Raw genomic sequence first — 115092 nt, forward strand, 5'->3', positions numbered from 1 at the left:
CGACGTCGTCGGCGTCGCCGCGCACATCACCTCCTGCCTGACCTGGTACGCCCAGGACCTGGTCGCCGGGCCGGTGGAGGTGAGCGCCTTCGACGTGGTCCGCCGGCCCGACGCCGACCTCGCCGAGATCTGCCTGCAGCTGGCTGCGGCGACCGAGGTGCTGGCCCGGGTGGTCGACGCGGCCGGCCCGGCCGAGCGGGGCGCGCACGACTGGGGTCTGGCCGACGCCTCGGGCTTCGCCGGGATGGGCTGCGCGGAGCTGCTGCTGCACACCGGTGACGTCGCGGCGGACCGTGAGCTGGACTGGACCCCGCCGTCCCGGCTGGCCGAGGCGACCCGGGCACGGCTCTTCCCGTGGGCGCCGGCCGACGCCGATCCGTGGGCGGCGCTGCTGTGGGCCACCGGCCGTGGCGAGCTGCCCGGCCGGGAGCCGGTCACCTCCTGGCGCTGGCACTGCGCCCCACTGTCGGAGTGGGACGGCACCCAGCCCGCCTGAGGACGACCCCCACTGGCGAGTTCGCGGCGACACCCTGCAGCGGGTCCGTCAGAAGGAGTCGGGGCACCAGGGGGCGACCGGCCAGCCGAACGCCGTCGACGCCTGGGTCACCGCACCGGGGCTGATCTCGGTCACCCGGCCGGCGGCCTGCAGCGAGGCGAGTGAGACGCCGCCCAGGTAGGCCGCAGCCAGCGCTTCGACGTCCAGGACCAGGTCCGGGTCGCGGTCGGTGCGGTCACTGTAAGCACCGGCCGGGTGTCCCCAGACGTGCCAGCGCCCGTCGTTCCAGTCACAGGACCGATCGCGCACCTCGAAGACCATGTCCAGCGGGGCCGGGTACCGGCGGGCGGACAGCGCAGCGCCCACGTCGACCAGCCGCACCCAGAGCGTGTCGACCGGGCGGGCGTGCCAGGCCCGGCCGTCGACCAGCAGGTGCGGCAGCGCATCGTCGGCGGGGCCCTGCGGGTACTCGATCGTGCGCATCAGGTCGTGCGCGAGCAGGAAGCGCCACAGCGCGGCGTACGCGGTCGGGCTGCTGGCCCGGACCTCCTCGACGGTCAACGTGCCGTCGGGTTCGCTGGTGTCGGTCCAGGTGGCCCGCAGCCGGTAGCTGGCGAACCCGGTGACCGTCCCGTCGGCCTCGGTGTGCAGCGCCAGCTGGCGGGGCGGACCGCCGGCGGCGAGCTCGGCGGAGTCGTGCAGCCGTCGCTCCCACCACCGGTCGTCGCGGGCCATGTTCCCCGGCACGAACCGGCGCACCCGCTCGTGCAGCGCCGTGGCCGCCGGGCGGAACTCCTCGACCTCGACCAGCCGCACGGTGCCGGTGCCGCAGTCGACGTCCGGCCGCAGGTGCAGCCGCTCGGTCGACCCGGTCCAGCCGCCCCGCGAGGCGACCGGGGCGTACCCGAACCGACCGTAGATCGGCCACTCGGCGGCCCACAGCGCCGCCACCGGCTCGCGGCCGGCCGCGTGCACCTCGCGCAGCTGGCGTCGCATGACCGCCGTCAGCACCCCGCGTCGCCGGTGGGTGGGGGAGACGGTCACCCAGGTGACGCCGGCGGTCGGCACCACCGCCCCCGGCACGGTCATCTCCAGGCTGTAGATGCCGGCGGTGGCGGCCACCCGCTCGCCGTCGAACAGGGCGAGCGAGCGGTCCAGCTCGGCCGTCGGGGCCGGGGAGTCCATGTAGGGGCCGGCGTGGTCGTGGCCGAAGGTCGTGCGCATGCCGCGGACGAAGCGCGGCCACTCCTCGGCGGTGATCGGGCGGAGCTGGTCGGCGATGTCGGTCACGAGGCGTGTCTACCCGGCGGGACCGACGGTCGGCCATCCAGTTCCGCCGGCAGCCTGTCGGTGGCCGGTGGCACCCTGCCGCCATGGCAGCGACTTCCGACGACGTCCGGACGATCGCTCTGGCCCTGCCGGAGGCCACCGAGCGCCCGGCGTGGGACATGGCCTGCCTGCGGGTACGCGACAAGGTCTTCGCGTCGATGCCGCCGGCGGAGGAGTGGGTGGCGATCCGGCTGGCGCCCGGGGAGAACGCCGAGCTGGCCGCCGAGCGGCCGGGGGTGTTCTCGGTGCCGCACCACTACCGCAACAGCAGCATGGTGGTCGTCCAGCTCGCGGCGGTGGACCGGGCGGAGCTGGCCGAGCTGCTCACCGAGGCGTGGCGGCTGCGGGCACCGGCCCGGCTGCGGGCGGCCTTCGACGCCGCTGCCGGCTGAACCGGCCCGGCCGTGTCCGGGACGCCGACCCGAGCAGCGGGTTTCGCGCCGACGGCGGACGCATCTACTGTCGGGGTGCCCCCGACCGTGTTCGTGCCCGCCCGCCCCGGGACCCCGGCTCCCTGGTGGCCGCGGGCACAGGAAGTAGCCGATGCGCCGCACCGCAGTCCTCCCTCGTCCCGCTCGCGGTCCCGCCGTCCCGGCGCTCGCCCTGGTCACCGCGCTGGTGCTCGCCGGGTGCACCGGCTCGGACGACGGGGACTCCGGCGGCTCGGCCGACTCGGGTGGCTCGGACGACCCCGCCGTCGCCGGGGCCGTGACCACGGCTCCGGATGCGGCGCGCACGCTCGTGCCCGACGCCGACCCGGCGGCCGCCGCAGTCTCGACCAGCCGGGCGCTGTACGAGAGCTCGGACGTGGCCGTCGTCGCCGGTGGCGGCGATGCAGACGCAGAGCTCCTGGGCGCGGTGGCGGCGGTGGGTCTCGGTGTGCCCCTGCTGCTGGGCTCCGACGACCCCGCCGACGTGCTCGGGGCCGAGCTGGACCGCCTCGGCGTGCAGACCGTGCTCGCCGTCGGCGACGACGCCGCCGACCTGGTCCCGGGTGGCTCGGACGACGTGGACGTCGTGGCCGTCCCCGCCGACGCCGAGGCGCTGGCGGAGGCGACCGGCCTGGACCTCGCCGAGCCCACGACCGTGCCGGACGCGGAGCGGGCGACTGCGGTGGCCGGGCTGGCGCCGGACGCGCTGCCGGTCCTGACGGCGGAGGCTCCGCCGGCCCCGGCGAGCCCCACCGAGACGGCGGCGGAAGGCTCGGAGACCGAGTCCGAGGCGTCGGAGACCGAGTCCGAGGCGTCCGAGTCCGAGCCGGCGGAGCCGACGGGGGAGCTGCCCGAGGTGCAGCGCCCCGAGCCGCTGGAGGACGTGGTGGTCCTCGCGAGCGGGGACGCGCAGTCGCTGGCGGGGATCGCGACGGCCCGGGCCGCCGGTGCCGAGGTGCTGCTCACCGGCGGGGTGGTCGATCCGCGTGTGTCGGCGGAGGTCGTCGAGCGTCTCGCCGCCGAGCCCACGGTCGTCGTGCTGGGTGCTGACCTGGCCGGGGCGCCGGGGATCGAGTGGAAGCTGGACACCGTGGCCACCGGCACGCAGCTGCCCGGCGGTGGTCAGCTGCTGTTCCCCGAGCACACGCTGATCGCCCTCTACGGCGTCCCCGGCAGCGGTGCCCTGGGCCTGCTGGGCGAGCAGGACCTGCCCGGTGCCATCGCGCGGGCACAGCAGTACGCCGACGAGTACCGGCCGCTGGTGGACAACACCGTCGTCCCGACGTTCGAGATCATCGCCACGGTGGCCTCGGCCTCGGCCGGCCCGGACGGCAACTACTCCGCCGAGCAGGACGTCGAGACGCTGCGCCCCTGGGTCGAGGCCGCCGGTGAGGCCGGCCTGTACGTGGTGCTGGACCTGCAGCCGGGCCGCACCGACTTCCTCACCCAGGCCAAGCAGTACCAGTCGCTGCTCGAGCTGCCCTACGTCGGCCTGGCGCTGGACCCGGAGTGGCGGCTGAAGCCGGGTGAGGTGCACCTGCGCCAGATCGGCCAGGTGGACATCGACGAGGTCAACCAGGTGGTGACCTGGCTGGCCGACCTGGTCCGGGAGAACGCCCTGCCGCAGAAGCTGCTGGTGCTGCACCAGTTCCAGGTGCGGATGATCGTCGACCGCGAGCGGCTGGACACCTCCCGCGACGAGCTGGCGATCCTGGTGCACGTCGACGGCCAGGGCTCGCAGCCGGCCAAGCAGACCACCTGGGAGGTGCTGCACCGCGGCGCCCCGGAGCCGCTGTACTGGGGTTGGAAGAACTTCATCGACGAGGACGAGCCGATGATCTCCCCCCAGGAGACCATCGATACGGTGCAGCCGACCCCGGAACTGGTCACCTACCAGTAGCCCGACTCCTTCACTCTGTCGTAGCCCTCGGGCAGGATCGGCCGGGACGTCGCAGCGCGCCTCGTCCGGGGCCCACCAGGCGACGACGGAGAGCAGGAGTGCTTGCGATGACCGGTGTCGTCACCGAGCGGCCGGGCGCTAGCCCGGCCGCCGCGCTGGAGCCGCGGCTGGCCGAGCACCGGCGCGAGCTCACCGGGTACTGCTACCGGATGCTCGGGTCGTCCTTCGACGCGGAGGACGCGGTCCAGGAGACGATGGTCCGGGCCTGGCGGTCGCTGGACCGGCTGCAGGGCAGCGGTGCACTGCGCTCCTGGCTGTACCGGATCGCCACCAACGTCTGTCTCGACGCCCTCGACGGCCGCAAGCGCCGGGCGCTCCCGGTCGACCTGTCCGACGAGTCCTCGGCCCCCGTGCCGGCGTCGTTGGCCGGGGTGCTGGCCGACGGCGCGTGGGTCGAGCCGGCGCTGGACCGCAACGTCCTCCCCGTCGGGGGCGACCCGGCCGACATCGCCGTGCAGAAGGAGTCGGTGCGGCTGGCCTTCGTCGCCGCGCTGCAGCTGCTGCCGCCGCGGCAGCGGGCCGTGCTGATCCTGCGGGACGTGCTGCGCTGGAAGGCCGACGAGGTGGCGGCGCTGCTCGAGACCTCCGTCGCGGCCGCCAACAGTGCGCTGCAGCGTGCCCGCGCCACGCTCGCCGCGGCCCAGGCCCAGGAGAAGGCACCCGACCGGGACGTCGCCGCCCCGGACGCCGAGCTGCTGGCCCGCTACCTGGACGCCTTCCTGTGCTACGACATCGAGGCCCTCGTCGCCCTCCTGCACGAGGACGCCGTGATGGACATGCCGCCCTACGCGATGTGGCTGCGCAGCGCCGCGGACATCGGCACCTGGTTCGCCGGCCCCGGCGCGGAGTGCCGCGGCTCGCACGTGGTGCCGCTGGAGCTCAACGGGAACCCGGCCTTCGCGCAGTGGCGGCCCAACGGGCCGGACGGCGCGCACCGGCCGTGGGCCGTGCACGCGCTGACCATGGCCGACGGGCGGATCACCCGGATGACGGCGTTCCTCGACACCCGGTTGTTCGACCTCTTCGGCCTGCCGCACGACCCGGCCGTCGCCGACCGGTGAACCCGGCGGACGACGTCGTCCTCGTGGTCGACGAGGACTGAGCGGATGGGCCGGCTCCGGTACGCGGTGACCTGCTGCGACGGCGCGCCACCAGCTCAGCGGTCCGGGTCTCCGGGGCGGACCAGCCCGTTCTCGTAGCCGTAGACCACTGCCTGCACACGGTCGCGGAGGTGCAGTTTCTGCAGCACCCGGCTCACGTGGCTCTTGGTCGTCTGCTCGGCGATGAACAGCTCTGCGGCGATCTCGGCGTTGGAATGCCCGCCCGCCATCAGGGTCAGGACCTCCCGCTCCCGCTCGGTCAGCCCGTTCATCGCCGGGTCGGGCGGTCGGGCGGTGATGCGGGCGTCGACGAACTGCTCGATCAGCCGGCGGGTCACCCCCGGCGCCAGGAGGGCCTCACCGCCGGCGACCACGCGGATCGCTCGCAGGACCTCCTCGGGTTCGCTGTCCTTGAGCAGGAAGCCGCTGGCGCCGGCCTGGAGCGCGGCGTAGACGTAGTCGTCGAGGTCGAAGGTGGTCAGCACCACGACCCGCGGCCGGTGGCTGTTCGGCTGGTCTGCGGCGAGCATGCGCCGCGTCGCCTCGAGCCCGTCGAGGACGGGCATCCGCACGTCCATCAGCACGACGTCGGGGCGCAGGCTCCGGGCCGCCGCGAGCGCCCGTTCCCCGTTCTCCGCCTCGCCGACGACGGTCATGTCCTCCTGGGCGTCGACGACGGAGCGGATGCCCAGCCGGATCATCGACTGGTCGTCGACGACGAGCACGCGGATCACGGAGCAGCCCCTGGTCCGGCCGCCACGCCGTGGTCGGGCAGGTCGGTCGCGACGGGGACCTCCGCCGCCAGCGGCAGGTGGGCGTCCACCTGCCATCCGCCACCGGGTACGGGGCCCGCGCTCGACCAGCCCCCCAGCAGCGCTGCGCGTTCGCGGATGCCGATCAGCCCGTGGCGAGCCCGGGTGGGGTCGCGGAGGTCCATGCCCGGACCGGGCGGAGCGACCGGGGAGGCGGTCGGTGGGTTGGTGACCGTCAGCTCGATCGCGTGTCCCTCCGGTGCGAGCCGGACGTCGACCGTCGCCGACGCACCCGGGGCATGCCGGACGACGTTGCTCAGCGCCTCCTGGACCACCCGGTACGCCGCCGCCTGCACGATCTCCGGGACCTCCCGGGTCGCCAACGCCGGGTCCACTGTCAGCCGGCCCGCCGTTCCGCCGCGCGCCGTCCCGGCGATCAGCTCGGGCAGGTCGGCCAGTGTCGCGGTCGGCGTGACCGGGGCGTTCGCCCCGTCGTCCCGCAGCACGCCGAGCAGCTGGCGCATCTCCGCCATGGCGGCCTTGGCCGAACCCGCGATCTGCTGCAGCTCGGCGGCCGCCTCCGGGCCCAGGTCGGGGAGCCGGAAGCGTGCGGTGCTGGCCTGCATGTGCACGACCGACATCGTGTGCGCCACCACGTCGTGCAGCTCCCGGGCGATCCGGGTGCGCTCCTCCACCAGTGCCCGCCGGGCCTGCTCGACCGCCACGTCCCGCTGGGCCGCCGACAGCTCGCCGGCCAGCCGGGACCGCTGCTGCCACACCGACCCGGCCACCAGCACGAGCAGGGCGCTGGCCGCGTAGACCGCGACGGTGATGTCGCCGGCGGTCTCGCTGCCCCACTCCACCACCTGGGCGGCCATCAGGAGGGCGAGGCCCAGGAGCGAGGCTCCCCAGACCAGGGCAGCGAGCCGCCAGCCGCGGGAGACCGCCAGCAGCCCGACGTGCGCCACGAGGAGCAGGACACCGGGGACGGTGAGCGGCCAGGCCTGCCCGTCGACGGGGTCGAGCGCCAGGGCGGTGGCCGCCGCCGCCACGAACTGGACGGCGGTGGCGAGCAGTGGACGGCGCAACGCCAGCGGGAGCGCGAGGCCCTGCGGCAGGTGGATCAGCAGCGCGGCGGTGAACGGCAGCCCGTAGATGCCCGTGGTGGTCGGCATCTGCAGGAGGACCAGCAGGATCCCGGCGATCGCCGTGCCGGCCGTCCAGGACCTCGCCGGGGCACGGTCGTCCGGCCGGGTCACCGCCATCCGTCCTCCACCTGCCACTTCTCCGCCGTCCGGACGGGCACCCGCCCGCCGGCGATCCCTCCCGCGGGCTCGCCTGCATGCACGCTAGAGCGTCGCGCAGGGACCGTCGTCCCTCTCCCGAGCGGGGGGACCCCCTACCGCGGTACGGGTCCGCGCCCCTGGTGCAGCCACCGCGGAGCCATGCCGAACAGCTCCGCAGGCCGACGACCACGGCGTCCACGCCGTCCTAGCTTCTCCTCGCCGCCGGACGGTCCGGCGGTTGATCCGCCCCGTCGCCCGGGGCGGGTCGGGAGGGAGCAGCGACCAGGTGCAGCCCTATCTCGTCCTGGCGCTGCTGATGCTGCTGGAGGGACCGGCCACCACGGTGGCGGCCGGTTCGATGGTCGGCGCCGGTGTGCTGGCGCTGCTGCCCGTGTGGCTGCTGGCCGTCTCCGCCGACGTCGTCGGCGACAGCCTGCTGTTCGTCCTCGGCCGGAGCGGGCGGCACGGGCGCATGCTCCCGCTGCTCGCGCGGCTCGGTGTCTCCGGAGCCCGCGCCGCGCGGCTCCGGAAGGACGTGCGTCGACGCCTCCCTCGCGTGGTGGTCGGCGCAAAGCTGGTCGACATCGGCGCCGTCCCGGCGTTCCTGGCTGCCGGTCTGGCCGGCGTCCCCTACCGCCGCTTCGTCGGCTGGGTCGCGTTCACCAGCTCCGCGCGAGCGGCCGTGCTGGTCGCCCTCGGCCTGCTGGCGGGTCCGCACATCTCGGGGATCGCCAGCTCGCCCTGGGCCTTCGTCTCGCTCAGCGCGGCCCTCGGTGTCGGTGTGCTCGCCGTCTCGTTCGTCGCCAAGAGGTTGTTCTCCCTACGGACTCGAGGAGTTCCCCAGTGAAGATCCTGATCGCCGCCGACACCTATGCGCCCGACGTCAACGGCGCGTCCTACTTCGCCCAACGGCTGGCCGCCGGCCTGGCCACCGAGCACGAGGTGCACGTGCTCGCCCCGTCCCGGAGCCATCACAGCACCTCCGCGCAGGCCACCGGAGGCGTCACCGAGCACCGGGTGCGTTCCCTGCCGGTGCTCGTCCGCCGCGGCTTCCGGATCTGCCCGCCCGCCGGGTTGCAACGCCGCGTCCGAGCAGTGCTCCGGACGGTGCGACCGGACGTGGTGCACGTCCAGAGCCACTTCCTGGTGGGACGGGCGGTGCTCCGTGCGGCGCGCGCGCTGGGCATCCCCGTGGTCGCCACCAACCACTTCATGCCGGAGAACCTGCTGCACTACGTGCCCGGTGGCGCCGCCGTCCGGCGCCGGGCGCACCAGTGGGCGTGGCGGGACGCCGCCGGCGTGCTCGCCCTCGCCGACGTGGTCACCAGCCCCACGCCGTTCGCCGCGGCGTTGGCCGAGTCGGCCGGCGTCCCCGGGCCGGTGCTGCCGATCTCCTGCGGGCTGGACCTGGACCGCTTCGCCCCCGGGCGCGACGGTGCCCGGTTCCGCCGCAGGTACGGACTGCCCTCCGTCCCGGTCCTGGCCTCCGTCGGCCGGCTGGACCCGGAGAAGAACGTGCACGAGCTCATCGAGGCGCTCGCCCTGGTCCGGGCGCGGTCGGACCTCCACCTGCTCGTCGTCGGGGACGGTTCGGAGCGCACCAGGCTCGAGGCGCTGGCCGCCGAGCGGGGCGTGGCGGGTGCGGTGACCTTCACCGGCGTCCTGAGCGACGCCGAGCTGCCCGAGGCCTACGCGGCCGCGGACTTCTTCGGCATGGCCGGCACCGCCGAGCTGCAGAGCCTGGTGACCTTGGAGGCGATGGCCACCGGGCTGCCGGTGCTGGGCGTCGACGCCGGTGCGCTGCCGCACCTGGTGCACCACGGGCGGACCGGCTGGCTCTACCGGCACGGCGATGTCGAGGAGCTCGCCGAGCGGCTGACCGCCCTGCTGGACGACCCGGCGTCCGCCCGGCGGATGGGCCGGCGCGCCCGGGCCGTCGCCGCAGAGCACGACCTGGGCGCCACGCTCAGCGCGTTCGTCGGCCTCTACGACGCCTGCCTCCGCTCCCGCAGGGCGGACCAGCCCCGCCGCGATGTCCTGGTGCCGACATGACCGCGCTCTCGGCGCCGCCGCGACCCGGGCCGGCGACGGCCGTCGCGGCGGACGTGCGGTCCGCGCCGTGGTTGCCGGTCGTCCTGCTCGGGGTGGCCGTCGCCGTCCTGGCCGGGATCGGCACCGACGTCGTCGGCGGCGACATTCTCGACGGCATGCTCAGCGACGCCGTGCACCGGCCCGCCGGCGGCTGGTGGCTCGCGGGGTGCATGGTGGGGCTGGAGATCGCGGCGGCCGGTACGGCCCTCGGGGTGCACCGCCGCCTCCCGGCCGGTGCCGTGCGGACCGCGGCGCTCGGCCTGCTGGCCCTGTGGTCGGTCGGCCTCGCCGCGGTGGCCGCGTTCCCCACCGACCTGCCCGGGCTCGACACGACGGCGTGGGGACGGGTGCACCAGGTGGCGGCCGCCGTGGCGATGGTGGTGCCGCCGGTCGTCGGGCTCCTGGTCGCGGCCACCTGTTCGCCCCCGGCTCGCCGCGCCCTGCGCGGTGCGGCGGTCGGCCTCGGCGGGCTGGGCACGTCCTTCCTGGCCCTGCACGTCCCCGTCGTGTTCGCGGGCGCCGATCCGATGCCGGGCATCGGGCTGGTCGAGCGGCTGCTGCTGGCCGGCACGGCGGCCACGGCGGTGCTCGTCGCCGCGGGCCTGGCCGGTGTCGAGGATTCGCCGCCCTCTGCCGAGGGAGGTCTCCGGTGACCTGGCCGACCGACCTGATGGACACCGTCCTGAGCTCCCCCTGGGTGGACCTGGCCACCGTCTGGAGTGACCCCTGTCAGGCGGACACCTCGTTTCGTGTCAGGCCCCGGACGGGTGCGCCGGGTGCGTGTCGGGCGGCGTTGGCGAGGCCCTGCTGGACGGTGCGGTAGGCCGACAGCCCCAGTGCCGCGGGCACCTCGGGCAGGTGCAGTTCCCACTGCAGGCTGGCGCCGGCGGCCTGCGCCGCGCGCCGCAGGACCTCGAGATCGCGCAGGCCGGGTTGCGGTGCCCGCTCGGCGCCGTCGTCACGCGGGTGCTGGCTCGGGGCAACCTGGTCGGCGCCCGCTGCGTCCACTGGGTTCGTCCAGGTGAGGCCGACAGGGCGAGTGTGGAGCGGGTGACCGGGATCGAACCGGCATGGCCAGCTTGGAAGGCTGGGGCTCTACCATTGAGCTACACCCGCATGCGTACCGCGGCAGCCTAACTCGTGCCCACGCGGCGGTGTCCGCAGGCCGTCGGCCTAGACTCGCCGGTGGCCACGGGGTGTAGCGCAGCTTGGTAGCGCACCTGCTTTGGGAGCAGGGGGCCGCAGGTTCAAATCCTGTCACCCCGACACCGCCGCGAGGTCTGGAAGACTCGCGGGCACGATCGGCCGCCGTCCCCACGGAGGCCGCGCCCACCCCCGTCGTACCTGAGGAGCACGCCGCTGTGAAGAGCACCATCGAGAACCTGGGCCCGACCCGGGTCCGGCTCGCGATCGAGGTGCCGTGGAGCGACCTGGACCACGCCTTCGGTGAGGTCTACAAGGAGCTGGGCAAGCAGGTGCGCGTTCCCGGCTTCCGCCCCGGCAAGGTCCCCAACCGGGTCCTCGACCAGCGCATCGGCCGCCCGGTCGTGCTCGAGCAGGTCGTCCAGCACGCCGTTCCGGAGGTCTACTCCGAGGCGATCCGGGAGAACCAGGTCCGCGTCATCAGCCAGCCCGACGTCGAGGTCACCCGCCTCGACGACGGCGAGGCCCTCGCCTTCACCGCCGAGGTCGACGTCGCCCCCACCCTCGAGCTGCCCCCGCTGGACTCCCTGGCGGTGACCGTCGACGACGTCGAGGTCACCGACGAGGAGATCGACCAGCAGGTCACGATGATGCGGGAGCGCTTCTCCACCCTCTCCGGTGTCGAGCGCGCGGCCGAGGACGGCGACTTCGTCTCCATCGACCTGGAGGCCACGCTCAACGGTGAGGTGCTCGAGGACGGCAGCACCACCGGCATGTCCTACGAGGTCGGCTCGGGCAACCTGATGCAGGGCCTGGACGAGGCCGTGCGCGGGCTGTCCGCCGACGAGAGCGCCACCTTCTCCACGGCCCTCCTCGCCGGCGACCAGGCCGGTGAGATGGCCGACGTGACCGTCACCGTCCGGTCGGTCAAGGCCAAGGAGCTGCCGGAGCTGGACGACGAGTTCGCCTCGGTCGCCAGCGAGTTCGACACCCTGGCCGAGCTGCGCGAGGACGTCCGCACCCGGCTGGCCCGCACCAAGGTGCTGCAGCAGGGCGGGCAGGCCCGCGACAAGCTGGTCGAGCACCTGCTCGAGACCATCGAGGTCCCGGTCCCGGAGAAGCTGGTCGAGCAGGAGCTCAGCTGGCGCACCCAGGCCATGGAGCGCGAACTCCAGCAGGCCGGCATGGACTGGGACGCCTACTTCTCGATGGCCGAGGTCGAGAGCCGCGAGGCCTACGACGCCGAGATACGCGAGAACGTCGAGAAGGCGGTCAAGACGCAGTTCGTGCTCGACTCGATCGCCGACGCCCGCGAGGTCACCGTCGACAACGAGGACCTCTCCGCGCAGATCATGGCCCAGGCCCAGCGCAACCGGGTCAGCCCCGAGCAGTACGCCCAGCAGCTCCAGCAGGGCAACAACATCGCCGAGTTCGTCGCCGACGTGCGGCGTACCAAGGCGCTGGCCCAGCTGCTGGAGGAGACGACGATCACCGACGAGTCGGGCAACGTCGTCGACCTGGAGGCGCTGCGTCCCCGCACCGTCGCCGCCGACTCGGCCGACGCCGAGGACGATGCTGCTGAGGCCGCCGAGGACGATGCTGCTGAGGCCGCCGAGGCCGAGTCCGACGCGGTCGAGGAGACCGACACCGAGGAGACGGCCGGCAAGGCCTGACCCACCGCGACACCCTGCGCCGCCCGTACCCCGTTGGGTACGGGCGGCGCTGTCGTTCCGGCGTGCCGTCCGGGTCGTCGCCTCGCAGGTCGGCGCCGGTGCCGCTGCGCCCACGGCGAACACCGGCCCGCGCCGGGAGGAACCGGTCGGGGGTGCGCGTTAGGGTCGACGTGACACTCAGGCACCCCTGAAGGACGACCACACGAGGCCGCATCGACGACCGGCACCGAGGGTCGTCCGCAGCGTCGTCGGTCGCCCCCCGACCACCGGCCAACCCGTTCCACGAGACCGACTGCACCGCAGTCCTACGGAGGTCACCGCACCCGTGAGCAACTCAGACCTGATCACCGCCAGCGCGCCGCTGATGCGCGCCGGCGGCTCGATGATGAACCTCAACGACTCGGTCTACGAGCGCCTGCTGCGTGAGCGGATCATCTTCCTCGGCAGCCAGGTCGACGACGTCATCGCCAACCAGCTCGCCGCGCAGATGCTGCTGCTATCCGCAGAGGACCCCAAGCGCGACATCCACCTCTACATCAACTCGCCCGGCGGCTCCGTCACCGCCGGCATGGCGATCTTCGACACGATGCAGTTCATCGACTGCGACGTCGCCACCTATGCGATGGGCCTGGCCGCCTCGATGGGCCAGTTCCTGCTCACCGCCGGGACCAAGGGGAAGCGCTACTCCCTGCCCCACACGCGGATCCTGATGCACCAGCCCTCGGCCGGCGTCGGCGGCACCGCCTCCGACATCGCCATCCAGGCCGAGCTCTTCCGGAGCACCAAGCACCAGCTCAACGAGCTGCAGGCGCAGTTCACCGGGCAGACGGTCGAGCAGATCGAGAAGGACTCCGACCGCGACCGCTGGTTCACCGCGCAGGAGGCCCTCGAGTACGGCTTCGTCGACCACGTGGTGACCCGCGCAGAGTCCATGACCTCGACCGACAACCCGGTCACCGACGGACCGGAGAAGTGACCATGAGCAGCAGCTTCGAGATGCCCTCCAGCCGGTACATCCTGCCCTCCTTCGTGGAGCGCACGAGCTACGGCATGAAGGAGTCGAACCCGTACAACAAGCTCTTCGAGGAGCGCATCATCTTCCTCGGGGTGCAGGTCGACGACGCCTCGGCCAACGACGTCATGGCCCAGCTGATCACGCTGGAGTCCAACGACCCCGACCGTGACATCACGATGTACATCAACAGCCCCGGTGGCTCGTTCACCGCGCTGACGGCCATCTACGACACGATGATGTTCGTCCGCCCCGACATCCAGACCGTCTGCATGGGCCAGGCCGCCTCCGCGGCCGCCGTCCTGCTGGCTGCCGGGACCAAGGGGAAGCGTCTGGCGCTGCCGTACTCCCGCGTGCTGATCCACCAGCCCTCCGGCGAGGCCGGCGGTCAGGTCACCGACCTGGAGATCCACGCCCGCGAGATCGAGCGGGTGCGGGTGCAGATGGAGAGCATCCTGGCCCGGCACACCGGGCAGAGCCAGGAGCAGGTCCGCAAGGACATCGACCGGGACAAGATCCTCACGGCCCAGGAGGCCATGGAGTACGGGATCGTCGACCAGGTCATCCAGAGCCGCAAGCTCAACGCCCTGCCGGCCTGACGCAGGGATGGGACGGGCCGAGGGCGCGCGTGTCGCGCTCTCGGCCCGTACCGTTCTCCCATCCGGCGTCCCGGTGTCCTCTCGACGACTCAGCCGGGTCGCGGGGGAGGGCCGGGACGGGTGTTACGGGCCGGGCGACCCGGGTGAGTTCCTGCCCGGGAACGTCGGATCAGCCGGGTAGGTTCGGCGAACGCCCGATCCCCGGTCCACGACCGCAGGGGCACCGAACGCCAGCAGGAAGGGCGTCGACGAGGGCATGACACAGCACGAACCAACGGGGCCGCAGCAGCGTCGTCCCATTCGAGGTGGAGGTCAGCCAGGTGGCACGTATCGGTGAGAGCGGCGACCTGCTCAAGTGCTCGTTCTGCGGGAAGAGCCAGAAGCAGGTCAAGAAGCTCATCGCTGGCCCTGGGGTGTACATCTGCGACGAGTGCATCGACCTCTGCAACGAGATCATCGAGGAAGAGCTCTCGGAGTCGTCGGACCTCAAGTTCGACGAGCTGCCCAAGCCCAAGGAGATCCACGACTTCCTCGAGCAGTACGTCATCGGCCAGGAACAGGCCAAGCGCACGCTCGCCGTCGCCGTCTACAACCACTACAAGCGGGTGCAGGCCGGCGGTGACCGTTCCCGCGACGAGGGCGTCGAGCTCGCCAAGTCCAACATCCTGCTGATGGGCCCGACGGGCTGCGGCAAGACGCACCTGGCGCAGACGCTGGCCCGGATGCTCAACGTGCCCTTCGCGATCGCCGACGCCACGGCGCTGACCGAGGCGGGCTACGTCGGCGAGGACGTCGAGAACATCCTGCTGAAGCTGATCCAGGCGGCCGACTATGACGTCAAGCGCGCCGAGACCGGGATCATCTACATCGACGAGGTCGACAAGATCGCCCGCAAGAGCGAGAACCCGTCGATCACCCGGGACGTCTCCGGCGAGGGCGTGCAGCAGGCGCTGCTGAAGATCCTCGAGGGCACGACCGCGTCGGTGCCCCCGCAGGGCGGGCGCAAGCACCCGCACCAGGAGTTCATCCAGATCGACACCACGAACGTGCTGTTCATCGTCGGTGGCGCCTTCGCCGGGCTCGAAGAGGTCATCGAGGCCCGCACCGGCAAGCAGGGCATCGGCTTCGGTGCCGAGGTGCGCGGCAAGGCCGAGGTGGAGAAGGCCAACGCCATCGCCCAGGTCATGCCCGAGGACCTGCTGAAGTTCGGCATGATCCCCGAGTTCATCGGCCGGCTCCCGGTGATCACCACGGTGCAGAAGCTCGACCGCACGGCGCTGATGAACATCCTCACCGAGCCGAAGAACGCCTTGGTGCGCCAGTACCGCCGGCTGTTCGAGCTCGACGGGGTGGAGCTGGAGTTCACCGACGACGCGCTCGAGTCGATCGCCGACCAGGCCATCCTGCGGGGTACCGGTGCCCGTGGGCTGCGGGCGATCCTGGAGGAGGTGCTCCAGTCGGTGATGTACGACATCCCCAGCCGCGAGGACGTCGCCACGGTCGTCATCACCCGCGAGGTCGTGCTGGAGCACGTGAGCCCCACCCTCGTGCCCCGCAAGCCCGCCCGCGCCCCCCGCGAGAAGTCCGCGTAGTCCCAGCACCACCTCCGACGGCCCGTTCCCCAAGAGGGGAGCGGGCCGTCTCTGTATTCCATGACTCGGCGTGCGCAGACTGACAGCTGCGAGCTGCCCGACTGACAGTCCGCGCCCGCCGTCCACAGATGTGCGGCGCGGCCCCGGCGCCCGAGCCGCGAGCGACAGGCTGTTGGGCGTGCGGCACGACGTCGAGGCTCTGGTCGGACCGCGAGGATGGACCACGTGGGCGCAGTTGACGGCGCAGGTGAGCCCGACGACCGTCCGCTCGTGGGTCGCGTGTGGCCGGCTGCTGCGTCTCGGTGGTGGCTGCTATGCGCTACCAGGGTCGACAACCGACTGGCGGGTCCGGGTGGCTGCCGCCGTCCGGTCGCGGGAGGCCGTGGTCAGCCACGCGACCGCCCTGGCGCTCTGGGGCCTCGTCCCGCCGCCCGCCGGGCCTGTCCACGTCACCGTGGCGCCGGGCCGCAGTGGTCGGGGTGCCCCGGGGGTCGTGCTGCACCGGGTGGCTGACGCCGACTGGCACGTGCGGCCGGTCGGCGGGTTGCCGGTGACGTCGGTCGAGCGCTCGGTCGTCGACGCGTGGGCTGATCCCTCCGGTGCCGGGCGCCCCGCTGTCCGCGCAGCAGCGATCACCGCGGTCCGCCGGCGGCTGTGCACGGCGCGACAGTTGACCGATGAGCTGGCTCGGCGTCCCCGGTTGCCCGGGCGAGCTGCCTTGACCGAACTCGTCCGGTTGCTCGCCGACGGGTGCCAGAGCGAGCTTGAGATCTGGGGTTGTCTGCAGGTACTGCGTGGTCCCGGCATGCCGGCGTTCGTCCAACAGCGTCCGATCACGGTGGCGGGGGAGCGGTTCCTCCTCGATGCCGCCTGCGAGGACGTGCTGCTCGCCGTGGAGATGGACGGGGCCGCCTGGCACGGCTCTCGCGAGCAGCGGGAGCGGGACATCCGCCGAGACGCCCTGGTGGCCACGGTCGGGTGGCAGACCCTCCGGTTCAGCTACCGGAGGCTCACGGTCGAGGCCGCCGCCTGCCGCACCGAGATCCTGACTGTTCACACGGCCCGGCGCTGCCTCTTCGGGCTCGACGTCGTGCGCTGAGTGTCAGGTCCAGCCTCGGCACCTGGCACTCAGCGCACATCGGTCAGTCGGTAGGTGTCTCGGCGAGGACTACGTCGACGCGGAGGGGGCCGTCGCCGGCGACCACGGTCAGTTCTGCGATCCGGCCGGCGTCGACCAGGTCACTCCGGGCGGCCTCGACCGCGGCCACCCGAGCTTCGGGCACGGTCACCGTCGTCGTGGCGACGTCGGTGCGCATCGACGTCTTCGCGTCGGACTTCGCCTTGCGGACGAGCGACAGCACCTCGGCGGCCGCCGACACCACCGCCGGGTCGCCACCGGTCGGCAGCTCGGTCGCGGTCGGCCACAGCGCCCGGTGCACCGAGCCGGTCTGCCACCAGGACCAGACCTCTTCGGTGACGAAGGGCAGCACCGGGGCGAGCAGCCGCAGCTGCACGGACAGCGCCAGCGCCAGCGTGGCCTGGGCGGAAGCAGCCGCGGGGCCAGCGCCGTAGGCGCGGGTCTTCACCAGCTCCACGTAGTCGTCGCAGAAGGACCAGAAGAACGACTCGGTGACCTCGAGCGCCCGGGTGTAGTTGTAGGCCTCCATCGCCGAGGTCGCCTCGTCGACCACCTGGGCCAGCGAGGCGAGCAGCCCGCGGTCGATCGGCTCGGTGACCGCCTCGGCCGTCAGGTCGGGGGAGGCGCCCAGCCCCAGCACGAACTTGCCGATGTTGAGCACCTTCATGGCCAGCCGGCGGCCGACCTTCATCTGCGCCTCGTCGAAGGGCGAGTCCGCACCCGGCCGGGCGCCCGCGGCACGCCAGCGCACCGCATCGGTGCCGTAGCGCTCCAGCACGTCGATCGGGGTGGTCGCGTTGCCCTTGGACTTCGACATCTTCTTGCGGTCGGGGTCGACCACGAAGCCGGAGATGGTCGCGTGCGTCCACGGCACCGCGCCGTGCTCGAAGTGCGCCCGGACGACGGTGGAGAACAGCCAGGTGCGGATGATGTCGTGCGCCTGGGGCCGCTGGTCCATCGGGAAGACGTGCGCGAACAGCTCCGGGTCGGTCTCCCAGCCCGAGGCCACCTGCGGCGACAGCGACGAGGTGGCCCAGGTGTCCATGACGTCGGGGTCGGCCATGAACCCGCCGGGCACGCCCCGCTGGTCGGCGGTGAAGCCCTCGGGGACGTCGGAGGACGGGTCGACCGGCAGCGCCGACTCCGGTGCCAGGATCGGCGCGGAGTAGTCGGGCTCGCCCTCGGAGTCCAGTCGGTACCAGACCGGGAACGGCACACCGAAGAAGCGCTGCCGGCTGATCAGCCAGTCGCCGTTGAGCCCCTCGACCCAGTTGTCGTAGCGGTGCCGCATGTGCTCGGGCACCCACTGGATCTCCCGGCCGCGGGCCAGCAGCGCGTCGCGCAGGTCGCCGTCCCGCCCGCCGTTGCGGATGTACCACTGCCGGGTGGTGACGATCTCCAGCGGGCGCTCGCCCTTCTCGAAGAACTTCACCGGGTGCGTGATCGGCTTCGGGTCGCCGACGAGGTCACCGGACTCGCGCAGCAGCTCGACGATCCGCTGCTGCGCGCTGAAGGAGGTCTTGCCGGCCAGCTCGGCGTACACGTCGGCGGGCACGTCGGCCGGCGGGTCGGCGATGAACCGGCCGTCCCAGCCGATGACGGCGCGGGTCGGCAGCTGCAGCTCCCGCCACCAGGTGACGTCGTTCAGGTCGCCGAAGGTGCAGATCATCGCGATGCCCGAGCCCTTGTCCGGCTCGGCCAGCCGGTGCGCCACCACCGGCACCTCGACGCCGAACAGTGGCGTCGTGACGGTCTTCCCGAACAGCGGCTGGTAGCGCTCGTCGTCGGGGTGGGCGACCAGGGCCACGCACGCCGGCAGCAGCTCGGGGCGGGTGGTCTCGATGAAGACCGGGCCCTCGGGGCCGGCGAAGCCGATCCGGTGGTAGGCGCCGGGGCGCTCCCGGTCCTCCAGCTCGGCCTGGGCCACCGCGGTGCGGAAGGTGACGTCCCAGAGGGTCGGCGCCTCCTGGGCGTAGGCCTCACCGCGGGCCAGGTTGTGCAGGAACATCTTCTGCGCGGTGGCCCGCGAGGACTCCGAGATCGTCCGGTAGACGTTGCCCCAGTCGACCGACAGGCCCACCCGGCGCCACAGCTCCTCGAACGCGTCCTCGTCGACGGCGGTGAGCCGCTCGCACAGCTCGACGAAGTTGCGCCGGGAGATGGGCAGCTGGTCCTTGCCCGGCTTCTCCGGCGGGGTGAAGTCCTCGTCGTAGGGGAGCGAGGGGTCGCAGCGCACGCCGTAGTAGTTCTGCACCCGGCGCTCGGTGGGCAGGCCGTTGTCGTCCCAGCCCATCGGGTAGAAGACGTGCTTGCCGCGCATCCGGTGGTAGCGGGCGACGATGTCGGTGTGCGTGTAGCTGAACACGTGGCCCACGTGCAGCGACCCGCTGGCCGTCGGCGGCGGGGTGTCGATCGCGTAGGTCTGCGACCGGGGGGCGGAGAGCGCGGCGTCCCGGTCGAAGGCGTACGTGTCGCCCTCGGCCCAGCGGGCCACCCACTTGTCCTCCAGCCCGTCGATCGAGGGCTTCTCGGGTACGCCGCCGGTGCTCCCCGGGGGAGTGCTGTCCAGGGATCGGGTGTCGGCAACCATGACTGGCATCCTAGGAGCGATGAGCACCTCCCTTTCCCGTGACCTGGCCCGGGTCGAGCAGGCGCTCCTGGCGCGGTGGCCGGAGAACCGGCTCGAGCCGTCGCTGACCCGCATCTCCGCCCTGGTCGACCTGCTCGGCTCACCGCACCGTGCGATGCCCGTCGTCCAGGTCACCGGCACCAACGGCAAGACGACGACGGCGCGGATGGTCGACGAGCTGCTGCGCGGCTTCGGCCTGCGCGTCGGCCGGTTCACCAGCCCGCACCTGGAGTCGATGCGCGAGCGGATCGTGCTCGACGGCGAGCCGCTGCCGGCCGAGCGCTTCGTCGAGGTCTACGACGACATCGCGCCCTACGTGCAGATGGTCGACGCGGGCAGCGACGTCCCGATGTCCTTCTTCGAGGTGATGGTGGCGATGGCCTACGCCGCGTTCGCCGAGGCCCCGGTCGACGTCGCCGTCGTCGAGGTCGGCATGGGCGGCACCTGGGACGCGACCACCGTCGCCGACGCCCGGGTCGCCGTCGTCACCCCCGTCTCGCTGGACCACGCCGAGTACCTCGGGCCGGACGTCGCCACGATCGCCACCGAGAAGGCCGGGATCATCAAGCCGAACACCGGGGACGGCGTGCTGCCCGACGGGCGCCCGGACGGCGGCGTCGTCGCGGTGATCGCCCACCAGCCGGCCGGCGCGCTGGAGGCGCTGGTGCGGCGGGCGATCGAGGTCGACGCGACCGTCGCCCGGGAGGGCACCGAGTTCGGCGTGCTGGAGCGCCGGGTGGCCGTCGGCGGCCAGCAGGTGCGGCTGCAGGGGCTGGGCGGGGAGTACGACGAGGTCTTCCTGCCGCTGTTCGGCGCGCACCAGGCGCAGAACGCCGCCGTGGCGCTCGCCGCCGTGGAGGCGTTCCTGGGCGCGGGGTCCGCCACCGGCCCGGTCGCCCAGGACGTCGTCCGGGAGTCCTTCGCCGCGGTGCGCTCGCCCGGCAGGCTGGAGCGGGTCCGCACCTCCCCGGCGGTGCTGGTCGACGCCGCACACAACCCGGCCGGCATGGCGGCGACGGTCGAGGCCGTCCGGGAGTCCTTCGACTTCACCCGGCTGGTCGGCGTCGTCGGCTGCGTGCAGGGCAAGGACGTGACCGGCATGCTCGCCGAGCTCGAGGGCCTGTGCGCCGAGCTGGTGGTCACCCAGAACAGCTCGCCGCGGGCGATCCCGGCCGATGAGCTGGGGGCCCTGGCGGTCGACGTCTTCGGTGCCGACCGGGTCAGCGTGCACCCGCTGCTCACCGACGCGCTGGAGTCGGCGATGGAGTTGGCCGAGGCCGGCCCGGACGACGCCCTGGGTGGCTCCGGCGTGCTGGTCACCGGCAGCGTGGTCACCGCGGGGGAGGCTCGGGCCCTGCTGTCCGGCGCGCAGCGGTGACGGCACCGGACCCGGTGCGTGCCGGCAAGGCCCTCGGCGGGGCCGCGGCGGCGATCCTGCTGCTGGAGGGGATCGCCGTCCTCTTCGTGCCGCGGGGCATCGCCCAGACCGGAGAAGGGCTCACCGGCAGCCGGCTGACCGTCCTGCTCGTGCTGGCCGTGCTGCTGATCCTGGCCAGTGGGCTGCAGCGTCGTCCGCAGGGTCTGGTCATCGGCACGGCACTGCAGGTGCCGCTGCTGCTCACCGGGCTGCTCAGTGGGGCGATGTGGCTGGTCGGCGGCGTCTTCGTGGCGATCTGGCTGTACCTGCTGCAGGTCCGCAAGGAGCTGCTCGGCTCGCCCTTCGGACCGCCGCCGGCGGCACCTCCGGCACCGCCGGCCGGCTGACGGCGCTACGCCGCCGAGGCGTCCCCGAGCTGACCGCGCAGCCGGTCGGCGTCGGTGCCCAGCTGCTGGAGCACCCGCCGCACCACCGGGTCGCCGACGGCGAGCAACCCCGCCAGCACGGCACCGCTGTCGATGACCCGGGCCCGGCGGCGCAGCTTCGACCGCAGGACGTGGCGCAGCGACTCCTCCAGGGCCTGCTTGCTCCCATCGGCGAACGGCAGGTGACCAGTGGGCTCGCGGCCACCGCGATCCAGCGCGCCCGGGCCGAAGGCGGACTCGGCAGCAGCTCGCACCTGGTCCAGGTCGATGCCGATGGCGGCCAGTGCGTCGGCGTCCAGCGCGCCGTTCGAGCGTGCCAGGGCCGCCTCGACGGATCCCAGGTCGGCGCCGGTCGCCCGCAGCGCCTGGCCCCCTCGACCGGGGTCGGCCGTCAGGGCCAGCAGGAGGTGCACCGGCTCGACCTGTTCGGCGTGCAGCCAGCGAGCCTGTGCCTGTGCCATGACGACCACCTGACGGGCCTCTCGGGTGAAGCGCTCGAACACGTCATCGGTCCCTTCTCGAGGTGGCGTGCTTCTTGTGGACGGCCTGCTTGCTGACGCCCAGGGCGTCGGCGATCTGCTGCCAGGACCAGCCGCGCGCCCGGGCGTTGCCGACCTGGAGCACCTCGAGACGGTCGGCGAGGTCGCGCAGCGCACGGATGGCGCGGAGCCCGGTGTCCGGGTCGTCGGCCGCGGCGGCGGTGGTGACGTCGGTGGGGGAGGCCATGTCGTCAACCTAGATTGACAGCGGTGACCTGTCAACCTGGATTGACAGTTGACGTCCCGTACGCTCCCGGGCGTGTCTGCACCCACTGCTGAGCGTTCGCTGGTCCTGGTCAAGCCCGACGGCGTTGCCCGCGGCCTGGTCGGCCAGGTCATCGCCCGCCTGGAGGCCAAGGGCCTGCGCCTGGTCGCCGCCGAGCTGCGCACCCTGACCACCGAGGTCGCCGAGGAGCACTACGGAGAGCACCGCGAGCGGCCGTTCTTCGGCTCGCTGGTCGAGTTCATCACCGGGGGACCGCTGCTGGCCCTCGTGGTCGAGGGGCCGCGGGCCATCGAGGCCTTCCGTGCCCTGGCCGGCGCCACCGACCCGGTGAAGGCCGCCCCCGGCACGATCCGCGGCGACTTCGCCCTCGAGGTGCAGGCCAACATCGTGCACGGCTCCGACTCGCCCGAGTCGGCCGCGCGCGAGATCGCGCTGTTCTTCCCGGCTCTCTGAGGAAGCACCCCCTCGCCCCCCACCGCTCGCGAGCTCGCGGTGGGCCCCGGCGAGGGGGTCTGAGGGCCGAAGTCGCGACTTCGGCCCCTGGCGCAGCGGCTACCCTGGGCGGGTCATGACTGTGGAATCGCTATACCCCCGCCTCGAGCCACTCCTCGCCCAGGTGCAGAAGCCGATCCAGTACGTCGGTGGCGAGCTCAACGCCCAGGTGAAGCCGTGGGACGACGTCGCCGTCCACTGGGCGCTGATGTACCCCGACGCCTACGAGGTCGGGCTGCCCAACCAGGGCCTCATGATCCTCTACGAGGTGCTCAACGAGCGCCCCGACGCCCTGGCCGAGCGCACCTACGCCGTCTGGCCGGACCTGGCCGGGCTCATGCGCGAGCACGGGGTCGGCCAGTTCACCGTCGACGCCCACCGCCCGGTGCGGGAGTTCGACCTGCTCGGCGTCAGCTTCGCCACCGAGCTGGGGTACACGAACCTGCTCGAGGCGCTCGACCTCGCCGGCGTCCCGCTGCACGCGGTCGATCGCGACGAGAGCCACCCGGTGGTCGTCGCCGGTGGGCACGCCGCCTTCAACCCCGAGCCGGTCAGCGACTTCGTCGACTGCGCGGTGCTCGGTGACGGTGAGCAGGTCGTCGGGGACATCACCGACGTCGTCGCCGCCTGGAAGGAGCAGGGCCGCCCCGGTGGGCGGGTCGAGCTGCTGGCCCGGCTCTCCCGGGTCGACGGGGTCTACGTGCCCCGCTTCTACGCGGTCAGCTACGCCGCCGACGGCACGATCGCCGAGGTGCGGCGCACCAGGGACGACGTCCCGGTCAAGGTCGGCAAGCGCACCGTGATGGACCTCGACGAGTGGCCCTACCCCAAGCAGCCGCTGGTCCCGCTGGCCGAGAGCGTGCACGAGCGGATGAGCGTGGAGATCTTCCGCGGCTGCACCCGGGGCTGCCGGTTCTGCCAGGCCGGGATGATCACCCGCCCGGTCCGCGAGCGCACGATCACCGGCATCGGCTCGATGGTCGACGCCGGCCTCAAGGCCACCGGCTACGAGGAGGTGGGCCTGCTCTCGCTGAGCAGCGCCGACCACTCCGAGATCGGCCAGCTGGCCAAGGAGCTGGCCGACCGGTACGAGGGCACCAACACCGGCCTGAGCCTGCCCAGCACCCGGGTCGACGCCTTCAACGTCACCCTGGCCAACGAGCTCTCCCGCAACGGCCGCCGCTCCGGGCTGACCTTCGCCCCCGAGGGCGGCAGCGAGCGCATCCGCCGGGTGATCAACAAGACCGTGTCCAAGGAGGACCTGGTCCGCACGGTCACCACGGCCTACGCCAACGGCTGGCGCCAGGTGAAGCTGTACTTCATGTGCGGCCTGCCCACCGAGACCGACGAGGACGTGCTGGAGATCGCCGAGCTGGCGGTCGAGGTCATCCGCGCCGGCCGCGAGGCCAGTGGCAGCAAGGACATCCGCTGCACCGTCTCCATCGGTGGCTTCGTGCCCAAGCCGCACACCCCCTTCCAGTGGGCGGCGCAGGCCAGCGCCGAGACGATCGACCACCGGCTGCGGATCCTGCGCGAGGCGATCAACGCCGACCGCCGGATCGGCCGCTCCATCGGCCTCCGCTACCACGACGGCAAGCCCGGGGTGATCGAGGGACTGCTGTCCCGCGGCGACCGCCGGGTCGGCCGGGTCATCGAGCGGGTCTGGCGCGACGGCGGGCACTTCGACGGCTGGAGCGAGCACTTCTCCTACCAGCGCTGGGTCACCGCCGCGGCCGAGGAGCTGGCCGCGTTCGGGGTCGACCTGGACTGGTACACCACCCGGGAGCGCACCGAGCACGAGGTGCTGCCCTGGGACCACCTGGACTCCGGGCTGGACAAGGAGTGGCTCTGGGACGACTGGCAGGACGCGATCTCCGAGGACGAGGTCGGCGACTGCCGCTGGACCGGCTGCTACGACTGCGGCGTGTGCCCGACCATGGGCACTGACATCCAGATCGGGCCCACCGGGCGCAGCCTGCTGCCCCTGACCCCCGTCGGCCGGTAGTGGCCCGCACCCCGGACGGCCCACCGCCGCCGCCCACCGTGCAGAAGCTGCGGCTGCGCTACACCAAGCGCGGTCCGCTGCGCTTCGCCTCGCACCGCGACCTCGCCCGGGCCCTGGAGCGGGCGCTGCGCCGCGCGCAGGTGCCGATGGCGTTCTCCGCCGGCTTCAGCCCGCACCCGAAGATCTCCTACATGGGTGCGGCGCCGACCGGTGCGGCCTCGGAGGCGGAGTACTTCGAGATCGGGCTCTCCGCACGGCGCGACCCGGAGCAGGTGCGGGTCGCGCTGGACGCCTCGCTGCCCCCGGGCATCGACGTCCTGGAGTGCGTCGAGGCCGTCGAGGGCAGCGGGTCCCTGGCCGACCGCCTGAACGCCACCCGGTGGCGGATCGACCTGCCCGGGGTGGACGCCGACGAGCTCTCCGCGGCGGTGCAGGCCTTCCTCGCCGAGGAGGTGGTGCTGGTCGCGAAGCGGACCAAGAACGGCACCAAGGACGTCGACGCGCGGGCGGCGGTCGTCTCCGCCGCGGTCGCTGTTGAGGCAGGTTGTGCCATACTGCTCGTGGTCGTACGGCAGCTCACGCCGACCGTGCGACCGGATGACGTGATGGCCGCTCTGGCTGCCGTCGCCGACCTGCACCCGCCGTTGCCCGCCCGGGCCGTGCGTGAGGCGCAGGGCCGGCTCGACGACAGCGGTGACGTCGCCGATCCGCTGGGGCCCGACCGCGAGGCCAGTTCCCGCTGCCAGGGGGAGCCGGCTCAGGTCTGACCTGGCGGGACCGGATGTGCCGGGCGTCGCCTGCGACACGTCTGCCAGCCGTGGCGCTGCATCACCTGAACTCTCGAACCACCGCACCACCTGTGTTCAGCACGCTGCACCACCGGGCCCCAGCCGCACCGGCCGGGGCGCGCACCAGACTTCGCGGGCCGGGCAGAACCGCCGCTCCCAGCGGCCGCCCGATCCGCCCAACCCACGTTCCTGCGCGGCCGCCAGTCGGAGACGATCGGCGCCCGGGAACGCACAGGAGGCGAGCCCTTCGTGGCCGACCACAACGACAACGAGAACAGCACCGACACCAGCGCCGCGGACGGATCGGCGCCTCCCGCCGATCTGCTCGGCGGCCTCGCCGCGGAGCCGGCCGCGGATGACGGGTCGCCCGCCGAGCCGGACGCCGAGCCGTCGGCCGACGACCTCTCCGAGGAGCAGGTCGAGGTCCCGGTGGCCGAGGCGGTCACCCCCCAGCCCGAGCACGAGCTCCCCAGCTTCGGCGCCCAGTTCAGCTCGCCCGAGCCCACCACCGTCACCGCCCGGCCCCGCCGCCGCGCCACCCGGCCGGCCGTGACCGCCGACCCCGACTCGGTCGAGCCCCCGGCACCGCAGCTCTCGCCGGTGGCCCCCGCCTTCGTCAGCTTCGTGGCCCCCGAGCCCGAGGTCGCCGCACCGCGTCGCCGCAGCCGCCGCCCCCAGGCCGAGTCGCCGACGGAGTCGACCGACGCGGACGCCGGCCGGACCGACGACCGGCCGGCCACCGACGAGCGCGACGAGGAGCAGGCACCGCCGCGACGGTCCCGCAGTCGCCGCCGCAGCGCGGCCGAGAGCGAGCCGGTCGAGGCCCAGGACACCGAGACCACCGAGGACACCCAGACCACCGAGACCGACGAGCGGGACCTCGAGGACTCCGACGACCGTGACGGCGAGGACGGCGGCTCCTCGGGCAGCCGTCGTCGGCGCCGGGGCCGTCGGGGCCGCGGCCGTGGCCGCACCGGCGAGGACGGCGCCGACGGCGACCGCGACGACGAGGACACCGACACCCCGGCCGGCGCCGAGGAGTCCGACGACAGCACCGAGCCCGAGGGCCAGGACGACGACGGCGAGGACGACGACGCCGCCGAGGGTGGCTCGGGTTCGAGCACCCGCCGTCGCCGCCGTCGCCGTCGCCGCGGCAGCAGCGGTGAGAACGGCAGCACCGAGGACAGCACCGAGGACGCCGACGATCGGCCGGAGCGGGCCGGCCGCAACGGCCGCACCTCCAGCGACGACGACGTCCGCGGCGTGGCCGGCTCCACCCGGCTCGAGGCCAAGCGCCAGCGCCGCCGGGAGGGCCGCGACGGTGGCCGTCGCCGCGCGCCGATCCTGAGCGAGTCGGAGTTCCTGGCCCGGCGTGAGGCCGTGGACCGGGCGATGGTCATCCGCCAGCAGGGGGAGCGCACCCAGATCGCCGTCCTGGAGGACGACGTCCTGGTGGAGCACTACGTCACCCAGGCGCAGGCCACCTCGTTCGCGGGCAACGTCTACCTGGGCCGCGTGCAGAACGTGCTGCCCAGCATGGAGGCCGCGTTCGTCGACATCGGCAAGGGCCGCAACGCCGTCCTGTACGCCGGTGAGGTCAACTGGGACGCCGCCGGCCTGTCCGGGAAGTCCCGCTCGATCGAGACCGCGCTGAAGTCCGGCGACAAGGTCCTGGTCCAGGTGACCAAGGACCCGATCGGTCACAAGGGCGCCCGGCTGACCCAGCAGGTCAACCTGCCCGGCCGGTTCCTGGTCTACGTGCCCGGTGGCTCGATGACCGGCATCAGCCGCAAGCTGCCGGACAAGGAGCGCCAGCGGCTCAAGGACATCCTGAAGAAGATCGTCCCCGAGGACGCCGGCGTCATCATCCGCACGGCCGCGGAGGGCGCCTCGGAGGAGGAGCTCACCCGCGACGTGGCCCGGCTGCAGGCGCAGTGGGAGGTCATCCAGACCAAGGCCTCCTCGACCAGCAACGCGCCGACGCTGCTCTACGGCGAGCCGGACCTGGCGATCCGGGTCATCCGCGACGTCTTCAACGAGGACTTCAAGCGGCTGGTCGTCCAGGGCGGCGACGCATGGGACACCGTCGAGGCCTACGTCGCGCACGTCTCCCCGGAGCTGTCCGAGCGGCTACAGCGCTACACCGGCACCGGTGACGTCTTCCGCGATCTGCGGATCGACGAGCAGCTGATGAAGGCGCTGGACCGCAAGGTGTGGCTGCCGTCGGGTGGCTCGCTGGTCATCGACCGCACCGAGGCGATGACGGTCGTCGACGTGAACACCGGCAAGTTCGTCGGGTCCGGCGGCAACCTCGAGCAGACCGTCACCCGGAACAACATCGAGGCCGCCGAGGAGATCGTCCGCCAGCTCCGGCTGCGCGACATCGGCGGGATCATCGTCATCGACTTCATCGACATGGTCCTGGAGAGCAACCGCGACCTCGTGCTGCGGCGGCTCACCGAGTGCCTCGGCCGCGACCGCACCAAGCACCAGGTCGCCGAGGTGACCTCGCTGGGCCTGGTGCAGATGACCCGCAAGCGCGTCGGGCAGGGCCTGCTGGAGGTCTTCTCCGAGCCGTGCGAGCACTGCCGCGGTCGGGGTGTCCTGGTGCAGGTCGACCCGGTGGACGAGAAGAAGCGGTCCAGTGGCAACGGCGGCAACGGTGGCGGGGGCAACGGCGCGGCCGGCAACGGTGGCGGCGGTCGCAACCGGGGTGACTCGGGCATCGGGTCCGGCTCGGGCAGCGGCTCGGGCAGCGGTGCCGGCTCCGACAAGGGCTCCGACAAGGGCTCCGACAGGAGTCGGGACAAGGGCCGGGACGACCGGGCCAAGGACGCCGACGTCCCGACCCCCGACGCGAAGGACGCTGCACCCGCGACTGCGGAGGTCGGCCCGGAGGGTGACGCGGCCGACGTGGCGGGCGCCGACGCCGCCGAGACCGGTGGCGGTCGCGGGCGTCGCAGCCGGGGTGGCCGGGACCGTGGCTCCCGGGGCGGCAACGCCACCGAGCGCGGTTCCGTGGACGCAGGTTCGCCGGCCCCGCAGGCCGACCAGAGTGCGGCGGCGGACGAGACGGCCCCGGAGACGGCGGACGAGGGCACCGCGCCGTCCCGTCGCGAGGACCCGGCCGCGGGCTGGGACGTCGCGGACGCCATGGCGCTGCAGGGCGGGGCGTCCTTCGACGAGCCCGCTGCGGGTGAGCAGGCCGCGGGGGAGCAGGTCGCCGAGCCGACGACCGAGTCGACGACCGAGCCGGCCGGTGAGGGCCGTGGTCGTCGCAACCGGGGCCGTCGCGGTCGTGGACAGTCGGCCGAGGCCCGTGGGGCCGAGGACGCTCCGGTCGCCGAGGCACCCACCGCCGAGGCACCCACCGCCGAGGCACCTGCCGACGAGGAGCCGCTGCCCGCCGGCGAGACGGCCGTGCAGGTGGTCGCCGAGGAGTCGACGCCGGACACCGTCCTCGCCGCTGCGGTGGCGGCGCCGACGGCTGCCCCGGACGTCCCGGCTGGGGCTGCGGAGCAGTCGGAGCCGACCGTCGTCGTGGCGCCCGAACCGGTCGCCGAGCCGGTGGCCGACCAGGACGTGCCGGTGGTCCGGCCGCGGCGCCGCAGGGCCGCCTCGCGGCCCGCAGGCCCGCCCGCCTGACCGAGGACCCCGGGCAGGGCGCCGCCCCGCCCGGGGCCCGGGTCGGACCGCTCCTACGCGGTTCGACCCGGGCACGGCGCCTCGGGTACGCTGGACGGGTTGCTCCACCACGGGCCGTGCACTCCGGTGCCGCCTGGGGGGCGCGAGCAGCACGTCCAGCACTCGGCCCTCGTGGCGGTCGTGCGCGCAGGACACAGTGCTGGACACATGGAACCGATCGAGGAGTCAGTGGTGTACGCAGTCGTCAAGGCCGGTGGAGCGCAGCACAAGGTGGGTGTCGGTGACACGTTCACCATCAACCGCCTCAGCGGAGAGGCCGGTGACACCGTCACCCTTCCGGCCATCCTGCTGGTCGACGGCGACACCGTCACCGCCGACGCTCAGACGCTCGCCGGCGTCACCGTGACCGGCGAGATCGTCGAGCACGGCAAGGGCCCGAAGATCCACATCCACAAGTTCAAGAACAAGACGGGCTACCACAAGCGCCAGGGGCACCGTCAGCCCCTGACCAGCGTCGTGGTCCGCGACATCACGAAGGGCTGACGACATGGCACACAAGAAGGGCGCATCGTCGTCCCGTAACGGTCGCGACTCGAACGCCCAGCGCCTGGGCGTCAAGCGCTTCGGTGGTCAGGTCGTCAAGGCCGGCGAGATCATCGTCCGCCAGCGCGGCACCCACTTCCACCCGGGTCTCGGCGTCGGCCGCGGCAAGGACGACACCCTGTTCGCGCTCGTGCCCGGCTCGGTGACCTTCGGGTTCCGCCGCGGCCGCCGCGAGGTCGCCATCACGGCCGTCGGCGCCCCGGTTGCCGCCCGTGAGACCGCCTCGGTCTGAGCACCACCCAGCACCACCAGCTCTGACCGGGTGGCGGCGCCGACTCTCGGCGCCGCCACCCGTTGCCCTTTCCGGACAGTTCGGCCGTAACGCAGAGAGGCGGCGATCATGGCCGCTTTCGTCGACCGCGTGACGGTCCACGTCTCGGCAGGCAAGGGTGCCAACGGGGTCAGCTCCGTGCACCGCGAGAAGTTCAAGCCGCTGGGCGGCCCCGACGGGGGCGACGGCGGTGACGGCGGCGACGTCGTCCTCCAGGTCGACCCCAGCGTGCACACCCTGCTGGACTTCCACCACCGCCCGCACCAGAAGGCCGGCAACGGCAAGCAGGCGGCCGGCGACTACCGCAACGGCGGACGCGGGGCCGACCTGGTCCTCGGCGTGCCCTCCGGCACCGTCGTGAGCGTCGGCGGTCAGGTCGTCGCCGACCTGGTCGGCGCCGGCGCCCGGCTCGTCCTCGCCCGCGGCGGCAAGGGCGGTCTGGGCAACGCGGCGCTGGCCAACGCCCGCCGCAAGGCCCCCGGGTTCGCGCTGCTCGGCGAGCCCGGCGAGGCCGTGGACGCCGTCCTCGAGCTGAAGAGCATCGCCGACGTCGGTCTGGTCGGGTACCCCTCGGCCGGCAAGTCCTCGCTCGTCGCCTCGATGTCGGCCGCCCGCCCCAAGATCGCCGACTACCCCTTCACCACGCTGGTGCCGCAGCTGGGCGTGATCCGCTCCGGCGACACGACCTACACGATGGCCGACGTCCCCGGGCTGATCCCCGGCGCGTCTGTGGGCAAGGGCCTGGGGCTGGAGTTCCTCCGGCACGTCGAGCGCTGCGCCGTCCTGGTGCACGTGGTCGACATGGCGACGATGGAGCCCGGCCGCGACCCGGAGACCGACATCGAGGCGCTCGAGCACGAGCTGCGCGAGTACGGCGGCGAGGACCTCGACCTGGTCGGCCGGCTGCGGATCGCCGTGCTGAACAAGATCGACGTGCCGGACGGCCGCGAGCTCGTCGACCTGGTGCGCGCCTCGTTGGAGGAGCGCGGCCTGCAGGTCTTCCCGATCAGCGCGGCCACCGGGGAAGGGGTGACCGAGCTGGGCTACGCGCTCGCCGCCGCCGTCCGGGAGCACCGCGCCTCGCTGCCGGACCTCCCGCCGGCCCCGATCACCATCACCCCGCGCGCCGTCGACGACGGCGGCTTCACCGTCGAGCGCGATCCCCGCACCGACGGGTGGGTCGTGCTCGGGGTGCGCCCGGAGCGCTGGGTCCGGCAGACCGACTTCAACAACGACGAGGCCGTGGGCTACCTCGCCGACCGGCTCAACCGGCTCGGTGTCGAGGAGGGGCTGGCCAAGGCCGGCGCCGTCCCCGGTGACGCGATCACCGTCGGCGACGTCACGTTCGACTGGGAGCCGACCCTCCCGGCCGGCACGCTCACCATCGAGGAGACCGCGGGCCTGGGTGGCCGCGGTACCGACACCCGGCTGGAGGACAACACCCGGCTGTCGGCCGAGGAGCGACTGCTCGCCAAGAAGGCCCGCCGGCTGCCGTACGAGGTCACCGAGGGCGACGGCTGGATCGACGCCGGCCTCCTCGACGACACCGACCGGTGACCGCCCGCGCGGAGATCGCCGCCGCGCAGCGGGTGGTGGTCAAGGTCGGGTCCTCGTCGCTGACCACGCTGCCCGGCGGGCTGGACGAGACCCGGCTGCGGGCGCTGGTCGACGTCCTCGGCGCGCTGCGGGCCGCCGGCCGGCAGGTCGTGCTCGTCTCCTCCGGGGCGATCGCCGCGGGGCTGGCGCCGCTGGGGCTGGCCGGCCGCCCCCGCGACCTGGCCACCGCGCAGGCGGCTGCGAGCGTCGGGCAGCTGCGGCTGGTGCAGACCTACGCGGATGCCTTCGCCGCCCACGACGTGACCGTCGGCCAGGTGCTGCTCACCGCCGACGACCTGACCCGGCGCAGCCACTACCGCAACGCGCAGCAGACGATCGAGCGGCTCCTGGCGCTCGGCGTGCTGCCGATCGTCAACGAGAACGACACGGTCGCCACCGAGGAGATCCGGTTCGGCGACAACGACCGGCTCGCCGCGCTGGTCGCCCACGTCGCCATGGCCGACGCCCTGCTGCTGCTCTCCGACGTGGACGGCGTCTACGACGGCGACCCGCGCACCGGTCCGGCCGCGCTGGTCGACACCGTGCACGGCCCGGCGGACCTGGCGGCGGTGACGCTCGGCTCGGCCAGCCGCAACGGCGTCGGCACCGGCGGGATGGCCACCAAGGTGGAGGCCGCGTTCATCGCCTCGGCGGCCGGGGTGCCCGTCGTGGTCACCTCCACCGCGCAGGCGGCGGACGCACTGGCCGGGGAACGGGTGGGCACGCTGTTCGCCCCCACGGGGCGGCGTCCCTCGGCCCGGCAGTTCTGGCTCCGCTACGCCAGCCGCCCCCGCGGCCGGGTGCTGCTCGACGAGGGCGCGGTCCGTGCCGTCCGGGAACGGCACGCCTCGCTGCTGGCCGCGGGCGTCACCGGCGTGACCGGGGAGTTCCTCGCCGACGACCCGGTGGAGCTGGTCGGCCCGGACGGCGAGGTGGTCGCCCGCGGTCTGGTCGCCTACGACGCCCGCGAGCTGCCGGCGCTGCTGGGCCGCAAGACCGGTGACCTGGACCCGGAGCACCGCCGCGAGGTCGTCCACCGGGACGAGATGGTCCTCGTCGGGCGCCGCACTCCCGGCTGAGAGACTGCCCCCGTGACTGTTCGCCCCATCCGCGAGATCGGTGACCCGGTGCTGCGCACCCCGGCCGACCCGATCCGCGCCTTCGACAAGGACCTCGCCGCGCTCGTCCGCGACCTGGAGGAGACCGTCGACCACCCCGGCCGGGCCGGGGTGGCGGCGACCCAGATCGGGGTCGGCCTGCGGGTCTTCTCCTACAACGTCGACGGCGTCATCGGGCACATGGTGAACCCGGTGATCGCCGAGCGCAGCGAGGAGACCCAGGACGACGACGAGGGCTGCCTGTCGATCCCGGGGCTCTACGCCCCCACCGTCCGGGCGATGCACTGCGTCGCCGAGGGGTTCGACGTGCACGGTGAGCCGCTCCGGATCGAGGGCAGCGGGCTGCTCGCCCGGTGCCTGCAGCACGAGGTCGACCACCTCGACGGGAAGCTCTTCGTCGACCGGCTGACCGGTGATGCCCGCAAGCAGGTCCTCCGCGCCCTGCGCAGCTGAGGAAGGACCCCGTGCCCCCCGCCACTCGCAGGCTCGCGGCGGAACCCTGCACGAGGGCCGCGCGTAACCTCGGTGCGTGTCCGACGCCGACTTCCCGCTGATCGGGGCCGCCGCGGTCCGCGCCCGTGCGGCCGCCCGCGTGCTGCGCACCCTGCCCACCGAGACCAAGGACGCCGCGCTCGCCGCGATGGCGCAGGCGCTGCTGGAGCGGGGCGACGAGGTGCTCGCCGCCAACGCCGCCGACGTCGAGGCCGCCGCGGCGGACGGCACGCCGGCCTCGGTGCTGGACCGGCTGCGGCTGGACCCGGCCCGGCTGGCCGCGGTGGCCGACGCGCTGCGACACCTGGTCTCGCTGCCCGACCCGGTCGGCGACGTCGTCCGCGGGTCCACGCTGGCCAACGGGCTGCAGCTGCGCCAGGTGCGGGTGCCGCTCGGTGTGGTCGGGATCGTCTACGAGGCCCGTCCCAACGTGACCGTCGACGCCGCCGGGCTCTGCCTGAAGAGCGGGAACGCGGCGCTGCTGCGCGGCTCCGGCTCGGCGCACCGCACCAACACCGCGCTGGTCGCCGTCCTCACCGAGGCCGCCGAGAAGGCCGGGTTGCCCGCTGGGTCGATCGCGCTGCTGCCGGCTGACCGGGCGTCGGTCGGGGAGCTGCTGAACGCCCGTGGTCTGGTCGACGTGGTCATCCCGCGGGGCGGGGCCTCGCTGATCAACCGGGTGGTGCGGGAGGCGACCGTGCCGGTGATCGAGACCGGCGTCGGCAACTGCCACGTCTACGTCGACGCCTCCGCCGACCCGGCGATGGCCGAGGCGATCGTGCTGAACGCCAAGACCTCCCGGGTCAGCGTGTGCAACTCCGCGGAGACCCTGCTGGTGCACCGGGACGTCGCCTTCCTGCCCCGCCTGCTGGCCGCCCTGGCCGACGCCGGGGTGACGCTGCACGGCGACGAGGCCGCGGCCGAGGCCCACGAGGGCGTCGTCCCCGCCACGGACGAGGACTGGGCCACCGAGTACCTGTCGCTGGACATGGCCGTCCGGGTGGTCGACGACCTCCCGGGGGCGCTGGACCACATCAGCCGGTGGGGGAGCGGGCACAGCGAGGCGATCGTCGCCGACTCCGCCCGGGCGATCGCCGAGTTCACCGCCGGGGTCGACGCGGCAGCGGTGCTGGTCAACGCCTCCACCCGGTTCACCGACGGCGGCCAGTTCGGGTTCGGCGCCGAGATCGGCATCTCCACCCAGAAGCTGCACGCCCGTGGCCCGCTCGGGCTGCCGGAGCTCACCTCCACCACCTACGTCGTCACGGGCAACGGCCACACCCGCTGACCCCGGCACGCACCCGCTCAACGAGGAGCCGCATGTCCCGCACGCCCACGCACGCCGCCCAGTTCGCCGACGTGGCGGACGTGACGACGCGGTTGTCGGCCGCCGGCTACCTGCCCGACGCCCAGATCGCCACGACCGTCTTCCTGGCGGACCGGCTGGGCAAGCCGCTGCTGGTGGAGGGCCCGGCCGGGGTGGGCAAGACCGAGCTGGCCAAGGCGATGGCCGCCGCGACGGGCTCGGAGCTCATCCGGCTGCAGTGCTACGAGGGCCTGGACGAGGCGCGGGCGCTGTACGAGTGGAACTACAAGAAGCAGCTGCTCCGGATCTCCGCGGCGGGCACCGGCGGTGCCGACTGGGACACCGTGCACGACGACGTCTTCGGTGAGGAGTTCCTGCTCGCCCGGCCGCTGCTGACCGCCATCCGGCGCACCGACCCGACCGTGCTCCTCATCGACGAGACCGACAAGGCCGACGTCGAGGTGGAGGGCCTGCTGCTGGAGGTGCTCAGCGACTTCCAGGTCACCATCCCCGAGCTGGGCACGATCACCGCCACCCGCCGTCCCCTGGTGGTGCTCACCTCCAACGCCACCCGCGAGCTGTCCGAGGCGCTCAAGCGGCGCTGCCTGTACCTGGCGCTGGACTACCCGAGCGCCGAGCGGGAGCGGGAGATCGTGCTGTCCCGGGTGCCCGACCTGGCTCCGGGCCTGGCCGACCAGCTGGTGCGCACGGTCCGGGCCCTGCGGGCGCTGGAGCTGAAGAAGTCGCCGTCGATCTCCGAGACGCTGGACTGGGCGCAGACGCTGCTGGCCCTCGGCCTGGACACCCTGGACGAGTCGGCGATGCGTTCGACGCTGGGCGTGGTGCTCAAGCACGCCAGTGACCAGGCCCGGGCCGCCGCCGAGCTCCGGCTGAACTGATGCCGCCGGGAGCCGCCGTGGAGCCGGGTGGGCTGGTCGGGCACCTCGACGGCTTCGTGCGCGCAGTGCGGGAGGCCGGCGTCCCGGTCGGGATCAGCCAGGCGGTGGACGCCGCCCAGGTGCTCACCGTCGTCGACCTGCTCGACCGGGAGCAGCTGCGGCACGGCCTGGCCGCGGTGCTGCTCCGCCGGGCCGCCCAGCGCGAGGTCTTCGACGTGCTGTTCGACCTCTGGTGGCCGCTGACCGACCGGCCGGTGCCCGTCGCGGACGACGACGGAGCCGGGGACGGCGGCGAGGACGGCGAGCCCGGCACCGACGGACCGCTGCCGGTGGGCGACCCGGGTGCCCTGGCCGCGGCGCTGCGCGCCGAGCTGCTGCGGCTGCTGCTGGAGGGGGACGAGGAGGCGCTGCGCCGGTTCGCCCGGCTCGCGGTCGACCAGCTCGGCGCCGGGGCGCCCACCCCTTCGGGGCAGTCGTTCTTCAGCTACCGGGTGCTGCGCGCACTGTCGCCGGACACGCTGGTGGCGCAGCTGCTGGCCGGGATGCTCGCCGGCGGTGAGACCGGCGGGCTGGCCGAGCAGGTGGCCCGGTCGACGGCGAAGGAGCGGATCGCGGCGTTCCGGACGGCGGTGGAGGCCGAGGTGCGGCGCCGCACCGCCGCGGAGAAGGGGCGGGACAAGGTCGCCCGCAACGCCGTCCGCCCGATGGCCGACCAGGTCGACTTCCTCCGCGCCCAGCAGGCCGACCTCGCCGAGCTGCGCCGCACCGTGGCGCCGCTGGCCCGGCGGCTGGCCGTGCGGCTGTCGGCCCGCCGGCGGCTGGGCCGGGCCGGGCGGCTGGACTTCCGCCGCACGGTGCGCGCCTCGCTGGCCACCGGCGGGATGCCGCTGGTCACGCACCACCGGCCGCGGGCGGTGCACAAGCCCGAGCTGGTGGTGCTCTGCGACGTCAGCGGCTCGGTGGCCGGCTTCAGCCACTTCACCCTGATGCTGACCCAGGCGCTGCGCGAGCACTTCAGCGGCGTGCGGGCCTTCGCCTTCGTCGACTCCACCGACGAGGTGACCCGGTTCTTCACCCCCGGGGCCGACGTGGTCGACGCGATCGCCCGGATCGGCCGGGAGGCCGACGTGGTCAGCTTCGACGGGCACAGCGACTACGGCAACGCGCTGGAGGTCTTCGCCGAGCGGTGGCCGGCGGCGGTCGGGCCGAAGACGTCGCTGCTGGTGCTCGGCGACGGTCGCACCAACTACCGGCACCCGGGCCTGCCGACGCTGGCCGACCTGGTGCGGCGGTCGCGGTCGGCCCACTGGCTCAACCCGGAGCCGCGCCGGCTGTGGGGGAGCGGCGACTCGGCCGCCGACCGGTACGCCGACGTCATCCCGATGGTGGAGGTCCGCACCGCGGCGCAGCTGGCGGACTTCGTCACCACCCTCTGAGTCGGGGCCTCGGTCGCCCGGGGTGCGTCCGGCGAACATGACGACACGCCGACGGAATCGTTCCCATGGGAGCTCCTCCCTGCGGACCCAGGAACCAGACGGCATCGTCCGATCGGGCACGACGGCAGGGTGGACGACGGGGCCGGAGCACGGGGTGCGCGATCACGCGGCGTTCCCCGGGTGGCGAGCGGCGGCACGGGGGAGCCGGTCGCCGACCGGCGCACACCGGCAGCACCCGGCCGTCGTGCCCCTCCCGCTGGTCGCCGGAGCCGGTGGTCGGACGACCGGCTCCGGCAGCGCCGGGCTAGGCTCGATCGGTGGCAGGACGTCGACTCGGGGTGATGGGCGGCACGTTCGACCCCATCCACCACGGGCACCTGGTGGCCGCCAGCGAGGTCGCCGGGCTGTTCGGGCTCGACGAGGTCGTCTTCGTGCCGACCGGTCAGCCCTGGCAGAAGTCCGACCGGGGCGTGAGCCCTGCCGAGGACCGCTACCTGATGACCGTGATCGCGACCGCCTCCAACCCGCGCTTCTCCGTCAGCCGGGTCGACGTCGACCGGGGCGGGCCGACGTACACCATCGACACCCTGACCGATCTCCACCGCCTGCACCCCGACGCCGAGCTGTTCTTCATCACCGGCGCCGACGCGCTCGCCCAGATCGTGGGCTGGCGGGAGACGGACAAGCTCTTCCAGTTGGCGCACTTCGTGGGCGTCACCCGGCCCGGGTACCAGCTGGCCGACGCCGACCTCCCGCGCGGTGCGGTCAGCCTGGTCGAGGTGCCGGCGCTGGCGATCAGCTCCACCGACTGCCGCGACCGGGTGCGCCGGGGACGGCCCGTCTGGTACCTGGTGCCCGACGGTGTGGTCCAGTACATCGAGAAGCGCGGGCTGTACCACCCCGGCGCGGCCGGGCCCGACGAGCTGCTGCCCGACACCGCCCCGCGGGTCGGTGGCTTCCCGGCCGAGCGGCTCGTGGCCCTCGACCACCGGGAGACCGCGGCCACCGACCACCGTGAGACCGCGGCCCCCGACCTGAGCGACACCCCCACCCACGGGGACGATCCGTCCCCCGACCTGCAGGAGATCCCCCGATGACCGCCTCGGACGAGGCACGCGAGACCGCGCTCATCGCAGCGCAGGCCGCCGCCGACAAGCTCGCCACCGATGTCTCGATCGTCGACGTCAGTGACCGCCTGGCGATCACCGACGCGTTCGTCCTGACCTCGGCGCCCAACGAACGTCAGGTCCAGTCGATCGTCGACGGGGTGGAGGAGCGCCTGCGCGAGCACGGTGTGAAGCCGGTCCGCCGCGAGGGCATGGCCGAGGGGCGGTGGGTGCTGCTGGACTTCGTCGACGTCGTCGTGCACGTGCAGCACGCCGAGGAGCGCGCCTACTACGCCCTCGAGCGGCTCTGGAAGGACTGCCCGGTGATCCCGTTCACCGACGGCGCGGTCCCTGCCGCCCCGACGCCCGCTGAGCAGGAGGCTGCCGCCGCCGATGAGGGCAGCGGCGAGGACGCCCCGGGCGAGTCCGGCCGGTGACCGGGGGCGCCGACGCCCCGGCGGTGCCCCGGCTGCTCGTGTGGCGGCACGGCCGTACCGAGTGGAACGCCGCCGGGCGCTTCCAGGGCCAGCTCGACCCGCCCCTGGACGCCGAGGGGCGGGCCCAGGCCGCACGCACCGCACCGCACGTCGCCGCCCTGCTGGAGGGCCAGGAGGTGCTGCTGGTCTCCAGCGACCTGCAGCGCGCGGTCGACACGGCCGGTGCGCTGGCCCCGCTGCTGGGCGTGCAGCTGCGCATCGACGAGCGGCTGCGCGAGCACGGGCTGGGCAGCTGGGAGGGCCTGACCCGGCACGAGGTGGCCGACCGGCACCCGGGGCAGTACGCCGACTGGATGGCCGGCCGCCCGGTGCCCGAGCGCGGCGGAGAGGCGCAGGCCGACGTCGCCGCGCGGGCACTGGCGGCCGTGGCCGACCTGCCGCCGGCGGCCACGGCCGTGCTGGTGACCCACGGCGGGACGGCCGGCCGGTTGATCGAGGCGCTGCTGGGGCTGGGGGCGGAGCACAAGCGGGTCTTCGGGCCGCTGGGCAACTGCCACTGGAGCGAGCTGTCCTTCCAGGCCTCGGGCTGGCGGCTGATGCGGCACAACCTGTCGGCGCCGACGCCGGAGGGCGTGGAGGGCGGCGTGCGGGCGACCGGTGACCGTGGTCCGTTCCCCGAGCCCTCGGCCACCGACGCCCCCGACGCGCCGCGGGCGGGAGCCAGCCCCGAGGAGGGCGCACCGGCGACCGACGCTGACGCCGGCTGACCAGCCACTCCCGCGGCGCCGCGCACCACGCGGCTAGCCTCGCGCCATGTCCGTCGCCGTGGTCACCGACTCGACGGCCTACCTGCCGGCCGACGTCGTCGAGCACTTCGGCATCGAGGTCGTGCCGCTGTACGTGGTGCTCGCCGGGCGGTCCGGCCGGGAGGGCAGCGACGTCACCTCCGCCGAGGTCGCCCGTTCGCTGGCCGTCCGGGGCGGGCACGTCAGCACGTCCCGCCCGACGCCGGGGGACTTCGTCGCCGTCTACCGGCGGCTGCTGGACGGCGGCGCCGACCGGCTGGTGTCGGTGCACCTGTCCGGGGAGCTGTCGGGCACGTGGGACGCCGCCCGGGTGGCGGCGGCGCAGGTCGGTGAGCACCTGGTGACCGTGCTGGACTCCCGGTCGGCCGCGATGGGCACCGGGTTCGCCGTGCTGGCCGCCGCCCGGGCCGCGGCGGACGGCGCCTCGGCCGCCGAGGTGGCCGAGGCGGCGCGGCAGACGGCGGCGGCGACCCGCACCTTCTTCGTCGTCGACACCCTGGAGCACCTGCGGCGCGGCGGGCGGATCGGTGCAGCGGCCGCCCTGCTGGGCAGTGCCCTCGCGGTGAAGCCGGTACTGCACGTGACCGACGGCCAGGTGGTCGCCCTGGAGAAGGTGCGCACCTCGGCCCGCGCGCTCAACCGGCTGGTCCAGCGCGCGGCCGACGTGGCCGGTGACGCGCCGGTGGCGGCGGCGGTGCACCACCTCGCCGCCCCTGAGCGCGCGCAACGGCTCGCCGACCAGCTCGCCGCCCGGCTCCCGGCGCTGACCGAGCTGTACGTCAGCGAGCTGGGGGCCGCTGTCGGGGCGCACGTCGGGCCCGGAGCGGTCGGGGTGGTCGTCGACCCCACGCCCCGGCCCGCGACCCAGGCGGGACAGCGGCCGGCGGACGCGCCACCGCCGGACCCGTCGGCGCACGGGCAGGACTGAGGGCGGGAGCTCGGGCACCCGGCCACGGTCCGGCGGTCCTGGCACTGCGCGGGGGTCGCCGTCCACAACGGTGCCCGCCGTCCACAACCTGCCCGCGGGCCTCGGCGGGGGCGGCGGCGGCTCCCTAGCGTCCGTGCCGTGCGCCCTCCTGCCCGTCGCAGCGACGACTCCGACGTCATCCGGGCACGGCTCCGGGCCCTGCTGGCGGAGGGGCAGTCCGGGGGCTGGGTCCCCGACGCGGACGAGCCGGGTGGGCCGTCCGACGACGGTGGCTGGCCGGAGGACGAGGACGACCGGGCGACCCAGCCCGTCGAACCCGCACACCTGCCCGCGGGGCTCGGCCGGCACCGCGCTCCCGGGCGTGCTGCCCGCCTCGACCCCGGTCGTCCGGGCGCCTGGGCGCTGTGGGGAGTCGCGGTGCTGGCGGCGGTCGTCGTCGTCGGCTGGACGTGGGTCGACCGCCCGGTCGTCGACCAGGTGCCGGCCGCTGCGTCGAGCGGTGCTGCGGTGGCCACCGCGAGCCCGGTGCCACCTGCCTCGGCTGCCCCCGCACCCGGCGTACCGACCGGCACGGTCGTGGTCTCGGTCGTCGGGTTGGTCGGCACCCCGGGCCTGGTCACGTTGCCGGCCGGGGCGCGGGTGGCCGATGCGCTGGCGGCGGCCGGCGGGCTGTTGCCCGAGGCCGACCCTGCGTCGGTGAACGCGGCTGCCGTGGTCTCCGACGGGCAGCAGATCGCCGTCGGGGTGCCCGGGGCGGTGGCCGGCGCGGAGCCGGCGGGCGGCGCAGCGGCGGGCGGGGCCCTGGTGGACCTGAACACCGCGACCGTCGCGGAGCTGGACGCGCTGCCGGGGATCGGCCCCGTGCTCGCCCAGCGGATCGTCGACCACCGCTCCGCCCATGGGCCGTTCACCAGCGTCGACCGGCTGGACGACGTCAGCGGCATCGGACCGGCGATCTTCGCCGACCTGGCCGAGCGGGTGCGGGTCTGACCAGGCCAGCGCCGGGTGCCCGGCGCCCGGTCCACCGGGTGCCGGTGACGGAGCGGTGGTCGTGGCTCGACCTCCGGCTCGTCCCACCCGCGGCCACCGTGTGGGTGCTGACCCTGCTGGCACCCCAGCTGCCCGCCGGGCTGCTCCTTCCCCTCGCGGTGGTCGCGGCCCTCGGTGCCGCTGGTCTGCTGCTGGCCGGCGGACCCGGCCGCGCCGGCACGCTCCGAGGGGTCGCGGCCCGCGGCGTCGTCATCGGGTGCCTGGCCGCGGTCACCGTCACCGGGGCCGCCGCGGCGGTCCGGGCCCAGGCGCGGGCGGCGTCACCCCTGCTGACGCTCGCCGACCGCGGATCGGTCGTCGAGGTGGTCATGGAGCTGACCGACGACCCGCGGCCGGTGGCCGGTGCCGGACCGGCTCGGGTGATCGTCGACGGCACCGTCTCCCAGGCCGCCGGCCGGTTCATGGACGACCCGGTGCTGCTCTTCGGCCCGGCGGAGGAGTGGGCCGGGCTGCTCCCCGGTCAGTCGGTGCGACTCCACGTCCTGGTGCGACCGGCCGAGCCGACCGACGACGTCGTGGCCGTGCTGTCGGCGCGGTCACCACCCGATCCGGTCGGTGCGCCGGGTCTGGTGCAGGACGCAGCCGGGTCCCTGCGCGCCGGGCTGGCCGACTCGGCTGCCCGCACCCTGCCCGATCGCCCCGCGGGCCTGCTCCCCGGCCTGGTCGTGGGCGACACCAGCGCCATGGACCCCGCCCTGGTGGAGGAGTTTCGGGTCGCGGGCCTGGCGCACCTGACGGCCGTCTCCGGGGCCAACGTGGCGATCGTGGTGGCGCTGGTGTTGTGGCCGCTGCGGGCGCGGGCGGTCGACCGGCGGTGGCAGGCGCTGGCCGCGGGCCTGGCGATCGCCGGGTTCGTCGTCCTCGCCCGCCCGGGGGCCAGCGTGCTGCGGGCTGCAGCCATGGGCGCGGTGGCGGTGCTGGCGCTGGCCTCCGGCCGGTCCCGTGCCGCGGTCCCGGCGTTGGCGGTCACCGTCCTGGTGCTGCTGCTCCTGGCACCGGGGCTGGCGACCGACGTCGGGTTCGCGCTGTCGGTCTCCGCCACGGCGGCGATCGTGCTGCTGGCGCCGGGCTGGTCCCGGGCGCTCCGCCGCCACCGCGCGCCCCGTCCGCTGGCGGACGCCGTCGCGGTCAGTGCGGCCGCCGGCGTGGTCACCGCGCCCCTGATCGCCGGTCTCTCCGGGCTGGTCAGCCTGGTGTCCCTGCCGGCCAACCTGCTGGCCGCGCCCGCGGTGGCCCCGGCGACCGTGCTGGGCGTGCTGGCCGCCCTGGTGTCGCCCGCAGCGCCCTGGCTGGCCGATGCGCTCACCTGGGTCGCCGGTTGGCCGGTGCGCTGGCTGGTCGTCGTCGCCGAGCGCGCCGCGGCCGTGCCCGACGGCGCCACCGGCTGGCCGGCCGGCACCCGGGGCGCGGTCCTGCTGGCCGTCGTCCTGACCGGCGTGGTCTGGGCACTGCGGCGCTGGCCCCGGCTGCGCCCGCTGGCGCTGGCCGCCCTGGTGGGCGTCGTGCTGGTCGGCTGGCCGTTGCGCCAGCTCAGCCGGGGCTGGCCGCTGCCGGACACGGTCGTGGTGGCCTGCGACGTCGGTCAGGGTGACGCGCTCGTGCTGCCGACCGGACCGGGTGAGGCGGTGCTGGTCGACGCGGGGCCGGACCCGGCCCTCATCGATGGCTGCCTGCGCCGGCTCGGGGTGCAGCGGCTGCCGCTGGTCGTGCTCTCGCACCTGGACGCCGACCACGTGGGCGGGCTGGCCGGCGCGCTGGCGGGGCGGGACGTCGGGGAGGTGGCCACCGGGACGCTGGCGCCCGACGACGAACGGGTGTCCCAGCTGGACCGGGCGGTGGCCGGGGCGGGTGCGCGCCATGTGGTCCTCCTGCCGGGCGACCGGCGCACGGTCGGCAGCGCCGACCTCGAGGTGCTGGCCCCCGATCCGGCCGAGGCCGTCGCCGGAGCCGAGCCCAACGACCTGAGCCTCGTCGTCCGGGCCACCCAGCGCGGAGTCCGGGTGCTGCTCACCGGCGACCTCGGCGCGGAGGCGGAGGCGCATCTGGTGGCGGCCGGCCTCGACCTGGGCGCCGACGTGTTCAAGGTGCCGCACCACGGCAGCGCGGACGCCGATCCGGGCTTCCTCGCCGCCAGCGGGGCGGCCGTCGCGCTGATCTCGGTGGGCGCCGACAACAGCTACGGCCACCCCACCCGGCGGCTGCTGGACTGGCTGGCCGACGCCGGGATGCGCACCCACCGGACCGACCGGGACGGCGACGTCGCGGTGGTCGGCCGGGCGGGGGAGTGGGGAGTGGCGGTGCGGGGGCCGGACGCCGTGCTGCGCGCCACCGCTGCGGCCGAGCCACCCGCCCCGGGTACGCCGGGTGCGCCACGACCGGGCGCGGGAGCGCCCCGGACCCGTCGGCGCCCCGTGGCAGCATGGCCCCGTGGCAACAGCGGCACCTCCGGCTCCGACCTCCCGGCTCCGGGTCGTGGTGGGCGAGGAGGAGCTGCTGCGCGCGCGGGCGGTCTCCGCCGTGCGCGCGGCGGTCCGCGAGCGCCACCCCGACAGTGAGGAGCACGAGCTCCCCGCGGCCGGGCTGGCGATCGGCCAGCTGGCCGACGTGCTCGCGCCCTCCCTGTTCGGCGGACACCGGCTGGTCGTCGTCACCGGGGTGCAGGAGTCCGCGGCGGCGCTGGCCGACTCCCTGGTGAGCTACACCAAGGAGCCCGACCCGGAGCTCACGCTGGTCGTCGTGCACAACGGCGGGAAGCGCAACGAGGCCCTGCTGAAGGCGTTCAAGGCGGCCGGGGCGGCGGTCGACGAGTGCCCGAAGATCAGCTCGGCGGGGGAACGGGTCGCCTTCGTGCGCAACGAGGTGCGCTTCGCCGGCGGCAAGATCACCCCGGATGCGGTGACCGCGTTGCTGGACGCGGTCGGCAACGACCTCCGCGGGCTGTCGGCCGCCGCCAGTCAGCTGGTGTCGGACTTCGGTGGGGTCGTCGACGCCGACGCCGTCGCCCGCTTCCACCGGGGCCAGGCCGAGGTCACCGGGTTCACCGTCGCCGAACGGGTGCTGGTCGGTGACATGGCCGGCTCGGTGGAGATGCTGCGGTGGGCCCTGGACCGCGGGGTGGCGCACGTGCTGATCGCCGATGCGCTGGCCGACGGGGTGCGCACGGCGGCCCGGGTCGCGTCGCTGAACACCAGCAACATCGGTGAGCTGGCCCGTCAGCTCAAGCTCCCGCCGTGGAAGGTGAAGAAGGCGCAGGCGCAGGCGCGGGGCTGGAGCATCGACGGGCTGCAGCAGGCGATCGGGGTGGTCGCCGAGCTCAACGCCGACGTGAAGGGCGCTGCCGCCAGCGCCGACTACGCGCTGGAACGGGCTGTCCGTCGGATCGTGGGCATCCGTGCCGCCGCGGCCGGCGGTCGGGCCCGCGCGCTGCGCTGACGTCTCGAGCCCACCGTCCGTCCACCCCGGCCCGGCGTCGTGGCCGGCGGCTCGCTCGGCCGGAGGTGGTGCCCGGAGGACGGGGCGGGTCCAGAAACGCGACGAGCCCCCTCCCAGCAGGGAGGGGGCTCGTCGCGGAGCGGTGCGCGCAGCTCAGAGGCTGGCGGCCTTCTTGGCCAGCGCCGACTTGCGGTTCGCAGCCTGGTTCTTGTGGATGACGCCCTTGCTGGCCGCCTTGTCCAGGGCCTTCGAGGCGGTCGCGAGGGCGGCATCGGCCGCTGCCTTGTCCCCGGCGTCGGCGGCCGTGCGGAAACGCCGCACCTGCGTCTTCAGGGCGGAGCGGACAGCGACGTTGCGCTGACGAGCGATCTCGTTGGTCTTGATCCGCTTGATCTGGGACTTGATGTTCGCCACGCGTGAGCCTCGGATGTGTCGCAGGGAGGTGTACTTCTGACAGTGCGTCCACGGCACAACGAAGCGCAGCGCGGACCGGCCTCACAAGATACCAGCCCGCCGCCGGTGACCCAACCGCGCAGGCGCGAGGCAGCTGCACAGGAGGCGCCCGACGACGCCATCCCGGGCAATCGCTCTACCGGGGCGGAGTCCGTGGGACGATGGGCGCACTGTGACGACTCCTGCCTCCACCGATCCCGCCCGGATCCGGAACTTCTGCATCATCGCCCACATCGACCACGGCAAGTCGACGCTGGCCGACCGCATGCTCGAGGTGACCGGGCTCGTCGAGGGGCGCAACATGCGCGCCCAGTACCTCGACCGGATGGACATCGAGCGCGAGCGCGGCATCACCATCAAGGCGCAGAACGTCCGCCTGCCCTGGACGCCCCGCACCGGCGACGACACCGGCACCGAGTTCGTGCTCGACATGATCGACACCCCGGGCCACGTCGACTTCACCTACGAGGTCTCCCGCTCGCTCGCCGCCTGTGAGGGTGCCGTCCTGCTCGTCGACGCCGCTCAGGGCATCGAGGCCCAGACGCTGGCGAACCTCTACCTGGCGCTGGAGAACGACCTCACGATCATCCCGGTGCTCAACAAGATCGACCTGCCCGCGGCGCAGCCGGAGAAGTACGCCGCGGAGATCGCGCACATCATCGGCTGCGACCCCGACGACGTGCTGCGGGTCAGCGGCAAGACCGGGCAGGGCGTGCCGGAGCTGCTCGACCGGATCGTGCAGGAGATCCCCGCGCCGACCGGCGACGCCGACGGCCCCGCCCGGGCGATGATCTTCGACTCGGTCTACGACATCTACCGCGGCGTCATCACCTACGTGCGCGTCGTCGACGGCCGGATCTCCGCGCGCGACAAGATCAAGATGATGTCGACGGGTGCCACGCACGAGCTGCTGGAGATCGGCGTCATCGCCCCGGAGCCCAAGCAGGTCGCGAGCCTGGGCATCGGCGAGGTCGGCTACTTCATCACCGGGGTGAAGGACGTCCGTCAGTCCCGCGTCGGTGACACCGTCACCCTCCAGCACAAGCCGGCGGCCGAGTCGATCGGCGGCTACCGCGACCCGAAGCCGATGGTCTACTCCGGGCTCTACCCGATCGACGGCAGCGACTATCCGCTGCTGCGGGAGGCCCTGGACAAGCTGCTGCTCAACGACGCCGCGCTGACCTACGAGCCGGAGACGTCGGCGGCCCTGGGCTTCGGCTTCCGGGTCGGCTTCCTGGGCCTGCTGCACCTGGAGATCGTCCGCGAGCGGCTGGAGCGCGAGGCGGGCATCAGCCTGATCTCCACCGCACCCAACGTGGTCTACCGGGTGGTCATGGAGGACGGCTCCGAGATCACGGTGACCAACCCGAGCGACTGGCCGGGCGGCAAGCTGGGCACGATCTACGAGCCGATCGTCAAGGCCACGATCATCGCGCCGAGCGACTACACCGGCGTGATCATGGAGCTCTGCCAGGGCCGCCGCGGCCAGCTCGGTGGCATGGACTACCTGTCGGAGTCCCGGGTCGAGCTGCGCTACACGTTGCCGCTCGGCGAGATCATCTTCGACTTCTTCGACGCGCTGAAGTCCCGCACCCGCGGCTACGCCTCGCTGGACTACGCCGAGGCCGGTGAGCAGGAGTCGAAGCTGGTGAAGGTCGACATCCTGCTGCAGGGCGAGGCCGTCGACGCCTTCTCCGCGATCGTGCACGCCGACAAGGCCTACAGCTACGGCGTGCTGATGGCCGGCAAGCTCCGTGAGCTCATTCCGCGCCAGCAGTTCGAGGTGCCGATCCAGGCCGCCGTCGGCGCCCGGGTGATCGCCCGCGAGACCGTCCGCGCCATCCGCAAGGACGTGCTGGCCAAGTGCTACGGCGGTGACATCAGCCGCAAGCGCAAGCTGCTGGAGAAGCAGAAGGAGGGCAAGAAGCGGATGAAGATGGTCGGCCGCGTCGAGGTCCCCCAGGAGGCCTTCGTGGCCGCGCTCTCCACCAACGAGTCGACGGCCGCCAAGCCGAAGTGAGCGGGCGCGTCACCGCGGTCTGTGTCTCCGGCGCCGACCTGCTGCCGCTGCCCGGCCGGCGCCCCGACCGCAGCGGCATCGACAAGGCGCCGGTGGCCGGCCGGGTCGCCGTCGGCGAGCTGGGGCTGGACGGCGACGTCCAGGTCAACAAGAAGCACCACGGCGGCGAGGGCCAGGCGGTCTACGCCTACGCCCAGGCCGACGCCGACTGGTGGGAGACCGAGCTCGGCCGGGACCTGCCGCCAGGTCGGTTCGGGGAGAACCTGCGCACCACCGGGCTCGACCTGCGCAACGCCGTCCTCGGCGAGCAGTGGCAGGTCGGGACGGCGCTCCTCCAGGTGACCGCCTGGCGCACCCCGTGCGCCAACTTCGCCCGGTTCTGGGGCGTGCCCGACCTGGTGAAGCGGTTCGCCGCGCACGGCGCCACCGGCGCCTACCTGCGCGTGCTGCAGACCGGCGAGCTCGGAGCGGGGGACGACGTCCAGGTCGTGTCCCGCCCCGACCACGGGATCACCGTGGAGACCGCCTTCCGGATCGTGATGACCCAGAAGTCGCGGCTGCCCGAGCTGGCCCCGGTCCTCCGGTACCTGCCGACGAGGGCCCAGCCGGCGCTCGCCGCCAAGATCGACAAGCGGGTCGCCGCCCGGGCCTGACCGGTCAGACCGTGAAGACGATCTTCCCGGCGGTGCGGCCCTCGAGCATCCGCGCGAAGCCGTCCCGGGCCTCCGACAGCGGCAGCTCCACGTCGATCTGCGGCCGCACCCCGGTGATCCGGCACATCTGGATCAGGTCGTCGAGCTCGTCCCGGGTGCCCATCGTCGAGCCGATCACCGACAGCTGGGTGAAGAACACCCGGTTCAGCTCGGCGCCGGGGTTGAAGCCGGTGGTCGCCCCGCAGGTCACCACCACGCCGCCGGGCTTGAGCGACTTGATGCTGTGCGACCAGGTGGCCTCACCGACGGTCTCCATCACGCCGTCCACCCGCTCGGGCAGTCGGGCGCCGGTCTCGAACGCCTGGTCCGCGCCCAGCGCGAGCGCCGCCGTCCGCTTCTCCTCGCTGCGGCCGGTGACCCAGACCCGGTAGCCGGCTGCGCTGCCGAGCTTGATCAGCGCCGTCGCGACCCCGCCGCTGGCCCCCTGCACGAGGACCGTGGACCCGGGGCGCAGCCCGGACCGGACGAAGAGCATCCGGTAGGCGGTCAGCCAGGCGGTGGGCAGGCAGGCCGCCTCGGCGAAGGACAGCTCGGCCGGCTTGGGGACGACGTTCCGCTTCGGGACGACGACCCGCTCGGCCATCGTCCCCTGGTGCACCTCGGAGAACAGCGACCGCTTCGGGTCCATCGTCTCGTCACCGGTCCAGCCCGGGCTGGCGACGACGCCGTGCACCACCACCTCGTTGCCGTCCGGGTCGGTGCCGGCCGCGTCGGTGCCCAGGATCATCGGCATCCGCTCCTGTGGCAGGCCGATGCCCTGCAGGCTGAACAGGTCGTGGTGGTTCAGCGAGACCGCCCTCACCTGCACCGTCGTCCAGCCCTCGGGGGCCTCGGGCTCTGGCCGGTCACCGACCTCCAGCACGGAGAGCGGGTCCTCGGGGGCGGGGGTGGCGACGAACGCAGCGAGCATGAGCGGACGCTAACCGAGTACCGCCGCCGCTGCGACGCGGGTCACCCCCGCCCCCCAGGGGGTCTGCTCAGCAGGTGACCCGTTCCTGCCGGATGTCGGCGTCGGCCGGGGCGTTGAGCGTGAGCACCGCCGACCCGACGCCGGGCACCACGGCGAGCATGCCGCCGGTCACCCGGGCCGGGCGGACCTGCAGGGTGACGGTGCAGCCCATCTCGTCGGTCCAGGACTGCTGGGTGACCTCGCCCTGTCCCGTCCAGGACAGGTGCACGATGGCGTACCCCCGGACCGTGCCCTCGGCGGAGCCGCAGTCGTAGCGGAGCCAGCCGGTGGCCCGTGCGGACTGCAGCCCGGTCACCTGCGCCGGCACCGAGCCCTCGGTGAGGCACTCGTAGCCCCCGATGAACACCTCGCCCCGGGCGAACGCCGGCACGCCGGCCGGTGCGTAAGCCTCGAACAGGCTCTCCGCGCCGCCCTCGCCGGTCCGGTTCTCGCCGTACAGCAGGGCCGTGGCGTAGCCGATGGCACTGGCCGGCGGCCCGCTCCCGGAGTCCTGGCCGGGCGGCGACGCCGCGGCCGGGCCGGCCCCCAGCAGCAGCAGCGCCAGCCCGGTGCTGCCGCGGATCCAGGATCGTGTCGTCGTCCGCATGACCTGTCCTCTCGACGGGCCGGTCGATCAGCCGGCCGCCTCGTCGCGGCCGCGGGCCCGCCGGGAGGATGCAGCGGTCGAGGCCGGTCGGGGACGTCGTCCGGCGCGGGAGTGACCGGTCGCCCGGCGCGTCGCCGGGGACACGCTGGCGCCCTGGAGGTCAGCGGACGACGACGGCGAACTCCTGCTGGGCGACGAACTCACCGATCACCGGGGCGCCGGGCACCTCGCCGCCGAGCAGCAGCCCGCCGGAGGTCTGGGCGTCGGCCAGCAGGAGCGCCTCGTCGTCGCTGACCGCGGACAGGTCGGCGTGCGGGCGCACCCAGTCCAGGTTCCGCCGGGTGCCGCCGGAGACCCAGCCGTCGGCCAGCGCCTGCCGGGCCCCGGCCAGGTAGGGGACGGCGGCGGCGTCGACCACCGCGGTCACCCCGCTGGCGCGGGCCATCTTGTACAGGTGGCCGAGCAGGCCGAAGCCGGTGACGTCGGTGCCCGCCCGGATCCCGGCGGCGACGGCGGCCACCGACGCCTCGGCGTTGAGCGCGGTCATCGAGGCCACTGCCTCGGCCGACACCTCGCCGGTGTTCTTGTGCCGGCTGTTCAGCACGCCCACGCCCAGCGGCTTGGTCAGCGACAGCGCCGTCCCCGCGACGGCGGCGTCGTTGCGGATCAGCCGGTCCAGGTCGACCAGGCCGGTGACCGCCATGCCGTACTTCGGCTCGGGGTCGTCGATGGAGTGGCCGCCGCCGACGTGGCAGCCCGCCGCGTGCGCGACCTCCAGTCCGCCGCGCAGCACCTCCGCGGCCAGCTCGGCCGGGAGCACGTCCCGCGGCCAGCCGAGCAGGTTCACGGCCATGACCGGGGTGCCGCCCATCGCGTAGACGTCGGAGAGCGCGTTGGCCGCGGCGATCCGGCCGAAGGTGTACGCGTCGTCGACCACGGGGGTGAAGAAGTCGGTGGTGAGGACCAGCCCCTGACCGCCGGCGATCCGCACCACGGCGGCGTCGTCCCCGTCGTCCAGGCCGACGACCAGCTCGGCCGCGGGGTGGTCCGGGCCGGTGGCGGTGAGCCCGGCGACGACCGCCTCGAGCTCGCCGGGCGGGATCTTGCAGGCGCAGCCGCCGCCGTGGGCGTACTGGGTCAGCCGGACGGGCGGTGCAGTGGCGGTCACGGTCGTCGAATCTAGGCCGCTGTCCGGCCTGGTGTGGTCACCCGGGTGTGTGGGACGCCTCGTCCAGGATCCCCGGCGGTGCCGCGCTGTGGCAGTCTCCCGGAGGACCAGTGCGGCCGGGACCACCCCGGACCTGCCGAGTCAGCGCCGGAGCGCCTGGTCGCGACGGGAGGAGCGGGTACGTGGTCGCCACGCTGCACGACGTGGCCCGCCTTGCGGGGGTCTCCTTCAAGACGGTGTCCAACGTGGTGAACGACTACCCGCACGTCCGCCCCAGCACCCGGCAGCGCGTGCAGGAGGCCATCGCGGAGCTGGGGTACCAGCCGAACCTGTCGGCGCGCAGCCTCCGGTCGGGCCGCAGCGACGCGATCAGCCTCGCCGTCCCCGAGCTGCGGTTGCCGTACTTCGCCGAGCTCGCCGACGAGGTGATCCGGGCGGCCGAGCGCCGGGGCCTGGTCGTGCTCATCGAGCAGACCAACCGGGACCGCAAGCGGGAGCTCGACCTGCTCGGCAGCGCCCGGCTCCGGATGGTGGACGGGCTGCTGTTCAGCCCGCTGGGGCTCAGCGCCGAGGACGCCTCGCTGGTCGAGATCGACACCCCGCTGGTGCTCCTCGGGGAACGCATCTTCCACCCCTCGGTCGACCACGTGACCATGCAGAACGTGGCGGCCGCGCGGGCCGCCACCGAGCACCTCCTCGCCCGCGGTCGCCGGCGCATCGCGGTCGTCGGGTCCCACCCCGGCGAGGTGATCGGCTCGGCCGGGCTGCGCCTGCAGGGGTACCGGGCGGCGCTGGACGCGGCGGGCATCCCGTTCGACGAGCGGCTGCTGGGCCCGGCAGAGCTGTGGCATCGGCGGGAGGGTGCCGAGGCGGCGCAGGCGCTGATCGCCTCCGGGGTGGACTTCGACGCCGTGTTCGCCTTCAACGACACCCTCGCCCTGGGTGCCATGCACGCCCTGATCGCGGCCGGCCGGCGGGTCCCCGACGACGTCGCGGTGATCGGCTTCGACAACACCGACGACGGAATGTTCTCCCAGCCGACGCTCACCACCGTCGACCCGGGCCGCCGGGAGATCGCCGAGCGGGCCGTTGAGGCGGTCGTGCAGCGGATCGCCGACCGGGGCATCGCCCCGCAGCACGTGGAAGTGGGCTACTCGATCGTCCAGCGCGAGTCCACCTGAGGCCTCGATCGCCGGGCGTTGGTCCCGGGCGCCGTCCCCGGGGTGAGCCCGCGAGCCGGTCGCTCGGGCAGTCCCGCGGCGCCCCCGCCTGCCCTGTCGGCGCGTTGCGAAGAGCCTCTTGACACCGGTCGTGGGATGGACCACATTGCTCTTCACAACGTTGTAGAACGTGCTCCAGGGCACAGTCGCCAACGTGTGCGGCGCTCCGGCGTCTGCTCCCGGTCACCACCCAGCGACCGGGCGAACCCGCGCGCGGCGCTGGGCGACACCCTCGCCCACTGCAGCTCGCCGCACCTCGCTCCACCGGGAGTCGAACGTGCAGCCGGCTCCAGCCACCGACGACGGCGTCCGTGGCCGTCACTCCGAGAGGGACCTCCCGTGAACAAGAAGATCATGACCGCACTGTTCGGTGCGGGGACCGTCATGACCGGCCTCACCGCCTGTGGCGGCGGCGGGGACGGCGAGGCCGCCGCCAGCGGCGGCGGCGGTGGGTCGTGCAGCGTGCCGATCGCCAACGAGGAGGCGCCGGTCGTCTCCGTGTGGGCGTGGTACCCGAACATGAAGACGGTGGTGGAGAACTTCAACGACACCCACACCGACGTGCAGGTCTGTCTCACCAACGCCGGCCAGGGGGCCGACGAGTACGCCAAGTTCCAGACCGCCGTCTCGGCCGGCCGCGGCGCCCCGGACGTGATCATGCTGGAGACCGACACCGTCCCGGTCTTCGCCCTCCAGGAGGCGCTGGTCGACCTGAGCGAGTACGGCGCCAGCGAGGTCGAGGACAACTTCGGCGAGGGTGCCTGGCGCGACGTCTCCAGCGGCGACGCGGTGTACGGCATCCCGATCGACGGTGGCCCGATGGCGATGATGTACCGCCAGGACATCTTCGACCAGTACGGCATCACCCCGCCCACCACCTGGGACGAGTACCGCGCCGCGGCGGAGAAGCTGAAGGCGGCCGGTGGGCCGCTGATGGGCGACCTCCCGGCGAACGTCCCGGCCCCCACCGTGGCGCTGATGCAGCAGAACGGCGCGGAGCCGTGGACCTACGACTCGGCGAACCCGACCGAGCTGGAGATCGACCTCAACAGCCCGGAGAGCAAGGAGGTGCTGGACTACTGGGCCGGCCTGGTCGAGGACGGGCTCATCGGCACCCAGGACCAGTTCACCACCGAGTACATCTCCGGTGCGATTAACGGCGACTACGCCACCTACATCTCCGCCGCCTGGGCCCCCGGCTACCTGACCGGCGCCGGTGCGGGTGAGGGTGCGGACGCGGGCACCTGGCGCGTCGCCCCGCTGCCGCAGTGGGACCCGGCCAACCCCGTCTCGGTCAACTGGGGTGGTTCGGTCCTCGCGGTGACCAGCCAGGCGGAGGACCCGGAGCTGGCCGCGCAGGTCGCGAAGGAGCTCTACGCAGACGAGCCGTCGCTGACCGACGGGTGGACGTCGCAGACGATCTTCCCGCTGAACCAGTCGGTGCTGAACTCGCAGGAGTTCATCGACCACGAGTCGGAGTTCTTCGCCGGCCAGACGGCCAACAAGGACGTCTACATCCCGGCGGCGAACGCCTACGAGGGGTCGACCTACAGCCCCTTCGGCACCACGTTCTACGCCCAGTTCACCGAGGAGATCGCCGCCATCAACGCCGGTGAGAAGACCGGCTCGGAGGCGCTGGACGACCTGCAGGCCGAGATGGAGGCCTACGCCGAGCAGCAGGGCTTCACGCTCAACTGAGGCCGTCGGCCCAGCCGGACGAGTCCGTCCGGTCCCGGAGGGGGCGCAGCACCCCCTCCGGGACCGGACACCCCCACCTCCCCAGGACGAACGAGAGCGAGACGGTGATGGCAACGCTGGACACGGCAGAGCGGCCGGTGTCTCCGCCGGCAGGCGCCACGTCGGCCACCGGACGCCGGGGCACGGCCCGGCGCAAGAAGCGCGGCAACCGGATGGTGGGCTGGCTGTTCCTGGCCCCGTTCGCCGTGGTCTTCCTGCTGTTCCTGGTCGGCCCGCTGCTGTACGCCTTCTACCTCAGCCTCTTCACCAACGGGCTGGCCACGGGCGAGGAGTTCGCCGGTCTGGCGAACTACAGCCGGGCCTTCACCGACCCGGCGTTCCTGTCCGGTGTCTGGTTCGTCGTGCGCTTCGCCGTCGTGGTCATCCCGGCCCAGATGCTGGTCGCCCTGATCGCCGCCCTGGTGCTCGACTCGCTCACCAGCCGCTTCGCCAAGTTCTCCCGGCTCATGATCTTCATCCCCTACGCGATCCCCGCCGTCATCGGTGCGGTGCTGTGGGGCTTCCTGTACAGCCCGAACTTCGGGCCGCTGGAGCAGCTGTTCGGGGAGAGCGCACCGTTCCTGCTGAGCCCGGACAACCTGTTCTACGGGCTGACCAACGTGGTGACCTGGCAGTGGGCCGGCTACTACATGATCATCATCTACGCGGCGCTGCAGGGGATCGACCCGGCCATCTACGAGGCGGCCCGGATGGACGGCGCGAAGGCCTGGCAGATCGCCACCCGGATCAAGATCCCGATGATCAGCTCGGCGCTCGTCCTGATCCTGGTGTTCGCCGTCATCGGCACCCTGCAGTTCTTCACCGAGCCACAGGTGCTGCTGCCGATCTCCAACGGGTCGATCACCACCGACATCACCCCGAACGTCTACGCCTTCAACCTGGCGTTCCGGTTCGCCCAGTTCAACTACGCCTCGGCCATCTCCTTCGCCCTGGGCATCGTCGTCTTCATCGGCGTCTACGTCTTCCTCTTCCTGACCCGCAAGCGTGGGGGGTTCCTCAAGTGAGCGTCCTGTCCAGCCCCGTCCGCGCCGACGACGCGGTCCACGCCCTCCGGGAGGGCCGCCGTGCCCGACGCCCGCGTCGGCGTCGTACCGGCTCGCACCTGTTCCTCGCCTTCCTCGTCCTCTACTTCGTGCTGCCGCTGTGGTTCCTCGTGGTGGCCAGCACCAAGAGCCCCGGTGGGCTGTTCAACTCGCCGAACGGTGCCCTGTGGTTCGGGGAGGAGTTCGCCCTCTTCGACAACCTCTCGACGCTGTTCACCTACAACGACGGCATCTACCTCAGGTGGCTGGGCAACTCGCTGCTCTACGCCTTCGGCGGCGGCATCGGGGCCACCGTCCTGGCCGTGCTCGCCGGGTACGCGTTCGCCAAGTTCGACTTCCCGGGCCGGCGGATCTCCTTCGCGCTGCTGCTCGGCGCGGTGATGGTGCCGATGACCGCGCTGGTCATCCCCACGTTCGTGATGCTGTCGGAGGTCGAGCTCACCAACACCCCGTGGGCGGTGATCCTGCCGTCGATGCTCAGCCCGTTCGGCGTCTACCTGATGCGGGTCTACACCGCCGACGGCGTGCCCGACGAACTGCTGGACGCGGCCCGGATGGACGGCGCGGGGGAGTTCCGGACGTTCTTCCAGGTCGCGCTGCCCCTCATGCGCCCGGCGATCGTGACGGTGCTGCTGCTGTCGGTCGTGGGCACCTGGAACAACTACTTCCTGCCCCTCGCCGTCCTGTCGGACTCCGAGCTCTTCCCGATCACCGTCGGGATCAACCTCTGGCAGGGGCTCGCCGGGGCCAACAACGGCGGCGGCGTCTCGCTCTACACGCTGATCGTCGTCGGGTCCCTCGTGTCGATCATCCCGCTGATCGCCGCCTTCCTCGGCCTGCAGAGGTACTGGCAGGGCGGCCTGTCCATCGGCAGCCTCAAGTAGTCCCCCCGGTGGCCCGCCACCGGCGTCGGGCCACGGCCGGCGCGGCACGTCCCCGTGCTGCGCGCCCCCTCCCTCTGGCGTGCCTGCTCCAGGCCCGTCACCCCACCGCGCGGCCCGGCCGCTCCCACGTTGAGGAACCCCCATGTCCACCGCACAGCTGACGCTCGACCCCCGCTTCACGATCGGAGCCGTCCACCGACGGGTCTTCGGCTCCTTCGTGGAGCACCTGGGCCGCTGCGTCTACGACGGCCTCTACGAGCCCGGCCACCCCACGGCCGACGAGGAGGGCTTCCGGACCGACGTGCTGGAGCTGGTCCGCGAGCTCGGGGTCTCGACGATCCGCTACCCCGGCGGCAACTTCGTCTCCGGCTACCGGTGGGAGGACGGCGTCGGGCCGCGGGAGGACCGACCGAAGCGCCTGGACCTGGCCTGGCACTCGCTGGAGACCAACCAGGTCGGCCTGCACGAGTTCGCCCGCTGGAACGACAAGGCCGGCAGCGAGCTGATGCTGGCGGTCAACCTCGGCACCCGCGGTGTGCTGGAGGCCCTCGACCTCCTCGAGTACAGCAACGTCCGGTCCGGGTCGGCCCTGTCGGACCAGCGGATCGCCGACGGCACCACGGAGCCCTTCGGCGTGAAGATGTGGTGCCTGGGCAACGAGATGGACGGCCCGTGGCAGCTGGGGCACCGCAGCGCGGAGGACTACGGGAAGATCGCCGCCCAGGCCGCCAAGGCCATGCGCCAGCTGGACCCGTCGGTCGAGCTCGTCGTCTGCGGCAGCTCCAACTCCGCCATGCCGACGTTCGGGGCGTGGGAGCGCACCGTGCTGGAGCACACGTACGAGGACGTCGACTTCATCTCCTGCCACGCCTACTACGCCGAGCGCAACGGCGACCTGGCCGGCTTCCTCGCCTCGGCCGTCGACATGGACCACTTCATCGAGTCCGTCGTCGCCACCGCCGACCACGTCAAGGCGGAGCTGCGCAGCGCCAAGACGATCAACATCGCCTTCGACGAGTGGAACGTCTGGTACCAGGAGCGCTTCCACGCCGAGGACCAGATCACCGACATCGAGCAGTGGCCCTACGCACCCCGGCTGCTCGAGGACGCCTACCACGTCGCCGACGCCATCGTCGTCGGCAGCCTGCTCATCTCGCTGCTCAAGCACGCCGACCGGGTCACCTCCGCCAGCCTGGCGCAGCTGGTCAACGTCATCGCGCCGATCATGACCGAGCCCGGTGGCCCGGCCTGGCGGCAGACGACGTTCTTCCCCTTCGCGCTGACCTCCCGCCTGGCCCGGGGCAGCGCGCTGCGCGTCGAGCTGTCGAGCGAGACGTACCGCACGACCGAGCACGGCGACGTCCCCCTGGTCGACGCGGTCGCCACCCACGACCCGGAGACCGGCGCCACGGCGGTCTTCCTGGTCAACCGGGCGATCGAGGGGCCGACGACGGTGACCGTCGACGCCCGCAGCCTCGGCGACGTGCGCGTCCTGGAGACGCACACCCTGAACGACGACGACCCCTACGCGGTCAACACCCTGGCCGAGCCGACCCGGGTCGCCCCGGTGGCGAACAAGAGCGCCCACTTGCAGGACGGCGTCCTCACCATCGAGCTGCCCCCGGTGTCCTGGACGGCGGTCTCCCTTGGCTGACCCCCGGCCCGCCTGCTCAGCGGCCCCGCCCGCCGAGCACCCGATCACCTCTCCCTCGTCCGCCCTGCCCGGATCCCCGGCATCCCCGACCACCAGGAGTGCGCCCGATGGCGACCGTCACCTATGAGCGAGCGACCTGTGCCTACGCCGGCTCCGATCGGCTGGCGGTCGACTCGCTCGACCTGACCGTGGCCGACGGGGAGTTCCTGATCCTGGTCGGGCCCTCCGGCTGCGGGAAGTCCACGTCCCTGCGGATGCTCGCCGGCCTGGAGCAGGTCGACGAGGGGCGCATCCTCATCGACGGCAAGGACGTCACCGACGTCGAGCCGAAGGACCGGGACATCGCGATGGTGTTCCAGAACTACGCGCTCTACCCGCACATGACCGTCGCCGAGAACATGGGCTTCGCGCTGAAGATCGCCGGGATGGGCAAGGAGGAACGCCGCGCCCGGGTCGAGGAGGCGGCCAGGCTGCTGGACCTCGAGCCCTACCTGGACCGCAAGCCCAAGGCGCTCTCCGGTGGCCAGCGACAGCGCGTGGCCATGGGCCGGGCCATCGTGCGCAAGCCCAAGGTCTTCCTGATGGACGAGCCGCTGTCCAACCTGGACGCCAAGCTCCGGGTGCAGACCCGCACCCAGATCGCCTCGCTGCAGCGCCGGCTGGGCATCACCACCGTCTACGTCACCCACGACCAGGTCGAGGCGATGACGATGGGCGACCGGGTCGCGGTGCTCAAGGACGGCGAGCTCATGCAGGTCGGTGCTCCCCGCGAGCTGTACGACCGGCCGGCCAACGTCTTCGTCGCGGGCTTCATCGGCTCACCGGCGATGAACCTCTTCGAGGTGCCGGTGACCGACGGGGGCGTCCGCTTCGGCGACCGGGTCCACCCGGTGGCGCGGGAGGTCCTGGCCGCCAACGCCGGCGACACGATGACCCTGGGTGTCCGCCCGGAGGACTTCGACCTCTCCGATTCGGGGGCCGCGGTCGAGGTCGACGTCGTCGAGGAACTGGGCGCCGACGCCTACGTCTACGGCCGGCTCACCCAGGGGGGCACCGAGTCCCTGGTCACCGTCCGCGTCGACGGCCGGCAGCCACCCCGCCGGGGGGAGCGGGTCCACGTCGTGCCGCGGGCCGACCACGTCCACCTCTTCGGCAGCGACGGGGCCCGGCTGGCGGACTGACCGTCGGGTCCCGCCGGACGGGTGGGACCTGCCGGTCCAGCCGCCGGGACGTAAGGTCGGCGGCGGAGACGTCAGGGTGTCTGGTGGCCCCCGCGGCCTCTAAAGCCGACGTGGCCGAGCAACTCGGTCAGGCGGGTTCGATTCCCGTCCGTCTCCGCCAGCCGCTCCGCGGAGCCGGCCCTCGGGCCGGCTCCGCGACGGCCACCTACGCTCGGCCGCGATGACCACGGACGCCACGACCGCCGCCGCGACCACCGATCCGCGCCGGCGGGTGCCCCGGACCGACGCGGTGCTCGCCGACCCCGCCGTCGCCGCTGCGGTGCAGCGACTGGGCCGGGAACTGGTGAAGCGCGCCGTCCAGGTCGCGCAGCAGCGCGTCCGGGAGGGCGAGCTGTCGCCGGACGACGTCGTCGCCGCCGTGCTGGCCGGGCTGCCCGGCACCGCCAGCAGCCTCTCGCCGGTGCTCAACGCCACCGGCGTCCTCGTGCACACCAACCTGGGCCGGGCACCGCTGTCGAGCGCGGCCGTGGCCGCGGTGGTGGCGGCCAGCGGCACCACCGACGTCGAGCTCGACCTCGGCACCGGCCGCCGCGGTCCCCGGGGAGAGGGAGCGCTGTCGGCGCTGCTGGCCGCCGTGCCCGCCGCCGAGGCCGCGCTGGTGGTGAACAACTGCGCTGCCGCGCTGGCACTGGTGGCCACCGCGTTCGGCGGTGAGCTGGTCATCGCCCGCGGGGAGCTGGTCGAGATCGGCGACGGCTTCCGCATCCCCGACCTGCTGGTCAGCACCGGTGCGCGGCTGCGCGAGGTCGGGACGACGAACCGGGTCTCGCTCACCGACTACACCGACGCTCTCGGCCCGGACACCGGCGCGGTGCTCAAGGTGCACCCCTCCAACTTCGTCGTCCGCGGGTTCACCCGGTCCACCGACGTCGCGGAGCTGGCGCCCGCGCTGGCCGGCACCGAGGTGCCGCTGGTCGTCGACGTGGGCAGCGGGCTGCTCCGCCCGCATCCGCTGCTGCCCGACGAGCCGGACCTGCAGACCACGCTGGCCGCCGGCGCGGACCTGGTGCTGTGCAGCGGCGACAAGCTGCTCGGCGGCCCGCAGGCCGGCATCGTGCTCGGCTCGGCAGCGCTGGTCCAGCGGCTGCGCCGGCACCCGCTCTACCGGGCGCTACGGGTGGACAAGACGACCCTGGCAGCCCTGGAGGCGACGGTGCGCGGCCCGGTGCCGCCGGTCCAGCAGATGCTGGACGCCGACCCGGCCGCGCTGCAGGCCCGGGCCACCGCGGTGGCCGGCGCGCTGCAGGCCCGCGGGATCGAGGCGGTGGCCGTCCCGTCGACCGCGCGGGTCGGCGGTGGGGGCGCCCCGGAGTTCGAGCTGCCCAGCGCCGCCGTCGCGCTCGACCCGCGGTTCGCCGACCCGCTGCGGCACGGCGACCCGCCGGTGGTCGGCCACCTGGACGACGACCGCACCCTGCTCGACCTGCGCAGCCTGCTCCCGGCCGACGACGAGCGGCTCATCACCGCCGTGACGGAGGTGGCCCGCCGGTGGAGCTGACCGTTGCCGCCCGGATGGACGTCCTGGCGACCGCCGGCCACGTCGACCACGGCAAGTCGACGCTGGTGACGGCCCTGACCGGGATGGAGCCGGACCGCTGGGAGGAGGAGCGCCGGCGCGGACTCACCATCGACCTGGGGTTCGCCTGGACGACGCTGCCCTCCGGTCGCCGGCTCGCGATCGTCGACGTGCCCGGGCACGAGCGGTTCGTGGGCAACATGCTCGCCGGGGTCGGTTCGGTGCCCGCCGCGCTGGTCGTGGTCGCCGCGGACGACGGGTGGTCGGCGCAGACGGCCGAGCACGTCGCCGTCCTCGATGCCCTCGGGGTGCGGCACGGGCTGCTCGCCGTCACGAAGTCGGACCTCGCCGACCCTGCACCGGTGCTCGCAGACGCCGCCGAGCGGCTGGCCGGGACGTCGTTGGGCCGGGTGCCCGCCGTGGCGGTCAGCGCACGGTCCGGTGCCGGACTGCCTGAGCTGGCCGCTGCGCTGGAGCAGGTGCTGGCCGGTCTGCCCGCACCCGACCCGGCCGCGCCGGTGCGGCTGTGGATCGACCGGGCGTTCACCATCCGGGGCGCCGGGACCGTCGTGACCGGCACCCTGGCCGCCGGCACGGTGACCACCGGCGACCGGCTGGACCTGGGCGGGCGACCGGTGACCGTGCGCGGGCTGCAGTCCCTCGGTGCGCCGGTCGAGGTGGCCTCGGCCACCGCCCGGGTCGCGCTCAACCTGCGCGGGGTGGCCGTCGAGGAGCTCTCCCGCGGCGACGCGCTGCTCACCCCCGACGCGTTCCGGCGCACCGCGGACCTCGACGTGACGCTGGTGCGACCGGTCGAGGAAAAGCTGCCCGCGGAGCTGGTCGTGCACATCGGGTCGGCGACGGTCGCAGCGCGCGTGCGTCCGCTGGACGGGTCGGCCCTGCGCCTGCGACTGGCCACCGAGCTGCCGCTGCGGGTGGGGGACCGGCTGCTGCTGCGCGACCCCGGCGCCCGCCGGGTGCACGGTGCCGACGTGCGCGACGTGGACCCACCGGAGCTGCGCCGCCGCGGCGCTGCCCGGACCCGCGCGGCCGAGCTCGCCGAGCAGCCGCTGGGTGAGGCCGGGGCGCGGGCGGACCTGGTGCGGCGACGGTTCGTGCGCCGGACGGACTTCGTCGCGATGGGCTGGCCGGTGCCCGCGGACGCCACGGCCGTCGGCCCCTGGCTCCTCGCTCCGGGGCTGGCCGACGAGCTGGCCGCCCGGGTGCCGCAGGTGGTGGCCCGCTACCGGCAGCTGCGCCCGCTGGAGCCCGGCCCGCCGACCGCGGTGCTGCGGTCGGCGCTGGAGCTGCCCGACGTCGAGCTGGTGCCCGCGCTGGTGCGGGAGCCCCTCGCGCTGCGGGACGGCCGGGTCGTCTCCGGTGCCGCGGCGCTGCCCCCGGCGGTGCAGCAGGCGGTGGACGGCATCCGCGCCCGGCTGCTGCAGGAGCCGTTCGCCGCCCCGGAGGCCGGTGACCTGGTGGCCGCGGGGCTGGGGCCGCGCGAGCTGGCCGCGGCGGTGCGGGACGAGCAGCTGGTGCGGATCACCGAGGGCATCTACCTGGCACCGGGGGTCGCCGAGCAGGCCCGGGCCAGGCTCGCGGCGCTCCCGCAGCCGTTCACGCTCAGCGAGGCACGCAAGGCGTGGGGGACTACCCGCCGGGTCGCCGTCCCGCTGGCCGAGTGGCTCGACGCCCGCGGGGTCACCGTCCGCCAGCCGGACAACACCCGCCGCCTGCGCTGACCCGGCGTGGGAGCAGGGGCGTGCGCCGCGGGCTCCCTACGGTGACGCGGTGATCGACTTCTCGAACGGTTCCGTCTTCAAGCTCAGCCCCTGCGACATGAAGGACATCGCGCCCGCCGTCGCGCCGCTGCTCGTCGCGGGCGAGCAGTTCGTCGCGTCCTTCAAGGGCGTGCGCGACTTCGTCGTCTTCACCGACAAGCGACTGATCGCGGTCAACGTGCAGGGCATCACCGGCAAGAAGCGGGACTTCACCTCACTGCCCTACAGCAAGGTGCAGGCCTTCTCCATCGAGACGGCGGGGACCTTCGACCTGGATGCCGAACTCGACCTGTGGTTCAGCGGTCTGGGCAAGGTCCGGCTGGAGTTCCGAGGCAACGCCGACATCCGCCAGCTGGGCCAGATGATCGCCACGTACGTGCTCTGATCTCGGACGGCGCCGGGCCGACCACTCAGACCGGGCCGCCGCCGGCGGCGAGCTGGCGCAGGTCGACGTGTGCCGGCGTCTCCACCGGCAGCGGCGGGTCGGCGTCGTGCACCTCGACGAGCTGGTCGAGGATCACCGGCTCCGGGAGCTGCCGGTACTGGGCCCGCGGGTGCGCCTGCTCGGTCACGGCCCCAGCGTGCGGCCGCGGAGTGCAGCGCAACAAGGGGTCCGGGCACGCTTGTGCTCTGGCTGCACTGGTGCACCAGAGCACAAGCGGCGGCAGGGTCAGTCGCCGGCCGGGACCCAGCGGGCGGGGCGCTTCTCCCGGAAGGCGGCGATGCCCTCCTGGCCCTCCTCACCGGCGAAGAACCGCGCCGACAGCTCGAGCAGCGCCGGGATCTGCCCGGGCAGGTCGGTGCCCGACCGCAGCAGCCGCTTCGTCTCGGCCAGCGCGGTCGGCGCCCCGGCGGCCAGGGCGGTGACCTGGGCGGCGACGGTGGCATCGACCTCGTCGTCCGGCACGGCCAGGTCGACCAGCCCGCCGGCCACGGCCGTCGTGGCGTCGAAGACCTCGCCGGTGAGCATCAGCCGGTGGACGACGTTGGGCAGCATCCGCGGCCGGCACACCGCGGAGATCACCGCCGGGACGACGCCGATCCGCACCTCGGTGAACGCGAAGGTGGCAGCGGAGCCGGCCACCACGACGTCGCAGGCCGCGGCCAGCCCCACCCCACCCGCACGGGCCGGGCCGCGGACGGCGGCGAGCACCGGCTTCGGCGCGTTCCAGATCAGCTCCAGCAGCTCCGGGAACTCGTTGACCCCCTGGTCGGCGGCGGAGCCTCCGGTGGCCTCGGCGAGGTCCATGCCGGAGCAGAACACCCGGCCGGTGTGGTCGAGCACCACCACCCGCACGGCGTCGTCGGCGAAGGCCTCGGTGAGGGCAGCGCGGAGCTGGGCGCGCATGGCGCGGGAGAGGGCGTTCCGGTTGGCGGGGGAGTCGAGGGTCAGCCGGGCCACGCCGGCGGACACGTCGACGGAGAGCACGCGGTCGTCATTGGTCGCGGAGGTCACGCCGCCATCTTGCCGGGGGCGGTCACACTGGGAGCAGCGATGACCACGACCCTCCCTCTCCTCGGCCAGACCCCGGCGCTGCCCGCGGACCCCTCGATGCTCCCGGCGTCGGCCCGGGACGGCCTGCCGACGACGCCGTTCGGCCTCTACGTCCATGTGCCGTTCTGCGCCACACGCTGCGGCTACTGCGACTTCAACACCTACACCTCCGACGAGCTGGGCCCGGGCGCCAACCGCAGCGAGTACGCCGGCACCGCCATCGCCGAGCTGAGGCTGGTCGCCGAGGTGCTGGGACCCGACCGTCCGCCTGTGCAGACGGTCTTCGTCGGTGGCGGCACCCCGACGCTGCTGCCGGCGCAGGACCTGGTGGCCGTCATGGACGCCGTCCGTGAGCTCTTCCCCGTGGCCCCCGACGTCGAGGTGACCACCGAGGCCAACCCCGAGTCGGTGACGCCGGAGTCGCTGGCCACCCTGCGGGCCGGTGGCTTCACCCGGATCAGCCTGGGCATGCAGTCCGCCGCCGAGCACGTGCTCGCCGTGCTGGACCGCCGGCACACCCCCGGCCGGGCGGTGCAGGCCGCCCACGAGGCCCGGGCCGCCGGCTTCGAGCACGTGAACCTGGACCTGATCTACGGCGCACCGGGGGAGACCGACGCCGACTGGCAGGCCTCGCTCGACGCCGTGCTGGCCGCGCCGGTCGACCACGTCAGCGCCTATGCGCTGATCGTCGAGCAGGGCACCCGGCTGGCCCGGCGGGTGGCCCGGGGCGAGCTGCCGATGCCGGACGACGACGTGCTGGCCGACCGCTACGAGATGGCCGACCGCACGTTCGGAACGGCTGGGCTCGGCTGGTACGAGGTGTCGAACTGGGCCCGCGACCGGGCGGCCCGCTGCCGGCACAACGAGCTGTACTGGGCCAACGCGAACTGGTGGGGGATCGGGCCCGGCGCGCACTCGCACGTCGGCGGACTGCGCTGGTGGAACGTCAAGCACCCGGCCGCCTACGCCGACCGGCTGGCCGCCGGTCTGCACCCGGCCGCCGACAGCGAGCTGCTGACGCCTGCGGACCAGGCGCTGGAGACGGTGATGCTCGGGCTCCGGCTGCGTGACGGCCTTCCGCTGACCGCACTGAGCGCGGCGGGGCGGGCGCGGGCCGCGGAGGCATGCGTCCGGGGGCTGCTGGCGGCCGCGCCGCACGAGGCGGGGCTCGCCGTCCTCACCGACCGCGGCCGGCTGCTCGCCGACGCCGTCGTCCGCGACCTCACGGACTGAAGGAGGACCCCGCGGCCCCACCCTGCAGCGGGGCCGAGGGGTCAGCCGTGCAGGGCGTCCAGCACCTGCTGGCCGAAGCGCTCCAGCTTCGTCGCGCCAACGCCGCCGATCGTGCCCAGGGCGGCCAGGGTCGCCGGCTCCTCGGTGGCGATCTGCCGCAGGGTCGCGTCGTGGAAGACGACGTAGGCGGGCACGCCCTGCTCCTTGGCGGTGGCAGCCCGCCAGGCCCGCAACCGCTCGAACGCCGGGGCGGCCGATGCGGGCAGCTCGGGAGCCGTGGACCGGCTGCCCCGGGCGCGGGCGGTGGCGGACCGGGTCGGGCGCTCGGGCTCGCGGCGCATCAGCACCTCGCGTTCCCGGCGCAGCACCGGCCCGCTGGCCTCGTTGAGCGCCAACGTCCCGTACTCGCCCTGCACCGCGAGCAGCCCCTGCGCCAGCAGCTGGCGGACGACGCCGCGCCACTGGCCCTCGGACAGGTCGGTGCCGATGCCGAAGACGGTCAGCTCGTCGTGGCTGTGCTGGGTGACCTTGTCGGTGCGCTTGCCGAGCAGGATGTCGATCGACTGGCCGGCGCCGAAGGACTGCCCGCGCTCGCGCTGCAGCCGCAGCACCGTGGACAGCAGCATCTGCGCCGGGATGGTGGCGTCCCAGGACTCCGGGGGGCTCAGGCAGGTGTCGCAGTTGCCGCAGGGTGCGCTCTCCTGGCCGAAGTGGGCCAGCAGCCGCACCCGCCGGCACTCGACCGTCTCGCAGAGCGCCAGCATCGCGTCGAGCTGGGCGGACAGCACCCGCCGGTGCGCGAGGTCGCCCTCCGAGGACTCGATCATCTTGCGCTGCTGGACGACGTCGGCCAGCCCGTAGGCGAGCCATGCGGTGGAGGGCAGTCCGTCCCGGCCGGCCCGGCCGGTCTCCTGATAGTAGCCCTCGACCGACTTGGGCAGGTCCAGGTGGGCGACGAAGCGGACGTCTGGCTTGTCGATGCCCATGCCGAACGCGATGGTCGCGACCATCACCAGCCCGTCCTCGCGCAGGAACCGGGACTGGTGCGTCGCGCGGGTCCGCTGGTCCAGCCCTGCGTGGTAGGGCAGCGCGGGGATGCCCTGGCCCACCAGGAACTCGGCCGTCTTCTCCACGGAGGCCCGGGACAGGCAGTAGACGATGCCGGCGTCCCCGGGGTGCTCGGTGCGCAGCAGGTCCAGCAGCTGCTTGCGCGGCTCGTTCTTCGGTGCGATCCGGTACTGGATGTTCGGCCGGTCGAACCCGGCGACCACGTGCAGCGCGTCGTCGAGCTGGAGCCGGGTGCTGATCTCGGCGTGCGTGGCGGGGGTGGCCGTCGCCGTCAGGGCTATCCGGGGCACGTCGGGCCAGCGCTCGTGCAGCATCGACAGGGCGAGGTAGTCGGGCCGGAAGTCGTGCCCCCACTGCGCCACGCAGTGCGCCTCGTCGATGGCGAACAGCGCGATCCGGCCCCGTTCGAGCAGGCGGGCGGTCGGTGAGGCGCCGCCGCCCAGGGACTCCGGGGCCACGTACAGCAGGTCGAGCTCCTCGGCGAGGAACGCCTCCTCGACGTCCCGGCGCTCGGCGCGGTCCTGGCTGGAGTTGAGGAACCCGGCGCGCACGCCCAGCGCGCGCAACGTGTCGACCTGGTCCTGCATCAGCGCGATCAGCGGGGAGACGACGACGCCGACGCCCTCCCGGAGCAGCGCCGGCACCTGGTAGCAGAGCGACTTCCCGCCACCGGTCGGCATCAGCACCAGCGCATCGCCGCCGGCGACGACGTGGTCGACGACCTCGCGCTGCGGTCCGCGGAAGGCGTCGTAGCCGAACACCCGGCCCAGCACCTCGAGCGCAGGGTCCCCGAGCGCGGGGGCTTCGGTCACGTCCACAGCGCGAGCGTAGGCGGGCAGGGGCCGGCGGTCTGACATCCGTCATGAGGTGTGGACGACGTCTCGCACTCCCGGCGGGGCCCCGTGGGCGGCCAGGCTCGGGGCATGCCCGAACCACTCGCCCTGGACGTCCGCGGACTGACCGTCCGGTACGGCAGCGCGACCGCCGTCCACGACCTGACCCTCGCCGTCCCCCGCGGCGAGACCGTCGCCCTGCTCGGTGCCAACGGCGCCGGGAAGTCCTCCGTCGTCAACGCCGCGCTCGGGCTGTTCCGCCCGGCGGCCGGCACGGTCCGGCTGCTCGGGCGCGAGCCGGCCGCGGCGCTGGAGGCCGGCGGCGTCGGGGCGATGCTGCAGCACGGCGGCCTGCCCAGCGAGGCGCGCGTCGGCGAGGTGCTCGCCCTGGTGCGCCGCCGCTACGACGACCCGTGGCCGCTGGCGGACCTGGTCGCCACGGCCGGCATCGGCGGCCTGCTCGACCGCGCGGTCGACGCGCTCTCCGGCGGGCAGCGCCAGCGGGTGCTGCTCGCCCTGGCCCTGGCCGGCGCGCCGCCGCTGCTGCTGCTGGACGAGCCGACCTCGGCCATGGACGTCGAGGGCCGGCAGGCCTTCTGGACGACGATGCGCGGTCTGGCCGGGCGCGGGCACACCGTCGTCTTCGCCACCCACCACCTCGACGAGGCCGACGCGGTCGCCGACCGGGTCGTGGTCGTCGCCGGTGGGCGGGTCCTCGCCGACGGGACGGCGGCCGCGATCAAGTCACGGATCGCCGGGCGTACCGTCCGGTTCCGCTGCCCCGGACCGCGGGACCGGCTGACCGGGCTGCCGGGCGTCACCGGCATCAGCGGGGACGCCGACCTCGTCGAGCTCGCCACCTCCGACGCCGAGGCGACCCTGCGCGCGCTGCTCGACAGCCGCACCCCGCTGCCCGACCTCGAGGTGCGCGGCGCCAGCCTCGAACAGGCCTTCCTGCACCTCACCACGCAGCCGGACGCCACCCGGCCGCACGCCACGCCGGACGCCACCGAGGGAGCCCTCCGATGACCGACCTGCTGCTCTTCCAGCTCCGCCGGGTGGGCCGGAACAAGCAGTACCTGTTCTTCACGGTGCTGCTGCCGGCGCTGTTCACGATCTTCTTCACCAAGGTCATCGGCGGGCAGGCGCCGGCCGGGGAGTACCAGGACCTCGCCGGCGCCGTCCTGGTCTCGATGATGGCCTACGGGGCGATCGGTGCCGCGCTGGGCGCGACGATCCGGATCGCCTTCGACCGTTCCTCCGGCTGGCTGCGGCAGCTGCGGGTGACGCCGGTGCCCACCGGGTCGGTGTTCGCCGTCGACGTCGTGGTCGGGGCGCTGCTGGTGCTGCCCAGTCTGCTGGTCGTGGCGTTGGTCGGGCGGTTCGTCAACGGCGTCGAGTTCGGCCTCGGCACGTGGCTGGCGCTGGTCGGCTCGCTGTGGGCGGGGTCGGTGGTGTTCGTGGCGCTCGGCGTCGCGGTGGGGCTGGCCCTGAACGCCCAGGCCGCGGGCGCGGCGATCGGGATCCTCGGCACCGTGCTCGCCGCGCTGGGTGGGCTGTGGTTCCCGGTGGAGATGTTCCCGGACGGGATGGCGGCGCTGGCCCGCGCGATGCCGTCCTACTGGTTCGCCGAGCTGGGCCGCGACATCACGGCCGGGACGTTCACCGGCCCGCCGGTCATGGTGCTGGCGGGCTACGGGGTCGTGTTCGCCGCCGCTGCGCTGGTGGTCGCCCGGCGGCGCCCGCTGCACGCGGTGGCGGGCTGAGCCGTGACCGGGCGGCCGACCGCTAGCGTCCGTCTCATGGACCGGTCGAACTGGTGGGGGCAGGCGATCTGGGCAGTGCCCTGGCTGCTGTTCCAGTTCTTCCCGATCGTCGACCTCGTCACCACCGACCGCCCGACGGCGGCGCGCTGGGTCGGCGCGATCGGGCTGCTCGTCTTCACCGTGGTCTACCTGCGGGTGATGGGCCAGCTCGGCCGGCCGCGGGCGCTGCGGCCGGAGTTCGCGGCGACCGCGGTGCTCGCCGTCGCGCTGGCGGTCGGGTTCGGGCCCGCTTTCGCCGGGTTGATGATCTACGTGTCGGCGGCCGCCGCGGCCACGCTGCCCGCGCGCTGGGTGTGGCCCGCTGTGGTCGCCGCAGCACTGGTGTGCCTGGCGGTGCCCCTGGCCTCGGGGGACCCCGGCCTGCTGTTCCTGTCGCCGATCTGCCTGCTCACCGCCTTCGGGATCCGGGGCACCGGCTATCTGATGACCGTGAACCGGGAGCTGCAGGAGGCCCGCGAGGAGCTGGCCCGCAACGCCGTCACCGAGGAGCGGCTGCGCTTCGCCCGCGACCTGCACGACCTGCTCGGGCACTCGCTGTCGCTGATCGCGCTCAAGAGCGAGCTCGCCCGCCGGCTGGCCGAGGCCGACCCGGCCCGCGCCCGACAGGAGATGGCCGACGTCGAGGCGGCGGCCCGCCGGGCGCTGGCCGAGGTGCGGGACGCCGTCAGCGGCTACCGGCAGGTCACCTGCGCCCAGGCCCTGGCGGAGGCGCGCTCCGCGCTGACCGGGGCCGGGATCGACGTCCGGCTGCCCGACCGGGTGCCGGCGCTGCCGGGCACGGTCGACGCCGCGCTCGGCTGGGTGGTGCGCGAGGCGACGACGAACGTGCTGCGGCACAGCCGGGCCGGCACGGTGACGATCGGCCTGGCCGAGGACGGGGTGCGAGCGGTGCTGACGGTGACCGACGACGGTCGTGGCGCGGAGGACCCGATCACCGTGCTGGGCACCTCGCCCGGGTCGGGGCTGGCCGGGCTGCGCGAGCGGGTCGGTGCGCTGGGCGGTGAGCTGGCAGCCGGCCCGGTGGACGGCGGCGGGTACCGACTGCAGGCCACGGTGCCGCTGCTCCCGGTGTCGGTGAGCGCGTGACGATCCGGGTGCTGCTGGCCGAGGACCAGGCGCTGGTGCGGGGCGCGCTGCGGGCGCTGCTCGACCTCGAGGAGGACATCGAGGTGGTCGCCGAGGTCGGCCGCGGCGACGAGGTGCTCGAGGCCGCGCGTGCCTGCCGCCCGGACGTGGCGCTGCTGGACATCGAGATGCCGGGGCAGGACGGGCTCGAGGCGGCCCGGGAGCTGGCCGCTGCGCTGCCGGAGGTGCGCACCGTCGTGCTCACCACGTTCGGCCGGCCCGGGTTCCTGCGCCGGGCGATGGAGGTCGGCGCCGCGGGCTTCCTGGTCAAGGACTCGCCGGTGGCCGAGCTGGCCCGGGGCATCCGGGCGGTGATGGCGGGGGAGCGGGTGATCGACCGGGACCTGGCCGCCGCTGCGCTGGCGATGGGCGCGACACCGCTGTCGGGTCGCGAGGCCGACGTCCTGCGTGCGGCGGCCGACGGGGCGACGGTCGCCGACATCGCCGGGCGGCTGTACCTGTCCGAGGGGACGGTGCGGAACTACCTGTCCTCGGCGATCGGCAAGACCGGGGCGCGCACCCGGGTCGAGGCGGCCCGGGTGGCGGAGGAGAAGGGCTGGCTCTGAACCGTCAGCGCGCCTGGCCGGCGTCGGCCGGGCTGGCGTCTGCGGAGCTGCTCTCGGCCGGCGTCTGGGCCGGCATCAGCGAGTCGAGGTCGAGCACCCGCACGTGGATGACGTTGCGCTGCTGCAGGGCCGCGCGCAGGGCCCGGTGCAGGCCGTCCTCCAGGTACGTCTCGCCGTTCCACTGCACCGCGTGCGGGAACAGGTCGCCGTAGAAGGTCGAGTCGTCGGCGAGCAGCGTGTCGAGGGCCAGCTCGCGCTTGGTGGTGACGAGGGTGTCCATCCGGATCTGCCGGGGCGGGATCATCGCCCAGTCGCGGGTGGAGAAGCCGTGGTCGGGATAGGGGCGCCCATCGCGCACCGCCTTGAAGATCAGGGCTGAGCCTCCCGCTCCCCGGCCCCCCGGTGGGGGCCGTCGACCGGAACCACACTAGTGGGGTCCAGCGGCCATCGCCGACGCTCGTCAGCAGGGATCGTTCCCATCTCCAGGGGCGGGCACCGCGAGCCGGAGGACGCCGGGATGGTGCGGTCGTATGCTGGCACTCGGTCCACGCGAGTGCCAGGCACCTGCCCGGGCGACCACCGCGGACCACGTCGATCCGGTACGGGAGGTGTCAGCCGTGGCGCACGACGACCGGCGCCTGCGGGTGCTGCGGGCGATCGTCCAGGACTACGTCTCCACCAACGACCCGGTGGGGAGCAAGGCCCTGGCCGCCCGCTACGACCTCGGGGTGAGCCCAGCCACGATCCGCAACGACATGGCGGTGCTGGAGGAGGAGGGCTACATCACCCAGCCGCACACCAGTGCCGGCCGGGTGCCCACCGACAAGGGCTACCGCTTCTTCGTCGACCGGCTGAGTGCGATCAAGCCGCTGTCGGCCGCCGAGCGGAAGGCGATCGAGAAGTTCCTCGACGGTGCCGTCGACCTGCACGACGTGCTGGGCCGCAGCGTCCGGCTGCTGGCCCAGCTGACCCGCCAGGTCGCCGTCGTCCAGTACCCGACGCTGGCGCGCAGCGCCGTCCGGCACCTCGAGCTGGTGCCGCTGTCGACGTCCCGGCTGCTGATGGTGCTGATCACCGACACCGGCCGGGTCGAGCAGCGCGTGGTGGAGGTGCCGGTCGACACCGAGGCCGCGACCGTCGCCGAGCTGCGCACGCTGCTCAACACCGCCTTCACCGGCGCGAAGCTGGGGGAGGCCAGCGACAAGGTCGGCGACCTGGTCGACGCCTCCGCCCCGCACCTGCGCCCGCTGGTCGCCGCGGTGAGCGCGACGCTGCTGGAGACCCTGGTCGAGCCCTCGGAGGACCGGCTGGTCATCGGCGGGACGGCGAACCTCGCGCAGGGCAGCGCGCTGGACTTCCCCGGCACCTTCCGCCCGCTGTTGGAGGCGCTGGAAGAACAGGTCGTCGTCCTGCGGTTGATGGCCGAGGTGGGGCCCAGCACCGTGACGGTGAGCATCGGTGAGGAGAACGAGCACGAGGCGCTGACCGCCGCGTCGTTCGTCTCCGTGGGCTACGGGTCCGGCGACCAGGCGCTCGGTGGCCTGGGTGTCGTCGGCCCCACCCGGATGGACTACGCAGGGAACATCGCCGCGGTACGAGCCGTGGCCCGCTACGTCGGCCACCTGTTGGCCGAGAGCTGAGGACTGAGAACGCTTCATGGCAACCGACTACTACGGCGTGCTGGGTCTTGCCCAGGGAGCCAGCGACACCGAGATCAAGCGCGCCTACCGCAAGATGGCGCGCGACCTGCACCCGGACGTCAACCCGGACCCGGGCGCGAAGGAGAAGTTCGGGGAGGTCAGCCGCGCCTACGAGGCGCTGACCGACCCGGAGAAGCGGCGGATCATCGACCTGGGTGGTGACCCCTACGACACCAACGGCGGACGGGGCGGCAGCCCGTTCGGCAACGCCGCCGGTTTCGGCGGGCTCGGCGACATCATGGACGCCTTCTTCGGCGGGGGCGCCGGCCGCGGGCCGCGTGGGCGCACCCGCGAGGGCGAGGACGCGCTGATCCGGGTCGACCTGGACCTCGACGAGACCGTCTTCGGCACGACGACGGAGGTCACCGTCGACACCGCCGTGCTCTGCGACGCCTGCACCGGAGCCGGCACCGCCCCCGGCACGCACCCGGAGACCTGCTCCACCTGCAACGGCCGCGGCGAGGTGCAGAGCGTGCAGCGCTCCTTCCTCGGTCAGGTGATCGCCAGCCGCCCGTGCCCCACCTGCCAGGCCACCGGCCAGGTCATCCCCAACCCGTGCCCCAAGTGCGCCGGTGACGGGCGGGTGCGCTCCCGCCGCACCATCCCGGTCAAGGTCCCGGCCGGCGTCGAGGACGGCATGCGCATCCGGCTGGCCGGTTACGGCGAGGTCGGCCCCGGCGGCGGCCCCGCCGGCGACCTGTACGTCGAGGTGCGTGAGCGCCCGCACGACGTGTTCACCCGCGACGGCGAGGACCTGCACTGCCGGGTCACCCTGCCGATGACCGCGGCAGCGCTGGGCACCACGCTCAAGCTCGAGACCCTCGACGGCGTCGAGGACCTCACCATCAAGGCCGGCACCCAGTCGGGCACCGTGCTCACGCTGCGCGCACACGGCGCCCCGCGGCTGCGCGGCACCGGCCGGGGCAACCTGCTCGTGCACCTGGACGTGCAGACGCCCACCCGGATCGACGGCCGTCAGCAGGAGCTGCTGCGCGAGCTCGCCGGGCTGCGCGGTGAGGACCTCACCGACGGCAACAGCGCGAACCACGGTGGCCTGTTCACCCGGGTACGCGACGCGTTCAACGGCCGATGAGCCAGGCCCCGGACGCACTCGCGGCCGACGGCGCCCCGCTCTTCCTGCTCGACGAGCTGCCGGACGGCGACGTCCTCACCGTGGACGGCGCCGAGGGCCGGCACGCCGTGGACGTGCTGCGGCTCGGCGCCGGGGAGCGGGTGCGGGTGAGCGACGGGCAGGGGCTGCTGGTCGAGGGCTCCGTGCTCGCGGCCGCCGGGTCGGCGTTGCAGGTGCAGGTGCTCGCCCGGCACGACGTCCCCGCCCCGCAACCGGAGTTCGTGCTCGTGCAGGCGCTGCCCAAGGGCGACCGGGGCCCGCTCGCCGTCGACCTGGCCACCGAGCTGGGTGTCGACCGGATCGTGCCGTGGACCGCAGCCCGCTGCGTCACCCGGTGGCGGGACGACCGGATCGACAAGGGCCTGGCCAAGTGGCGCTCGGTCGCCCGGGCCGCGACCAAGCAGGCCCGCCGGCCGCGGGTGCCCGAGGTGACCGAGCCGATGAGCACGCGCCAGGTCTGCGGCATGCTCGCCGACGTCGACCTGGCCCTGGTGCTGCACGAGCAGGCCCGCCAGCCGTTCGCGCAGCTCGAGGTGCCGACGACCGGGTCGATCGCCGTCATCGTCGGCCCCGAGGGCGGGCTGACCGACGGCGAGGTGGTCGCCTTCCGGGCGGCCGGCGCGCAGTCGGTGCGCCTGGGTGCGGAGGTGCTGCGGACGTCGACCGCCGGCGCCGCCGTGCTCGCCGCACTGAGCGCCCGCACCCGCTGGAGATGACGCTCGACTGAGCAGTTGTGGTCGCCGACACGACCGGACACGCCGGGGACGTCGACCACGACTGCGCACTCGGCGCAGCGGGCCTCAGCGCAGGGCGGAGCGGGCGCGGGCGCTGACCAGGTCGACCGCGGCGGTCAGCAGCACCAGCGCCACCAGCACGGTGGTCACCGCGCCCCAGTCGAAGGCCGCCACCCGCGAGGCCAGCAGCGCCCCCAGCCCACCGGCGCCCAGCAGCCCGACCAGCACGGTGTCCCGGATCGCCACCTCCCAGCGGTACAGCGCGAACGCCAGCACCGGCCCGGTCGCCGCCGGGAGCACCCCGTACAGCCAGCCACCCACCGGCCCGGCCCCCATCGCGGTGAGCGCCGCCCGGGGGCGCGGGTCCAGCTCCTCGGTCGCCTCCGCCGCCAGCCGCCCCAGCACGCCGAGCGTGTAGACACCGAGCGCCAGCGCCCCGGGGAGGATCCCGGGCAGCAGCACGAACAGCAGCACCAGCGCCCACACCGGCGGCGGCACGGCCCGCAGCAGCAGCAGGGCGAGCCGGACGACGGTCCCGGCCAGTCGACGTCCGGCTGACGCCCGGGCCGGGCGGGCGGCCACCCCGGCCAGCAGCACCGCCCCGACGGTGGCGACGGCGATCGCGATCACCGACATCTGCACCGTGTCGACCGCGGCCGCCGCGACCGCGGAGAGCAGCGGCCCGTCGACGTCGGGGGGCCAGGCGGCGGCCAGGACGTAGCGCAGCTGCTCGCCGGTGCGGTCGGAGACCAGCGTGGCCGGCGAGATCGCCAGGTACCACCACGACCAGACGACCCCGGCCAGCGAGCCGAGGACCGCCGTGGTGAGCGCGGGGTCCCGGCGCAGCCGGTCCCCGGACGAGCGCGGTGCGGCCACCCGCCGCCGCACCGCGCGGCCGCCGACGTCGGCGAGCAGGCACAGCAGCGCCAGCGCGTACACGCAGGACCACACCTGCTCCCAGCGCAACGAGCTGAACGACAGCAGCAGCTGGTAGCCCAGCCCACCGGCGCCGATCAGCCCGAGCACCACGGCCGACCGGACCGCGCACTCCAGCCGGTAGAAGGAGTAGGACAGCAGCCCGCCCGACGCCGGGGGCAGCAGCCCGTACAGCGCGGCCGTCGTCCGGCCGGCACCCGCGGCGAGCAGCGCCGAGTACCCGGTGCGCGGCACCTCGTCGAGCAGGTCGGCGAAGACCTTCGCGGTCACCGCGCCGTACGGGACGCCGATCGCCAGCACCCCGACCCACGGGTCCAGCCCCAGCAGGTTGACCAGCAGCAGCCCCCACACCGCCTCGTGCAGCCCCCGGGGGACGGCGAGCGCCCCGCGGGACAGCGTCCAGCCCAGCCGGCGTCGTCCCCAGGTGGTGCGGGCGACCGCCACCGCCCCGACCGCGCCCAGCAGCACCGCCAGAGCCGCCCCGAGCGCGGCGTAGGCGACGGTGACCAGCACCGAGTCGGCGAGCACCCGCAGGAACGCACCGTCCAGGGCGGGGGAGAGGGCGGCGGCGGCGAACCGGCCGAACTGCCCGGTGCCGGCCGGGTTGACCACGTCGCCGGCGAACGCCCCGGCGCCGGCCAGCGACCAGCCGACGACGGCGAGCGTCCCCAGCCCCCACGCCCAGCGGGCCCGCGCCCGGTGCAGTCGCGGGAGAACCGACGGCCGGTCCAGGACGGCGGTCACCGCGGGGCGCCGTAGAAGTCGGCCAGGTCCCCGACCGTGAGCGCGGCCGCAGGGGCGTCGAGCACCACCCGGCCCTCGACCAGGCCGACCACCCGGGTGCAGTGCCGCAGTGCCAGCGCCGGGTCGTGCAGCGAGGCGATCAGCGCGCCGTCCCGGTCGGCGGCCAGCCCGGCGAGCAGGGCGAGGGCGCGCTCGGCCAGCACCGGGTCCAGCGCCGAGGCCGGCTCGTCGGCGAGCACCAGCTCGGGCTGCTGCACCAGCAACCGGGCGAGCGCGACGCGTTGCCGCTGGCCGCCGGAGAGCCGTTCGGTGCGCTCGAACACCCGGTCGGCCAGTCCGACCCGGTCCAGCGCCGCGAGCACCTCGGGCAGCCCCTGCGGGTGCACCAGCGACCACGCCGCCCGCCACGCGGGCCAGCTGGACAGCCGCCCGGCGTTGACGTTGTGCACCACCCGCAGCTGACCGACCAGCTCCAGGTGCTGGTGCACCGTGCCGACCCGGGCCCGCAGCTGCCGCTGGGCCCGGCCGCGCAGCGCAGCGACGTCGTCCCCGAGCACCTGCACGGAGCCCGCGGTGGGCAGGACCGAGCCGTTGACCAGCCCGAGCAGCGTCGACTTGCCGGCCCCCGAGGGCCCGACCAGCGCCACCCGCTGGCCGGCGTCGACGGTGAGGTCGACACCGGCCAGCGCGCGGGTGCTGCCGTAGCGGACCTCGACGCCGTCCAGCCGGAGGACGGCGCTCAGCTGATCAGCCCCAGGTCGCGGCCGACCGCCTCGATCTGGTCGTAGTTCGACGCCTCGGTGGGGAGGAACGCCCCGGCGCCGAACAGCTCCAGCACCTCGTCCCCGGCGGGCAGGCCGGTGAAGTACTCGAGCAGCCGTCCGGGCAGGTCCGCACCCAGCCGCTCGACCGCCTCCGGGCTGAGCAACCAGTGGTAGTCGTGGTACTCCGGGGTGCGGGCGTACTGGACCACCGCCGCGGGGTCGACGGTCCCGTCCTCGACGCGGGACTGCCACACCTGCTCGTTGAGCACCCCGGCCTGGTAGCTGCCGGAGGAGACCAGCGAGATGGTCGCGTCGTGCGAGCCGGAGAACCCGGGGCCGCCGGGGAAGCCCTGCGGGTCGACGCCCTGTTCGGACAGGAAGTACGCGGGCATCAGCCGGCCGGACGTCGACGTCTCGCTGCCGTAGCTGAACCGCAGGTCGGCCAGCGGGCCGAGGTCGTCGGCCGGGGTCAGCCCGGTGCCGGTGTTGACGATGAACACCGAGGTGAACGACTCGTCGATGTCGCGCTGGGCGATCGGCTCGGCGCCGGGGGTCTGCAGTCGGGCTTGCACGCCGGTGAGCCCGCCGAACCAGACCAGGTCGAGGTCACCGGTGCGGAAGAGGGAGACGGCGGCGCCGTAGTCGGTGACCGGCTGGTAGTCGACGTCGAGATCGAGTGCTGCGGACATCGAGTCGGCGAGCGTGCTGTACAGCCGTTGCAGGACCTCGGGGTCCTGGTCGGGGATGGCGCCGATGGTCAGCGAGCCGCGGCTGCCGGTCGAGCCCCCGGACGACGACACGGGGGAGTCCCGGCTGCAGGCGGCGAGCCCGGCGGCGAGGACGGCGGCGCTCCCGGCGAGGAAGCCGCGCCTGCTCAGTGCGTGTTCTCCGAAGCCACCCGACCGGACGGCGCGACGGCTGCTCACTACGTCCTCGGATGGGGCTGCGGTGCGGACACGGGGGACCTCCAAGGGAGAGGGACGACGGGGACCGGCCCATCGTCGCCCACGCCGTCCTCCCGGGCCGCGCCGACCACCGAAATGGCCATTTCGGTGGTCGGCGGGACGGTCAGGCCAGGTCGACGATGCTGCGGGTGACCGCCGCCTGCTCGGTGAGCACGCCGCCGATCAGGTGCTGTGTCTCGTTGATCCGCTCCACGATCTCCCGGATCGAGGCGAGTGCGCCGACCACGTTCTGCACGTCGCCCTGGATGGCCGCGACCCGGCTGCTGACGTCCTCGGTCGCCTGGGCGGTCTCCCGGGCGAGCTCCTTGACCTCGCCGGCGACCACGGCGAACCCCTTGCCGGCCTCCCCGGCCCGGGCGGCCTCGATGGTGGCGTTCAGCGCCAGCAGGTTGGTCTGCTCGGCGATCCCGGTGATCACCTTCACCACCTTGTCGATCTCCGCGCTGGAACGTCCCAGCCCCGCCACGAACTCGGTGGCCTCGCCTGCGACGCGTTGACCGTCACCGGCCACCTTGGTGGCCTCGGCGACGTTGCGCTCCACCTCGTCGATCGAGGCGACCATCTCCCGGCCGGCGTCGGCGATGCGCTGGGTGGCGGCCAGTCGCTCCAGCGTCTGGGAGATCAGGAAGGCGGTGTTGCGCAGGGCGTCCCGCCGGCTGTCGGCGAGGATCAGCGTCCGCTTGGCGAAGAAGTCCATCGTGCCGACGATCCGGCCGCCGACGGTGATCGGCAGGCACACCCCGGAGCGGACGCCGGCGTTGCGCGCGGCCGGGGCGCGTACGCAGTCGTGCACCTGGCCGAGGTCCTCGACGAACACCAGCTCGCCGGCGGCCCAGGTGCGGCCGGCGACGCCGACGCCCTTGGCGAAGCCCGCCTCCAGCGTGATCCGCCGGAACTCCGGCCCCAGGTCGCCGGACTCCTGGGCGAACCGCAGGTCGTTCGTCGAGGCGTCCAGCGCCCAGTAGGAGCCGTAGTGCCAGTCGAACTCCCGCCGGATGGTGTCCAGCGCGACGGACAGCGTCTCCTCCTGGGTGCGCGCCTGGGCGAACCCGCGGAGCAGGCTGTTGATCGCTGCGACGTCGCCTGCGGCACGCTTCTGGTCAGCGGCCTCTGCCACCCGGCCGAAGGCCTGGGAGACCAGCAGCCCCACCGCCCGCAGCGCGTCGAGCCGTTCGGCCGACGGAGCCAGGGTCTCCATGGTGAAGAAGTCCATCGTCCCGACGACCCGGCCCTGCTGGATGATCGGGAAGCACACGCCGCTCTTCACCCCGACCCGTTGGGCCACCGGGGCGCGCACGCAGTCGGTCATCTCGCCGAGGTCGGCGACGAAGAACAGGTCCCGGGCCTTCCAGGCCCGTCCGGAGAGCCCGACACCCTCGGCGAAGGAGGCGCTCCTGGTCACCGCGCGGAACTCGGGTCCGGCGTCACCGGACTCCACGGCGAAGTGCAGCTGCCCGTCCTCCGGCGCGACCATCCAGTAGGAGCCGTACGCCCAGCCGAAGCTGTCCCGGACGGTGTCGAGCGCGGCCCGGGCCACCTCCTCGCAGGTGGTGGCCCGGTCCAGCGCGCCGAGCGCCCGGGTGACCGCGGCGATGTCGGAGCGTGCCTCGTCGAGTTCGGCGGTGTGCTGCGGAGCGGTGCGTCGTGACGCGGCGATGCGCATGGTGCCTCCACGGTCCGGGCAGCCGTGGCGTCGACGTCCCTGTGGTCGTGGTCGGCCGGTGGCGGCCCACCTTCAGTCGAACGACCAAGTCGTGCACTGTTCAACGAACTCTCTCGGTCCGCCGTCCACCCACGTCCTAGAGTCGGGCCGGTGAGCGAGCCGACGAACGAGTGCCTGTTCTGCCGCATGGTGGCCGGGGAGATCCCGCCGGACGTCGTCCGGGAGACCGACCGCACGCTCGCCTTCCGGGACATCAACCCGCAGGCGCCCACGCACGTCCTGGTGATCCCCAAGGAGCACCACGCCACCCTCGGTGCGCTGGTCGGCGCCGACCCCGAGCTCACCGCCGAGCTGGTCGCGGCCGCACACGCCGTCGCCGTCCAGGAGGGCCTCGTGACCGCGGACGTGCCCGAGCCCGGCTACCGCGTCGTGGCCAACACCGGGCCGCAGGCCGGGCAGACGGTCCACCACGTGCACCTGCACGTGCTCGGCGGCCGCGGCCTGGGCTGGCCGCCCGGCTGAGGCCGCTCGGGCCTGCCAGAGTGAGGGTGTGTCCGAGACCACTGCCCCCGTCCGGCTCGAGCGGGACGGCGACGTCGCCGTCGTCGTCCTGGACAACCCACCGCTGAACCTGTTCGACCAGGCGGTGTTCGACGCCTGGGAACGGGTGACCGGCCAGCTGGTCGAGCTCACCGATCCGGCGCGGCCCGACCGGGCCCGTGCGGTGCTGGTGGAGGCGCGTGGCCGGGTCGTCTCCGCCGGTGTCGACGTGCACCTGTTCGCCGAGATCGCCGAGGGCCCGGACGCCGTCGCCCGCGGCGGGGCGCTGTGGGCACGGCTGCTGCGCACGGTGCAGACGCTGGAGGCCCTCCCGGTGCCGACCGTCTTCGCCGCCCACGGCCTGACCCTGACCGCGGCGTTCGAGATCTCCCTGGCCTGCGACGTGCTGCTCGCCGCGGAGAGCGCGTCCTTCGGTCTGGTGGAGATCGTCGTCGGGCTCACCCCGTCGATGGGCGGGCCGCAGCGGCTGGCCGAGCGGGCCGGCCCGGCGCGCGCCCGGGAGCTCGTGTTCACCGGTGAGCGCTACCCGGCGGCGGTCCTGGAGCGCTGGAACGTGGTCAACCGGGTCCTGCCCGACGACGGCTTCCCCGAGGCGGCCCGCGAGTACGCCCGCCGGGTCGCCGCCGGCCCCACCGTCGCGCACGCGGCGACCAAGCGGCTGGTCGCCACCGCGGTGCGGCACGGCGTACCCGCGGCGGACGACGTCGTGCCGGCCGTCTCGGGGCTGTTGTTCGGCACCGAGGACCTGCGCGGCGCCGTGGCGTCCTTCCTCACCGACGGTCCGGGGAGGGCTCGCTACACCGGCCGCTGACCCGGTCCGGTGTGGAGCCGGGCTTCAGACGCGCCTGCGCGGGTACGCTGGGCCGGGTCACAACCCCCGTCGCAGGAAGGCAGGGTCGAGCGTTCTTGCCCGACACCTCACCAGACGCCGTACCGGAGACCATCGCGTCCTCCCGTGAGCTCTCCGCGCGTGCCGCGGGAGCCGGCGTCCCGGAACCGGCCGTACCGGCCGAGGTCCGCACCTCGATCACCGTCCCCGACAGCGTCTCCATGGTGGCCCTCCTGGGCTCCGGAGACGAGCTCCTCCGCCTGGTCGAGACCGAGCTCGCCGCCGACGTGCACGTCCGCGGCAACGAGATCGCGATCACCGGTCAGCCGGCGGACAACGCCTTCGCCGTCCGGGTCTTCGACGAGCTGATCGCGCTCCTGGCGACCGGCCAGGCGCTGCGGCCGGACTCGGTCCGCCGGGTCGTCGGCATGCTCCGCGCCGGCGGCTCCGAGCGCCCCGCGGACGTGCTCAGCCTCGACATCATCAGCCGCCGGGGCCGCACCATCCGGCCGAAGACGCTGAACCAGAAGCGGTACGTCGACGCCATCGACGTCCACAGCGTGATCTTCGGCATCGGCCCGGCCGGCACCGGCAAGACCTACCTGGCGATGGCCAAGGCCGTGCAGGCGCTGACCACCAAGCAGGTCAACCGGATCATCCTGACCCGTCCGGCGGTGGAGGCCGGTGAGCGACTGGGCTACCTGCCGGGCTCGCTGTCGGAGAAGATCGACCCCTACCTGCGGCCGCTGTACGACGCGCTGCACGACATGGTCGACCCGGAGTCGATCCCGCGGCTGATGCAGGCCGGCACCATCGAGGTCGCCCCGCTGGCCTACATGCGCGGCCGCACGCTGAACGACGCGTTCGTCATCCTCGACGAGGCGCAGAACACCACCGCCGAGCAGATGAAGATGTTCCTCACCCGGCTGGGGTTCGGCTCGAAGATGGTCGTCACCGGTGACGTCACCCAGGTCGACCTGCCCGGGGGCGCGCAGAGCGGTCTGCGGATCGTGCGCGAGATCCTCGAGGGCATCGACGACGTCCACTTCTCCACGCTGACCAGCTCCGACGTCGTCCGGCACCGGCTGGTCGGCGACATCGTCGACGCCTACGAGCGCTGGGACGCCACCCGGCAGCCGCCGGCGCAGGCGGCCGGTTCCCGTCCGGCCCGGCACGGCCGTCCCCAGACCCGGCAGCAGGGGAGCTGAGCGTGCCCGTCGAGGTCGCCAACGAGTCCGAGATCTCCGTCGACGAAGGAGCACTGGCCGGCGTCTGCCGCTACGTGCTCGACGCCATGGAGGTCAGCCCGCTGGCCGAGCTGTCGGTGCTCTGCGTCGACGGCGACTACATGGCCACCCTGCACGAGCGGTGGATGGGGGAGAAGGGCCCGACCGACGTGCTGGCCTTCCCGATGGACGAGCTGGACACCGCCCGTCCCGACGACCCCGACCCCGGTCCGGCGCTCCTCGGTGACGTGGTGCTGTGCCCGGCCGTCGCCGTCCGGCAGGCCCGCGCCGCCGGTCACTCGATGGCCGACGAGCTGCTCCTGCTGGCCACCCACGGCGTGCTCCACCTGCTGGGCTACGACCACATGGAGCCCGACGAGGAGAAGGAGATGTTCGGCCTGCAGTCGAAGCTCCTCGAGGGCTGGCGCGCCACTCCGCGGGAGTCGGTGACCGGCGAGCCGATGGAGCCGGAGACCCGATGAGCTCGACCGCGATCGTCCTGCTGGGGATCGCCGTCGTCCTGGTCCTCGTCGCCGGCGTCTTCGCCGCACTGGACGCCGCGTTGCAGCGGCTGTCCAAGGCCGCCGTGGAGGAGATGCGGCGGGACGGGATCAAGCGGGCGGGCCCGCTGGCGCAGGTCATGGAGGACCGAGCCCGGCACGTCGCCTTGCTGCTGCTGCTGCGGATCGCCTGCGAGACGGCCGCGACCGTCATCGTCGCGGTCATCCTCGACGGGTTGTTCGACGGCGTCGCACTGGGCGTGCTGACCGCGATCGCGGTGATGACGGTGGTCAGCTACGTGCTCATCGGCGTCGGCCCGCGGACGCTGGGCCGGCAGCACGCCTACGGCATCGCGTTGTCCGCGGCCTCGCTGATCCGGCTGCTGGGTCGCCTGCTCGGCCCGATCGCCACGCTGCTGATCCTCATCGGCAACGCGATCACTCCCGGCAAGGGCTACCGCGATGGCCCGTTCAGCAGTGAGGTCGAGCTGCGCGAGCTGGTCGACATGGCCGAGGAGCGCGGCGTCGTCGAGGCCGGCGAGCGCAACATGATCCACGGCGTCTTCGAACTCGGCGACACCATCGCCCGCGAGGTGATGGTGCCCCGGCCGGACGTGGTCTGGATCGAGCGCGGCAAGACCCTCCGGCAGGCGCTGGCGCTGTGCCTGCGCAGCGGCTTCAGCCGGCTCCCGGTCATCGGCGAGAACGTCGACGACATCATCGGCGTGATCTTCCTCAAGGACCTGGTGCGTCGCACCCAGGGCTCCTCGGAGTCCCGGGCCAGCGAGCCGAAGGTCGAGGACCTGCTGCGCCCGGCCACCTTCGTGCCGGAGTCCAAGCCGGTGGACGAGCTGCTCCGCGAGATGCAGGCCTCCCGGGCCCACATGGCCGTGGTCGTCGACGAGTACGGCGGCTTCGCCGGGCTGGTCACGATCGAGGACATCCTCGAGGAGATCGTCGGCGAGATCGACGACGAGCACGACACCGTCCAGCGCCCGCCGATCGAGGAGCTGGAGGACGGCTCGGTGCGGATCACCGCCCGGCTGCCCGTGGAGGACCTCGCCGACCTGTTCCGCGTCGAGCTCCCCGACGACGACGGGGTCGAGACCGTCGGCGGCCTGCTGGCCCGGGAGATCGGCATGGTCCCGATCGAGGGCTCGGCCGCCGAGGTCGGTGGCCTGCACCTGCTCGCCGAGAGCACCGGCGGGCGGCGCAACCAGATCGACACGATCCTGGTCAACCGGGTGCCCGAGCCGAGCGAGGAGGACGCGGACGACGAGCCCGCCCGGGAACCCGAACCGGCGGCCGTGGAAAGCTGAGGAAGGACCCTCCCGCCCCCCACCGCTCGCAACCTCGTGTCGGGCCCCCGCGGAAGGGCCAGGGCGATGGACAGGAGATCGATCCGGTGGCTGAGCTGGACCCCGAGGACGCCAAGCTGATCACGCTGGCCCGCTCCGCCCGGAGCCGCACCGGCGCGGCCGAGGGCGCCGCGGTGCGCGACACGGACGGGCGCACGTACCTCGCAGCCACCGTGGCGCTGCCCTCGCTGCAGCTGTCCGCGCTGCAGGCCGCCGTCGCCGCCGCGGTCTCCAGCGGTGTCGACGGGCTCGAGGCCGCAGCCGTCGTCAGCGCTGCCGAGGCCGTCGAGGAGGCCGGGCTGGCCGCCGTCCACGACCTGACGGCCGCGGCGCCGGTCCTGCTCGCCGGGCCCGACGGGGTGCTCCGCACCACCACCTGACCCCCGGCATCCTGGCCGGGCGGATGTGTCGAAGGGTGTAGCCGAGCTACACCTTTCGGGGCGCGGAGATCGGCCCGGTCTGGACCAGGGTGGGGCTGTGTCCGTGACACAGCGATCGGCCCTACTCCGCGCCGTCCCCCTGCTCTGGGCGGAGACCCGGCCGGTGGTGCAGGCGGTCTTCGCGCTGCGGTACACCGTCGGGGCCGTCGTCGGGGTGGCCGGTGCCGGCGCGCTGCGGCCGGCGGTCGTGATCGGTGCGCTGGCCTGGTCGCTGCTGGTGATGAGCATCTACCTGGTCAACGGGGTCTCCGACCTGCTCGGCGACCGGGCCAACGGCAGCACCCGGCCGCTGGCCTCCGGCCGGGTCGAGGCGCGGGTCGCGGTGCGGACGGCGTGGGCGCTGGCCGGTGCCGGACTGCTGCTGGCGGCCTGCTCGGGGGTGCTCGCACTGCTGGCCTGCGCGGTGGCGATGACCGTGCTCGGCTGGGCGTACAGCGTCGGACCGCGGCCGCTCAAGCACAGCGTGGCCGGCACCACGGTGGCCGCGATCGGGGGCGGCCTGCTCAGCTACGGCGCCGGCGTGGCCGCGGCCGGTGGCGGCCTGTCGGCCCCGTACGCAGCGGTCTTCCTGCTCCTGTCGGCATGGATGGCCGTCGCCGGCGCGTCCAAGGACCTCGGTGACCGGGAGGGGGACCGGGTGGCCGGGCGACGTACCTTGCCCGTCGTGGCCGGACACCGCACCGCCGTCCGGGTGATCGCCGGCGGTTCGCTGCTGCTGGGGCTCACCGCCCTCGCGCTCGCCGGGGTCTGGCCGCAGCTCCTCGCGCCCGCCGCCGCGCTGTGCCTCGGGGGCGAGGTCGTCGCCGTGCTCGCGCTGCTGACGCCGGAGGGCGGCCCACGGCAGCGCCGGCGTCGGCCCTACCGTGCCTTCATGGTCACCCAGTACCTGGCGAACCCGCTCGTCGTCGTCAGCGTGCTGCTGTGACCGCACCGGAGGACGCCGACCGGATCACCGATGCCGACGACGAGCTCGACGCCGCGATCGCCGACACGGTCCTGGCCGATGCCGCCGTCGTCGCACCCCGGCTGTCGGCGGACCCCGCCCGGGCCGCCCAGCTGCACGGTCGCCTCCTCGCCGTGCTGCGGGCGACCCACGCCCGGGTCCGCGGGCTGCCGCCGGCTGCGGCCCCGGCCGCCCAGCCCGACGTCGGCGCGGCCCGGGCCCGCACCGGCCTGCACCCGGCGGAGTCGCTGCGGGTGGCCAGCCTGCTGTTCCAGCGGGCGCTGCCCGCGCTCGTCGCGCACCACCGGGACGACGCCCTCCTCGGTGCCCGTTCTCCTGCCGAGCAGGTCGCGCTGGTCCTGCACCAGGTGATCGACGAGCTGGTCATCCCCGCGTCGGTCTCCTACGTCGACGTGCTGCTCGCCCGGATCAGCGACGCCAACCGGGACGAGCGCCGCCGGGTCGCCCGCGACCTGCACGACCACACCAGCCACGGGATCGGTGCGGCGATGCAGGGCATCGACCTGGCCCTGCACCTGCACGCCACCGGCCAGCCGCTGGACGTCGACCGGCTGCGCACCACCCGGCAGCTGCTGCTGGACACGCTCAACGACGTGCGTGGCCTGGCCACCCGGCTGCGCGACGTGGTCGGGGACCGCTCCCTGGCCCAGGCGCTGCAGGAGTACCTGGACTTCACCGCCCCGGTCGGGCTGGAGGTGACGCTCACCGAGGACGGCGAGGAGGCGGCACCGCTGCCCGGCCACGTCAAGGAGGAGAGCTACCTCATCGTGCGCGAGGCGATCCGCAACTCGTTCCTGCACGGCCGCCGGGCCACCCGGCTGGACGTCGTCGTCCGGGTCGCCGACGGGCAGCTGCAGGCCAGCGTGGCCGACGACGGCACCGGCTTCGACCCCGCGGCGGTCGACGCCACCCGCAGCGTCGGGCTCGCGTCGGTGCGGGAGCGCGCCGAGGGCCTCGGTGGCGACGTGGCCCTGGAGACCGGGCCGGACGGCGTCTGCCTCGTGCTGACCGTGCCGCTGCCCCGGGCGAGCGCATGACCGGCGTCGAGCGCGGGCTGCGGGTGGTCCTGGTCGACGACCACCGGCTGTTCCGCGAGAGCCTGGGCGCGCTGCTGGCCGTGCACGAGGGCATCGAGGTGGTCGCGGAGGGGGCGAACGGGGAGGAGGCGGTGCGGCTGGCCCGCCAGCACCGGCCCGACGTGGTGCTGCTGGACGTCGAGATGCCCGGCCAGTCGGTGCTGACCTCCCTGGTCGAGATCCGCAGCGCCTCGCCGTCCACCCGCATCGTCGTCCTGACCATGCACGAGAACACCCCGCTGGCCCGCCAGCTGCTGCTCCGCGGCGCCTCCGCCTACCTGATCAAGACGATCGGGCACCACGAGCTGGTGGCGGCGATTCGGGCCGCCACCGACCGTGAGCAGGACCTGATCACCCTGTCGGTGTCCCGCGGGGGGCTGGCCGGCCTCACCTCGCAGGGTGGACCGATGCTGTCCGAACGCGAGGTGGAGGTGCTCGCCCTCGTCGGCAAGGCGCGCTCCAACGCGGCGATCGCCGCCGAGCTGCGGATCAGCGAGGGGACGGTGAAACGGCACCTGAGCAACATCAACGCCAAGCTCGGTTCGACGTCCCGGCTGGACGCCGTGCGACGGGCGACCCGGGCGCGGCTGCTCGCCCCCGGCCTCGGGGACGACTGAGGAAGGACCCCGTGCTCCCCACCCTTCGCGAGCTCGCCGGCGGTGCCCTGGACGGGGCCGTCAGGGCAGTCGATGGCCCAGGGCGTCGGCGACCGCGGCGGGATCGCGCACCCAGCCGGTGAACGCCTTCGGGGTCTCGCCGTCGGGGTCCAGGTGCCGGACGCTGATCCGCTGCCGGCCCGGCCACCAGCCACCGCGCCGCTTGGCCTTCGGCCAGTCGGCCGGCGGCGCGCCCGGCACCACCTCACGGACCAGCACCAGCGGGACCACCCCGAAGGACGACGTCTGCCGCAGCCCGGCGATGTCGGTGGAGACGGCGAAGTCGGAGACGGTGAAGCGGCCGGTCGACACCACCAGCACCAGCAGGCCGAGCCCCAGGGCGATCGGCGCCTCCGCGGCGGCCGCGGCGCCGCCCTCCCGCCAGCCCAGGAACCCCAGCCAGGCCGCGACGGCGAGCACGGTCAGGGTGATGACCAACGGCGAGGCCGGGTCGTACTGCCAGTACCGCAGCGGCCGCGGGGTCACCGTGACGTGCCGCTTGGGCCCGCGGCGGGCCAGGTAGCCGTAGCTGGTGACCTGGCTGATGTGCCGCTCACGGTCCCGGGCGGCCTGCACGACCAGGGGCTCGCCGTTGTCGCGTCGGGACCGGGAGGGCATGCCCGCCATGATCGCAGGACGCCCTGCCGTGCCGGTCGCAGCAGTGCTGTCGGTGCGCAGTGGGAGACTGGACGGCGTGACCTCCTCCGATCAGCCGCCGTACCGCAGCGGCTTCGCCTGCCTGGTCGGCCGGCCCAACGCGGGCAAGACCACGCTGACGAACGCCCTGGTCGGCGAGAAGGTCGGCATCGTCAGCAACCGGCCGCAGACCACCCGGCACGCCATCCGTGGGGTGGTGCACCGGCCGGCCGGCCAGCTGGTGCTCGTCGACACCCCGGGGCTGCACAAGCCCAAGAGCCTGCTCGGCCAGCGGCTCAACGACGTCGTCCGCGACACGCTGTCCGAGGTCGACGTCATCGTCTTCTGCATCCCCGCCGACCAGCCCGTCGGCACCGGCGACGCCTTCATCGCCCGGCAGCTCAAGGAGGTCTCCACCCCGATCGTGCTGGTGGTGACCAAGACCGACGCAGCCAGCAAGAAGGCCATCACCCAGCAGCTCGTGGCGGCCAGCAAGCTGGTCGAGGCGCGGGAGATCGTGCCGGTCAGCGCGGTGGCCGGTGACCAGGTCTCGCTGCTGGAGGACCTGCTGATCGGCATGCTGCCCGAGGGGCCGCCGATGTACCCCGACGAGCAGACCACCGACGAGGACGTCGAGCGGCAGATCACCGAGCTGGTGCGCGAGGCCGCCTTGGAGAAGGTGCGCCAGGAGGTGCCGCACTCCCTCGCCGTCACCGTGGAGGAGATGCACCGCAAGCCCGACCCGCGCGACCCCGACGCGGTGTTCACCGAGATCCACGCGCTGCTGCACGTCGAGCGCCCCAGCCAGAAGCCGATGCTGCTGGGCAAGGGCGGGCAGACGATCAAGGCGATCGGCAGCGAGGCCCGGGTCGGGCTGGAGACGCTGCTCGGCGGCCGGGTGCACCTGGCCCTGCACGTCACCGTGCTGGGGGAGTGGCAGGACGACCCGAAGAAGCTCAACCGGCTGGGCTATTGAGGTCCTCGTGAGCACCACCCCGCAGGCGCTGTACCGGGACGAGGGCATCGTGCTGCGCACCCAGAAGCTGGGTGAGGCCGACCGGATCGTCACCGTGCTCACCCGGCGCACCGGCAAGGTGCGCGCGGTCGCCAAGGGCGTGCGGCGCACCAAGAGCAAGTTCGGTGCGCGGCTGGAGCCGTTCAGCCACGTCGACCTGCAGCTCTACACCGGCCGCAACCTCGACATCGTCAGCCAGGCCGAGTCGATCCGGTCCTACGGCACCGAGATCGTCGGCGACTACCGCGCCTACACCGCCGGCACCGCGGTGCTGGAGACGGCCGACCGGCTGACGGTGGAGGAAAAGGAGCCGTCGCTGCGGATGTTCCTGCTGGTCGTCGGGGCGCTGCGCACGCTGGCCGAGGGGGTCAAGCCGGCCCCGCTCGTGCTGGACGCGTTCCTGCTCCGGGCGATGTCGGTCGCCGGCTGGGAGCCCGCGCTGGGCGACTGCGCCCGCTGCGGCGAGGCCGGCCCGCACCGGCACTTCTCCGTCCCGGCCGGGGGCACGGTCTGCCCATCCTGCCGGCCCACCGGCTCGGCGATGCCCAGCCCGGTCACCATCGAACTGCTGGAGGCGCTGTTGTCCGGGGACTGGGGGCGGGCCGAGGCCAGCCTGGGCACCAACCGGCGGGAGGGCAGCGGCCTGGTCGCGGCCCTGCTGCAGTGGCACCTGGAGCGCGGCCTGCGCTCGCTGCCGCTGGTGGACCGCACGTGAAGCGCGAGGTGAAGGCCCCCAACCCGCACCCCTCGGGCGCCACCCCGCCGGACATCCCGGCCGACAAGGTGCCGCAGCACGTGGCGATCGTGATGGACGGCAACGGCCGCTGGGCGAAGCAGCGCGGGCTGCCGCGCACCGCCGGGCACGAGGCGGGGGAGTCCTCGCTGTTCGACTGCGTCGAGGGCGCCATCGAGCTGGGCATCGGGGCGATCAGCGCCTACGCGTTCTCCACCGAGAACTGGCGGCGCAGCCCGGACGAGGTCCGCTTCCTGATGGGCTTCAACCGCGACGTGATCCGCCGCCGCCGCGACGAGATGCACGAGCTCGGGGTGCGGGTCCGCTGGGCCGGGCGCCGTCCCAAGCTCTGGCGCAGCGTCATCAAGGAGCTCGAGGTCGCCGAGGAGCTGACGAAGGACAACGACGTCCTCACGTTGACCATGTGCGTCAACTACGGCGGCCGGGCCGAGATCGCCGACGCCGCCGCCGCGATCGCCCGCGAGGTCGCCGCCGGCCGGATCAAGCCGGACAAGGTCACCGAGGAGACGGTCGCCCGGTTCCTCGACGAGCCGGACATGCCCGACGTCGACCTGTTCGTGCGCAGCTCGGGGGAGAACCGCACCAGCAACTTCCTGCTGTGGCAGGCCGCCTACGCCGAACTGGTCTTCCTGGACACGCTGTGGCCGGACTTCGACCGCCGGCACCTGTGGCAGGCCTGCGAGGAGTACGCCAGCCGGCAGCGCCGCTTCGGCAGCGCCTGAAGGAGCTGCTTCAGGCGGTGTCGGTGGACTCCGTGGCGTGGCCGGCGTGCGCGAGGGCGTCCCGGACGATGTGCGCCACGTGCCCGTCGACCAGGCGGTAGTCGACCTCGCGGTGCCGGCGGACGCCGGTCACCAGGCCGGCGCCGCGCAGCACCCGCAGGTGCTGGGAGACCAGCGGCTGCGGCACCCCCAGCGCGTCGACCAACTGGTGCACGCAGCGGGAACCGTGCTCGTCCAGCAGGGTCACGATCGACATCCGCAACGGCGAGGCGAGCGCGGCCAGCAGCTCGCTGGCGGCCTGGACGTCGGCGGGGACGCTCCGGGACCCGGGCCGGGGGGACGGGGTCACGGACGTGGACATGGCACCATGGTCCGAGCGCCTGAGAACGGTTGTCAACTCTTGTCGCGTCGAGGAGGGAGGTGCCCGGTGTTCGCCGTGACCCGCCTGCGCGTCGCCGACGACGTCCCCGCCTTCCTGGCCGCCGCCGACGAGCTGCTCGCCGCCCTGCGGGCCCGCCCCGGCTTCCTCGATGGCGAGCTGGGCCGCGCCGCCGACGACCCGCAGCTGTTCGCCCTCTGCACCCGCTGGGACGGCGTCGGTGCCTACCGCCGGGGCCTGTCCGCGGCCGAGGTGAAGATCGCCGGCGCCCCGGTGTGGGTGCACGCCCTCGACGAGCCGGGCGTCTACCTCACCGACTGACCTCAGGGCAGCCCGGCCTCGCGCAGGCCCCTGGGGAGTAGCCCGGCTGTGGTCGGGGCAGGACTGCCCGGTGGACGTGCTGGCGGCAGAAGAAGCGACCGGGTTCCCGCACTCCTTCCTCTCGGAGGAGCTGCTGCGGAGCTACGTGAACCTGTTCATCCGGTTGGTCGAGGCCGCCGGGGCGGTCGTGATCTTCGTCGGTGCGGTGATCGCCGCCGTGCAGTTCGTCCGCGCGGCCGTGCGGGGCCGGCACCGCGACGAGTTCGTCCGGGTGCGGCTGGGGTTGGCCCGCTACCTGCTGCTCGGCCTGGAGTTCCAGCTGGCCAGCGACGTCCTGCGCACCGCCATCGCGCCGTCCTTCGCCGAGATCGGCAAGCTCGCCGCGATCGCGGCCATCCGGACCGCGCTGAACTACTTCCTGGGCAAGGAGATCGCCGAGGAACGGGAAGAGGTCGAGAAGAACGAGGAGAGGGAGCGCGCCGGCGGTGACCGGACGTGACCCGGGGCGAGCCGGCATGAGCCCGTTGCTGGAGGACGCCGCACTGCTGGTGGCCGTGCTGGGCCTGGTCTCCGGCCTGATCACGCTGGTGCGGCTGCGCGACGTCCTGCTGGCGTTCGGCGTCCTGCTGGACTTCCTGATCGCCGCCGGGCTGATCCGGCTCGCCGGCGAGCTCACGTTCCGCGGCCTGCTGGGCGTCGCTCTGGTGATCGCCGTCCGGAAGCTGGTGATGCACGCGCTGGGGGCGGACCGGCGGGTGCCGACCGCCGCCGGGAGCTGACGCCCGTGGCCGGGCGGCGGCGCACCGGCGGCTAACGTCTGGGGGTCACTCGCCGACACCCCAGCCGGATGGAGCCCCCGTGCCCAGCGACACCGCCCCCGCCCGTACCGCCGACCCCGCTCGCCTGGAGAAGGTGGTCAACCTCTGCAAGCGTCGGGGGTTCGTCTTCCCGTCCGGTGAGATCTACGGCGGCACCCGCTCGGCCTGGGACTACGGGCCGCTGGGCGTGGAGCTGAAGGAGAACATCAAGAAGCAGTGGTGGCGCACCGTCGTGCAGAGCCGGGACGACGTCGTCGGCCTGGACTCCTCGGTGATCCTGCCCCGCCAGACCTGGGTCGCCTCCGGTCACGTCGGTGTCTTCACCGACCCGCTGACCGAGTGCCAGAACTGCCACAAGCGGTTCCGCGCCGACCACCTCGAGGAGGCGTTCGAGGAGAAGAAGGGGCGGCTGCCGGAGAACGGGCTGGCCGACATCAGCTGCCCGAACTGCGGCGTGACGGGCTCCTGGACCGAGCCGCGCGACTTCAACATGATGCTGAAGACCCACCTCGGCCCGGTCGAGGACGAGTCGGGGCTGCACTACCTGCGCCCGGAGACCGCCCAGGGCATCTTCGTGAACTTCGCCAACGTCATGGGTGCTGCGCGCAAGAAGCCGCCCTTCGGCATCGGCCAGATCGGCAAGTCCTTCCGCAACGAGATCACCCCGGGCAACTTCATCTTCCGCACCCGGGAGTTCGAGCAGATGGAGATGGAGTTCTTCGTCGAGCCCGGCACCGACGAGGAGTGGCACCAGTACTGGATCGACGCCCGCACCGCCTGGTACACCGACCTGGGCATCGCGGCGGACAACCTGCGGCACTACGAGCACCCGAAGGAGAAGCTGAGCCACTACTCGACGCGCACCGTCGACATCGAGTACCGGTTCGGCTTCACCGGTTCGGAGTGGGGCGAGCTCGAGGGCATCGCCAACCGCACCGACTTCGACCTGAAGACCCACTCGGAGCACTCCGGCACCGACCTGTCCTACTTCGACCAGGCCTCCGGTGCGCGCTGGACGCCGTACGTCATCGAGCCGGCGGCCGGGCTGACCCGCTCGCTGATGGCCTTCCTGGTCGAGGCGTACACCGAGGACGAGGCGCCCAACGCCAAGGGCGGCGTCGACACCCGCACGGTGCTCAAGCTCGACCCGCGGCTGGCGCCGGTGAAGGCCGCCGTCCTGCCGCTGTCCCGCAACGCCGACCTCTCGCCGAAGGCCCGTGACCTGGCGGCGACGCTGCGGCGCAACTGGAACGTCGACTTCGACGACGCCGGCGCGATCGGCCGCCGCTACCGCCGGCAGGACGAGATCGGCACACCGTTCTGCCTCACGGTCGACTTCGACACCCTGGAAGACGACGCGGTGACCATCCGGGAGCGGGACTCGATGGCCCAGGAGCGCATCGGTCTGGACGCCGTCCCCGGCTACCTCGCCGCCCGCCTGCCCGGCTGCTGACGCCGCACGCATCAGGTCGAGACCGGACCGGTGGCGGTCTCCTCCGCGAGGAGGCAGCCACCGGCCCGATCTCGAGGACTCGGCCGTGAGCCCGGGCACACAGCCGCGCCACCTACCCTGGACGTCGTGACCAGCACCCTCGAGCGCGCGCCGGCGCTGCAGCTGGGGTCGCTGACGGTCGACCCGGCGGTGGTGCTGGCGCCGATGGCCGGGATCACCAACCCGGCGTTCCGCACGCTGTGCCGGGAGTTCGGTGCGGGCCTCTACGTCTGCGAGATGATCACCACGCGGGCGCTGGTCGAGCGCAACGCCAAGACACTGAAGATGGTGCAGGCCGCCCCGGGGGAGGCCGACGCGTTCAGCGTGCAGCTGTACGGCGTCGACCCGGCCACCGTCGGGCGGGCGGTGGAGATGCTCGTCGACGAGCAGGTCGCCGGCACCCGCCCGGCGCACATCGACCTCAACTTCGGCTGCCCGGTGCCCAAGGTGACCCGCAAGGGCGGCGGTTCTGCGCTGCCGTGGCGCCGCCGGCTGTTCGGCAACATCGTGCGGGCCGCGGTGCAGGCCGCCGGCGACGTCCCGGTGACGGTCAAGACGCGGGTGGGCATCGACGCCGAGCACGTCACCTACCTGGACGCCGGCCGGATCGCGCAGGACGAGGGCGCCGCGGCGATCACCCTGCACGGGCGCACCGCCGACCAGCTCTACAGCGGCACCGCCGACTGGTCGCACATCGCCCGGCTGGTGGAGGAGGTCTCCATCCCGGTGCTGGGCAACGGCGACCTGTGGGAGGCCGACGACGCGCTGCGGATGGTGGCCGAGACGGGCTGCGCCGGCGTCGTGGTGGGCCGGGGCTGCCTGGGTCGCCCGTGGCTGTTCGGCGACCTGGCCGCTGCGTTCGCCGGTTCGCCGCACCGCACGCTGCCCACCTTCCAGCAGGTGGCCGAGGTCATGCACCGGCACGCCACCCTGCTCGCGGCCGACCAGGGCGAGGTGCACGGCTGCAGCGACTTCCGCAAGCACGTCGCCTGGTACCTGAAGGGCTTCTCGGTCCCCTCCGACGTGCGGCGCGCACTGGCCATGGTCTCCGGGCTCGACGAGCTGGCCGGTCTGCTCGACTCGATCCCCGACCAGCCCTACCCCGAGGGCGTGCTCGGGGCGCCCCGCGGGCGCACCACCCCGCCGCGGCCCGTCGCCCTCCCGGAGGGCTGGCTCGCCGACCGGGACGACCCCCGGCCCCCGGCCGGCGCCGAGCTGCTGGTCAGCGGCGGATGAGCACCACGACAGGAGCACAGCGGTGACCCAGGGGCCCTTCCTCTACGACGACGACCCGGCGCCGCTGCACACGGGCACCCCCAAGAACCACAACAAGCTGCTCGTGGGCATCTTCGGCGGCACGGTGCTGCTCGCGGTGGCCATGGTCGTGGTGATGCCGTTCTTCAAGGGGTCCGGAGAGGACCAGGCTCGCCAGGTGGCCGGGGTGTTCGCCGCCGCGCTGAGCCAGGGCGACCTGGAGACGTCCCACGGCCTCCTGTGCGACGCGGAGCGCGCCCGGGTGGCCCCCGTCGACCTGGCCGCCGAGTACCTGCAGCCGGGCGACCCGCAGGTGGTCGGTTCCCGTGGCAGCGAGGTCGACGGGGAGCCGGTGCAGCTGGTCGACGTCCGCTGGGACGACGGCGGCGCGGTCACCACCACGACGCTGACGGTCGTGCCCGAGAGCGGGACGAGGGTCTGCGGCACCAGCACCGCAGGATGAGCCCGGCAGCGGTCGGCACACCGTCCCCAGGGGTGTCACCGGTGTCGGCCGACCGTGGTACCCATGACGGGTGGCAGCGGTGGCGGGGCGACTGGGCGTCCGGGTGCTCGGGGCGGCGGTGACGGCGGCTCTGCTGCTGGCCGCGTCCACGGCCACGGCCATCTGGTGGATCGCCCGGCAGGACGCGCGCCCCACCTCCGACGCGATCGTGGTGCTCGGCTCGGCGCAGTACAACGGCGTCCCGTCCTCGATCTTCGAGGCCCGGCTGGAGCACGCGCGGGAGCTGTACGAGGAAGGGGTGGCCCCGGTGGTCGTGACGGTGGGCGGCAAGGCGACCGGCGACACGACCACCGAGGCCGAGGCGGGCCGCGACTACCTGGCGCAGAACGGCGTGCCGGAAGACGCCCTGCTGGCCGTGCCCGAGGGCGTCGACACCCTGGAGAGCGTGCGCGCGGTGGCCGCGGAGTTCGCCGATCGGGACTGGAACAGCGCCGTCCTGGTCAGCGACCCGTGGCACGCGATGCGCGCCGAGCGGATGGCCGAGGACGCCGGGCTGGACGCCGCGAGCTCGCCCACCCGGCAGGGGCCGGCCGTGCAGACCCGGGCCACCCAGTTCCGCTACATCCTGCGGGAGACCGCCGCCTACCTGCTCTACCGCGCGACCGGCGAGAGCGTCGCCGGAGCGCCGGGGATCGGCTGAGGAGCACCGTGTTCGAGCTGGGCAAGAGCGGGTCGCACGGCACCGAGCGGGGCATCGTCCCGGTGCTCTCCGAGGGTGCCGTGGTGGCGACGCTGCGCGCGGCCAACTGGAAGGAAGCCGCCACCGCGGAGGTTGGGGGCCGGCACTGGGCCTTCCGGCGGCAGGGCAACCGTGAGCTGGTCGGTCGCTGGGCCCAGGAGCCGGCGGAGAGTGTGCGGCTGCGCGCCCGCCAGGTCTCGCTCTGGAAGAACACCTGGGAGGTGGAGCTGGAGGGCACCCCGGTCGAGGTGACGGCGGCGTCGTGGTGGAAGACGCCCCGCTGCTACCGCACCGGCGGCCGGCCGCTGGCCGAGAGCGGCACCACCGGCCGCTGGTCGCCGCACCCCACGCTGACCGTCGAACCGGGTCTGGCTCTCGACCACGCAGTCTTCCTGCTGTGGTTCGAGTTCGTGCTGGGCCGGCGGACGATGACGGCCGGAGCGGCGAGCTGATGGCCGGGCGGGGGCGCATCCGCGCCGCGGACATCGCGCTCGTCCGTGAGCGCACCAAGATCGACGAGATCATCGGCGAGCACCTGCAGCTCAAGCGCGCCGGCGGCGGCAGCCTCAAGGGCCTCTGCCCGTTCCACGACGAGAAGTCGCCGTCCTTCCAGGTCACCCCCTCGCGAGGCCTGTACCACTGCTTCGGGTGTGGGGTCGGTGGCGACGTCATCCGGTTCGTCCAGGAGATCGACCACCTCTCCTTCGCCGAGTCCGTCGAGCTGCTCGCCGGCCGTGCCGGGGTACAGCTGCAGTACGAGGACGACGGCGGCCGGGCCACTGCCGGTCCGGACCGCGCGCACGCCGGCCAGCGGGCCCGGCTGGTGGCGGCCAACGCCGCCGCCGCGGAGTTCTACGCGAGCCAGCTGATGACGCCGGAGGCCGCACCGGCCCGGTCGTTCCTCGCCGACCGCGGCTTCGACCGGCAGGTGGCCCTGGACTTCAACTGCGGCTACGCCCCCGGCGGCTGGGACACCCTGACCCGGCACCTGCGCGGCCTCGGCTACACCCAGAGCGAGCTGGTCACCGGCGGGCTGGCCAAGGAGTCCTCTCGCGGCACGCTGATCGACCGGTTCCACCGCCGGCTGCTCTGGCCGATCCGTGACCTGACCGGCGACGTCATCGGCTTCGGCGCCCGGAAGCTGATGGACGACGACCCCGGCCCGAAGTACCTGAACACCCCGGAGACCCCGCTCTACAAGAAGAGCTCGGTCCTCTACGGCGTGGAGCGGGCCAAGCGCGACATCGCCCGCAACCACCAGGCCGTCGTCGTCGAGGGCTACACCGACGTGATGGCCTGCCACGTCGCCGGGGTGACCACGGCGGTGGCCTCGTGCGGCACCGCCTTCGGGCCTGAGCACATCAACGTGCTGCGCCGGCTGCTGATGGACCAGGACGAGTTCCGCGGGGAGGTGGTCTACACCTTCGACGGCGACGCGGCCGGTCAGGCGGCGGCGATGAAGTCGTTCAAGGAGGACCAGCGCTTCGTCGCGCAGACCTTCGTCGCGGTGGAGCAGGAGGGCCGCGACCCGTGCGAGCTGCGCCAGGCGCACGGGGACGCTGCCGTCCGTGACCTGATCGGCCGGCGCACGCCGCTGATCGAGTTCGTGCTGCGAACGCACCTGGCCGACTACGACCTGGACACCGTGGAGGGCCGGGTCGCTGCCCTGGACAAGACGGCGCCGCTGCTCGCCCAGATCAAGGACCACGCGCTGCGTCCGGCGTACGCCCGCCGGCTGGCCGGCCTGCTCGGCCTGCCCGACGAGACCGAGGTCGTGGCCCGCGTGCGTCAGCTGGCCGGGGAGAACGGCGGCGAGCGCCCGAGGTCCCGCCCGCGCACACCGCAGCGGACGCCGGACGACGCCGCGATCGAGGTGGAGCGCGAGGCGGTGAAGGCCGCCCTGCAGTGTCCGGAGATCGCCGGGCCGCAGTTCGACGCGGTGGAGCCGAGCTCCTACACGCACCCGGACTACGCCGCGGTCGCCGCAGCGGTGTCGGCTGCCGGGGGAGCGGCCGGGGCAACGACGTCCGGGGCGGCGTGGCTGGAGGAGGTGACGGCGCACTGCGACCGGGACACCGCGAAGGCGATGCTGACCGCGCTGGCCGTCGAGCCGTTGCACGCGGTGGGGGAGAACGACCCGACCTACGTCAACGCCCTGATGGCCCGGCTGCACGAGATGGCCACCGTCCGGGAGATCGCCGCGCTCAAGGGCAAGCTGCAGCGCACCAACCCGATCGAGGCGCAGGACGAGTACATGCGGGCGTTCAAGAAGCTGATGGACCTCGAGCAGCTGGCCATCTCGCTGCGCAAGCGTGCGTCCGGCGGGCTGACCCCGTGAGCCTGATCGAGCGGGTGCGCGGGAGGTTCACCCGCCCACCGGAGCCGGTGCGCGCGGCGCTGGACGCGGAGGCCGAGGAGCGGGCCCTGGCGTGGGGGGAGCGGGTCGACGGCGGCTGGACCGTGGCCACCTCGCGCGGCCTGCGCGTCGTCCCGGCCGGCTCGGGCGAGGGCGCGACCCTGCTGGCGTGGCACGAGATCGGCACCGCACGGTGGAGCGCGGCCGGCGCGGGCGGCACCTTCGTGGTGACGCCGCTGGTCGAGGTGGAGCCCGGGGTGCAGGCCCGCCAGGCTCCGCAGCGGCACGTGCTGCGCGAGGCCGGCGGGCTGCCCGGCGTGCTGCGCTCCCGGGTCGACCGCACCGTGGTGACCAGCCAGCGGCATCCGCTGCCCACGGGGGGAGGGGTGCTGCTGGTGGCCCGCCGGGTGCCCGGCCAGGCGGCGCGGGAGTGGACCGTGGTCTTCGACGACGACGCCGACCGGGATGATCCGGTGGCCCGCCAGGTCGCCCGCGACCGCCTGGCCGCCGCGGTGGACGCCGACGACCCGAGCCGCTGACCGGCGGTCAGTTGCTGCCGGTCTCGTTCCCCAGCCGGTGCTTCACCGAGTCGACGGCGGCGTCGGCGCGTGCCTGGGCCACGCCGGCGGCGGTCTGCAGGCGCGGGTCGTCCTTGGCGTGGTTGTAGACGCGGCGGATCTGCTCGTAGCGCTCACGGCCGGCCTTGGCACCGAGGACGTAACCGGCACCGAAGCCGGCGAGGAAGGACAGCTTGGCCACGGGGGACCTCCTGGGTTGGGGCGGAAGTGATCACGCTACCGGCCCAGCGGTGTTCCGACCCGTCGAACTCAGGAGGTCGGGCTGAGCTCGCGCGGCCGGTCGGCGGCGTAGGCGATCCGGTCGCGACCGGCCCGCTTGGCCTCGTACAGCGCCCGGTCGGCGGTGCTGAGCAGGGAGAGGACCGCGTCGACCGGGCTGTGGCCAGGCAGCGGCTCGGAGGTGACCACCCCGATGCTGACGGTGACCGGGGGGACGTCGGGCACCGACAGCTCCCGCACGGCGGCGAGCAGGCGTTCCGCGGCCCGCGCGACCTCCTCCGGGCCGGGGAAGTGGGCCACCCAGCCGAGCTCCTCCCCGCCGAGGCGCACGAGCAGGTCGTCGGCGCGGGCGCCCCGGGTCATCGCGCCGGCGACCTCGGTCAGCACCCGGTCGCCGACGGCGTGCCCATGGGTGTCGTTCACCGTCTTAAAGTGGTCGAGGTCCAGCACCATCACGGTCACCGGTTCACCAGCCGCGCCGGCGGCGGCCAGGACGGAAGCGGCGCGGGCCTCGATGCCGCGGCGGTTGGACAGCCCGGTCAGCGGGTCGGTCACCGCCAGGGTGCGGGCCAGGTCGCGGGCGGCCTGCATGCGGCGCACCAGGATCGTGACGACGGTGATCGGGGCCAGCACCATGACGGACATCGTCAGCGCGGAGTAGACCCGCAGCAGCGGTGGGGTGGGCAGCGTCAGGCTGATGGCGACGACGCCGGTCACCGCGACGGCCGTGGTGACGACCACGGCCCAGCTCCGGAGCAGCATCGCGGCGGCCACGGGCACCACCACCAGCGCCGCAGCACACAGCCAGCGGACGGTGAGCTCCTCCTGGCAGAGGCCCTCGACGATCATGATCGCGCTGGCTGCGCCGATGATGACGGCGCCGTCCCGGGGCCCCAGCCGACGACGGATCGCCACGTAGCCGGCCATGCACCCCCAGATCGAGGCGCCGAGGGCGGCGAGCTTGGCATCGGCATGCGCGCCGACCGACCGCTGGAAGCCGCTGACCACGAACAGCGGGATGCTGCCGGTCAGGCAGATGGCGAGGAGCGTGACGGCGCGCCACTCGATGTGGCGGCCCACGCACGCCACTGCTCGCTCACCCAGCTCCCGCATACACAGAGCGTCGGCAGCGGTCACGCCCGGCTTGACCGCCCTCACCCGGGCGGGTGCCGGGGATGCGACCCGCCGGGAGCCACCCCCGGCCCGGGACCGGCCCGGGCGTGAGGTAATCTCTGAGGGCGCGCGGGCACCACCCGCCGATCCCCCGTAGCTCAATTGGCAGAGCATGCGACTGTTAATCGCAGGGTTATAGGTTCAAGTCCTATCGGGGGAGCTCTGACCAGGGCTTATAGCTCTGGAGCTTCCAGCCAGGCATCATCAACTCATCGGAAACCGATGAGGGCAGGTGCCGCATGGGACGACCGCCGCTGCCGGTGGGCACGTTCGGCAAGATCGGCTTCCTGCTCCTGCCCAGCGGTGAGATCCAGGCCCGCGCCCGGTTCCGGGACTTCGACGGCCGCACCCGGCTGGTCTCCAAGACCGGCATCAGCCGCGCTGCCGCTGAGCGGGCGCTGAAGACCGAGCTGGCCGCCCGCCGCGGGCCCGGGGGAGCCGGAGTCATCACCGCCAGCTCCCGGGTGTCCGCACTCGTCGATGCGTGGCTGGACGCTGACCACGGCTGGTCGACCGGCACCGAGCGCACCTACCGCTCGGTCATCCGCACCTCCGTGCTGCCCGCCTTCGGCCAGCTGACGCTGCAGGAGGTCACCCCCGGCCGGGTCGGCCGTGCGCTCACCGCGATCGCCAGGACCAGCGGGCCCGGTGCGGCCAAGACCGCCCGCGCCTGCCTGTCGGGCATGTTCTCCCAGGCCATCGACGACGGCGCCATCGTCGCCAACCCCGTGCGCGACGCCACCGTCCGGATCGACACCACCGCCAAGAAGGCGCCCCGGGCGCTGACCGTCGAGCAGACCACCCGGCTGGTCGAGCTGTTCTCCGCCAGCCCGCGGGCGGCCGAGTTGGACCTGGTCGACATCGTCGACTGGATGCTGGCCACCGGCGCCCGGATCGGCGAGGCGGTGGCGCTGCGGACGGGGGAGACCGCCGGCCGGCCGCTGCTCGACCTGGACGCTGGCACCTGGGAGGTCAACGCAACCGCGGTGCGCGTGCCCAAGCAAGGGATGGTCGTGCAGCCGCGGACCAAGACCGCCGCCGGCTGGCGGATCATCGCCGTGCCGGAGTTCGCCGTCGAGATGGTGCGCCGCCGGCTGGCCGCTTCGTCGCGGCCGGAGACTGAGCTGGTGTTCCCGGCACCGTTTGCTGGGACGCTGCGCGACCCGAACAGCGTCTCCGGGGATCTGCGTCAGGTGCTGGACAGCTTCGAGTGTGACGTCTGCGACGGGACTGGCTTTCAGCCGGCGACGAGCACGACGGCCGCCGGCCGCCCGCTCCGCTGTGCCGAGGGGCCGTGGTCCTGGGTCACCTCGCACACGCTCCGCAAGACCGTCGCCACCCGGCTCGACGAAGCTGGCTTCACCCCGCGCCAGGTCGCCGACCAGCTCGGCCACGCCAACCCCTCGATGACGTTGGACGTCTACTTCGGCCGCCAGGTGGTCAGCGCCGAAGCCGCCCGAGTGTTAGGCCGGTGACCGAATCGCCTACTTCGAGGGGTAGGTGACATGGTCGGCGCTGACTAGTACCGCGACCGCTGTCGTTCGCTCAATCGGGTGTGGAAGGGGCCGCGGCCCCGGGCCTGTTCAGTTGGCGACGGAGCGCGTCTTGACCCATCGAGCGTCCGCTCGTCCTCCAGTGGTGGTGGCGTCTGTCCCGCCTCCGCCTGGAGGCCATGATCACTCTGCCGCTACGAGTCGCGGTTCCTGACGTGCTGCAGAAGCGGGCATCCGCGACGACCGCTACCGCGGCACCGGCAGTTTGATCATCAACGTGGCGTCCGGAGAGCTTCACTTAGCATCCGTCGACCTCTATCTTTATCCTCATGCAGGCGGCGCTCTACTTCCCGTACATTGCGGTTCCGCCGTCAGCCTGGTGGACGCGTACCCTGCTCTATTGGGATCTTGTTGGCAATATTGTGCCAGATTCGTACATTCAGTCGCCCGATCAGCTGGATCCTTACACACTTGACCTGGTCCGCGCCGGCCTTGTTCGCCAGCTGGTGCCGAGCGAGGCAGGCCCGGCTCTACGGCATCGCTTTGACCGATATCTGGCAAATCTGAGTTCCGAAGATGTTCGTCACCGGAGGAGAAACTTCGACCGCGGTGACGTTGTGAATATCCACGCGGACAAATGGGTGACCTATCAATCAGGCCTTGAGCAGGTCCGTGAGTTGGGACTTGCTGGCCCTGCGGCTAGTAGACGAGGTCGATGGATCGCCGTCGAGACGCGGACAGCTGCGGACTTTATGGCAGCGCTTGCTCTTGCGCTCTGTCAGGCACAGGAGGAAGATCGCCCAAATGGCGTAACTCCGGAATTCTCCTGGGTGCCGACCACGGACGAGCAGGAAGCTCTCTTGGCGCTCCTTTCGGGTCTTCTTCCTGCTGGGAATGAAAGCTGGCCTTACTCCCGTGCGATGAGGCGCGCACGAGCGGACGGGCGAGTTGCCGAGATACGATCCCAGCTACTCGAGATGGTCCTACCGGTTCCTGACGAACCGCTGGCCACTACCGCGATCTTAAAGTTCCGTGAACGGCATGGAAGCTTGCTCCCGGACCTGCGACGGCACATCGAGGAGCGAGTTGATATATTGGCGCGGGAAAGTGACGAGGACTTCCGTTTCCGAATGCTTGACCGCGTAATCGATGAAGTTAATGATCAAGTTACAGAAGCAGAGACATATCTTCGAGAAGCAGGACTGCGGCGACTGAGTCGCTCCTCTCTCTTGAGAGTATGCAAATTCATCCCGGGAGTTGGAGGGTACGCTGGCAACACGCGGGAGCTTGCCGAATCGCTGCAAAGCAATCCGGACTTCCGAACGAAACCGCTTGCATACCTGGCCTTCGCCCGCACGACATTTCGTCCCATCGAGACCTTTCGCGTGGACCCTCGGACAGGGATGCCGCTTGTCGAGGCGATGGGCGCGGTCCCAATAGGGCGTCTTGACGCATAGACCCTTTCCAACATCCTCGCTGCGCCGCTCGGGCAATGGCGTTGCCGGCCGTGGCACTGAGTCCTGGCGATCGGCGAGGGGTGTCGACCCGCTCGTTACGGCAGGCAAAGACGGCCGGATCGAGCGCATGCTGGGAGTTGACGCCTAATTTCTTCGGGCTGCCGACCCGGTGGCTCGCGGTGCGTAATCTCGCGTTGCCTGGGGCTGCACGCCGAGGATGAGGGCAAGCGGGTTGAGCTCGGACAGCCCGGTTGACAGTGCCGGCCGCAGGCAGTGACGTACCGGTGGCGGCTCGAGGGCTCAGTGGGTGTCGTGCAGCGACGCCGCGACCTTCGTATCCCACCACCGGTCGCACTCCGCCTCGTCGTAAAGCACCCGACGGCCGACCTTGATCCCGGCGGGGCCGATGCCGACGTGCCGCCAGTAGCGGACGGTGGCGGGGCTGGTGCGGAAGCGTGCGGCGACCTCTTCGGTGGTCAGCAGGCGAACGGTCATGGGCGTCTCCTCGGACGACGATGGGTGGAGCCGGTCATCCTCAGGAGGCGCTGGCGTCGTGCGGGTGCTGCCAACAGCGTTGGGGTGACGTCCAGCTGGTCGACGTCACCCCGGGCGGACTGGCACGTCACCCCGGCGTCGTGGTCAGTGTGGGCGAGGTGCCGTACGGCTGCGGATGTAGAGCCGGCGGGTCATCGAGACGCCTACCGCGGTCAGTACGACGGATAGCTCGTCCAAGTCCCGGTTGTAGATGCGGCCGGTGTCGAGCTGGGTGACGAGGTCACCGAGCATGCCGGCCCAGTCGTGGCGGGTCGGAGGGATCGGCACCGGGGTCTCCACGCGTCGTTCGACGACCTGCACCGCCGAGAGCCCCGACGAAGCTGCACGTGCTTGTTCCCATGCGCGTTGCCGGCACGTCGCCGAGCACCACTTGGGAAGTCGCCCTGTCGCCTTAACGGTGATCGGGCCGCCGCACCAACCGCACGTCGACGCGGCGCGCCGCCGGGCCTGCGCAACGGACTCGACCTTCTGTGTCGGATCTGCTGCCGCATCGCAGGAGTGTGAAGCGTTCGGCCGCCGCGTTGCTCGGCGCTGGGCCCCGAACCGCATGGATGCATTTCGACGTCTGCTCACGTCGTCGACGGTCCGGACGAATGTTCTAGCCGACGTCACCCCGATGCGTCACGACGCAACGGCAGGCCTGGGTGCAGGAGGTGTGTCGTTTATGATCTTGGAGTGTGCTCGTGATCATGGAAGTGCCCTGACGCCGGGTTGTGGCGTCGCAGGTGGCGTCGCCGGAACAGGACTCACGCCGGCCTGGTCAGCGTGGTCGTGTGATCGTGGCCCGACTCCGACTTTGCGGCTGTGTACCTGGAGGATTCGAGTCACGTCGGCACCCGAGGAAGTTCTGTCGCCATACCGGCGGTGCCTCAATCGCCGGAGACACATCGGTGGTCAGTTGGATGGCTGCTCGCAGCTACGGTGCTGGCGTGGCAACCCCCAAACCGCCGTGGCCTGAGGGTGTCGTGGACTCTCTCAGCGCGGTGCTGGCCGAGACGGAGTGGCCTGGCTTGAAGGGGCCAGAGATCGGCCGCTTGCTGGAGTCGCTGCGCATCGAGGACCCGTGGCCGTCAGCCACTAAGCGCAAACGCCTCTCGGCTGCGCTCTGGAACCGTCAGGTGCTTGACCGGTCGAGCCACCGGTTATTCACTTTCGTCGTCCACGCCATGGCGCCGTCGCGCTACATCGGCGACCCCGGCCGCTTCGAGGCTCTACAAGCCGGTGTGAACGAAGTGCTCTCAATGGTGGGTCTACGGATCAACGATCAGGGCCAAATGGTCAAGGCTGAGCAAGCACGCACCCTCGATGAGGTCGCGCGGCTCACCGGCCGACTCCGGGGCGAGCTAACGCGCCGCGGGGTGCACGCCGAGGTGCTTCGCTACTGCGAGGAGGAGCTGCTGAGGCGATCGATCTTCCACGCCGTCTTCGAAGCCACAAAAGGACTGTCCGAGCGCCTACGAGTGATGAGCGGAAGCACGCTTGACGGAGCTGAGCTGGTCGACGCCTGCTTCACCAAGCAGACACCAGTCATCCGTATCAATGACAACACGACCAAGAGCGAAGGAAGCGAGCAAGCTGGCTTTGCCAACCTGCTGCGGGGCATCACCGGCACGTTCCGGAACCCCACGGCGCACGCACCCCGCACCGAGTGGCCGGTGAGCGAGGTCGACGCGCTTGACCTGTTCTCGATGCTCTCCTATCTGCACCGCCGCCTCGACGGAGCGGTCGTCACCAAGCGGCCCTAGCTGCAGAGGCGTGATCACCAGGAAGCTCCGCCTCGTAGATGGTGGTCACAGCTGCAGGGGCCGGGGCTTATGCCCCGGCCCCTGAGCGGACTTATCGCTTCAGGACGCCCCAGGCGCGAGGCTGGCCGGCCGGGGGTGCCGGCGGGCAGTCGGCGTTCCAGGTCGTCGCTGATTCGATCGACACGACCGGACACGCGCATGTGGCGGCGTTGTGGTTGCGGCCCGACGTGCCAGCAGGGCGGAGGCCCAGCAGGTGGACCGCAGCGGCGGTGGTGGGGGCTGCGTGATAGGTCAGCGCTCCCGAGGCGGCGACCCGCGATGCGTGGCGGCGCGCCGCTGCCACGCGGGTCGAGATGGTCGATGCGGTCATGTGCACGTGCTCCTTCGTTCGGCCAGCTCACTCGACTGCGAGCTGTGCTGACGTCAGAATGGAGCCCCGCGAGAGGGGAACTTTGATTTCGCGTACGACGCCGAGTGACGAAGAGAAGGAGCGCATCCGAGCTGCCTACTCGGCAGGAGAGGGCATCAAGCAGCTCGCGGAGGAGTGGCACCGCAAGACGGACACGATCCGGGCGATCCTCGTTGAGGGCGGCGTGACGATCAGGCCGCGAGGATGGAGAGTGGGTCGGAGTTGGACCCCCGACCGTCGGAGGGCGGCAGATCGGGCCAGGGCAGACCGCAAGCGCCGCCGCGGCCGAGCCGTGTGAGCTAGCCGCACCGTTGCGATGTCGGTTGCGGCCACCGCTTGGGCCGCAGTCAGGTGCCGGGGTCGGCCAGCCCGCGGTCCTCAGACGCGCTCATCACTGTCGCGCCAGCTTCGCGCCGGATGACCCCGTGTTTTACAGGATGTTGCGGACAGCCGAGAAGGACCGGTCGGTGAGTTCGCCGATCTCCCGGAGTGAACGCCCCGCGCTGTACTGATCGAGCACGAAGTGCTCGACGCGCGCCTGCACAGCCGGGTCGGGTCGCGGTCTGGCGGTGCCGGCGAACTCGGGTAGCGGCCTCAGCTGAGGCCGCGGTGGATAGGGCATTAGGGACCTTCGACGTAAGTGCCTGTTTGATGAGGGGTCTCAAACGCTGAGGTACTTCTTGATCTTCTTGCGCCAAGCCTTCACCTTGTCCAGCTCGGCCTGCAGCTCGCTTGGCTCAGGTGGGCTGTAGTTCAGCTCGGCGCTCTTGTCGTGGCGGGCCGCCCATTCGGAGCACTGGCCGTAGCTTCGCTGGAACTCGTCGTCGTCTTCCTGGCTGATCTGGACGAGCATCCGGAACGACATGGGCTTCACCTGCATGGTGCCGCGATCAAAGATGCGCCCTGCCACCTCGAGGGTGAGGATCCGCTCCCAGGTCATGGACAACCGGCCGGCCCAAAGACTGACGGCCTCGTCGTAGTCGTCGAAGTCCAAGTCGGCCCGCTCGCTGCGGATCTTGGTCAGGCGAGTCTCGAGCCACTTGAACCGATCGTCGATGTCCTTCAGGTCCCACGGGTGCCGGTCCTGGCAGATCCCTGGCGTCTTGGCTCCAGAGCGCTCCACCGACCGCGGCGTGAACGGCACACTGCCGTCCTGGCTGGCCCGCCGCAGCTCGGCTGCAAACGTTGAGTCATGGGTGAAGACGACCACCTGGCGATCGGCGGCCAACTGCACCAAGCGCTCGGCGACGTAGCGCCGACGGTTGGCATCGAGTGAGGAGATGGGGTCGTCGAAGACCAGCGCTGACTTCGTCGAATCGAAGTACGCCTCGGTGAAGAAGCCCGCGAGCCCGAGTGCTGTCTGCTCGCCTTCGCTCAAGACGGTGTCGAGCGCGACGTTGCGGGCTGAGCCCAAGAACGCGGGCCGATGAAGCAACTGACCCTTGCGACCGCCGGTGTCTCGGAGGGTCACACGGTCCAGGTGAAGGCGGTCCAGTTCGCGGGTGAAGCGGTCGCGGACCACGTCGGTTACGAACACACGGGCAAGTTCGGTGGATTTGCGAGTGATTCCGGAGGTGTCGGTTGCCCGTCGGGCAGCTTCGAGGCGCGACTGTTCGCGTCGCCGCGTCACCTCAGCAACGACGTTGTCGTACTCAGCTGAGAACTCGACGCTTGCCTGCAACTCGTCATGCTCGCGGGCAGCTCGATCGAGGCTGGCTGCGAATCCGCCGTCATCGATCCCAGCCGCTGACTCACGGTCCTGACGAGCCTTGCCGAGCAGCGTCTCCGCGACGCCGAGTCCGGGGGCCTTTCCCCAGTGTGTCCCCGCGGCTGATCGATCCCAGGTCTTCAGCAACTCGTGGCGCTGCGCGAAGGCGGCCAGGACCGTACGAGCCTCTGTGACGGAAGGATCGCCGAGGTCATCAAGCAGTTGCAGCGCTGCTTCGACGGTGCTCGGCAGCGGCTCCCGCGCGAGCGCGTTGTCGACGGCTTGACGCAAGTCGCCCTCGGCGGCCTGAGCGCGACGCGAGGTGTCGTCACGGACAAACGCCTCGAAGCGGCTCAGGCGCCCACGGGCAGGTTCATCGAGCTGCTGATGACACAGCACACACGTGTCGCCCTCGTCGGCTACTGGGAAGGCATGACCCGGATAGGCCTCAGCCTCAGAGAACGCCCTTGCTGCTTCCCACAGTGCTCGCCAGGTAGAGCTGCCTACGCCAGGGACTGGTTCTGCGCCGAAGCCACTCGATGACGCCACAGTGGCTGCTGCTCGCAGCTCTGCCGCGGTGGCCGCAAGGCTGTTCAGCCGATCCATGGCAGTTGTGCCGAGGGATCCGTCGAGTGCGCGGATGTGGTTGGCGACCGTCTCCCGCCTGGCGGCAGCGTCGGTGTAGCGCTTGCGCTCCAGCGCAGGGTCACTCGCCCGGAGTCGGACATGCTCCCGCTCAGCTTCGATGAGGCGCTCAGCGACGTCGGCTGGGAGGTTGGCGGCGCCCTCAAGCAGCGTGACGAGGTCGTCGATGGCCTGAGGCGATGTCGCAGCGCTGAGTCGGGCCAGCAGCTGGCCGGCTGTGGTGGTTGCCTTCAGGTGAGGCAACGCCTTAGTGGCTGCCGCGTTCTTACTGAGGCGACGCTCTACTTCGGTGCGCACCGCGTCGGACACGCCGATCAACTGGTCCATGAAGGCAAGGGCAGCCGGCCGGTAGGTCAGCTCCATGTCGCTCGTGACGTAGCTGTCCCCACAAGCCTCGTCGTAGAACGACACCTGGCGCAGCACGGCGCGGGAGCCACCGGGCCACGGGCAGGTGTCCTCGGCGTCGTCGACGGCGAAGTGGACTACCGCAGACGGGGAGCCCACGCCTTCGGCGAAGATGTCGGGCAGGACGTCCTCGCGGTGTCGAGCGCGCACTGCGGACTTGAGCAGACGGGCGTAGCCAGACTTGCCGCTGCCGTTCTCGCCGTAGACAACCGTGACGCCGGCCGGCGCGAAAGTCAGGTGCTGGTCACGCGCGAGCGCGTTCACGTCCTGGGTGTTGCTGATGCCGTGGATCGTGACGGTGTTCGTGCCGGTCGTCGCCGCGCCAGCCGGAACAGGCAGGGCCGGGGCCAGCGCTACTGGCGAGCCGTCCACCAAGTGGTCGGCGATGGAGGCCACGGTCTCATCCGAGATCACGGCCCCGGTCATCAGTGCTTGCAGTACTTGGGTGTTCCAGACCGGCCGGGTGGCTGCCCACGCGGTGATCTCGTCCTCGATGCTCAAAGCAGTCCTTCCCCCGTGCGTCTGACGCCCGCAGTCAAGCACCGTAGTGGGACGAACACGCTGTGCTTATGGGCCGGTGGTCACCGCGGGCGGACGCGAGTCCGGCCGACGACGCCCGTCGAGACTTGGCAATGACCGCCCGTCGGCGCGTGCGCCCGTTGCCAGGTGATCGGAAGTCAGTAGTCGCTCGCGTGGGGGCCGACGTATAGAGCCTCAGCGTCGGTGGCCTCGGCGATGGCCGTCCTGACGCTTTCCTTGGTCAGGTCCAGCACGCGGAGAGTGTCCTGGAGCTTCGTGACTCCCTCGATGCGCTGGAATGCCCCGTCGAAGTTGGCGGCGAAGGCAGCCAGTCCCCGCAGCTTCGGGAGCGCGTCTCCGAGGTGGTGGCTGTGCGGGTCGACGAGGCTGGCGCGAATCTCACCCGAGGAGGTTTCGCTGAAGAAGACAAAGTCCGGCCGCAGCGACTTCCATGCCCCCTTGCCGTCACGGAAGGAGATGGCTAGAGACTCTTCGGCCGCTCGAGGGGGGTTGCGGTACCAGGCAAGGCTGCCCTTGCGGCCGAGCTCCTCGTCGACGACGTCGATCTCCCAGCCGTTGAGGCTGCCCACGGGGAACGTGCCATCCTCGGCGCAGAGCAGGTGCTTCGGCCGAGTCGGAAGCGCCGTCTCGTTGCCGTCTGCGCCCCGTTCCTTCGTGTCTTCCTGGCGCACCTTGGGCCGAGTGAGGAAGACCTGCTGCGGCTCCGTCGACATGGCTCGCAGCTCGTTGTAGAGCGCTTGTCGTTCGTCCGTGAGGCTCTTGATGTCGACGCGGTAACTGGCAAGCCATGAAGCCGTGAGCTTCTCGGCCTCCTCTTCCAAGGCCTGCTTGATCTCCGGCACGAGGGCGAGTGCTGCGATCCGCACGTGGGCGTCTCGCAGGGCGTCATCGTCGTCGCCGGCGAGGTGCTCCGCGTAGGTGCGGGCGATGTCGGCGCTGAACGCGCGCTCGGCTGCGCGGTAGGCGTCGGCGATCACACGGTCGTCAGCGACTTCAGAGAAGGCGCTGTAGTCAACCGTTCCGCCAAGGTGGCCATGGACCGTTTCGCCTTCGACGGTTTCGACGTCTGTGGTGGCGGCTTCCACCTCGGGCTTGTAACGAACGGCGAGGCCGTCCAAGACAGCGTGCAGTTGCTTGTGCGCGGTCTTGCCAGCGTCGGGAAGCAGCTCATCATCGGCGAGCGCCTGGGCGAGGGCAGTGAGGCGCTTGATTGGCTTGGCGCCTCGCTTCGGGAGCGACTGGCTAGGCAGTGCGTCGAAGCACTCCCAGATCTCTTCGCGCAGATCGGGGTTGGGCTTCATCTCGACGGGGTCGAAGAGGACGCGGCGCCCAGCACCGCCGCCGCTGCCCCCGTCACCGTCATCACCGTCGCTGCTGTTCATCAAGGTCTTGGCCACTGAGGTGGCGGTCTTGCGATCGAAGAAGGGCAGCAGGCATTCGACGGAGTTCAGTCGCTCGTCTCCGGGGATGCGTCGCGCCAGCGGCGTACGCACCATGCGGCCCAGAAGCTGAGTGATGTGGGTCTTGTCTTGAGCCGGCCGGAAGGAGACGAGTACCTCAGCACGAGGGCAGTCCCAGCCAGTGGAGATTGCGTCCTTGGCCAGCAACACGCGCACGTGCTTGGCGTCCTGGACTCGCTCTGGCGCGATGTGAGGCACGGTCCACGGGCCCAGCTGCATTGTGACGTGGTCGCCGAAGACGTGTGCGACGGCGCCGGCGGGGAGGTCGTCCCACTCGCCGTAGATGGTGTCCAGCGCTCGCTGCAGGGTCTCGTTCGACGGCGTGTTGGGGGACTGGAGCACCAGCAGCGGAACCACTGGCTCCGTCTCTCCCTGCTCTGCTGCGTACTTGGCCCATGCGTCGGTCGAGTCGATGATCTTGCGCGTCGCACGCGTGAGCAAGACCGTGTCAAACCGGCCAGCCTCGGCGGGGATGTCGAGGATGATGTCGTCTTTGAGCAGCCCGGACTGCTGGACCAAGGCGGAGTCAACCTGGACGCCAGGCAGCGTCGTGCGCCCCTCGACGCCCTTCATGGCTGTGTCGAAGCGCTCGACGGTTGCGCTGATGCCCCAAACGACCGGAAGCGGTGGCACGTCGCCATGGCCGTTGATGAGGCGTTGGACGATCGAGAACTTCTCTCGCTCGTTCGTCGCCCCCATGCCGCGATGTGCCTCGTCGAGGACCAGGTACAACGTGAGGTTCGGGTCTTCGATGGTGTTGGTGATCGTGTCCCAGATCGTGTGTGCGCGGAGGTCGGGACGCACCGCGGTCCTCATGCTCGGCAGGCGACGCGCGTCCTCGTCGTCGTCATGGCCTCGGACGAGGAGAGACTTCTTGCCGAGCTTCTGGGTGTTGAGGAAGTACACCTTGCCCGGATCGAACTTCTCGGCGTTGAAGGTCGGCTGGACCACGACCAGGTTGGAGTGGCCGATACGGTCCGATGCCTCGAGCAGACGAAAGCGGGTCTGCTCGTTGAGTGATGGGTCGTCGGAGAACCACAGGACCACCGCGCCCGGGTCGGGCTCGAAGTCAAAGCTGTCGCTCCCGGCGAAGAGCGCCTCAATGACCGCGGCTGCCATGACAGTCTTGCCGGCGCCGGTGACTGCGGTGAGCGAGAACGCGGTGCGGTCGCCCTCGAGGTGGAAGTAGCGACGTGCCTTGCGCAGGTTGCCGAGGACGTCGGTGACGGCGTCGGACTGGTAGTCCTTCAGCGTGTACTTCATGACTACAACTCCCGGCCAGTGTTGATCTCGAAATTGGCCAAGTACGACTCGTAGAGCCGGACTGGTTCGACCCGGCCAGGTAGGTCGGCGCAGATCATCTGGAAACGCCGGTCGTCGTTCGTGACGATGAAGGCCATGCGCACTGTGGCGCTCTCTGCGATCGCGGCGACGAACTTCGCAGCGTGGTCGAGGTCGACAATCAGGCCGTAGGTGTCGACCACTTGCCAACCGTCGGACGGCAGGGTGTCGATCCGCCGTCCTTCTGAGCCGGCCCGCAACCAAAGCAGCGGCGCCACGGACGTATAGGCCCGGTTGTGACTCACGCTCAACGGCGCCTGATAGGTGAGCGTGAAGAACTCGATGTTCTCTTCGAGGCCATCGCTCATTGGGAACTCATCGGTGAACTTGTAGTCGCCGTCGATTGGCTCGCCACCTGGCCGGCGTCCAGTGATTGCCGCTCTCAGTCGTGGCTTGGTAACGAACTCGCAGATTCCATGCTTTTCCCATTCTGGCTCGCCCGGCCGCAGTCCTTGGCGGAGAAGCGCTTGTTGCTCGTCAGCCGACACCTCGTTGTTGGTGACGCTGATAGAGGTCCGACGACCGTCGTCCTGCCGATTCAACCTCATCACCGCGTGTGCAGTTGTGCCCGAACCTGCGAAGAAGTCACACACCACAGCATCTGGCTTGTTGGCCACGAAGAATCGGAGAGCGTCTTCCACTGCGTAAAGCGATTTTGGGAAGGGGAAAAGGCGACCGGGGAGCAGTCGAGCGACGAGGGCCGACCCGTGGTCTCGCGCAAAGTGGCTCGTCTTGTTCCATACCGTGCGGGGAACGACGGACTTCGCGCGATCTCCAAGCGCGAGTTCAAGAGCGCCTTCGGCGCTTCGACCCGTCACCTCGAAAGTTCCGTTGGCGATGTTTTCTACCGTTCCGGGCTGGAGGTAGGTGACCGGGCGAAGTCCCGTGACAGGGTCGCGCTTGCCGAGACGGGCTGTGCCATTCTCGAAGTACCGCCGCATCACATCGGCCGAGAATCGCCAGCGATTCTCGCGCCCGTCATTAGCTAGCGGCCAGATAGCCAGCTCACCTTCAGCCATCGGGACCTCGTGCCGCGGAACACCATGCGGCACGGGGTCGCCGACCCGAATGAACTTGCCCGAAGCTGCATCGATGACGACCGGATAGAAACTCGCCTTTCCTGACTTTTTGTCTTCTCGACCGGAGCCGCCCCCGCGCCGGACCGCGGTGAACCACACAGTGGGCATGGAAGACGATGTGTCGTCATCTCCGAGCATGGTTGAGGTCCAGGGAACCGCTCCTCCTTGGCCGAGGAACACGAAAAAGACGTACTCGTCGACGCGCGAGAAACGACTAGCTCTCGGCGTGCCAGCTCGATTGATGACGTCGCTCACCATTTGTACGTCAGCTTCTGGGAAGACCTGGTCCAGCAGTAACCCGAGTCGTAGATACTCTTTTTCATCGATCGTGACGATGAGGACCGAGTCGTCGGGATTCAGCAGCTCCTTCGCCAGCTTGAGCCGCCGTTCCATGAAGGCCAGCCACTTGGAGTGTCGGTAGAGGTCCTCGCCGTCGACGTAGTCGTTGTTGTACTTCCAGTCCTTTGCGCCCGTGTTGTACGGAGGGTCGATGTAGATGCAGTCGACCGAGCTGCGGTGGGTGTAGAGCAAAGTCTGGAGAGCATGAAAGTTCTCGGCGTTGATAACCGTGTGGAAGGGCTTGTCGCCACCCTGCTCGACGCGGCCGGTGCTGCGCAGTCCCGGATAGATCGGATCACGGAACTCGGCGACAACGACCAGGTTCTCGGCCTCTACAACCTGGGTCTCGGGCTCCTCGACGCCGCGAAGCTCCAGGTGGGCTACCCGGACCCCGTCGATCGTTTCCATCTTCGTGACGCGCCAGAGGCGGTGGTCGCCGCGCTGGGTGCTGCCACGCTCGGGCAGCACTCGCACCTTGTCGCCCTTGCGGATGGCACGTTGAGGCAGCTGAACAGCTTCGGGCTGGTGGGGCTCGAAGTTCAGACCGAAGGCGCGTCGCGACGACAGGACCTTCACCTCGGCTGCGAGGTCGGCCGCGAGTTGGGCGTCCTTGCTCTTGAGCTCGTGCAGCAGCTCCGTAAGCCTGGACATCAGGCGCCACCGGGAGAGCGCACGTACGTTTTCGGTCGAGCGTGCTCGATGCAGCCCTCGCACTTCGGCGTCAAACCGTGTTCCTCCCCCGTAGCGACGGCAGATCGCCGCCGAGCAGCGGCCCGTCTGTCGGCCCCGCTGCGGCCACGGATCCTAATCCGTCAGCTACGCGGCGAAGTCTCAGGGGAGCAGACCGTTAACGCCTGTGGCCACTGTGGTGTCGATGAACCCGCGGGACGTTTGGGCGCGAGAGTCCGGGGGCCGGCGGAGCTGTTGTGAACGTGCTGCTAGGGGGCCAGGTCGCTCGGCGCCCATCAAGACCTGTGTCAACATCGCCCATGACGTCGAGCTGGGAGCACTGGCTGGGCCACGCACGCGCTGGCCGGGATGCCTACTGGGCCAACATCACGCCAGAGCAGCGGGCGGATCGAAATCGCAAGAGCGCCGAAACCCGGGCGCGCAACCAGAAGATCTACGCCGAGATGCGCGCAGCTGCAGCTCAAGAGGAAGCGCGGCGTTCGCGTCGTCGGGAACAACAGCGCATACGTCGAAACGGCGGGTCCGCCCGCCCGTCTTCCGCCCAGCGCCAGGATCCGGTGGCGTTGTCTACCGCTGGGATCCGGTGCCCAGGAAGTACCTACAGCGACGTGGCGAGCGCTTCTGGCCCTACGTCGACCAGTCGGCAGGGCACGAGTCTTGTTGGCCCTGGCATGGCGCCCAGCGCTTCGACAGCGGTACGGGCAAGCGCACTGGCGTGGTCAGCCCATCCCGGCGCATCGGGTGGCGTGGACCGCTCTCCAGCGGACTTGACATCCCGTACGACCTGGTTGTGGATCACCGCTGTTGCTGCACTTGGTGCCAGAACCCTGATCACCTTGAACCCATCACCCGGGCGGAGAACAATCGCCGTCGCTACCAGCGCCCGGCCGAAGCAACCAGGCTGCGCACGTCGTTCGACAGTCCCTTCGAGGACCGGTGGTATCCCTTCGGGCGACGGCTCTACGACGAAGCCGGCAACCGGCTACCTGACGTCGAGGGCCGCGCGCTGGACGGTCTCAGCACCTGACAGCGGTCGGTTCTTGTTGGCAGGGGCGTGGCATCCTCCCCGTCACTCATCGGCGTCTCGGACCCGCTTCGCGTCGTAGTACAGACACTCGCCGGTCTCCGGGAAGTGGATCCCCAGGCAGTAGATGGCCGGCGACATCCCGAAGTTCTTCCCCGGTACGACGACGACACCGACGTCGTCGCGGTTAGGGACGCGCACGCGGCGCGGCTCGGGCGTTCCGCCGTAGGTCGTGGTCCTCACAGACATGTCCATGCTCCAAGCCTGGCAGCAGAGTGTGACATCCCGGCAACAGACCCGTGTCGAGGTGTCAGTGCTGGTCGCTAGCGTCGTGGCCATGAAGGTCTTCATCTCGTCGGTCACCTACGCACTCAAGGCCGAGCGTGATGCTTTGGCTGCTCAGCTGAAGGTGGTTGCGCCCTACGAGCCTGTGCGCTTCGAAGACTTCACCGCTCAGGGGCGCTCGTCGCGGGAGGCCTGTCTCGCCGGAGTCGAAGCATGCGACGTCTACGTGCTGCTGCTCGGCCCGCGCTACGGCGACCCCCTCCCCGACACGGGCAAGGCCCCCACGGAGGAGGAGTTTGAGCACGCGCGGCGTCTGGGGAAGGAGATCTTGGCCTTCGTCAAGGACATCGATGAGGAGGACGAGCCGCGCCAGGCGGAGTTCAAGGCCCGCGTGCAGTCCTACGTCAACGGCTACTTCCGAGACAGCTTTGTCGACCCACTGAGCCTGAACCTGGCAGTGACGGCGGCACTGGCAGGAGTGACGCTCGGCCCTGCTGCACTTGAGTGGTCAACGTTGCCTGCACCCGCCGAGATCGTCTGGCGTTGGAAGGTTCCGGCCGTTCGCCACGCAGGCCTCTATGCCCCGGTGCTAGACGTCCATCTCGTGCCGGTGAGCGCTCAGCCGTTGCGAGCAACGCAGCTGCAAGGGCTGCCCACACTGTTGACCCGCTCCGCCCGCGACGCGGGGTTCTTCGCCGAAACTGACGCGGTTCAGGCGTCGAGCGACCCAGCAGTGGCTTGGTCGTGGGTGCCAAATCAGCACGGGGGAGGGGCTGGCTTCCTCAGCGATCGACAGGAGCACACCTACCGGGGACTGCTGGCGCATCGGAGCGGACAGGTCACGGTTTTTGAGGCGCTCCCGACCGACTCGATGGGCGCCTTGGTGAACCGAGAGGAACTTCAGCGGAGGCTGGCGCGCCTGATGGTCCTGGCGGCTGGGGCCGTGCCGCCCGGGACTGACACTGTGGCGCCGGCGGCGTCACTGTCTCCGCTCGACCGGCTATTTGAAGGTGATCCGGCCAAGGTCGGCGGTCGTCATCAGGGCATCATGCGGATGACCACGGGCGCAGCTTCGGTGATGAATCCAACCGCCACCGTATCCCTCCGTGCCGTCATGGATCACAGCGGCGATGTCGCGGCCGAGCTAGCAGCTGAACTACTCGACGGGATGCGCCAGGCGCGATAGCCGCGGGCTCGGCCACTGCAGATGGATCTTCCTCCACTGGCGGTCAGCCGAACGGTCCCCCGGTCAGGGCCGGCTTCGTGTCAATGTCGGGCGGTCTCTCTGGCCTCGCTTTGCCTTTGGCGGGGAACGGGAGCGCTTGGCCGAGCCGGACGGGTCCGCGCCGGTGGTTGATTGTCTCGGTTAGGCATCGTTTACTCATCGA

At 72.6% G+C, this 115092-nt stretch carries 109 protein-coding genes, 4 tRNA genes and 1 pseudogene (1 of these 114 only partly in view); 83 read left to right on the plus strand and 31 right to left on the minus strand.

Annotated features, from left to right (window positions below):
* Positions 1-496, plus strand: partial view of a hypothetical protein gene (locus O2W53_RS04915; protein ID WP_269161911.1) — the 3' portion only. Its footprint begins 95 nt before the window's first position; 496 of the gene's 591 nt are visible here — the last part of the coding sequence; the start codon falls outside the window, past its left edge; its stop codon occupies positions 494-496.
* Between the two features lie 48 nt (positions 497-544).
* Here O2W53_RS04915 and O2W53_RS04920 read toward each other — a convergent pair whose 3' ends face one another.
* Positions 545-1786, minus strand: a complete 1242-nt coding sequence (locus O2W53_RS04920) for a GNAT family N-acetyltransferase (protein ID WP_269161912.1) — start codon at positions 1784-1786, stop codon at positions 545-547.
* An 83-nt stretch (positions 1787-1869) separates the two neighbouring features.
* Between O2W53_RS04920 and O2W53_RS04925 the strand changes: the two genes are divergently transcribed.
* From O2W53_RS04925 to O2W53_RS04935, 3 genes are all read left to right on the plus strand, one after another.
* Positions 1870-2217, plus strand: coding sequence for an MmcQ/YjbR family DNA-binding protein (locus tag O2W53_RS04925; RefSeq protein ID WP_269161913.1), 348 nt, complete (start codon positions 1870-1872; stop codon positions 2215-2217).
* A gap of 151 nt (positions 2218-2368) precedes the next feature.
* Positions 2369-4156, plus strand: coding sequence for a hypothetical protein (locus O2W53_RS04930; RefSeq protein WP_269161914.1), 1788 nt, complete (start codon positions 2369-2371; stop codon positions 4154-4156).
* A gap of 107 nt (positions 4157-4263) precedes the next feature.
* Positions 4264-5277 (plus strand): sigma-70 family RNA polymerase sigma factor, encoded by a 1014-nt coding sequence (locus O2W53_RS04935; RefSeq protein ID WP_269161915.1) that lies wholly within the window; start codon positions 4264-4266, stop codon positions 5275-5277.
* Between the two features lie 95 nt (positions 5278-5372).
* On the opposite strand, the gene O2W53_RS04940 is transcribed toward O2W53_RS04935, so the two are convergent.
* Positions 5373-6050: a response regulator gene (locus tag O2W53_RS04940; protein WP_269161916.1), complete on the minus strand. Its 678-nt coding sequence runs from the start codon at positions 6048-6050 to the stop codon at positions 5373-5375.
* Positions 6047-7333, minus strand: a complete 1287-nt coding sequence (locus O2W53_RS04945) for a sensor histidine kinase (RefSeq protein ID WP_269161917.1) — start codon at positions 7331-7333, stop codon at positions 6047-6049. The genes O2W53_RS04940 and O2W53_RS04945 overlap by 4 nt, the downstream gene beginning before the upstream one ends.
* Before the next feature lie 259 nt (positions 7334-7592).
* On the opposite strand from O2W53_RS04945, the gene O2W53_RS04950 reads away from it, so the two are divergent.
* From O2W53_RS04950 to O2W53_RS04960, 3 genes are read left to right on the plus strand one after another with little or no spacing between them, the layout of a single operon-like run.
* Positions 7593-8201, plus strand: a complete 609-nt coding sequence (locus O2W53_RS04950; RefSeq protein WP_269161918.1) for a DedA family protein — start codon at positions 7593-7595, stop codon at positions 8199-8201.
* Positions 8198-9406: a glycosyltransferase gene (locus O2W53_RS04955; protein ID WP_269161919.1), complete on the plus strand. Its 1209-nt coding sequence runs from the start codon at positions 8198-8200 to the stop codon at positions 9404-9406. The genes O2W53_RS04950 and O2W53_RS04955 overlap by 4 nt, the downstream gene beginning before the upstream one ends.
* Positions 9403-10098, plus strand: a complete 696-nt coding sequence (locus O2W53_RS04960; protein ID WP_269161920.1) for a DUF998 domain-containing protein — start codon at positions 9403-9405, stop codon at positions 10096-10098. The genes O2W53_RS04955 and O2W53_RS04960 overlap by 4 nt, the downstream gene beginning before the upstream one ends.
* Before the next feature lie 76 nt (positions 10099-10174).
* Here O2W53_RS04960 and O2W53_RS04965 read toward each other — a convergent pair whose 3' ends face one another.
* Positions 10175-10453, minus strand: a complete 279-nt coding sequence (locus tag O2W53_RS04965; protein ID WP_269161921.1) for a hypothetical protein — start codon at positions 10451-10453, stop codon at positions 10175-10177.
* A 34-nt stretch (positions 10454-10487) separates the two neighbouring features.
* Positions 10488-10561: transfer RNA gene (locus tag O2W53_RS04970), tRNA-Gly, on the minus strand.
* A 76-nt stretch (positions 10562-10637) separates the two neighbouring features.
* Here O2W53_RS04970 and O2W53_RS04975 point away from each other — a divergent pair.
* The 6 genes from O2W53_RS04975 (at position 10638) to O2W53_RS05000 (ending at position 16563) form a co-directional block, all read left to right on the plus strand.
* Positions 10638-10711, plus strand: a tRNA-Pro gene (locus O2W53_RS04975).
* Between the two features lie 95 nt (positions 10712-10806).
* Complete coding sequence (gene tig / locus O2W53_RS04980) at positions 10807-12261, plus strand: trigger factor (protein ID WP_269161922.1); 1455 nt, start codon at positions 10807-10809, stop codon at positions 12259-12261.
* 325 nt (positions 12262-12586) lie between these two features.
* Positions 12587-13237: an ATP-dependent Clp protease proteolytic subunit gene (locus O2W53_RS04985; RefSeq protein ID WP_442928863.1), complete on the plus strand. Its 651-nt coding sequence runs from the start codon at positions 12587-12589 to the stop codon at positions 13235-13237.
* Between the two features lie 2 nt (positions 13238-13239).
* Complete coding sequence (locus O2W53_RS04990; protein ID WP_036336713.1) at positions 13240-13872, plus strand: ATP-dependent Clp protease proteolytic subunit; 633 nt, start codon at positions 13240-13242, stop codon at positions 13870-13872.
* Between the two features lie 320 nt (positions 13873-14192).
* Complete coding sequence (clpX, locus tag O2W53_RS04995) at positions 14193-15464, plus strand: ATP-dependent Clp protease ATP-binding subunit ClpX (protein ID WP_269161923.1); 1272 nt, start codon at positions 14193-14195, stop codon at positions 15462-15464.
* Between the two features lie 718 nt (positions 15465-16182).
* A complete protein-coding gene (locus tag O2W53_RS05000) occupies positions 16183-16563 on the plus strand; it encodes an endonuclease domain-containing protein (protein WP_269161924.1) in 381 nt (126 codons plus the stop codon).
* Between the two features lie 43 nt (positions 16564-16606).
* Here the strand turns inward: O2W53_RS05000 and valS are convergent, their stop codons facing one another.
* A complete protein-coding gene (gene valS, locus O2W53_RS05005) occupies positions 16607-19192 on the minus strand; it encodes a valine--tRNA ligase (RefSeq protein WP_269161925.1) in 2586 nt (861 codons plus the stop codon).
* A gap of 19 nt (positions 19193-19211) precedes the next feature.
* On the opposite strand from valS, the gene O2W53_RS05010 reads away from it, so the two are divergent.
* A complete protein-coding gene (locus O2W53_RS05010) occupies positions 19212-20609 on the plus strand; it encodes a bifunctional folylpolyglutamate synthase/dihydrofolate synthase (protein ID WP_269161926.1) in 1398 nt (465 codons plus the stop codon).
* Positions 20606-20995, plus strand: a complete 390-nt coding sequence (locus tag O2W53_RS05015; protein ID WP_269161927.1) for a DUF4233 domain-containing protein — start codon at positions 20606-20608, stop codon at positions 20993-20995. The genes O2W53_RS05010 and O2W53_RS05015 overlap by 4 nt, the downstream gene beginning before the upstream one ends.
* Positions 20996-21000: 5 nt before the next feature.
* Here the strand turns inward: O2W53_RS05015 and O2W53_RS05020 are convergent, their stop codons facing one another.
* Together O2W53_RS05020 and O2W53_RS05025 are read right to left on the minus strand one after the other, a co-directional pair.
* A complete protein-coding gene (locus O2W53_RS05020; RefSeq protein ID WP_269161928.1) occupies positions 21001-21495 on the minus strand; it encodes a Clp protease N-terminal domain-containing protein in 495 nt (164 codons plus the stop codon).
* Between the two features lie 43 nt (positions 21496-21538).
* Entirely contained in the window at positions 21539-21760 is a 222-nt protein-coding gene (locus tag O2W53_RS05025) for a helix-turn-helix domain-containing protein (RefSeq protein ID WP_036336706.1), read from the minus strand.
* Positions 21761-21832: 72 nt separating this feature from the next.
* Here O2W53_RS05025 and ndk point away from each other — a divergent pair, with 72 nt between their 5' ends.
* The 19 genes from ndk (at position 21833) to holA (ending at position 44209) form a co-directional block, all read left to right on the plus strand.
* On the plus strand, positions 21833-22252 hold the full coding sequence (gene ndk, locus O2W53_RS05030) for a nucleoside-diphosphate kinase (protein ID WP_036336704.1): 420 nt from the start codon (positions 21833-21835) through the stop codon (positions 22250-22252).
* Positions 22253-22367: 115 nt separating this feature from the next.
* On the plus strand, positions 22368-24296 hold the full coding sequence (locus tag O2W53_RS05035; RefSeq protein ID WP_269161929.1) for a TIGR03960 family B12-binding radical SAM protein: 1929 nt from the start codon (positions 22368-22370) through the stop codon (positions 24294-24296).
* Positions 24296-25063 (plus strand): TIGR03936 family radical SAM-associated protein, encoded by a 768-nt coding sequence (locus tag O2W53_RS05040; protein WP_269161930.1) that lies wholly within the window; start codon positions 24296-24298, stop codon positions 25061-25063. Before O2W53_RS05035 ends, O2W53_RS05040 begins: the two co-directional genes overlap by 1 nt.
* A 270-nt stretch (positions 25064-25333) precedes the next feature.
* Positions 25334-28729 carry an Rne/Rng family ribonuclease gene (locus O2W53_RS05045; RefSeq protein ID WP_269161931.1) on the plus strand — a complete coding sequence of 1132 codons (3396 nt, stop codon included), beginning with the start codon at positions 25334-25336 and terminating at the stop codon, positions 28727-28729.
* A gap of 207 nt (positions 28730-28936) precedes the next feature.
* Positions 28937-29272 carry a 50S ribosomal protein L21 gene (gene rplU / locus O2W53_RS05050; RefSeq protein WP_442928864.1) on the plus strand — a complete coding sequence of 112 codons (336 nt, stop codon included), beginning with the start codon at positions 28937-28939 and terminating at the stop codon, positions 29270-29272.
* Between the two features lie 4 nt (positions 29273-29276).
* Positions 29277-29564: a 50S ribosomal protein L27 gene (gene rpmA, locus O2W53_RS05055; RefSeq protein ID WP_036336698.1), complete on the plus strand. Its 288-nt coding sequence runs from the start codon at positions 29277-29279 to the stop codon at positions 29562-29564.
* A 108-nt stretch (positions 29565-29672) separates the two neighbouring features.
* The gene (gene obgE, locus O2W53_RS05060) at positions 29673-31160 is read left to right on the plus strand and encodes a GTPase ObgE (protein ID WP_269161932.1); all 1488 of its coding nucleotides are present in this window, start codon (positions 29673-29675) and stop codon (positions 31158-31160) included.
* Complete coding sequence (proB, locus tag O2W53_RS05065; protein ID WP_269161933.1) at positions 31157-32278, plus strand: glutamate 5-kinase; 1122 nt, start codon at positions 31157-31159, stop codon at positions 32276-32278. Before obgE ends, proB begins: the two co-directional genes overlap by 4 nt.
* A 12-nt stretch (positions 32279-32290) precedes the next feature.
* Positions 32291-32770 (plus strand): peptide deformylase, encoded by a 480-nt coding sequence (gene def / locus O2W53_RS05070; protein WP_269161934.1) that lies wholly within the window; start codon positions 32291-32293, stop codon positions 32768-32770.
* Positions 32771-32846: 76 nt separating this feature from the next.
* Positions 32847-34097, plus strand: a complete 1251-nt coding sequence (locus O2W53_RS05075; RefSeq protein WP_269161935.1) for a glutamate-5-semialdehyde dehydrogenase — start codon at positions 32847-32849, stop codon at positions 34095-34097.
* A 32-nt stretch (positions 34098-34129) separates the two neighbouring features.
* Entirely contained in the window at positions 34130-35014 is an 885-nt protein-coding gene (locus O2W53_RS05080; RefSeq protein ID WP_269161936.1) for an AAA family ATPase, read from the plus strand.
* Positions 35014-36450: a vWA domain-containing protein gene (locus O2W53_RS05085; protein WP_269161937.1), complete on the plus strand. Its 1437-nt coding sequence runs from the start codon at positions 35014-35016 to the stop codon at positions 36448-36450. The genes O2W53_RS05080 and O2W53_RS05085 overlap by 1 nt, the downstream gene beginning before the upstream one ends.
* A gap of 317 nt (positions 36451-36767) precedes the next feature.
* Positions 36768-37547 carry a nicotinate-nucleotide adenylyltransferase gene (gene nadD / locus O2W53_RS05090; protein ID WP_269161938.1) on the plus strand — a complete coding sequence of 260 codons (780 nt, stop codon included), beginning with the start codon at positions 36768-36770 and terminating at the stop codon, positions 37545-37547.
* Positions 37544-37993, plus strand: coding sequence for a ribosome silencing factor (gene rsfS, locus O2W53_RS05095; RefSeq protein ID WP_269161939.1), 450 nt, complete (start codon positions 37544-37546; stop codon positions 37991-37993). Before nadD ends, rsfS begins: the two co-directional genes overlap by 4 nt.
* A complete protein-coding gene (locus O2W53_RS05100; RefSeq protein WP_269161940.1) occupies positions 37990-38760 on the plus strand; it encodes a histidine phosphatase family protein in 771 nt (256 codons plus the stop codon). The genes rsfS and O2W53_RS05100 overlap by 4 nt, the downstream gene beginning before the upstream one ends.
* 46 nt (positions 38761-38806) lie before the next feature.
* The gene (locus tag O2W53_RS05105) at positions 38807-39727 is read left to right on the plus strand and encodes a DegV family protein (RefSeq protein ID WP_269161941.1); all 921 of its coding nucleotides are present in this window, start codon (positions 38807-38809) and stop codon (positions 39725-39727) included.
* Between the two features lie 138 nt (positions 39728-39865).
* Entirely contained in the window at positions 39866-40717 is an 852-nt protein-coding gene (locus O2W53_RS05110) for a ComEA family DNA-binding protein (protein WP_269161942.1), read from the plus strand.
* Between the two features lie 44 nt (positions 40718-40761).
* Positions 40762-43332 carry a ComEC/Rec2 family competence protein gene (locus tag O2W53_RS05115; RefSeq protein WP_269161943.1) on the plus strand — a complete coding sequence of 857 codons (2571 nt, stop codon included), beginning with the start codon at positions 40762-40764 and terminating at the stop codon, positions 43330-43332.
* Positions 43250-44209 carry a DNA polymerase III subunit delta gene (holA, locus tag O2W53_RS05120; protein ID WP_269161944.1) on the plus strand — a complete coding sequence of 320 codons (960 nt, stop codon included), beginning with the start codon at positions 43250-43252 and terminating at the stop codon, positions 44207-44209. The genes O2W53_RS05115 and holA overlap by 83 nt, the downstream gene beginning before the upstream one ends.
* 153 nt (positions 44210-44362) lie before the next feature.
* Here the strand turns inward: holA and rpsT are convergent, their stop codons facing one another.
* Positions 44363-44623: a 30S ribosomal protein S20 gene (rpsT, locus tag O2W53_RS05125; protein WP_269161945.1), complete on the minus strand. Its 261-nt coding sequence runs from the start codon at positions 44621-44623 to the stop codon at positions 44363-44365.
* 211 nt (positions 44624-44834) lie between these two features.
* On the opposite strand from rpsT, the gene lepA reads away from it, so the two are divergent.
* Both lepA and O2W53_RS05135 read left to right on the plus strand, forming a co-directional pair.
* Positions 44835-46682 carry a translation elongation factor 4 gene (lepA, locus tag O2W53_RS05130; protein WP_269161946.1) on the plus strand — a complete coding sequence of 616 codons (1848 nt, stop codon included), beginning with the start codon at positions 44835-44837 and terminating at the stop codon, positions 46680-46682.
* Complete coding sequence (locus tag O2W53_RS05135; RefSeq protein ID WP_269161947.1) at positions 46679-47335, plus strand: MOSC domain-containing protein; 657 nt, start codon at positions 46679-46681, stop codon at positions 47333-47335. The genes lepA and O2W53_RS05135 overlap by 4 nt, the downstream gene beginning before the upstream one ends.
* Positions 47336-47339: 4 nt before the next feature.
* Here O2W53_RS05135 and O2W53_RS05140 read toward each other — a convergent pair whose 3' ends face one another.
* The 3 genes from O2W53_RS05140 to selD all read right to left on the minus strand — a co-directional run bounded on the left by O2W53_RS05140 (position 47340) and on the right by selD (position 50119).
* Positions 47340-48305, minus strand: coding sequence for a zinc-binding dehydrogenase (locus tag O2W53_RS05140; RefSeq protein ID WP_269161948.1), 966 nt, complete (start codon positions 48303-48305; stop codon positions 47340-47342).
* A 67-nt stretch (positions 48306-48372) separates the two neighbouring features.
* Positions 48373-48951, minus strand: a complete 579-nt coding sequence (locus O2W53_RS05145) for a hypothetical protein (RefSeq protein ID WP_269161949.1) — start codon at positions 48949-48951, stop codon at positions 48373-48375.
* Positions 48952-49111: 160 nt separating this feature from the next.
* Positions 49112-50119, minus strand: coding sequence for a selenide, water dikinase SelD (gene selD, locus O2W53_RS05150; protein ID WP_269161950.1), 1008 nt, complete (start codon positions 50117-50119; stop codon positions 49112-49114).
* A gap of 182 nt (positions 50120-50301) precedes the next feature.
* Between selD and O2W53_RS05155 the strand changes: the two genes are divergently transcribed.
* The 10 genes from O2W53_RS05155 (at position 50302) to O2W53_RS05200 (ending at position 61601) form a co-directional block, all read left to right on the plus strand.
* On the plus strand, positions 50302-51300 hold the full coding sequence (locus tag O2W53_RS05155; RefSeq protein WP_269161951.1) for a LacI family DNA-binding transcriptional regulator: 999 nt from the start codon (positions 50302-50304) through the stop codon (positions 51298-51300).
* A gap of 378 nt (positions 51301-51678) precedes the next feature.
* The gene (locus O2W53_RS05160) at positions 51679-53037 is read left to right on the plus strand and encodes an extracellular solute-binding protein (RefSeq protein WP_269161952.1); all 1359 of its coding nucleotides are present in this window, start codon (positions 51679-51681) and stop codon (positions 53035-53037) included.
* 107 nt (positions 53038-53144) lie between these two features.
* Positions 53145-54101, plus strand: coding sequence for a carbohydrate ABC transporter permease (locus tag O2W53_RS05165; RefSeq protein ID WP_269161953.1), 957 nt, complete (start codon positions 53145-53147; stop codon positions 54099-54101).
* Complete coding sequence (locus O2W53_RS05170) at positions 54098-55024, plus strand: carbohydrate ABC transporter permease (RefSeq protein WP_269161954.1); 927 nt, start codon at positions 54098-54100, stop codon at positions 55022-55024. Before O2W53_RS05165 ends, O2W53_RS05170 begins: the two co-directional genes overlap by 4 nt.
* 142 nt (positions 55025-55166) lie before the next feature.
* On the plus strand, positions 55167-56678 hold the full coding sequence (gene arfA / locus O2W53_RS05175) for an arabinosylfuranosidase ArfA (protein ID WP_269161955.1): 1512 nt from the start codon (positions 55167-55169) through the stop codon (positions 56676-56678).
* A gap of 107 nt (positions 56679-56785) precedes the next feature.
* The gene (locus tag O2W53_RS05180; protein ID WP_269161956.1) at positions 56786-57859 is read left to right on the plus strand and encodes an ABC transporter ATP-binding protein; all 1074 of its coding nucleotides are present in this window, start codon (positions 56786-56788) and stop codon (positions 57857-57859) included.
* Positions 57860-57923: 64 nt separating this feature from the next.
* A tRNA-OTHER gene (locus O2W53_RS05185) sits at positions 57924-58019 on the plus strand.
* 60 nt (positions 58020-58079) lie between these two features.
* Positions 58080-59417: an L-seryl-tRNA(Sec) selenium transferase gene (selA, locus tag O2W53_RS05190; RefSeq protein WP_269161957.1), complete on the plus strand. Its 1338-nt coding sequence runs from the start codon at positions 58080-58082 to the stop codon at positions 59415-59417.
* The gene (gene selB, locus O2W53_RS05195) at positions 59408-61177 is read left to right on the plus strand and encodes a selenocysteine-specific translation elongation factor (RefSeq protein WP_269161958.1); all 1770 of its coding nucleotides are present in this window, start codon (positions 59408-59410) and stop codon (positions 61175-61177) included. Before selA ends, selB begins: the two co-directional genes overlap by 10 nt.
* Positions 61178-61226: 49 nt before the next feature.
* A complete protein-coding gene (locus O2W53_RS05200) occupies positions 61227-61601 on the plus strand; it encodes a PH domain-containing protein (protein WP_036336656.1) in 375 nt (124 codons plus the stop codon).
* A gap of 25 nt (positions 61602-61626) precedes the next feature.
* On the opposite strand, the gene O2W53_RS05205 is transcribed toward O2W53_RS05200, so the two are convergent.
* Positions 61627-61788, minus strand: coding sequence for a hypothetical protein (locus tag O2W53_RS05205; protein ID WP_269161959.1), 162 nt, complete (start codon positions 61786-61788; stop codon positions 61627-61629).
* Positions 61789-61886: 98 nt separating this feature from the next.
* Positions 61887-62672: an enoyl-CoA hydratase-related protein gene (locus tag O2W53_RS05210; RefSeq protein ID WP_269161960.1), complete on the minus strand. Its 786-nt coding sequence runs from the start codon at positions 62670-62672 to the stop codon at positions 61887-61889.
* A gap of 39 nt (positions 62673-62711) precedes the next feature.
* On the opposite strand from O2W53_RS05210, the gene hemW reads away from it, so the two are divergent.
* Positions 62712-63944 carry a radical SAM family heme chaperone HemW gene (gene hemW, locus O2W53_RS05215; protein WP_269161961.1) on the plus strand — a complete coding sequence of 411 codons (1233 nt, stop codon included), beginning with the start codon at positions 62712-62714 and terminating at the stop codon, positions 63942-63944.
* 41 nt (positions 63945-63985) lie between these two features.
* Here the strand turns inward: hemW and recQ are convergent, their stop codons facing one another.
* A complete protein-coding gene (gene recQ, locus O2W53_RS05220; protein WP_269161962.1) occupies positions 63986-65830 on the minus strand; it encodes a DNA helicase RecQ in 1845 nt (614 codons plus the stop codon).
* 105 nt (positions 65831-65935) lie between these two features.
* Here recQ and O2W53_RS05225 point away from each other — a divergent pair, with 105 nt between their 5' ends.
* The 4 genes from O2W53_RS05225 to O2W53_RS05240 are packed head-to-tail and all read left to right on the plus strand — an operon-like array spanning position 65936 to position 69362.
* On the plus strand, positions 65936-66874 hold the full coding sequence (locus O2W53_RS05225; RefSeq protein WP_269161963.1) for an ATP-binding cassette domain-containing protein: 939 nt from the start codon (positions 65936-65938) through the stop codon (positions 66872-66874).
* Positions 66871-67611, plus strand: coding sequence for an ABC transporter permease (locus O2W53_RS05230; RefSeq protein WP_269161964.1), 741 nt, complete (start codon positions 66871-66873; stop codon positions 67609-67611). The genes O2W53_RS05225 and O2W53_RS05230 overlap by 4 nt, the downstream gene beginning before the upstream one ends.
* Positions 67612-67647: 36 nt before the next feature.
* Positions 67648-68757, plus strand: a complete 1110-nt coding sequence (locus O2W53_RS05235) for a sensor histidine kinase (RefSeq protein ID WP_269161965.1) — start codon at positions 67648-67650, stop codon at positions 68755-68757.
* Positions 68754-69362: a response regulator transcription factor gene (locus O2W53_RS05240; RefSeq protein ID WP_269161966.1), complete on the plus strand. Its 609-nt coding sequence runs from the start codon at positions 68754-68756 to the stop codon at positions 69360-69362. The genes O2W53_RS05235 and O2W53_RS05240 overlap by 4 nt, the downstream gene beginning before the upstream one ends.
* A gap of 4 nt (positions 69363-69366) precedes the next feature.
* Here O2W53_RS05240 and O2W53_RS05245 read toward each other — a convergent pair whose 3' ends face one another.
* On the minus strand, positions 69367-69735 hold the full coding sequence (locus O2W53_RS05245; RefSeq protein ID WP_442929274.1) for a type II toxin-antitoxin system VapB family antitoxin: 369 nt from the start codon (positions 69733-69735) through the stop codon (positions 69367-69369).
* Between the two features lie 244 nt (positions 69736-69979).
* Here O2W53_RS05245 and hrcA point away from each other — a divergent pair, with 244 nt between their 5' ends.
* From hrcA to O2W53_RS05260, 3 genes are read left to right on the plus strand one after another with little or no spacing between them, the layout of a single operon-like run.
* Positions 69980-71002, plus strand: a complete 1023-nt coding sequence (gene hrcA, locus O2W53_RS05250) for a heat-inducible transcriptional repressor HrcA (protein WP_269161967.1) — start codon at positions 69980-69982, stop codon at positions 71000-71002.
* 16 nt (positions 71003-71018) lie between these two features.
* Entirely contained in the window at positions 71019-72155 is a 1137-nt protein-coding gene (gene dnaJ / locus O2W53_RS05255; RefSeq protein ID WP_269161968.1) for a molecular chaperone DnaJ, read from the plus strand.
* Entirely contained in the window at positions 72152-72910 is a 759-nt protein-coding gene (locus O2W53_RS05260; RefSeq protein WP_269161969.1) for a 16S rRNA (uracil(1498)-N(3))-methyltransferase, read from the plus strand. Before dnaJ ends, O2W53_RS05260 begins: the two co-directional genes overlap by 4 nt.
* Positions 72911-72994: 84 nt before the next feature.
* Here O2W53_RS05260 and O2W53_RS05265 read toward each other — a convergent pair whose 3' ends face one another.
* The 5 genes and pseudogenes from O2W53_RS05265 to O2W53_RS05280 form a co-directional block, all read right to left on the minus strand.
* Complete coding sequence (locus O2W53_RS05265; RefSeq protein ID WP_269161970.1) at positions 72995-74608, minus strand: PhnE/PtxC family ABC transporter permease; 1614 nt, start codon at positions 74606-74608, stop codon at positions 72995-72997.
* A complete protein-coding gene (locus O2W53_RS05270) occupies positions 74605-75351 on the minus strand; it encodes a phosphonate ABC transporter ATP-binding protein (RefSeq protein WP_269162374.1) in 747 nt (248 codons plus the stop codon). The genes O2W53_RS05265 and O2W53_RS05270 overlap by 4 nt, the downstream gene beginning before the upstream one ends.
* Positions 75348-76298, minus strand: coding sequence for a putative selenate ABC transporter substrate-binding protein (locus O2W53_RS05275; protein WP_269161971.1), 951 nt, complete (start codon positions 76296-76298; stop codon positions 75348-75350). The genes O2W53_RS05270 and O2W53_RS05275 overlap by 4 nt, the downstream gene beginning before the upstream one ends.
* Before the next feature lie 142 nt (positions 76299-76440).
* A complete protein-coding gene (locus O2W53_RS23875) occupies positions 76441-76899 on the minus strand; it encodes a methyl-accepting chemotaxis protein (RefSeq protein ID WP_442929275.1) in 459 nt (152 codons plus the stop codon).
* 54 nt (positions 76900-76953) lie between these two features.
* Positions 76954-78000 (minus strand): annotated as a pseudogene (locus O2W53_RS05280) (GAF domain-containing protein); the annotation flags it as partial.
* Between the two features lie 150 nt (positions 78001-78150).
* On the opposite strand from O2W53_RS05280, the gene O2W53_RS05285 reads away from it, so the two are divergent.
* The 9 genes from O2W53_RS05285 to O2W53_RS05325 all read left to right on the plus strand — a co-directional run bounded on the left by O2W53_RS05285 (position 78151) and on the right by O2W53_RS05325 (position 85571).
* Complete coding sequence (locus O2W53_RS05285) at positions 78151-78522, plus strand: histidine triad nucleotide-binding protein (RefSeq protein ID WP_269161973.1); 372 nt, start codon at positions 78151-78153, stop codon at positions 78520-78522.
* A gap of 28 nt (positions 78523-78550) precedes the next feature.
* Entirely contained in the window at positions 78551-79372 is an 822-nt protein-coding gene (locus O2W53_RS05290; RefSeq protein WP_269161974.1) for an enoyl-CoA hydratase/isomerase family protein, read from the plus strand.
* A gap of 95 nt (positions 79373-79467) precedes the next feature.
* Positions 79468-80598 (plus strand): PhoH family protein, encoded by a 1131-nt coding sequence (locus O2W53_RS05295; RefSeq protein WP_269161975.1) that lies wholly within the window; start codon positions 79468-79470, stop codon positions 80596-80598.
* A gap of 2 nt (positions 80599-80600) precedes the next feature.
* Entirely contained in the window at positions 80601-81098 is a 498-nt protein-coding gene (gene ybeY / locus O2W53_RS05300) for an rRNA maturation RNase YbeY (RefSeq protein ID WP_036333675.1), read from the plus strand.
* Positions 81095-82435 carry a hemolysin family protein gene (locus O2W53_RS05305; RefSeq protein ID WP_269161976.1) on the plus strand — a complete coding sequence of 447 codons (1341 nt, stop codon included), beginning with the start codon at positions 81095-81097 and terminating at the stop codon, positions 82433-82435. The genes ybeY and O2W53_RS05305 overlap by 4 nt, the downstream gene beginning before the upstream one ends.
* Positions 82436-82521: 86 nt before the next feature.
* Positions 82522-82854: a hypothetical protein gene (locus O2W53_RS05310; RefSeq protein ID WP_036333679.1), complete on the plus strand. Its 333-nt coding sequence runs from the start codon at positions 82522-82524 to the stop codon at positions 82852-82854.
* Between the two features lie 103 nt (positions 82855-82957).
* Complete coding sequence (locus O2W53_RS05315; protein ID WP_269161977.1) at positions 82958-83839, plus strand: UbiA family prenyltransferase; 882 nt, start codon at positions 82958-82960, stop codon at positions 83837-83839.
* The gene (locus tag O2W53_RS05320) at positions 83836-84915 is read left to right on the plus strand and encodes a sensor histidine kinase (RefSeq protein ID WP_269161978.1); all 1080 of its coding nucleotides are present in this window, start codon (positions 83836-83838) and stop codon (positions 84913-84915) included. Before O2W53_RS05315 ends, O2W53_RS05320 begins: the two co-directional genes overlap by 4 nt.
* On the plus strand, positions 84912-85571 hold the full coding sequence (locus tag O2W53_RS05325) for a response regulator transcription factor (protein WP_269161979.1): 660 nt from the start codon (positions 84912-84914) through the stop codon (positions 85569-85571). The genes O2W53_RS05320 and O2W53_RS05325 overlap by 4 nt, the downstream gene beginning before the upstream one ends.
* A 60-nt stretch (positions 85572-85631) precedes the next feature.
* Here the strand turns inward: O2W53_RS05325 and O2W53_RS05330 are convergent, their stop codons facing one another.
* Positions 85632-86228: a hypothetical protein gene (locus O2W53_RS05330; protein WP_269161980.1), complete on the minus strand. Its 597-nt coding sequence runs from the start codon at positions 86226-86228 to the stop codon at positions 85632-85634.
* Positions 86229-86304: 76 nt separating this feature from the next.
* Here O2W53_RS05330 and era point away from each other — a divergent pair, with 76 nt between their 5' ends.
* The 3 genes from era to O2W53_RS05345 are packed head-to-tail and all read left to right on the plus strand — an operon-like array spanning position 86305 to position 88737.
* Positions 86305-87222 (plus strand): GTPase Era, encoded by a 918-nt coding sequence (era, locus tag O2W53_RS05335; protein WP_269161981.1) that lies wholly within the window; start codon positions 86305-86307, stop codon positions 87220-87222.
* Positions 87223-87229: 7 nt separating this feature from the next.
* Complete coding sequence (gene recO / locus O2W53_RS05340) at positions 87230-87976, plus strand: DNA repair protein RecO (RefSeq protein ID WP_036333685.1); 747 nt, start codon at positions 87230-87232, stop codon at positions 87974-87976.
* Positions 87973-88737, plus strand: coding sequence for an isoprenyl transferase (locus tag O2W53_RS05345; RefSeq protein WP_269161982.1), 765 nt, complete (start codon positions 87973-87975; stop codon positions 88735-88737). Before recO ends, O2W53_RS05345 begins: the two co-directional genes overlap by 4 nt.
* A gap of 10 nt (positions 88738-88747) precedes the next feature.
* Here the strand turns inward: O2W53_RS05345 and O2W53_RS05350 are convergent, their stop codons facing one another.
* Positions 88748-89098: an ArsR/SmtB family transcription factor gene (locus O2W53_RS05350; protein WP_269161983.1), complete on the minus strand. Its 351-nt coding sequence runs from the start codon at positions 89096-89098 to the stop codon at positions 88748-88750.
* Positions 89099-89164: 66 nt separating this feature from the next.
* Between O2W53_RS05350 and O2W53_RS05355 the strand changes: the two genes are divergently transcribed.
* The 10 genes from O2W53_RS05355 to O2W53_RS05400 all read left to right on the plus strand — a co-directional run bounded on the left by O2W53_RS05355 (position 89165) and on the right by O2W53_RS05400 (position 97098).
* Positions 89165-89437, plus strand: a complete 273-nt coding sequence (locus O2W53_RS05355; RefSeq protein WP_269161984.1) for an antibiotic biosynthesis monooxygenase — start codon at positions 89165-89167, stop codon at positions 89435-89437.
* Between the two features lie 70 nt (positions 89438-89507).
* Positions 89508-89936: a DUF1622 domain-containing protein gene (locus O2W53_RS05360; RefSeq protein WP_269161985.1), complete on the plus strand. Its 429-nt coding sequence runs from the start codon at positions 89508-89510 to the stop codon at positions 89934-89936.
* 16 nt (positions 89937-89952) lie between these two features.
* Positions 89953-90216 (plus strand): hypothetical protein, encoded by a 264-nt coding sequence (locus tag O2W53_RS05365; RefSeq protein WP_269161986.1) that lies wholly within the window; start codon positions 89953-89955, stop codon positions 90214-90216.
* Between the two features lie 79 nt (positions 90217-90295).
* Positions 90296-91708, plus strand: a complete 1413-nt coding sequence (locus O2W53_RS05370; RefSeq protein WP_269161987.1) for a glycine--tRNA ligase — start codon at positions 90296-90298, stop codon at positions 91706-91708.
* 126 nt (positions 91709-91834) lie between these two features.
* Positions 91835-92983, plus strand: a complete 1149-nt coding sequence (gene dusB / locus O2W53_RS05375) for a tRNA dihydrouridine synthase DusB (RefSeq protein ID WP_269161988.1) — start codon at positions 91835-91837, stop codon at positions 92981-92983.
* A gap of 22 nt (positions 92984-93005) precedes the next feature.
* Positions 93006-93464, plus strand: a complete 459-nt coding sequence (locus tag O2W53_RS05380; protein WP_269161989.1) for a hypothetical protein — start codon at positions 93006-93008, stop codon at positions 93462-93464.
* 70 nt (positions 93465-93534) lie between these two features.
* A complete protein-coding gene (locus O2W53_RS05385; RefSeq protein WP_269161990.1) occupies positions 93535-94164 on the plus strand; it encodes a YdcF family protein in 630 nt (209 codons plus the stop codon).
* An 8-nt stretch (positions 94165-94172) separates the two neighbouring features.
* Positions 94173-94655, plus strand: coding sequence for a hypothetical protein (locus O2W53_RS05390; RefSeq protein ID WP_269161991.1), 483 nt, complete (start codon positions 94173-94175; stop codon positions 94653-94655).
* Positions 94655-96541 (plus strand): DNA primase, encoded by a 1887-nt coding sequence (gene dnaG, locus O2W53_RS05395; protein WP_269161992.1) that lies wholly within the window; start codon positions 94655-94657, stop codon positions 96539-96541. Before O2W53_RS05390 ends, dnaG begins: the two co-directional genes overlap by 1 nt.
* Positions 96538-97098, plus strand: a complete 561-nt coding sequence (locus tag O2W53_RS05400; protein ID WP_269161993.1) for a hypothetical protein — start codon at positions 96538-96540, stop codon at positions 97096-97098. Before dnaG ends, O2W53_RS05400 begins: the two co-directional genes overlap by 4 nt.
* 7 nt (positions 97099-97105) lie before the next feature.
* On the opposite strand, the gene O2W53_RS05405 is transcribed toward O2W53_RS05400, so the two are convergent.
* Complete coding sequence (locus tag O2W53_RS05405; RefSeq protein ID WP_036333700.1) at positions 97106-97318, minus strand: hypothetical protein; 213 nt, start codon at positions 97316-97318, stop codon at positions 97106-97108.
* Between the two features lie 68 nt (positions 97319-97386).
* Entirely contained in the window at positions 97387-98436 is a 1050-nt protein-coding gene (locus O2W53_RS05410) for a GGDEF domain-containing protein (protein WP_269161994.1), read from the minus strand.
* Positions 98437-98616: 180 nt separating this feature from the next.
* Between O2W53_RS05410 and O2W53_RS05415 the strand changes: the two genes are divergently transcribed.
* The 3 genes from O2W53_RS05415 (at position 98617) to O2W53_RS05425 (ending at position 101479) form a co-directional block, all read left to right on the plus strand.
* Positions 98617-98689: transfer RNA gene (locus O2W53_RS05415), tRNA-Asn, on the plus strand.
* A gap of 79 nt (positions 98690-98768) precedes the next feature.
* On the plus strand, positions 98769-100004 hold the full coding sequence (locus tag O2W53_RS05420; RefSeq protein ID WP_269161995.1) for a site-specific integrase: 1236 nt from the start codon (positions 98769-98771) through the stop codon (positions 100002-100004).
* A 347-nt stretch (positions 100005-100351) separates the two neighbouring features.
* On the plus strand, positions 100352-101479 hold the full coding sequence (locus O2W53_RS05425) for a hypothetical protein (RefSeq protein WP_269161996.1): 1128 nt from the start codon (positions 100352-100354) through the stop codon (positions 101477-101479).
* A 300-nt stretch (positions 101480-101779) separates the two neighbouring features.
* Here the strand turns inward: O2W53_RS05425 and O2W53_RS05430 are convergent, their stop codons facing one another.
* The gene (locus O2W53_RS05430; RefSeq protein ID WP_269161997.1) at positions 101780-101974 is read right to left on the minus strand and encodes a helix-turn-helix transcriptional regulator; all 195 of its coding nucleotides are present in this window, start codon (positions 101972-101974) and stop codon (positions 101780-101782) included.
* 144 nt (positions 101975-102118) lie between these two features.
* Positions 102119-102301, minus strand: a complete 183-nt coding sequence (locus O2W53_RS05435) for a hypothetical protein (RefSeq protein WP_269161998.1) — start codon at positions 102299-102301, stop codon at positions 102119-102121.
* A gap of 662 nt (positions 102302-102963) precedes the next feature.
* Here O2W53_RS05435 and O2W53_RS05440 point away from each other — a divergent pair.
* A complete protein-coding gene (locus tag O2W53_RS05440; protein ID WP_269161999.1) occupies positions 102964-103779 on the plus strand; it encodes a TIGR02391 family protein in 816 nt (271 codons plus the stop codon).
* Between the two features lie 428 nt (positions 103780-104207).
* A complete protein-coding gene (locus tag O2W53_RS23880; RefSeq protein WP_442929270.1) occupies positions 104208-104486 on the plus strand; it encodes a helix-turn-helix domain-containing protein in 279 nt (92 codons plus the stop codon).
* A gap of 363 nt (positions 104487-104849) precedes the next feature.
* On the opposite strand, the gene O2W53_RS05445 is transcribed toward O2W53_RS23880, so the two are convergent.
* The 3 genes from O2W53_RS05445 to O2W53_RS05455 form a co-directional block, all read right to left on the minus strand.
* Positions 104850-107447: an AAA family ATPase gene (locus tag O2W53_RS05445; protein ID WP_269162000.1), complete on the minus strand. Its 2598-nt coding sequence runs from the start codon at positions 107445-107447 to the stop codon at positions 104850-104852.
* A 176-nt stretch (positions 107448-107623) separates the two neighbouring features.
* A complete protein-coding gene (locus tag O2W53_RS05450) occupies positions 107624-110209 on the minus strand; it encodes a DEAD/DEAH box helicase (protein WP_269162001.1) in 2586 nt (861 codons plus the stop codon).
* Positions 110210-110211: 2 nt separating this feature from the next.
* Entirely contained in the window at positions 110212-112356 is a 2145-nt protein-coding gene (locus O2W53_RS05455; RefSeq protein ID WP_269162002.1) for a site-specific DNA-methyltransferase, read from the minus strand.
* Between the two features lie 622 nt (positions 112357-112978).
* On the opposite strand from O2W53_RS05455, the gene O2W53_RS05460 reads away from it, so the two are divergent.
* Complete coding sequence (locus O2W53_RS05460) at positions 112979-113422, plus strand: HNH endonuclease (RefSeq protein ID WP_269162003.1); 444 nt, start codon at positions 112979-112981, stop codon at positions 113420-113422.
* Positions 113423-113464: 42 nt separating this feature from the next.
* Here the strand turns inward: O2W53_RS05460 and O2W53_RS05465 are convergent, their stop codons facing one another.
* A complete protein-coding gene (locus O2W53_RS05465; protein WP_269162004.1) occupies positions 113465-113782 on the minus strand; it encodes a hypothetical protein in 318 nt (105 codons plus the stop codon).
* Between O2W53_RS05465 and O2W53_RS05470 the strand changes: the two genes are divergently transcribed.
* The gene (locus tag O2W53_RS05470) at positions 113757-114890 is read left to right on the plus strand and encodes a DUF4062 domain-containing protein (RefSeq protein WP_269162005.1); all 1134 of its coding nucleotides are present in this window, start codon (positions 113757-113759) and stop codon (positions 114888-114890) included. The genes O2W53_RS05465 and O2W53_RS05470 overlap by 26 nt on opposite strands.
* Positions 114891-115092: the final 202 nt, after the last annotated feature.

This window comes from Modestobacter sp. VKM Ac-2978, assembly GCF_026968025.1.
Classification (GTDB): domain Bacteria; phylum Actinomycetota; class Actinomycetes; order Mycobacteriales; family Geodermatophilaceae; genus Modestobacter.

Bases quoted from the DNA above. Each gene is read 5' to 3' on its own strand.
- O2W53_RS05145 (WP_269161949.1), bottom strand. From the start codon at position 48,951: ATGCGGACGACGACACGATCCTGGATCCGCGGCAGCACCGGGCTGGCG.
- O2W53_RS05025 (WP_036336706.1), bottom strand. From the start codon at position 21,760: ATGGCCTCCCCCACCGACGTCACCACCGCCGCCGCGGCCGACGACCCG.
- O2W53_RS05010 (WP_269161926.1), top strand. From the start codon at position 19,212: ATGAGCACCTCCCTTTCCCGTGACCTGGCCCGGGTCGAGCAGGCGCTC.
- O2W53_RS23880 (WP_442929270.1), top strand. From the start codon at position 104,208: ATGGAGCCCCGCGAGAGGGGAACTTTGATTTCGCGTACGACGCCGAGT.
- O2W53_RS05325 (WP_269161979.1), top strand. From the start codon at position 84,912: ATGACCGGCGTCGAGCGCGGGCTGCGGGTGGTCCTGGTCGACGACCAC.
- O2W53_RS05430 (WP_269161997.1), bottom strand. From the start codon at position 101,974: ATGACCGTTCGCCTGCTGACCACCGAAGAGGTCGCCGCACGCTTCCGC.
- rplU (WP_442928864.1), top strand. From the start codon at position 28,937: ATGGAACCGATCGAGGAGTCAGTGGTGTACGCAGTCGTCAAGGCCGGT.
- O2W53_RS05350 (WP_269161983.1), bottom strand. From the start codon at position 89,098: ATGTCCACGTCCGTGACCCCGTCCCCCCGGCCCGGGTCCCGGAGCGTC.
- rsfS (WP_269161939.1), top strand. From the start codon at position 37,544: ATGACCGCCTCGGACGAGGCACGCGAGACCGCGCTCATCGCAGCGCAG.
- O2W53_RS05035 (WP_269161929.1), top strand. From the start codon at position 22,368: ATGACTGTGGAATCGCTATACCCCCGCCTCGAGCCACTCCTCGCCCAG.
- O2W53_RS05225 (WP_269161963.1), top strand. From the start codon at position 65,936: ATGCCCGAACCACTCGCCCTGGACGTCCGCGGACTGACCGTCCGGTAC.
- O2W53_RS05165 (WP_269161953.1), top strand. From the start codon at position 53,145: ATGGCAACGCTGGACACGGCAGAGCGGCCGGTGTCTCCGCCGGCAGGC.
- valS (WP_269161925.1), bottom strand. From the start codon at position 19,192: ATGGTTGCCGACACCCGATCCCTGGACAGCACTCCCCCGGGGAGCACC.
- O2W53_RS05420 (WP_269161995.1), top strand. From the start codon at position 98,769: ATGGGACGACCGCCGCTGCCGGTGGGCACGTTCGGCAAGATCGGCTTC.
- dnaG (WP_269161992.1), top strand. From the start codon at position 94,655: ATGGCCGGGCGGGGGCGCATCCGCGCCGCGGACATCGCGCTCGTCCGT.
- O2W53_RS05305 (WP_269161976.1), top strand. From the start codon at position 81,095: ATGAGCTCGACCGCGATCGTCCTGCTGGGGATCGCCGTCGTCCTGGTC.
- O2W53_RS04990 (WP_036336713.1), top strand. From the start codon at position 13,240: ATGAGCAGCAGCTTCGAGATGCCCTCCAGCCGGTACATCCTGCCCTCC.
- O2W53_RS05085 (WP_269161937.1), top strand. From the start codon at position 35,014: ATGCCGCCGGGAGCCGCCGTGGAGCCGGGTGGGCTGGTCGGGCACCTC.
- O2W53_RS04930 (WP_269161914.1), top strand. From the start codon at position 2,369: ATGCGCCGCACCGCAGTCCTCCCTCGTCCCGCTCGCGGTCCCGCCGTC.
- arfA (WP_269161955.1), top strand. From the start codon at position 55,167: ATGTCCACCGCACAGCTGACGCTCGACCCCCGCTTCACGATCGGAGCC.
- O2W53_RS05470 (WP_269162005.1), top strand. From the start codon at position 113,757: ATGAAGGTCTTCATCTCGTCGGTCACCTACGCACTCAAGGCCGAGCGT.
- O2W53_RS05425 (WP_269161996.1), top strand. From the start codon at position 100,352: ATGCAGGCGGCGCTCTACTTCCCGTACATTGCGGTTCCGCCGTCAGCC.
- dnaJ (WP_269161968.1), top strand. From the start codon at position 71,019: ATGGCAACCGACTACTACGGCGTGCTGGGTCTTGCCCAGGGAGCCAGC.
- O2W53_RS05230 (WP_269161964.1), top strand. From the start codon at position 66,871: ATGACCGACCTGCTGCTCTTCCAGCTCCGCCGGGTGGGCCGGAACAAG.
- O2W53_RS23875 (WP_442929275.1), bottom strand. From the start codon at position 76,899: ATGGTCGCCTCGATCGACGAGGTGGAGCGCAACGTCGCCGAGGCCACC.
- obgE (WP_269161932.1), top strand. From the start codon at position 29,673: ATGGCCGCTTTCGTCGACCGCGTGACGGTCCACGTCTCGGCAGGCAAG.
- O2W53_RS05105 (WP_269161941.1), top strand. From the start codon at position 38,807: ATGTCCGTCGCCGTGGTCACCGACTCGACGGCCTACCTGCCGGCCGAC.
- O2W53_RS04935 (WP_269161915.1), top strand. From the start codon at position 4,264: ATGACCGGTGTCGTCACCGAGCGGCCGGGCGCTAGCCCGGCCGCCGCG.
- O2W53_RS05455 (WP_269162002.1), bottom strand. From the start codon at position 112,356: ATGTCCAGGCTTACGGAGCTGCTGCACGAGCTCAAGAGCAAGGACGCC.
- O2W53_RS05330 (WP_269161980.1), bottom strand. From the start codon at position 86,228: ATGCCCTCCCGGTCCCGACGCGACAACGGCGAGCCCCTGGTCGTGCAG.
- O2W53_RS05080 (WP_269161936.1), top strand. From the start codon at position 34,130: ATGTCCCGCACGCCCACGCACGCCGCCCAGTTCGCCGACGTGGCGGAC.
- O2W53_RS05450 (WP_269162001.1), bottom strand. From the start codon at position 110,209: ATGAAGTACACGCTGAAGGACTACCAGTCCGACGCCGTCACCGACGTC.
- O2W53_RS04945 (WP_269161917.1), bottom strand. From the start codon at position 7,333: ATGGCGGTGACCCGGCCGGACGACCGTGCCCCGGCGAGGTCCTGGACG.
- O2W53_RS05140 (WP_269161948.1), bottom strand. From the start codon at position 48,305: ATGCTCGCTGCGTTCGTCGCCACCCCCGCCCCCGAGGACCCGCTCTCC.
- rpmA (WP_036336698.1), top strand. From the start codon at position 29,277: ATGGCACACAAGAAGGGCGCATCGTCGTCCCGTAACGGTCGCGACTCG.
- O2W53_RS05365 (WP_269161986.1), top strand. From the start codon at position 89,953: ATGAGCCCGTTGCTGGAGGACGCCGCACTGCTGGTGGCCGTGCTGGGC.
- O2W53_RS04960 (WP_269161920.1), top strand. From the start codon at position 9,403: ATGACCGCGCTCTCGGCGCCGCCGCGACCCGGGCCGGCGACGGCCGTC.
- O2W53_RS05260 (WP_269161969.1), top strand. From the start codon at position 72,152: ATGAGCCAGGCCCCGGACGCACTCGCGGCCGACGGCGCCCCGCTCTTC.
- selA (WP_269161957.1), top strand. From the start codon at position 58,080: ATGACCACGGACGCCACGACCGCCGCCGCGACCACCGATCCGCGCCGG.
- O2W53_RS05235 (WP_269161965.1), top strand. From the start codon at position 67,648: ATGGACCGGTCGAACTGGTGGGGGCAGGCGATCTGGGCAGTGCCCTGG.
- hemW (WP_269161961.1), top strand. From the start codon at position 62,712: ATGACCACGACCCTCCCTCTCCTCGGCCAGACCCCGGCGCTGCCCGCG.
- O2W53_RS05180 (WP_269161956.1), top strand. From the start codon at position 56,786: ATGGCGACCGTCACCTATGAGCGAGCGACCTGTGCCTACGCCGGCTCC.
- O2W53_RS05020 (WP_269161928.1), bottom strand. From the start codon at position 21,495: ATGGCACAGGCACAGGCTCGCTGGCTGCACGCCGAACAGGTCGAGCCG.
- O2W53_RS04925 (WP_269161913.1), top strand. From the start codon at position 1,870: ATGGCAGCGACTTCCGACGACGTCCGGACGATCGCTCTGGCCCTGCCG.